This window comes from Brevundimonas sp., assembly GCF_035935935.1.
Lineage (GTDB): Bacteria > Pseudomonadota > Alphaproteobacteria > Caulobacterales > Caulobacteraceae > Brevundimonas.
Genome location: NZ_DASYWO010000001.1, coordinates 1 through 89,357 on the forward strand (window position 1 = coordinate 1; position 89,357 = coordinate 89,357).

At 70.4% G+C, this 89,357-nt stretch carries 88 protein-coding genes, 2 tRNA genes and 1 pseudogene; 41 read left to right on the forward strand and 50 right to left on the reverse strand.

Translation table 11 applies throughout. From position 1 onward, the window contains the following. Positions 1-465: 465 nt before the first annotated feature. The 3 genes from VGR32_RS00005 to VGR32_RS00015 all read right to left on the reverse strand — a co-directional run bounded on the left by VGR32_RS00005 (position 466) and on the right by VGR32_RS00015 (position 4,362). On the reverse strand, positions 466-2,046 hold the full coding sequence (locus VGR32_RS00005) for an NAD(P)/FAD-dependent oxidoreductase (RefSeq protein WP_327446769.1): 1,581 nt from the start codon (positions 2,044-2,046) through the stop codon (positions 466-468). 209 nt (positions 2,047-2,255) lie between these two features. Then, entirely contained in the window at positions 2,256-3,425 is a 1,170-nt protein-coding gene (gene hutI / locus VGR32_RS00010; RefSeq protein WP_327446936.1) for an imidazolonepropionase, read from the reverse strand. A 40-nt stretch (positions 3,426-3,465) separates the two neighbouring features. Beyond that, a complete protein-coding gene (locus tag VGR32_RS00015; protein WP_327446771.1) occupies positions 3,466-4,362 on the reverse strand; it encodes an agmatinase family protein in 897 nt (298 codons plus the stop codon). Positions 4,363-4,402: 40 nt separating this feature from the next. On the opposite strand from VGR32_RS00015, the gene hutU reads away from it, so the two are divergent. Both hutU and hutH read left to right on the forward strand, forming a co-directional pair. Further along, positions 4,403-6,061 (forward strand): urocanate hydratase, encoded by a 1,659-nt coding sequence (gene hutU / locus VGR32_RS00020; protein ID WP_327446938.1) that lies wholly within the window; start codon positions 4,403-4,405, stop codon positions 6,059-6,061. Between the two features lie 2 nt (positions 6,062-6,063). Then, a complete protein-coding gene (gene hutH, locus VGR32_RS00025) occupies positions 6,064-7,587 on the forward strand; it encodes a histidine ammonia-lyase (protein WP_327446773.1) in 1,524 nt (507 codons plus the stop codon). Between the two features lie 10 nt (positions 7,588-7,597). On the opposite strand, the gene VGR32_RS00030 is transcribed toward hutH, so the two are convergent. Then, entirely contained in the window at positions 7,598-8,377 is a 780-nt protein-coding gene (locus tag VGR32_RS00030) for a hypothetical protein (protein WP_327446775.1), read from the reverse strand. Between the two features lie 89 nt (positions 8,378-8,466). Continuing rightward, complete coding sequence (locus tag VGR32_RS00035; protein ID WP_327446777.1) at positions 8,467-10,302, reverse strand: PPC domain-containing protein; 1,836 nt, start codon at positions 10,300-10,302, stop codon at positions 8,467-8,469. A 97-nt stretch (positions 10,303-10,399) separates the two neighbouring features. On the opposite strand from VGR32_RS00035, the gene VGR32_RS00040 reads away from it, so the two are divergent. From VGR32_RS00040 to VGR32_RS00060, 5 genes are all read left to right on the forward strand, one after another. Continuing rightward, positions 10,400-11,320, forward strand: a complete 921-nt coding sequence (locus VGR32_RS00040) for a bifunctional methylenetetrahydrofolate dehydrogenase/methenyltetrahydrofolate cyclohydrolase (protein ID WP_327446779.1) — start codon at positions 10,400-10,402, stop codon at positions 11,318-11,320. Between the two features lie 70 nt (positions 11,321-11,390). Beyond that, positions 11,391-12,047, forward strand: a complete 657-nt coding sequence (locus VGR32_RS00045) for a LemA family protein (RefSeq protein ID WP_327446781.1) — start codon at positions 11,391-11,393, stop codon at positions 12,045-12,047. Further along, positions 12,044-12,883: a TPM domain-containing protein gene (locus tag VGR32_RS00050; protein ID WP_327446783.1), complete on the forward strand. Its 840-nt coding sequence runs from the start codon at positions 12,044-12,046 to the stop codon at positions 12,881-12,883. Before VGR32_RS00045 ends, VGR32_RS00050 begins: the two co-directional genes overlap by 4 nt. After that, positions 12,883-13,569 (forward strand): TPM domain-containing protein, encoded by a 687-nt coding sequence (locus VGR32_RS00055; RefSeq protein WP_327446785.1) that lies wholly within the window; start codon positions 12,883-12,885, stop codon positions 13,567-13,569. The genes VGR32_RS00050 and VGR32_RS00055 overlap by 1 nt, the downstream gene beginning before the upstream one ends. Before the next feature lie 44 nt (positions 13,570-13,613). After that, entirely contained in the window at positions 13,614-14,351 is a 738-nt protein-coding gene (locus VGR32_RS00060; RefSeq protein ID WP_327446787.1) for an endonuclease/exonuclease/phosphatase family protein, read from the forward strand. On the opposite strand, the gene VGR32_RS00065 is transcribed toward VGR32_RS00060, so the two are convergent. Continuing rightward, positions 14,348-15,088, reverse strand: coding sequence for a tRNA1(Val) (adenine(37)-N6)-methyltransferase (locus VGR32_RS00065; RefSeq protein WP_327446790.1), 741 nt, complete (start codon positions 15,086-15,088; stop codon positions 14,348-14,350). The genes VGR32_RS00060 and VGR32_RS00065 overlap by 4 nt on opposite strands. Positions 15,089-15,189: 101 nt before the next feature. Here VGR32_RS00065 and VGR32_RS00070 point away from each other — a divergent pair, with 101 nt between their 5' ends. Then, the gene (locus tag VGR32_RS00070; protein ID WP_327446792.1) at positions 15,190-16,206 is read left to right on the forward strand and encodes a polyprenyl synthetase family protein; all 1,017 of its coding nucleotides are present in this window, start codon (positions 15,190-15,192) and stop codon (positions 16,204-16,206) included. Here VGR32_RS00070 and VGR32_RS00075 read toward each other — a convergent pair whose 3' ends face one another. Beyond that, positions 16,207-17,412, reverse strand: a complete 1,206-nt coding sequence (locus VGR32_RS00075) for a pyridoxal phosphate-dependent aminotransferase (protein WP_327446794.1) — start codon at positions 17,410-17,412, stop codon at positions 16,207-16,209. It abuts the gene before it with no gap. 72 nt (positions 17,413-17,484) lie between these two features. Between VGR32_RS00075 and VGR32_RS00080 the strand changes: the two genes are divergently transcribed. The 8 genes from VGR32_RS00080 to VGR32_RS00115 all read left to right on the forward strand — a co-directional run bounded on the left by VGR32_RS00080 (position 17,485) and on the right by VGR32_RS00115 (position 25,519). After that, entirely contained in the window at positions 17,485-18,198 is a 714-nt protein-coding gene (locus VGR32_RS00080) for a TVP38/TMEM64 family protein (protein ID WP_327446796.1), read from the forward strand. A gap of 62 nt (positions 18,199-18,260) precedes the next feature. Then, positions 18,261-18,881: a glutathione S-transferase family protein gene (locus VGR32_RS00085; RefSeq protein ID WP_327446798.1), complete on the forward strand. Its 621-nt coding sequence runs from the start codon at positions 18,261-18,263 to the stop codon at positions 18,879-18,881. A 205-nt stretch (positions 18,882-19,086) separates the two neighbouring features. Further along, positions 19,087-20,121, forward strand: coding sequence for a rod shape-determining protein (locus tag VGR32_RS00090; protein WP_327446799.1), 1,035 nt, complete (start codon positions 19,087-19,089; stop codon positions 20,119-20,121). Positions 20,122-20,226: 105 nt separating this feature from the next. After that, positions 20,227-21,204: a rod shape-determining protein MreC gene (gene mreC / locus VGR32_RS00095; protein WP_414642879.1), complete on the forward strand. Its 978-nt coding sequence runs from the start codon at positions 20,227-20,229 to the stop codon at positions 21,202-21,204. Further along, on the forward strand, positions 21,201-21,722 hold the full coding sequence (locus tag VGR32_RS00100) for a hypothetical protein (protein ID WP_327446801.1): 522 nt from the start codon (positions 21,201-21,203) through the stop codon (positions 21,720-21,722). Before mreC ends, VGR32_RS00100 begins: the two co-directional genes overlap by 4 nt. Before the next feature lie 67 nt (positions 21,723-21,789). After that, positions 21,790-23,880 (forward strand): penicillin-binding protein 2, encoded by a 2,091-nt coding sequence (mrdA, locus tag VGR32_RS00105; protein ID WP_327446803.1) that lies wholly within the window; start codon positions 21,790-21,792, stop codon positions 23,878-23,880. Next, positions 23,877-25,034 carry a rod shape-determining protein RodA gene (rodA, locus tag VGR32_RS00110; protein ID WP_327446805.1) on the forward strand — a complete coding sequence of 386 codons (1,158 nt, stop codon included), beginning with the start codon at positions 23,877-23,879 and terminating at the stop codon, positions 25,032-25,034. Before mrdA ends, rodA begins: the two co-directional genes overlap by 4 nt. Positions 25,035-25,036: 2 nt before the next feature. Then, positions 25,037-25,519, forward strand: coding sequence for a DUF6173 family protein (locus tag VGR32_RS00115; RefSeq protein WP_327446807.1), 483 nt, complete (start codon positions 25,037-25,039; stop codon positions 25,517-25,519). On the opposite strand, the gene VGR32_RS00120 is transcribed toward VGR32_RS00115, so the two are convergent. Then, entirely contained in the window at positions 25,514-25,987 is a 474-nt protein-coding gene (locus VGR32_RS00120) for a hypothetical protein (protein WP_327446809.1), read from the reverse strand. The two genes, VGR32_RS00115 and VGR32_RS00120, sit on opposite strands and share 6 nt — an antisense overlap. A gap of 7 nt (positions 25,988-25,994) precedes the next feature. Next, positions 25,995-26,969, reverse strand: coding sequence for a prolyl aminopeptidase (gene pip, locus VGR32_RS00125; RefSeq protein ID WP_327446811.1), 975 nt, complete (start codon positions 26,967-26,969; stop codon positions 25,995-25,997). A gap of 142 nt (positions 26,970-27,111) precedes the next feature. Here pip and VGR32_RS00130 point away from each other — a divergent pair, with 142 nt between their 5' ends. Next, positions 27,112-28,296, forward strand: a complete 1,185-nt coding sequence (locus VGR32_RS00130; protein ID WP_327446813.1) for an MFS transporter — start codon at positions 27,112-27,114, stop codon at positions 28,294-28,296. Between the two features lie 4 nt (positions 28,297-28,300). Here the strand turns inward: VGR32_RS00130 and VGR32_RS00135 are convergent, their stop codons facing one another. From VGR32_RS00135 to VGR32_RS00145, 3 genes are all read right to left on the reverse strand, one after another. Then, a complete protein-coding gene (locus VGR32_RS00135) occupies positions 28,301-28,885 on the reverse strand; it encodes a hypothetical protein (RefSeq protein WP_327446815.1) in 585 nt (194 codons plus the stop codon). 113 nt (positions 28,886-28,998) lie between these two features. Then, complete coding sequence (locus VGR32_RS00140; protein ID WP_327446817.1) at positions 28,999-31,509, reverse strand: tipN; 2,511 nt, start codon at positions 31,507-31,509, stop codon at positions 28,999-29,001. An 89-nt stretch (positions 31,510-31,598) separates the two neighbouring features. After that, positions 31,599-31,784 (reverse strand): hypothetical protein, encoded by a 186-nt coding sequence (locus VGR32_RS00145; RefSeq protein ID WP_327446819.1) that lies wholly within the window; start codon positions 31,782-31,784, stop codon positions 31,599-31,601. A gap of 160 nt (positions 31,785-31,944) precedes the next feature. Between VGR32_RS00145 and VGR32_RS00150 the strand changes: the two genes are divergently transcribed. Next, a complete protein-coding gene (locus VGR32_RS00150) occupies positions 31,945-33,429 on the forward strand; it encodes a phospholipase D-like domain-containing protein (protein ID WP_327446821.1) in 1,485 nt (494 codons plus the stop codon). Positions 33,430-33,451: 22 nt separating this feature from the next. Then, complete coding sequence (locus VGR32_RS00155) at positions 33,452-34,063, forward strand: TIGR02466 family protein (RefSeq protein ID WP_327446822.1); 612 nt, start codon at positions 33,452-33,454, stop codon at positions 34,061-34,063. Here the strand turns inward: VGR32_RS00155 and VGR32_RS00160 are convergent, their stop codons facing one another. Continuing rightward, positions 34,064-35,542, reverse strand: a complete 1,479-nt coding sequence (locus VGR32_RS00160) for a leucyl aminopeptidase (RefSeq protein WP_327446823.1) — start codon at positions 35,540-35,542, stop codon at positions 34,064-34,066. Between the two features lie 121 nt (positions 35,543-35,663). Here VGR32_RS00160 and VGR32_RS00165 point away from each other — a divergent pair, with 121 nt between their 5' ends. From VGR32_RS00165 to rsmA, 7 genes are all read left to right on the forward strand, one after another. Next, positions 35,664-36,797: an LptF/LptG family permease gene (locus VGR32_RS00165; RefSeq protein WP_327446825.1), complete on the forward strand. Its 1,134-nt coding sequence runs from the start codon at positions 35,664-35,666 to the stop codon at positions 36,795-36,797. Further along, complete coding sequence (lptG, locus tag VGR32_RS00170) at positions 36,794-37,909, forward strand: LPS export ABC transporter permease LptG (protein WP_327446827.1); 1,116 nt, start codon at positions 36,794-36,796, stop codon at positions 37,907-37,909. The genes VGR32_RS00165 and lptG overlap by 4 nt, the downstream gene beginning before the upstream one ends. 51 nt (positions 37,910-37,960) lie before the next feature. Then, positions 37,961-40,372, forward strand: a complete 2,412-nt coding sequence (locus tag VGR32_RS00175) for an LPS-assembly protein LptD (RefSeq protein WP_327446829.1) — start codon at positions 37,961-37,963, stop codon at positions 40,370-40,372. A gap of 125 nt (positions 40,373-40,497) precedes the next feature. After that, a complete protein-coding gene (locus VGR32_RS00180) occupies positions 40,498-41,823 on the forward strand; it encodes a peptidylprolyl isomerase (protein WP_327446831.1) in 1,326 nt (441 codons plus the stop codon). Further along, on the forward strand, positions 41,820-42,818 hold the full coding sequence (pdxA, locus tag VGR32_RS00185; RefSeq protein WP_327446833.1) for a 4-hydroxythreonine-4-phosphate dehydrogenase PdxA: 999 nt from the start codon (positions 41,820-41,822) through the stop codon (positions 42,816-42,818). The genes VGR32_RS00180 and pdxA overlap by 4 nt, the downstream gene beginning before the upstream one ends. 13 nt (positions 42,819-42,831) lie before the next feature. Next, a complete protein-coding gene (map, locus tag VGR32_RS00190) occupies positions 42,832-43,596 on the forward strand; it encodes a type I methionyl aminopeptidase (RefSeq protein ID WP_327446835.1) in 765 nt (254 codons plus the stop codon). 40 nt (positions 43,597-43,636) lie between these two features. Further along, positions 43,637-44,512 (forward strand): 16S rRNA (adenine(1518)-N(6)/adenine(1519)-N(6))-dimethyltransferase RsmA, encoded by an 876-nt coding sequence (rsmA, locus tag VGR32_RS00195; protein ID WP_327446837.1) that lies wholly within the window; start codon positions 43,637-43,639, stop codon positions 44,510-44,512. Positions 44,513-44,715: 203 nt separating this feature from the next. Here the strand turns inward: rsmA and gmk are convergent, their stop codons facing one another. From gmk to VGR32_RS00245, 10 genes are all read right to left on the reverse strand, one after another. After that, positions 44,716-45,357, reverse strand: coding sequence for a guanylate kinase (gene gmk, locus VGR32_RS00200; RefSeq protein WP_327446839.1), 642 nt, complete (start codon positions 45,355-45,357; stop codon positions 44,716-44,718). After that, positions 45,347-46,237, reverse strand: a complete 891-nt coding sequence (locus VGR32_RS00205; protein WP_327446841.1) for a YicC/YloC family endoribonuclease — start codon at positions 46,235-46,237, stop codon at positions 45,347-45,349. The genes gmk and VGR32_RS00205 overlap by 11 nt, the downstream gene beginning before the upstream one ends. After that, positions 46,234-47,379 (reverse strand): endolytic transglycosylase MltG, encoded by a 1,146-nt coding sequence (gene mltG / locus VGR32_RS00210; protein ID WP_327446843.1) that lies wholly within the window; start codon positions 47,377-47,379, stop codon positions 46,234-46,236. Before mltG ends, VGR32_RS00205 begins: the two co-directional genes overlap by 4 nt. Continuing rightward, positions 47,380-48,660, reverse strand: coding sequence for a beta-ketoacyl-ACP synthase II (gene fabF / locus VGR32_RS00215; protein ID WP_327446845.1), 1,281 nt, complete (start codon positions 48,658-48,660; stop codon positions 47,380-47,382). 105 nt (positions 48,661-48,765) lie between these two features. After that, positions 48,766-49,005: an acyl carrier protein gene (locus VGR32_RS00220; RefSeq protein WP_125257405.1), complete on the reverse strand. Its 240-nt coding sequence runs from the start codon at positions 49,003-49,005 to the stop codon at positions 48,766-48,768. Positions 49,006-49,173: 168 nt separating this feature from the next. Continuing rightward, positions 49,174-49,914, reverse strand: coding sequence for a 3-oxoacyl-[acyl-carrier-protein] reductase (gene fabG, locus VGR32_RS00225; RefSeq protein ID WP_327446855.1), 741 nt, complete (start codon positions 49,912-49,914; stop codon positions 49,174-49,176). A gap of 63 nt (positions 49,915-49,977) precedes the next feature. Continuing rightward, positions 49,978-50,310, reverse strand: coding sequence for a hypothetical protein (locus VGR32_RS00230; protein ID WP_327446857.1), 333 nt, complete (start codon positions 50,308-50,310; stop codon positions 49,978-49,980). Between the two features lie 49 nt (positions 50,311-50,359). Further along, positions 50,360-51,301, reverse strand: coding sequence for an ACP S-malonyltransferase (fabD, locus tag VGR32_RS00235; RefSeq protein WP_327446859.1), 942 nt, complete (start codon positions 51,299-51,301; stop codon positions 50,360-50,362). A 64-nt stretch (positions 51,302-51,365) separates the two neighbouring features. Beyond that, entirely contained in the window at positions 51,366-52,616 is a 1,251-nt protein-coding gene (locus VGR32_RS00240) for an Nramp family divalent metal transporter (RefSeq protein WP_327446861.1), read from the reverse strand. Between the two features lie 37 nt (positions 52,617-52,653). Then, the gene (locus VGR32_RS00245; RefSeq protein ID WP_327446863.1) at positions 52,654-53,010 is read right to left on the reverse strand and encodes a phage holin family protein; all 357 of its coding nucleotides are present in this window, start codon (positions 53,008-53,010) and stop codon (positions 52,654-52,656) included. A gap of 103 nt (positions 53,011-53,113) precedes the next feature. On the opposite strand from VGR32_RS00245, the gene VGR32_RS00250 reads away from it, so the two are divergent. The 3 genes from VGR32_RS00250 to VGR32_RS00260 all read left to right on the forward strand — a co-directional run bounded on the left by VGR32_RS00250 (position 53,114) and on the right by VGR32_RS00260 (position 54,323). Next, complete coding sequence (locus tag VGR32_RS00250; protein ID WP_327446865.1) at positions 53,114-53,551, forward strand: HIT family protein; 438 nt, start codon at positions 53,114-53,116, stop codon at positions 53,549-53,551. A gap of 42 nt (positions 53,552-53,593) precedes the next feature. Continuing rightward, a tRNA-Thr gene (locus tag VGR32_RS00255) sits at positions 53,594-53,669 on the forward strand. Positions 53,670-53,693: 24 nt separating this feature from the next. Further along, positions 53,694-54,323: a helix-turn-helix domain-containing protein gene (locus tag VGR32_RS00260; protein WP_327446867.1), complete on the forward strand. Its 630-nt coding sequence runs from the start codon at positions 53,694-53,696 to the stop codon at positions 54,321-54,323. On the opposite strand, the gene VGR32_RS00265 is transcribed toward VGR32_RS00260, so the two are convergent. Continuing rightward, complete coding sequence (locus tag VGR32_RS00265) at positions 54,320-55,090, reverse strand: prepilin peptidase (RefSeq protein WP_327446869.1); 771 nt, start codon at positions 55,088-55,090, stop codon at positions 54,320-54,322. The genes VGR32_RS00260 and VGR32_RS00265 overlap by 4 nt on opposite strands. A gap of 87 nt (positions 55,091-55,177) precedes the next feature. Here VGR32_RS00265 and VGR32_RS00270 point away from each other — a divergent pair, with 87 nt between their 5' ends. Next, a complete protein-coding gene (locus VGR32_RS00270; RefSeq protein ID WP_327446871.1) occupies positions 55,178-55,666 on the forward strand; it encodes a cytochrome c family protein in 489 nt (162 codons plus the stop codon). Positions 55,667-55,670: 4 nt separating this feature from the next. Here the strand turns inward: VGR32_RS00270 and VGR32_RS00275 are convergent, their stop codons facing one another. The 4 genes from VGR32_RS00275 to VGR32_RS00290 form a co-directional block, all read right to left on the reverse strand. Continuing rightward, positions 55,671-58,850 (reverse strand): efflux RND transporter permease subunit, encoded by a 3,180-nt coding sequence (locus VGR32_RS00275; RefSeq protein ID WP_327446940.1) that lies wholly within the window; start codon positions 58,848-58,850, stop codon positions 55,671-55,673. 2 nt (positions 58,851-58,852) lie between these two features. Further along, the gene (locus VGR32_RS00280; protein ID WP_327446873.1) at positions 58,853-59,986 is read right to left on the reverse strand and encodes an efflux RND transporter periplasmic adaptor subunit; all 1,134 of its coding nucleotides are present in this window, start codon (positions 59,984-59,986) and stop codon (positions 58,853-58,855) included. Positions 59,987-60,114: 128 nt separating this feature from the next. After that, the gene (locus tag VGR32_RS00285) at positions 60,115-60,879 is read right to left on the reverse strand and encodes a hypothetical protein (RefSeq protein WP_327446875.1); all 765 of its coding nucleotides are present in this window, start codon (positions 60,877-60,879) and stop codon (positions 60,115-60,117) included. Then, positions 60,876-61,640 (reverse strand): class II aldolase/adducin family protein, encoded by a 765-nt coding sequence (locus tag VGR32_RS00290; protein WP_327446877.1) that lies wholly within the window; start codon positions 61,638-61,640, stop codon positions 60,876-60,878. The genes VGR32_RS00285 and VGR32_RS00290 overlap by 4 nt, the downstream gene beginning before the upstream one ends. A 161-nt stretch (positions 61,641-61,801) precedes the next feature. On the opposite strand from VGR32_RS00290, the gene VGR32_RS00295 reads away from it, so the two are divergent. The 3 genes from VGR32_RS00295 (at position 61,802) to VGR32_RS00305 (ending at position 64,296) form a co-directional block, all read left to right on the forward strand. Further along, positions 61,802-62,938 (forward strand): DUF2336 domain-containing protein, encoded by a 1,137-nt coding sequence (locus VGR32_RS00295; RefSeq protein WP_327446879.1) that lies wholly within the window; start codon positions 61,802-61,804, stop codon positions 62,936-62,938. 31 nt (positions 62,939-62,969) lie between these two features. Next, positions 62,970-63,740 (forward strand): NAD kinase, encoded by a 771-nt coding sequence (locus VGR32_RS00300; protein WP_327446881.1) that lies wholly within the window; start codon positions 62,970-62,972, stop codon positions 63,738-63,740. Positions 63,741-63,819: 79 nt separating this feature from the next. Next, a complete protein-coding gene (locus tag VGR32_RS00305; protein ID WP_327446883.1) occupies positions 63,820-64,296 on the forward strand; it encodes an Hpt domain-containing protein in 477 nt (158 codons plus the stop codon). A gap of 25 nt (positions 64,297-64,321) precedes the next feature. On the opposite strand, the gene VGR32_RS00310 is transcribed toward VGR32_RS00305, so the two are convergent. Continuing rightward, a complete protein-coding gene (locus VGR32_RS00310) occupies positions 64,322-65,458 on the reverse strand; it encodes a DUF2336 domain-containing protein (RefSeq protein WP_327446885.1) in 1,137 nt (378 codons plus the stop codon). A gap of 45 nt (positions 65,459-65,503) precedes the next feature. After that, positions 65,504-66,301 (reverse strand): transglycosylase SLT domain-containing protein, encoded by a 798-nt coding sequence (locus VGR32_RS00315; RefSeq protein WP_327446887.1) that lies wholly within the window; start codon positions 66,299-66,301, stop codon positions 65,504-65,506. 238 nt (positions 66,302-66,539) lie between these two features. Here VGR32_RS00315 and VGR32_RS00320 point away from each other — a divergent pair, with 238 nt between their 5' ends. After that, positions 66,540-67,277 (forward strand): energy transducer TonB, encoded by a 738-nt coding sequence (locus VGR32_RS00320; protein WP_327446889.1) that lies wholly within the window; start codon positions 66,540-66,542, stop codon positions 67,275-67,277. Here the strand turns inward: VGR32_RS00320 and VGR32_RS00325 are convergent. Together VGR32_RS00325 and VGR32_RS00330 are read right to left on the reverse strand one after the other, a co-directional pair. After that, positions 67,258-68,274, reverse strand: a complete 1,017-nt coding sequence (locus VGR32_RS00325) for an FAD-dependent oxidoreductase (protein ID WP_327446891.1) — start codon at positions 68,272-68,274, stop codon at positions 67,258-67,260. The genes VGR32_RS00320 and VGR32_RS00325 overlap by 20 nt on opposite strands. 46 nt (positions 68,275-68,320) lie before the next feature. Then, a complete protein-coding gene (locus VGR32_RS00330) occupies positions 68,321-70,165 on the reverse strand; it encodes a phosphoenolpyruvate carboxykinase (GTP) (protein ID WP_327446893.1) in 1,845 nt (614 codons plus the stop codon). A 203-nt stretch (positions 70,166-70,368) separates the two neighbouring features. Between VGR32_RS00330 and VGR32_RS00335 the strand changes: the two genes are divergently transcribed. After that, the gene (locus VGR32_RS00335) at positions 70,369-71,004 is read left to right on the forward strand and encodes a DUF938 domain-containing protein (RefSeq protein ID WP_327446895.1); all 636 of its coding nucleotides are present in this window, start codon (positions 70,369-70,371) and stop codon (positions 71,002-71,004) included. Next, positions 71,001-71,768, forward strand: a complete 768-nt coding sequence (locus VGR32_RS00340; protein WP_327446897.1) for a pseudouridine synthase — start codon at positions 71,001-71,003, stop codon at positions 71,766-71,768. The genes VGR32_RS00335 and VGR32_RS00340 overlap by 4 nt, the downstream gene beginning before the upstream one ends. Here the strand turns inward: VGR32_RS00340 and VGR32_RS00345 are convergent. Beyond that, a complete protein-coding gene (locus VGR32_RS00345; RefSeq protein WP_327446899.1) occupies positions 71,765-72,343 on the reverse strand; it encodes a DUF4287 domain-containing protein in 579 nt (192 codons plus the stop codon). The genes VGR32_RS00340 and VGR32_RS00345 overlap by 4 nt on opposite strands. Positions 72,344-72,459: 116 nt before the next feature. On the opposite strand from VGR32_RS00345, the gene VGR32_RS00350 reads away from it, so the two are divergent. Beyond that, entirely contained in the window at positions 72,460-72,765 is a 306-nt protein-coding gene (locus tag VGR32_RS00350) for a CsbD family protein (protein ID WP_327446901.1), read from the forward strand. 72 nt (positions 72,766-72,837) lie between these two features. Here the strand turns inward: VGR32_RS00350 and clpA are convergent, their stop codons facing one another. The 3 genes from clpA to VGR32_RS00365 all read right to left on the reverse strand — a co-directional run bounded on the left by clpA (position 72,838) and on the right by VGR32_RS00365 (position 76,142). Then, the gene (clpA, locus tag VGR32_RS00355) at positions 72,838-75,156 is read right to left on the reverse strand and encodes an ATP-dependent Clp protease ATP-binding subunit ClpA (RefSeq protein ID WP_327446903.1); all 2,319 of its coding nucleotides are present in this window, start codon (positions 75,154-75,156) and stop codon (positions 72,838-72,840) included. Positions 75,157-75,166: 10 nt separating this feature from the next. Further along, the gene (gene clpS, locus VGR32_RS00360; protein ID WP_125257430.1) at positions 75,167-75,496 is read right to left on the reverse strand and encodes an ATP-dependent Clp protease adapter ClpS; all 330 of its coding nucleotides are present in this window, start codon (positions 75,494-75,496) and stop codon (positions 75,167-75,169) included. 142 nt (positions 75,497-75,638) lie between these two features. Beyond that, entirely contained in the window at positions 75,639-76,142 is a 504-nt protein-coding gene (locus VGR32_RS00365; protein WP_327446905.1) for a TIGR01841 family phasin, read from the reverse strand. 263 nt (positions 76,143-76,405) lie between these two features. Between VGR32_RS00365 and VGR32_RS00370 the strand changes: the two genes are divergently transcribed. Together VGR32_RS00370 and VGR32_RS00375 are read left to right on the forward strand one after the other, a co-directional pair. Continuing rightward, positions 76,406-77,734 (forward strand): D-alanyl-D-alanine carboxypeptidase family protein, encoded by a 1,329-nt coding sequence (locus VGR32_RS00370; protein WP_327446907.1) that lies wholly within the window; start codon positions 76,406-76,408, stop codon positions 77,732-77,734. Positions 77,735-77,812: 78 nt separating this feature from the next. Then, positions 77,813-79,771 (forward strand): peptidase M61, encoded by a 1,959-nt coding sequence (locus VGR32_RS00375; protein ID WP_327446909.1) that lies wholly within the window; start codon positions 77,813-77,815, stop codon positions 79,769-79,771. A gap of 1 nt (position 79,772) precedes the next feature. Here the strand turns inward: VGR32_RS00375 and VGR32_RS00380 are convergent, their stop codons facing one another. From VGR32_RS00380 to VGR32_RS00430, 11 genes are all read right to left on the reverse strand, one after another. Further along, positions 79,773-80,156, reverse strand: a complete 384-nt coding sequence (locus tag VGR32_RS00380) for a hypothetical protein (protein WP_327446911.1) — start codon at positions 80,154-80,156, stop codon at positions 79,773-79,775. A gap of 106 nt (positions 80,157-80,262) precedes the next feature. Continuing rightward, positions 80,263-80,652: a 50S ribosomal protein L7/L12 gene (gene rplL, locus VGR32_RS00385; protein WP_327446913.1), complete on the reverse strand. Its 390-nt coding sequence runs from the start codon at positions 80,650-80,652 to the stop codon at positions 80,263-80,265. Positions 80,653-80,709: 57 nt separating this feature from the next. Continuing rightward, the gene (rplJ, locus tag VGR32_RS00390) at positions 80,710-81,225 is read right to left on the reverse strand and encodes a 50S ribosomal protein L10 (RefSeq protein ID WP_327446915.1); all 516 of its coding nucleotides are present in this window, start codon (positions 81,223-81,225) and stop codon (positions 80,710-80,712) included. A gap of 304 nt (positions 81,226-81,529) precedes the next feature. Next, on the reverse strand, positions 81,530-82,051 hold the full coding sequence (locus VGR32_RS00395; protein ID WP_327446917.1) for a DUF2059 domain-containing protein: 522 nt from the start codon (positions 82,049-82,051) through the stop codon (positions 81,530-81,532). A 127-nt stretch (positions 82,052-82,178) separates the two neighbouring features. Continuing rightward, the gene (gene rplA, locus VGR32_RS00400; protein ID WP_327446919.1) at positions 82,179-82,868 is read right to left on the reverse strand and encodes a 50S ribosomal protein L1; all 690 of its coding nucleotides are present in this window, start codon (positions 82,866-82,868) and stop codon (positions 82,179-82,181) included. Between the two features lie 4 nt (positions 82,869-82,872). Next, the gene (gene rplK, locus VGR32_RS00405) at positions 82,873-83,304 is read right to left on the reverse strand and encodes a 50S ribosomal protein L11 (RefSeq protein ID WP_125257438.1); all 432 of its coding nucleotides are present in this window, start codon (positions 83,302-83,304) and stop codon (positions 82,873-82,875) included. Between the two features lie 183 nt (positions 83,305-83,487). Beyond that, positions 83,488-84,063 carry a transcription termination/antitermination protein NusG gene (nusG, locus tag VGR32_RS00410; protein WP_327446921.1) on the reverse strand — a complete coding sequence of 192 codons (576 nt, stop codon included), beginning with the start codon at positions 84,061-84,063 and terminating at the stop codon, positions 83,488-83,490. Between the two features lie 15 nt (positions 84,064-84,078). Then, positions 84,079-84,384 (reverse strand): preprotein translocase subunit SecE, encoded by a 306-nt coding sequence (gene secE, locus VGR32_RS00415; protein WP_327446923.1) that lies wholly within the window; start codon positions 84,382-84,384, stop codon positions 84,079-84,081. 76 nt (positions 84,385-84,460) lie between these two features. Continuing rightward, positions 84,461-84,536 (reverse strand) — tRNA-Trp (locus VGR32_RS00420). Between the two features lie 106 nt (positions 84,537-84,642). Further along, complete coding sequence (locus VGR32_RS00425; RefSeq protein WP_327446925.1) at positions 84,643-85,974, reverse strand: hemolysin family protein; 1,332 nt, start codon at positions 85,972-85,974, stop codon at positions 84,643-84,645. Positions 85,975-86,071: 97 nt separating this feature from the next. Beyond that, positions 86,072-86,206, reverse strand: a complete 135-nt coding sequence (locus VGR32_RS00430; protein WP_327446927.1) for a hypothetical protein — start codon at positions 86,204-86,206, stop codon at positions 86,072-86,074. A gap of 147 nt (positions 86,207-86,353) precedes the next feature. On the opposite strand from VGR32_RS00430, the gene VGR32_RS00435 reads away from it, so the two are divergent. Beyond that, complete coding sequence (locus tag VGR32_RS00435) at positions 86,354-87,394, forward strand: L,D-transpeptidase family protein (RefSeq protein WP_327446928.1); 1,041 nt, start codon at positions 86,354-86,356, stop codon at positions 87,392-87,394. Here the strand turns inward: VGR32_RS00435 and VGR32_RS00440 are convergent. Together VGR32_RS00440 and VGR32_RS00445 are read right to left on the reverse strand one after the other, a co-directional pair. After that, a complete protein-coding gene (locus tag VGR32_RS00440; RefSeq protein ID WP_327446930.1) occupies positions 87,391-87,600 on the reverse strand; it encodes a hypothetical protein in 210 nt (69 codons plus the stop codon). The genes VGR32_RS00435 and VGR32_RS00440 overlap by 4 nt on opposite strands. A 118-nt stretch (positions 87,601-87,718) precedes the next feature. Beyond that, a complete protein-coding gene (locus VGR32_RS00445; RefSeq protein ID WP_327446932.1) occupies positions 87,719-88,069 on the reverse strand; it encodes a glycine zipper 2TM domain-containing protein in 351 nt (116 codons plus the stop codon). 101 nt (positions 88,070-88,170) lie between these two features. Here VGR32_RS00445 and VGR32_RS00450 point away from each other — a divergent pair, with 101 nt between their 5' ends. Then, positions 88,171-89,127, forward strand: coding sequence for an alpha/beta hydrolase (locus tag VGR32_RS00450; RefSeq protein ID WP_327446934.1), 957 nt, complete (start codon positions 88,171-88,173; stop codon positions 89,125-89,127). A gap of 70 nt (positions 89,128-89,197) precedes the next feature. On the opposite strand, the pseudogene tuf reads toward VGR32_RS00450, so the two are convergent. Further along, positions 89,198-89,357 (reverse strand): annotated as a pseudogene (tuf, locus tag VGR32_RS00455) (elongation factor Tu); the annotation flags it as partial.

An 89,357-nucleotide genomic window follows, 5' to 3' on the forward strand; every position in this document is an offset into this window, starting at 1 on the left:
GGCGGAGCGCCGGGCGCGAAGCCCGGATGCAGAAAGAAAATACCGTTTCGGCTTCGCGTGACGCTCCGCGCGCATGGTTTTCCGGAAGCCCGCGTCGGGTGGCGCTGTTCACGCCTTACCGCGGTCGCCTCCGGCGGGCGGCGACGTCCTGCGACGTCTGCCGGATCGGTCCAGGTATCCCCCCTGACCCTTGCCCGGGATCATCTCTTGGTGACCCCGATCGGCCCCGCCGCCCGAAGGCGGCGAGCCCCGCTCCACACGCTCCCGCCGCCGCAAGGTCGCAGGCCTCACGAGCCCTCCGGTGCGACGGGACGAAGGCAGGATGGGTCAGGTCCGGAGCGACGTCGACGTCGGAGCCCAGAAAATCGAATGGCCTCTGATCGGCCTCATGAAATCGGCGCCGGTCATCACAATCGGACGCGGTCGATCTTCGCGTCGCCGCTGCGGCGCAGCGCGCCAGCACCGTCAGCGCAAGTCCTTCAGCACCGCCCTGGCCGCGTTGTGCCCTGGAGCACCTGTGACGCCGCCGCCGGGGTGGGCGCCCGCGCCGCAGAGATAGAGGCCGGGGACGGGCATGCGATGATCGGCGTGGCCGAGGACCGGACGGGCGCTGAAAAGCTGGTCCAGCGTCAGGCGGCCGTGGAAGATGTCGCCGCCAACGAGGCCGAAGCGCCGCTCAAGGTCGCGCGGCCCCAGGGCGAGGCGGCCGAGCACCGAGGCCTTGAACCCGGGCGCCCAGCCGTCGACCGTCTCTGTCATGAGGTCGGCGACGGTCTCGCGGTCGTCGTCGGACAGGTCGGGCGAGACGTGCTGGCAGAACAGGCTGGCGACGTGGCGGCCCGGCGGCGCGAGCGTGTCGTCCAGGGTCGAGGGAATCAGCATTTCGATGATCGGCCGGCGCGACCAGCCGTCCAGCCGGGCCGAGGCGTGAGCGCGCTCCATGTAGTCCAGCGAGGGCGCCATGATGATGCCGGCGGTCAGGTGGTCCCCGGGTTCGGGCATGGCGGTGAAGCGCGGCAGTTCGCTGAGCGCGAGGTTCATGCGGAAGGTGCCGGATCCCGAGGCGTAGCGGGTCATGCGCTCGCGGAAGTCGTGGGGCACGGCGGCGGGATCGACGAGCCGGTCGAACAGCAGGCGGGGGTGCAGGTTGGAGACGACGGCGCGGGCGCGGACGACGTCGCCGGCCTCCGTCACCGCGCCGACCGCCCTGCCCCGCTCGGTCAGCACCTGGGTCACTGGCGCGTCCAGCCGGACGTCGACGCCGCGTTCGGCGCAGGCGGCGGCCATGGCCCGGGTGATGGCGCCCATGCCGCCGATCGCATGGCCCCAGGCGCCTCTCTTGCCGTTCACCTCGCCGAAGACGTGGTGCAGCAGGACGTAGGCGCTGCCGGGCGTGTAGGGCCCGGCATAGTTGCCGACCACGCCGTCGAAGCCGAACAGCGCCTTGACGGGATCGCTCTCGAACCAGCCGTCCAGCCAATCGCCGGCGGACCTGGTGAACAGGTCCAGCAGGTCGCGACGGCCCTGCACGTCCAGCGCGGCGGCCTGGCGCCCCAACGCGCCCGCCGAGAGCAGATCCGGCAGGGCGTGCAGCCAGCCGCCGGAGGTCATGTTGGGCGGCGGACGCAGGATCCAGTCGCGCAGGACGTCGGCGACGACTTCCAGCCTGCGCTCGTACTCGGGCAGCCGGTCGGCGTCCTGCCGGGAAAAGCGGGCGACCTCCGGCCCGGTGATCCCCTCGCCCGCCAGCAGACGGTCGCCGTCCGGCAGGGGCAGGAAGTTGGCGACCTTGCGCAGCACGACCCGGAGGCCGTGGCGCGCCAGATCCATGTCGGCGATCACCTTGGGGTTCAGCAGGCTGACGGTGTAGCTGGCGGTCGAGTTGCGGAAGCCGGGGTGAAACTCCTCCGTCACCGCCGCCCCGCCGACGACGTGGCGCCGCTCCAGCACCGTCACTTTCAGACCCGCGCGGGCCAGATAGAAGGCGCAGACGAGGCCGTTGTGGCCCCCGCCCAGAATGACGACGTCCATTTCGGTGACGGCCATGACGCTCTCCCCCCCAGGACGCGCCGTCTAGCACGGGGCGGTCAGGCGGACAGCAGGTCCAGCACGGTGAGGCCGATCTGGGCGATCGTGCACAGGGCAAGGGCGACGACCATGGCGAGTTCGGTTCGTGTGGGTCGACGCGGCATGGCGATCCTCCGCGGCGGAGGATGCCACGATTCGCTCGCTGTGCAATCTTTGGTTGTTTTGCGCTACCTGAGGATGCCGTTCAGCCAGCGCTGGTGAAGCAGGGGCAGGCCCATCCAGTAGCAGAGCTCGGCCGGGCGCTCGACGTTCCAGACGGCGAGATCGGCGGCCTTGCCGGCCGCCAGCGTGCCGGCGGCGGACGACAGGCCGAGGGCGGCGGCCGCATGGCGGGTCGCGCCGACCAGGGCTTCCTCGGGCGTCAGTCGGAACTGGACGCAGGCGAGATTGAGCGCGGCGGTCATGCTGGCGACCGGCGAGGTGCCGGGGTTGCAGTCGGTGGCGACGGCCATTCGCACGCCGTGACGACGGAAAAGATCGACGGGAGGCAGGACGGTCTCGCGCAGCATCAGCCAAGCCCCGGGCAGAAGGACCGCGACGGCGCCGGCCGCGGCCATGGCGGCGACGCCGGCCTCATCGACGTGTTCGACGTGATCGGCGGACAAGGCGCGATGGGCGGCGGCCAGGGCCCCTCCCCCGCCGTTGGACAGCTGGTCGGCGTGCAGCTTGACCGGCAGGCCGAGCGCACGCGCCCTGTCGAACAGGCGCGCGACCTCCTCGCGGGTGAAGGCGATGGGTTCGCAATAGGCGTCGACCATGTCCACCAGCCCTTCGGCGTGGGCGGCGGGCAGGACGTCGTCGATCATCAGGTCCAGATAGGCGGCGCGGTCGGCGCGATGCTCGGGCGGCAGGGCGTGCAGGCCGAGGAAAGTGGTCGAGACGCGCACGCCGCCTTCGCCGCCGACGCGGCGGGCGGCGCGGAGCATCTTCAGCTCGTTGGCGGCGTCCAGGCCGTAGCCGGACTTGATCTCGACCGTGGTCACGCCGGTGTCGGTCAGGCCGCGCAGGCGGTCGAGGGCGGAGGCGACGAGCGCGTCCTCACCGGTCGCGCGCGTGGCCGTCATGGTCGAGACGATGCCGCCGCCCTCGCGCGCGATCTGCTCATAGGGCACGCCGGTCAGGCGACGCTCGAACTCGTGCGAGCGGTTGCCGCCGAAGACCAGATGGGTGTGGCAGTCGATCAGTCCGGGCGTGACCCAGCGGCCGTCGAGGCGCCGGGTCTCGACCGCGTCGTGGGCCGGCAGATCGGCGCGGGGGCCGACCCAGGCGATGCGGCCGTCACGGACCAGCATCGCGCCATCCTGGATCGCGCCATAGGGGGTCTCGCCTTCAGCCATGGTGGCGAGGCGGCAGTCGGTGAGGAGGAGGTCGAAGCCGTCAGCCACGCGACTGGAACCCGGCCAGCAACTCGCAGAACCAGCGCCCCGCCGTCAGCGAGCCGAGGTCGCCGACTTCGAGGGACGGGTCGTATTCGGTCAGGTCGACGGCGCGGACTTTTGGATGGGCACCCACGACGCGGGTCGCCGCGAAGAAGTCATGGACCGGGACGCCGCCGGGGCGGGCGCCGGGGCTGGCGGGCCACTGGCCGCGGTCGATGACGTCGATGTCGAAATCGACGTAGATCGCGTCGCAGAGGGCGGAGAGGCGGTCGAGTTCCTGCGTCACCATGGCGGCCATGCCGTGGGCGCGGCAGTCGGCGGCGGTGCGGACCGAGGTGCCGGCGGCCTTCGCCTTCTCATGGGCGCGGCGGGTGTTGGCGAAGGGGGCGAGGCCGATCTGGCTGATGCGGCGGCCGTCCAGCCCGTCGTCCAGCAGAGCCTGGACGGGATTGCCGTTGGTCAGGCCACGGTCGGCGTCGCGGAGGTCGAAATGGGCGTCCAGCGTCAGCAGGCCGACGCGGCCGAGGCCCAGGGCGTGGACGCCCGGCCGGGTGATCGCGTTGTTGCCGCCGATCAGCACGGTCAGGTCGCGGCCCGTCTGCGCGGCCACGGCGTCGCGGACGGGCACGAAGGCGGCGGCGGGCGAGACGGCCTTCAGCGGCACGTCCCCGGCGTCGTGGACGGCGGTCGTCAGCTCCAGCCCGGTCTCCACATCGTAGGTCGAGAACCGCGGCAGGACGGCGCGGAAGGCCTTTGGGGCCAGATCGCAGCGGCCGGGCGTCAGCGACCGCTCGTTCAGCGGCGCGCCGACGATCGCGACGCGCGCGTCGGGGTGATCGCCGGTCAGGTCGGCGACGGATCGCCAGCCCAGAGCTTCGGAGGCTTCCAAGGTCATGGTCGGGCAGCGTAGAGACGCGGCCATGAGCGAACAACACATGTCCAACGCGCGCGTCGTGCGCGCGCCGCGCGGGCCGCAGAAGACGGCCAGGACCTGGGCCGCCGAGGCCGCCCTGCGCATGCTGATGAACAACCTCGACCCCGATGTGGCCGAGCGGCCGCAGGACCTGGTCGTCTATGGCGGAATCGGCAAGGCGGCGCGCGACTGGGCGGCTTTCGACCGGATCGTGGAGAGCCTGCGCGGGCTGGGCGAGGACGAGACGCTGCTGGTGCAGTCGGGCAAGCCGGTGGGCGTTTTCCGCACCCACGCCGACGCGCCGCGCGTGCTGATCGCCAATTCGAACCTGGTTCCGAAGTGGGCGACCTGGGAGCATTTCAACGAACTGGATCGCAAGGGGCTGGCCATGTACGGCCAGATGACGGCAGGGTCGTGGATCTACATCGGCACCCAGGGCATCGTTCAGGGCACCTACGAGACATTCATGGAGGCCGGGCGCCAGCACCACGGCGGCGACTGGTCGGGCAAGTGGATCCTGACGGCCGGGCTGGGCGGCATGGGCGGGGCGCAGCCGCTGGCGGCGACCATGGCCGGCGCGTCGTGCATCGCCGTGGAGTGCCAGCGCAGCCGCATCGAGTTCCGCCTCCGCACCCGGTATCTGGACGTCATGGCCGAGAGCGTCGACGAGGCGCTGGAGATGCTGGAGCGGTCGCTGCAAGACAAAAAGCCGACGTCGATCGGCTTGTTGGGCAACGCGGCGGACGTCCTGCCTGAACTTGTCCGGCGTGGAGTGAGGCCCGACCTGGTCACCGACCAGACCAGCGCCCACGATCCGGTCAACGGCTATCTGCCGGCCGGGTGGACGGTCGCCGAGTGGGAAGAGAAGCGCGAGAGCGACCCCGCCACGGTCGAGGCGGCGGCGCGCAGGTCGATGGCCGTGCACGTGCAGGCCATGCTGGACTTCCACGCGGCGGGCGTGCCGACGACCGACTACGGCAACAACATCCGGCAGGTCGCCTTCGATGCGGGCGTGAGCGACGCCTTCGCTTTTCCCGGCTTCGTGCCGGCGTACATCCGGCCGCTGTTCTGCCGCGGGATCGGGCCGTTCCGCTGGGCCAGCCTGACGGGCGATCCGGAAGACATCCGCAAGACGGACGCGGCGATGAAGGGGCTGTTCCCCCACGACGCCGGCCTGCACCGCTGGCTGGACATGGCCGGCGAGCGGATCGCGTTCCAGGGCCTGCCGGCTCGCATCTGCTGGATCGGGCTGGGCGACCGGCACCGGGCCGGGCTGATGTTCAACGACATGGTGGCGTCGGGGGAGCTGTCGGGGCCGATCGTGATCGGGCGCGATCATCTGGACTCGGGCTCGGTGGCGAGCCCCAACCGAGAGACCGAGGCCATGATGGACGGGTCGGACGCGGTGTCGGACTGGCCGCTGCTGAACGCCCTGCTGAACACGGCGTCGGGCGCCAGTTGGGTGTCCCTGCATCATGGCGGCGGCGTCGGCATGGGCTACTCCCAGCACTCCGGCGTGGTGATCGTCGCCGACGGCACGCCCGAGGCGGCGAGGCGGCTGGAGCGCGTGCTGTGGAACGACCCGGCGACGGGGGTGATGAGGCATGCCGACGCGGGGTATGAGGTCGCGAAGGAAGCCGCGCGGGAACACGGGCTGAATCTGCCGTCGGTGGGGGGCTGAACATGACCGCCATCACGATCGGCGTCGCGCCGCTGACGCTGGCCCAGCTGCGCGCCGCCCTGGAAGGACCCGTGACGATCTCGTTGAGCGACGCCGCCTGGGCCGACGTCGAGGCCGGCGCCGCGACGGTGGCCGACATTCTGGCGAAGGGCCGGACGGTGTACGGGATCAACACCGGCTTCGGCCTGCTGGCCAACACGAGCATCGCCGCCGAAGATCTTGAGACGCTGCAGAAAAATCTGGTTCTAAGCCATGCCTGCGGGGTCGGCGCCCCGCTGTCGCCGGGCGTCACGCGACTGTTGATGACGCTGAAGATCGCCAGCCTGTCGAAGGGCGCATCGGGCGTGCGTCGCGACACGCTGCAGGCCCTGATCGATCTTGTGAACGGCGAGGTCCTGCCCGTGATCCCGTCCAAGGGTTCGGTGGGCGCGTCGGGCGATCTGGCGCCGCTGGCGCACATGAGTTGCGTGCTTATCGGCGTGGGCGAGGCGGTGGTCGGCGGACGCGTGGTCCCGGCGGTCGAGGCGCTGGCGAGCGTCGGACGCGAGCCGGTGGTGCTGGGGCCCAAGGAGGGTCTGGCGCTGCTGAACGGCACACAGTGCTCGACGGCGCTGGCGCTGGCGGGACTGTTGGCCGCGGAGGACGCGTTCGCCGCCGGTCTGGTGGCGGGCGCCCTGTCGGTGGACGCGCTGAAGGGCTCGGACGCGCCGTTCGATCCGCGCATCCACGCGCTGCGGGGCCAGCCGGGGCAGATCGAGGTGGCCCGCGTGCTGCGCGACCTTCTGGCCGGGTCGGACATCCGGGAGAGCCACCGCGACGACTGCGAGAAGGTGCAGGACCCCTACTCCCTGCGGTGTCAGCCGCAGGTCATGGGGGCGGGGCTGGACGTGCTGCGGGCCGCGGCGGCCACGCTGGTGCGCGAGGCCAATGCGGTGACGGACAATCCGCTGGTCTTCTTCGCCGAGGGCGACGTGATCTCAGGCGGCAACTTCCACGCCGAACCCGTGGCCTTCGCGGCGGATCAGATCGCGCTGGTCCTGTGCGAGATCGGCAACATCTCGGAGCGGCGGACGTCGATCCTCGTCGATCCGAAGATGAGCGGACTGCCGGCGTTTCTGGTGCGGGAGAGCGGGCTGAACTCGGGCTTCATGATCGCCCAGGTGACGGCCGCCGCCCTGGTGGCCGAGAACCGCATGCTGAGCCATCCGGCGAGCGTCGACACCGTCCCCACCAGCGCCAACCAGGAAGATCACGTGTCGATGGCGACGCACGGCGCGCGACGGCTGCTCGAGATGGCGGAAAACACCGCGACCGTGGTCGGGATCGAACTGCTGGCCGCGGCGCAAGGCATCGACTTCCAGCGCCCGCTGAAAAGCTCGGCCGCGCTGGAAGGGGCGTGGGCGATCGTGCGCGAGGCGGCGGCGGAATACGCCGAGGACCACTATTTCGCGCCGGACATCGCGCGGGCGACCACCACCGTCCGGGAGGGACGGTGGCGGCCGTTCGTCGGAGACCTGCTGGGCTGAGCCGTCCGGCTCAGAGCATGCCCATGCATTCCTGACGGGCCTCGGAGAAGTCGCCGGAGCTCTCAGGGTCCATGAGGAGGGTCACGCCCAGTTCGGCGACCTGGGTCTCCACGTCATCGCGGCTGAATCCCAGCGAGCCGCCGGTCGCATAGGCGCGATCGGTAAACTGGCTGCCTTCGGCGACGCGCGCCTCCAGCTGCTCTTCCGTCATCGACTCCATGGTGACGATGAGGTCGAGCGTGTCGACGGCCGCGCACAGCACATTCATCAGGTGTTCCTCGCCGCCCTCACGCCCGTCCAGCGCTTCGAGCCAGGCCAGATCGATCTCTCCGTCCGACGCCTCGGAATCGTCGGGGCCGAAGCCGTCGTTTTCCATGACCCGCGGATCGCCGCCGGAGACGAGGGAGAGCGTATAGGCGCCGGTTTCGCCGCCCTCCAGGGTGTTGGCCTTGATGAACCAGGCGCCGCCGTCGGTGGCGAACTCCGCGTGCGAGTCCAGGCCGTCGCCCCAGTCGTCATTGGCGACCGTCGTGCTGCCCGAGCAATCGCGGCCCTTGCCCACGGCGAGGAAGGCGTCGAAGTCGTCCGAGCGGTAGTCGACCGTGTAGGTCCCGGCGGGGGCGGTGAAGACCCAGCAGTCGTAGTGGCTGCCGTCCACTTCCACCTTGGGATCCGAGGTGGCGATCGTGCCGCGCACGGTCTGGCCGACCGAGATCGACTGGGCCGAGGCTGCGCCGGCAGCGGCGAGGGCCGTCAGACCGACGGCGGCGAAGAGAGTGAGGCGACGCATGTGCTGGAATTCCCCCGGCCGGAAGCGGCCATGGAGGGAACGCTACATCGTCGCGGCGACGCCGTCATCTGACGCCGCCTGACGCGCGATCACGGCTTGGGCTGGGGCTTGACCGTCAGCACGTAACGGCCGGCCTCCTGGGCGCCGAAGCTGCCGGCGCGGATGACGTAGTCCCCGTCTTCCGGCGCTTCCCAATCCAGCCGGGCATGGGTGTCGGACAGGGAGTCGTCGTCGCTGCCCAGCACCTCGAAGCCGCCGTCGTCCTTCTCACGGCCGATCATGACGAAGGCGTCGAAGGCGTTGGAAGCCAGTTCGATGCGCAGCGGCTCGCCCGCCTTGGCGTGCACGCGGTAGGAGTCGAACCAGCTGCCGTCCGCCGCGGCGTCGTCGTTTTCCGACAGGACGCCCCTGACGGAGGCGCCGACGATCAGACTGCCCGGCTGGGGCTTGGGTCCGCGGTCGATCAGTTCGACGGCGTAGAGGCCGTCGGCGTCGGGGCCGAGCGGCGAGACGCGAAGCACGTAGTCGCCGTCGGCCGGAACCGTGAAGTTGAGGCGGGAATCCGTGCCCTCCCCCAGACCGTCGTCGTCGGAGGCCAGGTCGGAGAACTCGCCCTCTGCCGAGCCGACCCGGAGAAAGGCGTCGAAGTCGCCGGAGCGCAGGATGGCCTGCACGCGCTGCCCTTCGACGCCGCTGAAGACATAGGAGTCGTAGCCGCGATTTTCGGAATCGCGCGGATCGGCGTCTTCGATCTGACCCTCGACCGCCGCACCAAAGGCGAGCGGCGTCGCCGGGCGCTCGGGCGCGGCCTCGGTCAGCGAGACCGTGTAGGCGCCGACGCCGCCGGGGGCGAAGGCCCGGACCTCGACGCGGTATTCGCCGTCGGCCGGGAGGGTGTGGAGCAGGCGTGAGTCCGTGCCCTCCGGGCCGCCGTCGTCGTCCTCGGCGAGCACCTGCGACGGGTCCGACTCCGCCCGCAACTCGACGTAGGCGTCGAAGGCCGACGAGGTCACGTCGATCTGGGCCCGCTGACCCGCCGTGCCGGTGAAGCGGTAGACGTCGACCACGGCGCCGTCGGCGTTGACGCCGTCGGTCGGGGACAGATCACCCTGGACCGACGCCCCCCAGCCGAGGGCGGCGGCCGGCGCGGCCGGGGGGGCTTCCGCCAGCGTCAGCACGTAGGCGCCGTCGTCGGCGCCGACGGGGGTCACGCGAATCACGAACTCGCCCGACGACGGCGCCTCGAAGACCAGACGGGAGTTGAGACCCTGCCCGTCGTCGTCGTTGACGCCCAGTTCGACGAACTCTTCGCCCACGCCGCGGCCCACCTGAAGCATCGGATCGAAGGCGTCGGACGTCAGGGTGGCGAGGACCCGTTCGCCCTGCCGCATACGCAGGGCGTAGGCGTCGTAGCGGACCCCGTCGCCGGTTTCGGGATCGCGGTCGGATAGATCGCCCTGAACCGCGCGGCCGACGCGCACGCCGGTCGGGCGCGGGGCGCGGGGCGCGGGGGGCCGCTCGGCGAGGGTGAGGGCATAGGCGCCGAGCGCCTCGCTTTCGAAGCCGCGGGCGCGCACGATCCAGTCGCCGGCGGGCGCGCTGAAGCGCAGGCGGGCGTCGGTGCCCGACAGCGAATCGTCGTCGGACCACTGGGGACCGTCGTCCGTGCCGGAATTCGCCGCCCACACTTCGAGATAGGCGTCGAAGTCGGCGGCGGTCAGCGTCAGCTCCACCCGCTGCCCCTCGCGGGTGGAGAAGGTCCACTCGTCATAGCGGTAACCGCCGTCCTCGACCCGGGCGTCGTCGGCCGTGAGCTCGCCGGAAACCGTGCGGCCGAACACAAGGGCCTGCTGCGCGGCGGCGGGCGTCGCGGCCAGCAGCAGGGCCGACAGGGCCGCGCCCAGGAGCGGATCGGGACGGGTCATGCGGCGCATCTCCGGAGGAACGGCGCCGATCATAGACGCCAGCCCCCCCGCCCTGTAAATCGCGGCCGTCCCCGAAACGACTTCCGCAGGTCCGGCCATGTCCGATTCCGCCCGTGCGCGCATCATCGACGGCAAGGGGTTCGCCGCCGGGCTGGTGCAACGCGTGGCGCAGGCCGCGGAGCGGCTGCACGCGGCGACGGGCGTGAGACCGGGACTGGCGGCCGTGATCGTCGGCGACGATCCGGCCAGCCGCATCTATGTGAAGTCGAAGGGCGAAAGGGCAGAGGCCGCTGGATTCCACTCCGAGACCGTGCGGCTGCCCACGGAGACGTCCGAGAAGGAGCTGCTGGCGGTGGTCGAGCGGCTGAACCGGGATCCGGCCGTCCACGGCATCCTGGTGCAGCTGCCCCTGCCGCCGCAGATCTCCGGCGACGCCGTGCTGGCCGCGATCGATCCGGACAAGGACGTGGACGGCTTTCACGTCGTCAACGCCGGTCGGCTGGCGACGGGCGGACGGGGGCTGGTCCCCTGCACGCCTCTGGGCTGTCTGATGCTGCTTAAGGCGGAGCTGGGCGACCTGTCGGGGCTGGAGGCGGTGGTGGTCGGCCGGTCCAACATCGTCGGCAAGCCGATGGCGCAACTGCTGCTGGGCGACAGCTGCACGGTGACGGTGGCGCACTCGCGGACGCGCGATCTGCCGGAGGTCTGCCGTCGCGCGGATGTTCTGGTCGCGGCGGTGGGGCGACCGGAGATGATCCGCGGCGACTGGATCAAGCCGGGCGCGACGGTCGTCGACGTCGGCATCAACCGCGTGCCGGCGACGGATCCCGCCCGGGCGGCGGAGGGCAGGACGCGGGTGGTCGGCGACGTGGCGTTCGACGAGGCGGCGGCCGTGGCCGGGGCGATCACGCCGGTGCCCGGCGGCGTCGGTCCGATGACCATCGCCGTGCTGCTGGCCAACACCTATGCCGCCGCCTGCGCCACGGCGGGCGTGGAGGCCGAGCCGCTGGACGCTTGATGCGGCGTGCCGAACGGCTGATATATCGGCCGAAGCGGCGATGGGGCCGCGTTCGCGAAGGGCCGTCACGATGATGCACATCAACCCCCGTCTGGCCGCCGTCGCGGCCGTGGTCGTGATGGCGCCGGCCGTGTCCGGCTGCGGCGTGAACGCCATTCCGCAGAACGAGGAGAATGCGAAGACCAAGTGGGCGGACGTGCAGGCCGCCTATCAGCGCCGGGCGGACCTGATCCCGAACCTGGTCGCGACGGTGCAGGGCGCGGCCGTCTCGGAGCGGACGACCCTGACGCAGGTGATCGAGGCGCGCTCGCGGGCGACGTCGATCCAGCTGACGCCGGAGATGCTGAGCGATCCGGCGGCGATGCAGCGCTATCAGGCGGCGCAGGGCGAGCTGACGCAGGCGCTGAGCCGGCTGATGCTGGTCGTGGAACAGTATCCGCAGATCCAGTCGAACCAGAACTTCCTCGCGCTGCAGAGCCAGCTGGAGGGGACGGAGAACCGCATCAACATCGCGCGGCGCGACTACAACGAGGCCGTCCGCGTCCACAACACGGCGCTGCGGACCTTCCCGACGGTGCTGTGGGCCAACACCATCCATTCGGGCTCGGGCCCGATGCAGCCGTTCCAGGGCAATGAGGCGGCGCAGAGCGCCCCGACGGTCAGCTTCAACGTCGCGCCCGGGGCCGCTCCGGGCTCGGCGCCGCCGGCGGCGACGCCGGCGCAGTGATCGCCTCGCTGAGAGCCGCGGGGGCGGCGCTGGCCGTCGCCCTGGTCTGGCTGTGCGCGGCCGCACCCGGTCTGGCGCAGGACCTGGCCTTCCCGGCGCTGACGGGTCGGGTGGTCGATCAGGCGAACCTGCTGTCGCCGGCCAAGGAAGCCGAGTTGACGACGCGACTGGAAGCGCTGGAGCGAGACACCTCGGACCAGCTGGTGGTGGTCACTGTCGACGGCCTGCAGGACCGCGACATAGCCGACTACGGCTATCAGCTGGGCCGGGCCTGGGGCATCGGCCAGTCGGCCGAGAACAACGGCGTCCTGCTGATCGTCGCGCCCAATGAGCGCAAGGTGCGGATCGAGGTCGGTTACGGCCTTGAGCCGATCCTGACCGACGCCCTGTCGGCGCTGATCATCCACGAACAGATCCTGCCCGCCTTCCGGGACGGCGGTTTCGAGCGGGGGATCACCAACGGGGTGGAGGCCATCGAGACCCAGCTGCGGCTGGACCCGGAGGAGGCGCAGGCGCGCGCGGCGGCGGCCGAGTCGCCGGACCCCGAGGTGCCGGTCGCGATCATCCTGTTCATCGCCTTCTTCGTCTTCATGACCTTCGTCAGCTTCGTCAGCGCGGTCTCGCGGGCCGGACGACGCCGCAAGGGCCGGGGCGGCAAGGACGACGACGGGGGCGACGGCATGACCCCGATCCTGATCTGGGCGGCGGCCGAGGCGCTGAGCGGCGCCGCGCGCGGCGGCCGCGGCGGGGGCTGGGGCGGCGGCGGATTCGGCGGGGGCGGATTCGGCGGCGGAGGCGGCAGCTTCGGCGGCGGCGGCGCCTCGGGAGGCTGGTGATGAAGATGACCCCCGACGATCACGCCCGGGTGGCCGCGGCCATCGCCGAAGCCGAAAGGGCGACCAGCGGCGAGATCTTCTGCGTCTTCGCGCGACAGGTCTCCGGTTACTGGGACGTCCTGCTGGGCTGGGCGGCGGCGGCGGCGCTGATCCTGCCCCTGTTGGCGATCCCGCTGGGGCTTGACCCCACCGATCTGCCCAGCCTGGCGCACGGCTGGAGCGTGGGCCACGCGGCGGCGGCCGGATCGGAAGCCGGCACGGCGATCGCCGTGCACGCCGTGCTTCAGCTGGCGACCTTTCTGACGGTTCTGCTGCTGGGTCTGATCCCGGCGGTGCGGCGCGCGCTGACGCCGCCCGCGATCCGGCGCGACCGGGTGCGGCGCGCCGCCCTGAACCAGTTTCTGGCGCACGGCCTGCACGTGACGGAAGCCCGGACGGGCGTGCTGATCTTCGCGGCGGACGCCGATCACCGGGTCGAGGTCATCGCCGACAAGGGCATTCACGAGAAGGTGTCGGAAGACGTCTGGGCCGACGCCGCGGCGGCGCTGGTGTCCGGCATGAAGCGCAAGGCGCCGGCCGACGGCTTCGTCAGGGCGGTGTCGCTGTGCGGCGGCGTACTGGCCGAACATTTCCCGCCGCGACCTGTCAATCCCAACGAAGTGCCCGACCGTCTGGTGGAGATCTGAGCGCCCCCCGACGGCCATGATCGGCCTGTAGGGCGCCGCAACGCATGCCCCGTCTCGTCACCTACAACGTGCATCGCTGCGTCGGCGTGGACCGGCGGCTGGACGTGCCGCGCGTCGCCGCCGTGATCGCCGAGCTGGAGCCGGACGTCGTGTGCCTGCAGGAGCTGGACGTCGGCCGCGCCCGCACGGGTCACGTGGATCAGGCGCAGGCGATCGCCGACGCCCTGTCGATGGCGGTCCGCTTTCACGCCGCGATGCGCGTCGAGGCCGAACTGTACGGCGACGCCATCCTGACGCCGCATCCGGAGAGGCTGGTGCGTGCCGGCCCCCTGCCCACCCTGCCGAACGTGCCGGGACTTGAACCGCGCGGGGCCCTGTGGGCGCAGATCGACATAAGCGGGGCGACGGTGAACGTCATCAACACCCATCTGGGTCTGGTGCCGCGCGAGCAGCGCCTGCAGGCCGCCGCCCTGACGGGCAAGGAGTGGCTGGGCTCGGACCTGTGCACGGGACCGACGATCCTGTGCGGCGACTTCAACGCCACCTCGGTGACGCGGCCATACCGGCAACTCGTGTCCACCGGGCTGGAGGACGGACAGCGTCAGCTGGGCCTGAAGCCCTCGGTCAAGACCTTTCCGTCCGGCTACCCCGCGATCCGCATCGACCATGCCTTCGTCAGCCGCGAGATCCGCGTCACGCGCGTGCACACGCCGTTCTCGCCGCTGGCCCGGATGGCGTCCGACCATCTGCCGCTGGCGTTCGACTTCGACGTCGCCGCCTAGTCGAGGTCGAGGTCCGCCTCGCCGCGCAGCACGGCGTCCGCGCGCGCCGAATGACCGCCGCCCGCATCGTGGAGGACCAGCGGAGGGAGCAGGACCAGCGGCGCCCGGCCCAGACGCGTGGCCCTGACGATCACCCTTCTGGCCGGTCGATCCGCATACGGATGAACGGGCAGGATGCGGAAGGAGCCGGCCTTCCGGCCCAGCATGCCCAGCAGGTCGCCCAGACGATCCGCGCGATGGATCATCACGACGACGCCGCCATCCCTGACGCCGGCGAGAAGGAAATCGGTCCACGCCTGCAGCCCGTCGTCCGCCATCCACGCCGCCCGCTTGCCCGGCGCCGGCGCGCGCAGGGCGGTCGGATCGTCGAAGAAGGGCGGATTGCTGACGGCCCAGTCGGCACGCGGACGATCCAGCGCCGCGAAGCCGGCCGCGACGTCGGCGTTCAACGCCTCGCCATCCAGACCGTTGAGCGTGAGGTTGCGGCGGGCGAGGTCCGCCGCGGGCACCTCGCGTTCGACGCCGAGCAGACGCACGCCGGGGCGGCGGGCCCCGATCTGGCACAGCACCGCGCCGGCGCCGCATCCCGCCTCGAGCACCACCTCCCCCGGCCGCGCGGGCACGGCGGCCGCCAGCAGGGCGGCGTCCATGCCGGCGCGGTAGCCGTCGCGCGGCTGCAGCAGCCGCACGCGGCCGTTCAGCAGGCCGTTTTCATCGATCTCTGGTGCGACGGTCACGCGCTTGACCCGTTCATGGGCGGTCACCATTGTGCGCCGCGTCGCCATGAGGCAAGGCGGCGCTCGACTTCTCCCCGACCTCCCGCCTGAAAGTGCCGCCCTTGGACGCCGTGACCGCGCCCCGCCCCCGCCCCGCCGGTCAGGTCGACGACCTGGTGCGGATGGCCGGACCGGACATGGCCGCCGTCGACGCCCTGATCCTCGACAGGATGAAGTCCGACGTGCCGGTCATCCCCTTGCTGGCCGAGCATCTGGTGGGCGCAGGCGGCAAACGGCTGCGGCCCCTGCTGACCGTGGCGGCCGCGCGCGCGGCCGGGGCCGAGGGTCCGTTGGACGCGCCGCTGAAGCTGGCCGCCGCGGTGGAGTTCATCCACACCGCCACCCTGCTGCACGACGACGTCGTGGACGTGTCGGAGCTGCGGCGCGGCAAGGTGGCGGCGCATCTGATCTGGGGGGCGCCGTCCAGCGTGCTGGTCGGCGACTTCCTGTTCGCGCGCGCCTTTGAGCTGATGGTCGAAACCGACGACATGCGGGCGCTGGGCATTCTGGCCAAGGCGTCTTCGGTGATCTCGGAAGGGGAGGTGCTGCAGCTGACGCGGGCGCACGACCTGAACCTGGACCGCGACACCTATCTGACCATCATCGGCGCCAAGACGGCCGAGCTGTTCGCCGCCGCCGCGGAATCCGGCGCGGTCGGCGCAGGGTCGTCGAACGGGGCTTCGGCTGCCCTGCGCGACTACGGCATGGCGCTGGGGCTGGCGTTCCAGCTGGCCGACGACGCGCTGGATTACGGCGGCACGGCCGAGGCGCTGGGCAAGAACGCCGGCGACGACTTCCGAGAGGGCAAGGCCACCCTGCCCCTGCTGCTGGCGGCGGCGAGGACCAAGGGGCGCGAGGACGCCTTCTGGGAACGCACCATCACCAGGGGCGAGCGGACGGAGGACGATTTCCGGCGGGCGCGTGAGCTGGTCATCGGCTCCGGCGCCGTGAGCGCGACCCTGGACGAGGCCGGGGCCTTCGCCGACAGGGCCAAGGCCGCGCTGGCCGTTCTGCCGGCTTCCGCGTGGAGGACAGCGCTGGAGGACCTCGCCGATTTCGCCGTCAGCCGCGCGGCCTGATCACCGCAGCGAGGCGCAGAAGCGCTGGATGCGGCGGCAGCCTTCCTCCAGCACGTCTTCCGACGTGGCGTAGCTGATGCGGAAATAGGGGCTGAGGCCGAAGGCCGAGCCCTGAACCACCGCCACGCCCTCGGCGTCCAGCAGGGCCGAGACGAAGGCGTCGTCCGAATCGATCACCGTGCCGTCCGGCGCCGTTCTGCCGAGCAGGCCCTCAACCGACGGGTAGACGTAGAAGGCCCCCTCCGGCGTCGGGCAACGCAGGCCCGTGGCCTGATTGAGCATGGACACGACCAGATCGCGGCGGCGCTCGAAGGCGGCGGCGCGCCCCCGGATGAAGTCCTGCGGGCCGTTCAGCGCCTCGACCGCCGCCCACTGGCTGACCGACGAGGGGTTCGACGTGGTCTGGCCGGCGACCTTGCGCATCAGGTCGATCAGCGGCTTCGGCCCGCCGGCATAACCGATGCGCCAGCCGGTCATGGCGTAGGCCTTGGACACGCCGTTGACGGTCAGGGTGCGGTCGATCAGGTCGGGCGCGACCTGGGCGAAGGTCAGGTAGTCGAAATCGCCGTAGATCAGGTGCTCGTACATGTCGTCGGTCATCACCCAGACGTGCGGGTGGCGGCGCATGACGTCGGCCAGCGCTTCCAGTTCGGCGCGCGTGTAGGCGGCGCCGGTGGGGTTGGACGGGCTGTTGAGGATCAGCCACTTCGTCCGCGGCGTGATGGCCGCGTCCAGCGCCTCGGGCCGCAGCTTGAAGCCGTCCGCCTCGTGGCCGACGACCGTGACGGGCTCGCCGCCGGCCAGCAGAACCATGTCTGGATAGGAGACCCAATAGGGCGCGGGCACGATGACCTCGTCGCCCGGCGACAGGGTCGCGACCAGGGCGTTGTAGAGCACCGCCTTGCCCCCGGGGGCGACGTGGATCTGGTTGATCTCGTAGGACAGGCCGTTCTCGCGCGCGAATTTGGCGGCGACGGCGGCCTTCAGCTCCGGCAGGCCGTCGACGTCGGTGTATTTGGTCTCGCCGCGCATGATGGCGTCGACGGCGGCGCGCTTGACGTTGTCCGGCGTGTCGAAGTCCGGCTCGCCGGCGCCCAGGCCGATGACGTCGCGCCCTTCCCGCTTCAGCTCGCGCGCCCGCGCCGTGACCGCCAGCGTCGCCGACGGCTTCACGCGGGCCAGAGCTGAAGACTGAAGCTGGCTCATGTCGGAGAGTCTCATGCGTGCGGGGAGGCCCCGGCTGTTTACGGGCGGGGGGGCGTGAGGGCAAATGGAGGCATGATCCGTCGCGTCCTCGACTTCGTCCTGAACATGGAGGCGGCGCGGTGGCGCGCCGTGGCGGCGACGGTCGTGCTGCTGCTGGCCGTGGTCGGGCTGTTCCTGGTGGGCAAGCAGGCGCTGGGGCTGCATGCCGAGGAGAAGCTGAGGGACTGGCTGGAGGGGTATGCCGGCAGCCCGTGGGCGTTCGCGGCGACGGTGGCCCTGTTCGTGGGGGCGGCCTTCGTCGGGGCGCCGCAGTTCATCCTGATCGCGGCGTGCGTGGTGGCGTTCGGGCCGTCGCTGGGCTTCTGGTACAGCTGGGTGGCGACCGTCGTGTCCGCCGGGGCGACCTACTGGTTGGGGCGCGGGCCGACGGCGCGGACGCTGGAAAGGCTGGGCGGTTCGACGGCGGAGCGACTGAAGCGGTTCGTGGGCCGCAACGCCTTCTACGCCAGCTTCATGATCCGCAACGTTCCGTCGGCGCCCTTCATCGTCGTCAACATGGCGTTCGGCGCGACGCGGGCGAACTTCTGGTGGTTCCTGATCGGCTGCGCGCTTGGCGTCCTGCCGAAGACGGCGCTGGTGGCATTCTTCGGCGGAGCGGTGGCGACGGCGGTGTCGGGCGACGGGACCCACAGCACGATGATTCTCGCGGGCGTGGCCGTGGTCTGGCTGGCGATCATGCTGATCGTGCGCGAGTGGGTGAAGCGACGGGAGCTTAACCGCAACTGACGCTGTTGCATTAAGGCGCAACCTCGGCCATATGCCGACGTTCCATCGCCAAGGAGGCCGCCGTGACCACAACCCTGTTCATCTCGCCCGGCGCGTGCGCCATCGCTTCGCACGTGGCGCTGCTGGAAGCGGGCGCGCCGCACGAGACGCGAGTCGTCGACCTGAAGAAAGGCGAGCAGCGCACGCCGGAGTTCCTGGCCGTCAACCCCGCCGGATCGACGCCCGCGCTGAAGACGGACCAGGGCGTGATCACGCAGAACGCCGCCATCCTGGGCTGGATCGCGCAGACGTTCCGCGACCGCGACCTGGCGCCGGTGGACGACCCGTTCGGGTTCGCGCGCTTCAACGCCTTCAACGGCTGGCTGTCGTCGTCGCTGCATCCGGCGCTGGGCAAGGTGCTGTTCAGCCGGCCGCCGCTGGAGGGAGATGCGAAGGATCAGGCGGTCGAACTGGCGCTCAGCAAGCTGGATCTGGCCGAGCGGCATCTGGTCGAGGGCCCCTGGGTGTTCGGTGAGACCTGGACCCTGTCCGACGGCTACCTGATGGTGTTCGAGCGCTGGGCCCGTCAGGCCGGCCTGCTGGACGCGACCCGGTTCCCCAGGCTGAACGCCCACCTCGACCTCGTGCAGACCCGCGACGCGGTGAGGAAGATGCTGGAGGTCGAGGGGCTGCAACCTGTTTAGGTCCCGGGTCGCCGGTCGGTGAAAGGGCGGCGCGTCGGGGGTTGTAATCCCCGGCGCACACGGGCAAACGGGCCGCAGGTCGGCTCGACGAAATCGATCAGGACGGATCGCGCGAGGGGATGCGTGCGGGACGGGGCGTCGTCGCAGTGGGCCGGTTTCGACATCCGCCCCTCAAAGGCCCCAATCCGAACGGTATCCCACGCCCATGCACCTTTTCGGCATGATCTCGAACGACATCGCCATCGACCTCGGCACGGCGAACACGCTCATCTACATGAAGGGCAAGGGCATCGTCCTGAACGAGCCCTCGGTGGTGGCGCTGAGGAACGTCGGCGGGCGCAAGATCGTCCACGCCGTGGGCATCGAGGCCAAGCAGATGCTGGGCCGCACGCCGGGCCACATGGAAGCGATCCGCCCCATGCGCGACGGCGTCATCGCCGACTTCGAGGTCGCCGAGGAGATGATCAAGCACTTCATCCGCAAGGTTCACAACCGCAAGGGCTTCGTGAACCCCAAGGTGATCGTGTGCGTGCCGTCCGGCGCCACGGCGGTGGAACGCCGCGCCATCAACGACAGCTGCCTGAACGCCTCGGCGCGTCGCGTGGGCCTGATCGACGAGCCGATGGCGGCCGCGATCGGCGCCGGCCTGCCGATCCACGAGCCGACCGGCTCGATGGTCGTGGACATCGGCGGCGGAACCACCGAGGTGGCCGTGCTGTCGCTGTCGGGCATCGTCTATTCGCGATCCGTCCGCGTCGGCGGCGACAAGATGGACGAGGCGATCATCAGCTACATGCGCCGCAACCATAACCTGCTGATCGGCGAGACCACCGCCGAGCGCATCAAGAAGGACATCGGCACGGCGCGCATCCCGTCGGACGGCGAAGGCCTGTCCATCGAGGTCAAGGGCCGCGATCTGATGCAGGGCGTGCCGCGCGAGGTGCGCATGAGCGAGCGCCAGGCCGCCGAAGCCCTGGCCGAACCGGTCAGCCAGATCATCGAGGCCGTGAAGGTCGCGCTGGAGGCGACGCCGCCGGAACTGGCCGCCGACATCGCCGACAAGGGCATCATGCTGACCGGCGGCGGCGCCCTGCTGCGCGGTCTGGACGCGGAGATCCGCGACCACACCGGCCTGCCGGTGTCGGTGGCCGACGATCCGCTGTCGTGCGTGGCCATCGGCTGCGGCCGCGTGCTGGAGCATCCGCGCTGGATGAAGGGCGTGCTGGATTCCGCGCTCTGATTTGACCCGTTCCGGCGGTTCCCACGCGGCACGGATTTTGCGATAGGCTGGGCGGATCGGCGGGGTCGGTCCGTCGATTCTCAACCCCTTTCCGGAAGGCGCGCCGTGGCGTTTCGCGACGGACCGTTCGAAAACCTGAAGGTGCCGGCGATGCTGGGCGCCGGCGTCGCCGTGATCGTCGCGGTGGTCGCCGCGATCATGCTGCTGCTGGCCGACCGCCGGGCCGAGGCCAGTCCGCTGGCGCCCGTGCGGGCGGGCGCCGAGGCGACGCTGGGACCGGTCAACGGCGTGCTGGCCTATCCCGTGCGCTGGGTCGGACACGTCAGCGACTGGATCGGCGGCTACTTCCTCGCGGTGTCGGAGAACCGGCGTCTGAAGGCGGAGATCGCCGAGCTGCAGGCGGTGCGCGACGCGAACATCGCCCTGACCAACGTCAACCGCCGCTATGAGGCGCTGCTGGGCATCCGCACCCAGCCGCCGGTGCCGATGGCGTCGGCGCGCTCCATCTCCGACGCCCGCGGCCCGTTCGCCAACGCCCGTCTGATCGACGTCGGCTCGGGTCAGGGCGTGAAGATCGGCAATCCGGTCATCAACGAACATGGCCTGGTCGGCCGCGTGGCCGGCGTCTCGCCGAACGTGTCGCGGGTCGTGCTGCTGACCGACGCGGCCAGTCAGGTGCCCGTGCTGATCGACCGGTCGGACGCGCGCGCCATCCTGAGCGGCGACGGCAGCGGCAATCCGCGACTGGAGTACGTTCGGGGCGAAGACGCGCTGAAGGTCGGCGACCGCGTGCTGAGCTCGGGCGACGGCGGCGGCATGCCGCGCGGCATGCCGGTCGGCGTGGTCGCGCGCGGGGTGGACGGGTCATGGCGGGTCAAGCTGTTCAGCGACCGCGGGGCCATCGACTACGTCCGCGTGCTCAAGTTCGAGGACTTCGGCCAGCTGGTCGCGCCCGAGGCGCTGAGCGCGCCGCCGCTGGCGGCTCTGGATTCCAACGCCGCCGCGCGTCCGCCCGAGCCGGCCGCGCAGCCCTCGCCGGCGGCCGCAACGCCCGAACGGCCCGCCGCGGGAGCGCCGGAGTGAGACGCGCCGCGGTCACCGTGCGCACCGGCGGGACCATGCAGTGGATCGGATGGCCCGCGCTGGCGGCCGCCGCCGGCACGCTGATCCTCGCCACCCCGGTCGAGCTGTTCGGCCTGCAGCTGCCCGAGCCGATCCTGCCCCTGCTGCTGGCCTTCGCCTGGCCGCTGATCCGGCCGTCTCTGCTGGCGCCGGCGGTGCTTTTCGGGCTCGGCCTGCTGCTGGACGTCATGCTGTACGCGCCGCTGGGGCTGTGGCCGCTGTGCCTGCTGGTCCCCTATGGCGTGGTGCTGCTGTCCCGGTCTTTCCTGGCGGGTCAGGAGACGCGCGTGCTGTTCTTCTGGTTCTGCCTGACCAGCGCGGCCGCCTTCCTTCTGGCGTATCTGATCGTCACCCTGACGGGTGGGCGCCCGCCCAGCCTGCTTGCCCTGCTGGGGCAGGTGGTCCCGACCCTTCTGCTGTTCCCCCTGTCGAACGCCCTGATCCAGCGCTTCGACGACGTCGACGTCCGCTACAGATGACCCTACTTCGCCAAGGCTACGAAGGGCTCGTCCCGTTCTGCGAAGCTCCTGAAAGGAGCGAAGCGGAATGAGCTCAGAACCGTCGATCTTCTTCAGCGACCCGAACGAACGGCAGGGCTCGTTCCTGCGCCGCACGCTGGTCGTCGGCGGCCTGACGGCGCTGGGCGTGGTGGGGCTGGGTTTAAGGCTGGGCCAGCTGCAGGTGGTCCAGGCGCGCGAGTTCGCCACCTTGGCTGCCGAGAACCAGTTCAACTTCCGGCTGGTCCCCCCGCCCCGCGGCCTGATCAAGGACCGCAACGGCGTCGTCATCGCCGGAAACCGTCCCAGCTTCCGCGTGCTGGTGGTGCGCGACGAGACCAAGGATCTGGACGGCACGCTGGATCTTCTGGGCCGCCTGCTGCCGGACACGCTGGAGCGCCGTCGCGGGATCATCCGCGACGTCAACGCCGCGCCGCGCTTCACGCCCGTGCCGGTGAAGAGCGACCTGACGTGGGAGGAGTTCGCCCGGGTCAACCTGTACGCCAACGAGCTGCCCGGCGTGATGGCCGACATGCATGAGGCGCGCTTCTATCCGCACGGCGGCGCCTTCGCCCACGTCATCGGCTATGTGGCCAAGCCGAACGCGCAGGACGTCGAGGCGTATCGGGAGCGCGGCGAGGAGCCGCCGCCGCTGCTGTTCAACCCGGGCTTCCGCATCGGCCGGCAGGGCGTCGAGAAGGCGCTGGAAGAGGACCTGCGCGGCGAGCCCGGCGGAAACCGGGTGGAGGTCGACGCCCGCGGCCGGGTCGTCGGCGAGGACGCGGAAAACAGCCGTCCGGCGGTGCCCGGCAAGGAAGTGATCCTGACGCTGGACGCCGACGTCCAGAACAAGGCGCTGGAGGTCTATGGCCAGGAGTCGGGCGGCTGCGTCGTCATGGACGTGCGCAACGGCGACATCCTGTGCATGGTGTCGGCGCCTTCCTTCGATCCGAACCTGTTCGTCGGCGGGGTGCCGTCGAAAGTGTACCGCGCGCTGGCGGACTATGAGCGGCGGCCGCTGCTGGACAAGGCGATCTACGGCTCCTTCCCGCCCGGCTCGACCTTCAAGATGACGACGGCGCTGGCGTTTCTGGACGCCGGCATCGATCCGTCGCGCCGCGTGGTCTGCACCGGCGGCTATCGCTACGGCGGGCGGACGTTCCGCTGCTGGAAGGCGGGCGGGCACGGCGCGATGGACATGCACAACGCCATCAAGAACTCGTGCGACACCTACTTCTACGCCATGTGCAACGAGGCCGGCGTGGACCGCATCGCGCGGGTGGCCGAGGACCTGGGCTTTCACCAGACGTATGAGATCGGCATCTCCGGCCAGTCCAAGGGCGTGATGCCCAGCCGGGCGTGGAAGGCCAACTACAATCGCAAGAACCCGAACCCGGATTCGCGGGTCTGGTATCCGGGCGAGACGCTGTCGGTCGCCATCGGCCAGGGCGCCGTCTCGACGACGGCCCTGCAGCTCGCGGTGATGACGTCGCGGATCGCCAACGGACGGGTGGCGATCGAGCCGCGGCTGATCAAGTCGATCGGCGGCAAGGAGCAGCCTCCGGCGGCGCAACCTCGCGCCCTTCCCTTTTCCACCGAGCACCTGGACATCGTGCGTGCGGGCATGGCGGCGGTGGCCAACGACGTCACGGGCACCGCGTACCGCGCGTCCCAGCTGGGTCTGGGCGACATCCAGATGGCCGGCAAGACCGGCACGGCGCAGTCGCGCGATTACAAGCCCGGCGAGTCGCGCGGGCCCCGCAACGCCAACTGGCGACTGCGCGACCACGCCCTGTTCGTCGCCTTCGCGCCGCACGACGCGCCGCGCTACGCCATCGCCCTGATCATCCAGCACGCCCCCGCGGGCGGCGCGGCAGACGCCGCGCCCAAGGCCCGCGAGATCATGAAGGTGGCCTTGCTGAAAGATCCGGACATGCGCGCCCGGATCGAACGGCCCCTGCCGCCGGAGCCGGAAGCCCCGGCCGGCGCGGACGAAGGCGAAGGCGGCGCCGGACCGGGCGGTCTGGTGGACCCCGCTGTGCCCGCGCGCGCCGCTCCGGCGCCGACCACGCCCGTCCAGACGACGGGGCCTGCGGCGACCCCCCCGGCGCCCGCCCCGACTCCGGAGCCGCCGCAATGACCGCCTCGGCGCTGACCCGCCCCGGAGAGCGCGACCGCCTGTCCGTCAAGGTGCGCGAGATCGACTGGACGCTGGTCGTGCTGTTGTCGGCCGTGGCCGGCGTCAGCGTGGCCATGCTGTATTCGATCGCCGGCGGCCACTGGCAGCCTTGGGCCGCCGACCAGCTGGTGCGGTACGGCGTCGTACTGGTGATGGCGCTGGCGCTGGCGCTGGTCCATCCCAAGTGGTGGTTCCGCGCGGCCTATCCGATGTACGGCGTGCTGCTGCTGCTGGTGCTGATGATCGAATTCACGCCGCTGGGCTACGTCGCGGGCGGGGCTCGGAACTGGCTGAATCTCGGCTTGATCCGCATCCAGCCGGCCGAGTTCATGAAGCTGGGCCTCGTCCTTGCGCTGGCCCGCTGGTACCACAACCACACGGCGCAGGAGGCGCGGTTCAGCTGGAAGCTGCTGATCCCCGCCGCCATGATCGGCGTGCCCTTCCTGCTGGTCGCCAAGCAGCCCGACCTTGGGTCGGCGATGATCATCGGCCTGACGGGGGCGGCGGTCATGTTCGTGGCCGGCCTGAGCTGGAAGATCATCGCGCCGATGGGGGTGCTGGCCGCGGTCGGCACGCCGCTGTTCGTGATCTTCGGAATGCACGACTATCAGCGAAACCGCGTGCTGACCTTCCTGGACCCTACCAAGGATCCGTCGGGGACCGGCTACAACATCATCCAGTCGAAGATCGCGCTTGGGTCCGGCGGTTTCCTGGGGCGCGGCTACGGGCTGGGGAGCCAGAGCCAGCTGGAGTTTCTGCCCGAGCGGCAGACCGACTTCATCTTCTCCACCGTGGCCGAGGAGTTCGGGTTCGTCGGCTCTTTCTCCCTGCTGATCTGCTACGCCGCCATCATCCTGATCGGCCTGCGCATCGCCAGCCTGTCGCACAGCCACTTCGGCCGCATCGCCGCCAGCGGCATGGTCGCCTTCTTCGCCCTGTTCGTGCTGATCAACGGCGCCATGGTGATGGGGCTGGCGCCGGTGGTGGGCGTGCCGATGCCGCTGTTGTCCTACGGCGGCTCTTCGATGATGACCGTGATGTTCGGCTTCGGTCTCGTGTTGTCGACGCGGGTCCACCGCTATTCGGAACTGCCGAAGGGCCACGGACTTTTCTGAGCATGAGCGACGCGACGCCTGTGACGGCCCCGCCCGACATGTTCTCCGACTGCGCCGGCGAGCCCTGCCCCGAGCCCGTCCTGCCCGGCGCGGCGCCGGAGCGGCTGAAGGCCATGACGACCGGCGTGCGCATGCGCGAAAGCCCGGCGGAATGGGCCTTCGTCCGTCTGTCGAAGCTGATCGAAGACTTCGAAAAGGGGCTGGATCGCGACGAGGAGATCGGCGCGACGATCGTCGGCCTGCCGGGCGACGCGACTCTGAAGTTCGACGAGGTCGGCTTCTGGGCGCCGGACCTGCTGCTGTTCAGCGGCAAGAACGCCGACGGAAAGCCGGTGCGCGTGATCCAGCACTATGCCGCGCTGAACGTCACCCTGAGCTCCACGAAGAAGCCGGAGGAGCGGGAGGCGCGGCGCATCGGTTTCCAGCTGTCGGAGTTGGTGGAGAAGACCAACCCGCAGCCGAAGGCCGCGCGCCGGAAGTCATAGGCGCGCGCGGGCGGCGTCCAGCTTTTTCCGCAGATCGGCGCGGGCCTTGCGGTGCTTTTCGCGCTGCGAGGCCGCGTCGTCTTCCAGGGCGGCGCGTTTGGCCTCAATGGCCTCAAGCGCGGCCTCGTGACGGGCGTCGAGCGCGTCGAGATCCGCCTCGAGCTTCGCGACGCGCCTGAGATCCGCCGCCGAAGGGCCCTTCGGCGCGGGCTTGGTGGCGGCCTTTTTCGGTCGCCGCGGCGCTGCGGCGACCTCGCCGACGTCGACCGCCTCGCCCCGCTGGATGACTTCGCCCGGGCGGGACAGCGCGGCCTCCGCGTCGGGGGCGTCCGGCGTCTCCGTGGCCAGACCCGTCTTGAAGATGTCCTGGGACAGCCCCCAGGCCTCCAGCGCCTTCGGCTTCGACGTCGCCGCCACCGTGAAGCGGTGGAAGCCGTTGGACCAGCTGAAGACCTTCAGCTTCGCCATGAGCCGGTCAGAGGTCCGCCGCCCAGTCCGTCGCGCGGACCAGGCTGTCGACGATGCCAGGCTCGGTCGAGGCATGTCCGGCGTCGGGGATGACGTCCAGCTTCGCCTCGGGCCAGGCGCGGTGCAGGGACCAGGCGCCGGAGATCGGCGTGACGACGTCGAACCGGCCCTGGGCGATCCAGGTCGGGATGTGCCGGATGCGCGTGACGTTGCGCAGGATCCAGTTCTCCTCGGGGAAGAAGCCGCCGTTCATGAAGTACCAGCACTCGATGCGCGCGAAGGCGACGGCGAACTCGGGATCGGCGAACTTGTCCGGGCGGGCGTCGGGCCCCTGAACGCTGACCGTCTCGCCCTCCCAGCTGGACCACGCCACGGCGCAGCGCTCGCGCTCCGCCTTGTCGGGCCCGGTCAGGCGCTTGTAGTAGGCGCCCATGAGGTCGTGACGCTCATCTTCCGGAATGGGCGCGACGAAACGCTCCCACGCGTCCGGAAAGATGTTCGAGGCCCCCTCCTGATAAAACCAGCGCAGCTCGGGCTTCGTCAGCAGGAAGATGCCGCGCAGCAGGAGGGACTGGACCCGCTCGGGATGGGTGATGGCATAGGCCATGGCCAGGGTGGAGCCCCAGCTGCCGCCGAAGACCGCCCAGCGGTCGATGCCGAGCAGCTCGCGAAGGCGCTCGATGTCCTCGATCAGCGTCCAGGTGGTGTTGTCCTCCAGCGAGGCGTTCGGCTTCGACTTGCCGCAGCCGCGCTGGTCGAACATGACGATCCGCCACTTCTTCGGATCGAAGAAGCGTCGCATGCCGGGATTGACCGCGCCGCCAGGACCGCCGTGCAGGACGACGACGGGCCGCCCCTGCGGGTTGCCGGATTCCTCGTACCAGACCTCATGGATTCCGCCTGTAGACATCCAGCCGGACGCATAGGGTTCGATCTCGGGGTGAAGGTCGCGGCGAGGGCGGGTGAGCTCGGGGAAGGCCATGGAAATCCTGATTTTTCCTAGCTGTCGCGCGGCGATGCTTAACGCAATGTGACCGTTTCGGGGCAAACGCGCGGAGCCGTGCCCCGTTCGCGGCCGGAATCGATCGGCGACGCCGGGCGACGGCCACGCTAGACCGGCGCGGATGGCCGAGTCTCCCGCACCGCCCGCCGTAACGGCACAGCTTCGGCTTTCCATCGGCTATGTGTTGCTGTTCGGCGTCACCGGGGTCAGCCTGCCCTACGCGGGGCTGTGGATGCGGGATCGGGGACTGTCGGGGGCCGAGATCGGCATATTGCTGGCCGCCCCCATGCTGGCGCGGCTGATCACGGGACCGGTTCTGGCGGTCTGGGCGGACGGGTTCGCGCGGCGTCGCACGCCCATCGCCCTGCTGGCTGCGGCGGCGGCGGCGGGATACGGCGGCGCCCTGTTCGTCGAGGGCTTCGGCCCATGGATGGCGTGCTGGTTCGTCGGGGCGACGGCCGCGGCGGCCCTGCTGCCGCTCAGCGACGTGTTGACCCTGCGCCTGGCCCGGAGGCTCGGCTTCACCTTCGCCCTGCCCCGCGGCTTCGGTTCGGCCGCGTTCGTCGCCGCCAACGTCGGCATGGGGGCCATCCTGATGCGCACGTCGTCGCAGGCCGTCGGGGTCTGGATCGCCTGCGGCGCAGCGGCGCTGGCCGTCTTCGCGCTCGTCGGACTGCCCGGCGAAGCCGTGAGCGACGGAACGCGGACGCGGGCGCGGGACCGGTTCAGGGGGCTGGGCGCCCTGCTGGCGTCCCTGCCGTTCGTGGGGGCGGTGGCGGCGACGGCCGCGCTGCATGCCTCCCACGCCTTCTACTATGCCTTCTCTGCGGTGCTGTGGACGGCGCAGGGGCTGAGCGCGACGGTCACCGGCGTCCTCTGGGGCTTCGCGGTGGTGATGGAGATCGCCTTCATGTGGCTGGTCGAGCCGTGGCGCCGACGCGCCGGCGTCAGCCCGTGGACCCTCATCGTCGTCGCGGCGGCGGCCGGCGCGGTGCGGTGGGCGGCCCTGACCACTGAGCCGGGGCTGGGCTGGCTGGTGGCGCTGCAGGCGCTGCACGCGCTGAGCTTTGCGGCGTCCTATCTGGCCGGGCTGGAGCTGGTGGACCGCTTCAGCCCGCCGGAGGCGCACACGGCGGCGCAGACGCTGTCCTCGGCCTTGTCCTCGGGCGTGGTGATCGGACTGGCGACGCTGGTGTCGGGGCCGCTGTACGACGCGCACGGCGCGCGGGGCTATTGGGCCATGGTCGCGCTGGCGCTCTGCGGAGGCGCGATCGCACTGGCCATGCGCCCCCGGGCGCCGGCCTGAGGCGTCAGTGCGCGGAGGCGCGCGCGGCGGGCGACAGATGACGCGCGATCGCGCCCATGGCGGCCTCCAGACCCGCGCCGGCGCGGGCGGGGTCGCCGGAAGGCACGCGAAGCAGGGCCACAGCCGGGGCGTCTACGCCGTCGGGAAGACCGCACATGGCGCGGAACAGGACGTAGCTGGCGGCGTCCTCGTCCGACTGCGAGGAAATCTCCGCAGACTGACCCGCGTCCGTCAGTGCACGGACGATCTCCTGAGCCGAGGCGGTGGCGCGAACGACGCCGGGGCCAGTCGGCGCGAAACGGTCCTTGCCGTTCAGCGTGCGGTTCTCGGCCCGGGTCTGGATGCGGAAGCCGTCGGCCCGGGCCCGACCGAGGATCAGGAGGGCGCGACAGGCCGGATCACGCAGGCGGCCTTCAAGTTCAGCGGCCATGCTTTCGGGATCCGCGGCGTCGAGCCGGCGCGCGCGGGCCGAGGCGAGACCCGCCGTAAGGGCCGACGCTTCGCCCAGGGCGGCGTCCAGTGCCGGATCGCAGACGCAGACGACGATCTCCGGACGGGTGTCGGAACCGGCGGGCGAGAGGTCGGGCATGGGTGCGGGACCATGACGGTTGTGTGACGGCGAGGCGGACCCTCTCCCGCCGTCACCGCCGTCGTCAAGCCGGAAACGTCGACAGTCCGACAAAGGTGATCAGGATTCACCGATCAGGCGAGGTCGCCCACCGCGGCGTCCAGCAGCATGAAGGCGCGTCCGGCGTCGGAGGCCAGCCGGTTCAGCACGACCGCGGGATCGCCGGAGCGCGCATGATCGGCCAGGAGGCGCGCGGTCTCGCGGACATAGGCTTCCGCATCGGCCCGCAGCGCGGGGTCGCTCATCACCCGGCGGGAGACGCTGCGCACCGCCGCAGGGGCCACGCGGCGCACCACGGCGCGCGCGGCCGCCGGATCGCCGCGTCCGATGGCCAGGGCGGCCTCCTCGATCCGGGCGCGCGGCAACAGGGCGTTGGGATCGACGCCCATGCGTCGGATGGAATCGACGATGCGCGTGGACAGGCCTTCGGCCTCCGCCGCGGGCATCACGGGCGTGTCGAGGTCGAGCGGCGCGTCGCCTTCCAGGTCCGACCAGTCGAGGGGCGCCGACGGCGACGCGGCCGCGGGCTTTCCGGCGTTCAACTGCAGGCGGCGGAGACCGAAGGTGCGGCCGGACGGCGGCGGCGGCGCCTCGGGCGCAGGGGCGTCGGACGGCGGCGGGGCCGCCGGCCGCAGGGGCTCGGGCTCGCGGCGTCGGGTCTGGGCGTCGCCCGAGACGACCCCCATCAGGCGCACGGCCTCGGTCAGCATCTCGTAGTTGCGGCGGACCCGCTCCTGGAAGGCGGCGTCGAGCGCCTCGGTGTCTTCCGCGGCCTTGCGTGACGCCTCGGACAGCGCCCTGAGCCCGTCCTCTACGACGGCGCGCACGGACTCGGCCCTCTGGCGGGCGGCTTCGGGAAGCTCGGCCGCCTTGCCGTCCAGCTCGACGAGGGCGCCGTCGACCTGCTCGAGCATCAGCCCCAGGCGGTCGGCGAGCGCTTCCAGACGATCCTGCGCCCGCTGGCCGGCCTCGTCGACGAGGCCGGCGCTTTCGGAGACGAGACGGCGCGCGCCGTCGATCCGGGCGTCGGCCGCTTCGTCCGCCTGCTGGGCCGCGGCGAAGAGCGCCTCTCCCAGACGATCGGCGCGATGCTGCGCCTCCTCGGCGGCCTGCTGGGCCGTCGTCCGCGCCGCTTCGGCGGTGGCCTGCAGCGCCTCGAGGGCGCGCCGGGTCTCCTCGATCTGCACGTCGCGGGCCTCGGCGGCCAAGGCCTCGAAGCGGTCCAGCGCGACCTTCGTGGCGGCGTCGAAGCCGTCGGCCTCGCGCTGCGACATCTCGATGAGGGCGCGGAACTGGTCGGTGGCGGCCTCGATCAGGTCACGGACGCTCTCCACGGCGCCGGCCGAGGTCTCGGTCAGTTCGCCGCCGGCGGCGCGCGCCGCCGACAGCTGCTCGACCAGCTGGGCGCGCTGGCTTTCGACCTGGGCGGAAAAGTCCTCCTGATCGGTGCGCAGGGCGTAGGCCGCGGTGACGAGGGCCGCCCGTTGCTGGCCCAGCCCCTCTTCCACCGACTGAATCTGCTCCGCGACCCCCGACCCGGCGTTCTCCAGCCGGATGGTCTGGCGGGACAGGTCGTCGGCGGCCGCCCGCGCGGCGTCCTGGGCCTCTCCGGCGGCGGCGGCGAGGTCTGCGGCGCGCGCGGCCAGCGCGGCCTCGGCCTCGCGCAACTGGGTCTGGGCCAGGTCAGACGCGTCCATGACCATGCGCGACTGGCGTTCGACCGCCTCGACCACGACCAGGGCCTGACCGTCCAGCTTCTGGTTCAGCTGATCCATCGCCTGCCGCTCCTGCGCCAGGGCTTCGGACAGGCGCCGCGCGGTGGCGGCGGCCGTCTCGGCGGCGGCGTTCAGGCGCTGGGTCTCTTCCGACAGCGCCTCGCGCAGCAGGGTCATGTCGCGGCGCGCGCGCTCGGCGGAAAGCGCGGCCTGATCCACGTCCTGCCGCAGGAGGGTCAGCACGCCCCCGGCCTCCTGCGCCGCCAGGGCGGTCGGCGCCAGCAGGGCCTCCGACAGGTCGCGGGCGCGGCGCGTCTCGGCCGCCAGTCGCGCGGAGTCGGTCAGCGAGCGGGCCAGCAGCAGGGCCAGTCCCACCGGGGCCACGGCGATCAGGGCGTAGACCGCAAGGCGCAGCGGCTCGAGCTGCACCGAGCCGAAGCCCGTTTCGTAGGCGACCAGCGCGGCCACCCCGGCCGCCCAGAGAGCCGACGCGATCCCGGCGATCCAGTACGGGGCGGCGCCGGGCGAAGCGGTCGCGGGCGTGGGCGGAGGGGCCGGAGCAGGCACGGTCGCCCACGACGGCGCCTCCACCGGCGCCGGGGGCCGGGCGGCATCGAGGGCGATTTCGGCGCGCATGTCCGCGGCGCGGGCGCGCTCGGCCAACTCCGCCTCACGACGCGCGGCCTCTTCGGCGAGACGCCGTCGACGGCGCTCGGACATGGGGCGCTCGGCCGCGAGGGGCGCCGGCCCGGGTTCAGGGGCGGCCGGGTCCGGATCGACGGAGACCGCGACGTCCGCAGCCGGAGCCTGCGCGGCCGTCTCCGCCTCGGGAGCGGTGAGGTTGAGCGGCGGCCGTTGTCGGTTCTTCATAGGATGCGGTTTCAGGCTCGGGATCGCGGACGCGCGACCCTAGAGCGTGATCGGTTCACCGCAAAGGCGAACCCGGTCGAATCCGCAAATCAGCACTTCCGCGCGGCGGCCGAGATCAGAATGGTTCCGGTCGGCTGGGGCGGGCAGTCGTCCTTGACGCGCCGGACTTCAGGCTCGTCCGCGCGCTGGTCGCGCAGTTCGACGCCGAACTGCGACAGCGCCGCCATGGCCAGGGCGGCTACGATGCCTGCGATGAACTCGATCAGCGCGTGCATCCGCCGATCCTCTCCCCTGACTGCGAGCGTCGTTATGCGCTTTTTCGACGGGCCGAACAATCACCGTCGGGATGAACAAAGCGTCACGATTGACGATCGCCGTTCGCTTGTGTGACGCAAGACACGGCACGAATTCCCCTCCGGGCCGTTAGGCGCAGCCATGACCACAGAACCCGTGCCCGGCGACGACGCCTCCCTGCTGGCCCGTCCGGGTCTGTGCTGGCGCACGGCCCAGGCCACGCGGGCGGCGACGCTGATCGACGGACAGGCATGGTTCGACGCCCTGGCGTCGTCGCTGTCGAAGGCGAAACGGTCCGTCGTGGTGCTGGGCTGGCAGTTCGATCCGCGCACGCGACTGGATGCGGAAAGCCGGCATGGCGACCGTCATGCCGAGATCGGCCATCTGCTGCGCATGATGGTGAAGTCGCGACCCGATCTGGACGTGCGCCTGCTGATCTGGAACTCGCCGATTCTGATCGCCGCCTCGCAGGGGTTCTTTCCGCACCGCGCCCAGCGCTGGTTCCGCAAGCGGTTCGTTGAGTTCCGGCTGGATCGCCCAGGCCCGATCGGCGCCTGTCATCACCAGAAGATGGTCGTGATCGACGACGCGGTGGCGTTCTGCGGCAGCGGAGATCTGGGCCCGGACCGCTGGGACACGCTCGGCCATCTGGACGCCGATCCCCGGCGCGTCCAGCCGAACGGACGGCTGGCGCCCGCGCGGCACGAGACCATGTGCGTCGTGGAAGGCCCCGCGGCGCGCGCCTTGGGCGACCTGGCGCGAGAGCGCTGGTTTCGAGCCACGTGGGAGCGAACCGTGCCCGATCCCGAGGGCGTGTCCGATCCGTGGCCGGACGGCGTCGAGGCGGAGTTCGCCGACGTGCCCGTGGGCATTTCGCGCACCGAGCCGAAATGGGGCGGGCGCGGCGCGGCGCGCGAGGTCGAGGCCCTGCATCTGGACGCCATCCGCTCGGCCAGGCGGCGCATCTACTTCGAAAACCAGTACTTCACCTCGCCCGCCATCGCCGCGGCCCTGGCCGAGCGGTTGAAGGAGCCGGACGGACCGGAAGTGGTGGTCGTCTCCACCGGTTCGAGCCCGAGCTGGTTCGACGGCATCACCATGGACACGGCGCGGTCCGAGGTCCTGTACCGGCTTGAACAGGCGGACGCCCACGACCGCTTCTTCGCCTTCAGCCCCAACACCCGGCGAGGCGAGAGCATCATCGTGCACGCCAAGGTGACGGTGATCGACGACACGCTGCTGAGGATCGGGTCGGCCAACCTGAACAACCGGTCGATGGGCTTCGACACCGAGTGCGACCTGTCGCTGGAGCCCGACACGGCCGAGGGCCGGGCGGCGGTCGAGGCCTTCCGCCATCGCTCCATCGGGCACTTCCTCGGCGTCGACGCGGCGGCCTTCGCAGCGACGGAGGCGCTGTTCGGCTCGATGGGCAAGGCGATCGAGAAGCTGAACGCGGGGCGGATGTCGCCGCTGGGCGCCACGCCGCCGTCGGCGATCGAACGGGTGATCGCCGAGTGGCAACTGGGCGATCCGCGCGCCACCGACGACGCCTGGCGGCCGTGGAAGCGCCGCAACGCCTCGCAGCGCCCCTATGAGGAACGGCGGCGGACCCTGTCGCGTCGATGAGCGCGCCGCTGTAAGGGGGGCCATGACCCTGCGCCCGCTGTTCGTCACCCAGGTTTATGAGGCCAGCCTGTCCGGCGCGGCCGGATTCGACGCCTTCAACGCCGAGCTGGCCCACGCCTGCCGCATGCTGGCGGTTGAGGACGCGGGCGGTCGGGCGTGGTCACGCGAGAACGGCTATCGCGGCTACACCTCCTATGGCTCGCTGAACGACCTGCCGCAGCGGTTTCCGGAGTTCGCAGAGCTGAAGCGACGCCTCGACAAGCATGCGCAAACCTATGCGCAGGCTCTGAATTTCGATCTGGCCCGCAGGCCACGACTGGACAACCTCTGGGTCAACGTCCTGAAGCCCGGCGGCGGCCACAGCGGGCACATCCACCCGCACGCCTTCCTGAGCGGCACGGTCTACGTCGAGGTGCCGGACGGCGCCTCGGCGCTGAAGCTGGAAGACCCCCGCCTGCCGATGATGATGGCGCGGCCGGGCGTGCGGTCCGACGCGCCGGAGGCGGAGCGGCCGTTCGTCTATCTGGCCCCGCGCGCGGGCACGATCCTGATGTGGGAAAGCTGGCTGCGGCACGAGGTGCCGCCCAGCGCCGCGAAGACCGATCGCATCTCGATCAGCTTCAACTACGCCTGATCAGGCCTCGTAGGAGTCCCGCACCATCCGGTCGAGGGTGCGGACGCCCCAGCCCACGGCGCCGTCCGGCACGGTGGGGTTCTTCGAGTCCTTCACCCAAGCCGTAGGCGCGATGTCGATGTGCGCCCACGGCGTGCCGTTGGTGAAACGCTGCAGGAACAGGGCGGCGGTGATGGAGCCGCCGGCGCGGCCGTTGCCCATGTTCTTCACGTCGGCGATCGGGCTGTCGATGTGGCGCTCGTAGATCTCGGGGATCGGCATGCGCCAGACGTTCTCGCCGACCTTGGGCGCGGCCTTGCCGATGTTGTCGGCCAGCTCGTCCGAGTTCGAGAAGACGCCGGCGTATTCGAGGCCCAGCGAGATGATCATGGCGCCGGTCAAGGTGGCCAGGTCGACCATGAACTTCGGCTTGAAGCGCTCCTGCGTGTACCAGAGGCAGTCGGCCAGAACGAGGCGGCCCTCGGCGTCGGTGTTCAGGATCTCGACGGTCTGGCCGGACAGGGTCTCGACCACGTCGCCCGGGCGGGTCGCATTGCCGTCGGGCATGTTTTCGACCAGGCCGATGACGCCGATCACGTTGGCCTTGGCCTTGCGGCCCGCCAGCGCGTGCATCAGGCCGACGACGGCGGCGGAGCCGCCCATGTCCCACTTCATGTCCTCCATGCCCTCGGCGGGCTTGATCGAAATGCCCCCGGTGTCGAAGCAGACGCCCTTGCCGACGAAGGCGATCGGCTGTGCGCCCCTGGCGCCGCCGTTCCACTTCATGATCACGACCTGGCTGTCGCGAACGCTGCCCTGTCCGACTGCGAGCAGGGTGCGGAAGCCGAGCTTCGCCAGCTCCTTCTCGCCGATGACCTCGACCTCGAGCCCGGCCTTCTCCAGGGCCTTCACGCGACGGGCATACTCTTCGGGATAGAGGACGTTGGCGGGTTCGGACACCAGGTCGCGGCTGAACTCGATCGCCTCCGCCACCGGGGCGAAGTCGGCGTCGTAGGCGGCTTGGGCCGCACCGGGGTCCGAAGCCACGACGCGGATCGTCTGGATTGACGGCGTCTTCTCCGGCTTCAGCGTCGTGCGGTATTTCAGGAAGCGATAGGCGGCGAGGCGGGCGGCGAAGGCGGCGCGGGCGGCCTGCTGGGCCGACAGGTGGGAGACGTCGATGGCGAGGACGTCGGCGCCCGACATCTTCACGGCGTGATAGGCGGCGCCGGCGGCGGCTTCCAGCGCCAGGTCGTCGACCTGACCGGCCTCGCCCGCACCGGTCACGACGACGGTCGCGGCGTCGCAGCCCGACACGCCGGCGACCAGCTGCGTCGAATTCCTGGCTCCGGTGAAGCGACCGGCGTTCATGGCGCGCGACAGGGCGCCGCCGGTGGCCTGGTCGATCTGCACGCCGGCGCCGGCCAGACTGCGGCCTTCATGCGCCAGAACGGCCAGAACCGGAGCGGCGCCCGCGGAGGCGGCGAACTCGATCTTCATCGGATACTCCTGCCGGAAGAACGCCCGGCGTCTGAAACGGTCCGCGGACTGTCGCGGGAAACGAGGGCCATGTATTAGGGCGTTCCCGACGCCGCCCGCAACGGGCGATTTCCTTTCGTCCATGACCCTGATTCAAGGCTATCTTTTCCGGCAGATCGCGCGCCCCGTCGTCGGCGCGTGCGCGGCTCTGGCCGGAATCGGCATCCTGAGCCAGTCGCTGGAGCAGCTCGAGTTCGTGGTCGAGCGCGGCGCCAGTCTGTGGGTCATGGTCAAGCTGACCAGCCTGGCGGTTCCGCAGCTGCTGGCCGTCATCCTGCCCATCGGCCTGTTCGTCGGCGCCCTGATCGCCCTGACGCGGCTGCAGAGGGAGCAGGAGCTGATCGCCGCCTTCGCCGGCGGCATGACGCGATGGGCGGCGATCCGTCCCGCCGCGACGCTGGCGGCGATCGTCGCGGGCCTGACCCTGGTGATGAACGTGGCCGTGCAGCCGTGGGCCCAGCGGGCGGCGCGGGACGAGGCGTTCGCCGTCCGCTCCGACCTGGCCGCCCTGCTGGTCGAGGAAGGCCGCTTCGTGAAGGGGCCGAACGGCCTGACCGTCTACGTTCAGGAGATCGAGCAGAACGGGCTGATGACCAACCTGTTCGTCTACATCGACGACGGCAAATCGATCTCGACGTGGGACGCCGCGGAGGCGCGCTTCAGCCGCATCGCCGGCGAACCCTATCTGCTGCTGGGACAGGGCTCGTGGCAGCGGTACTCGTCGGACGGCGTGCTGAACTATCTGTCCTTCGACAATCACGCGTTCCCGCTGGCGGGCTTCATGGACGAGGCGGACCAGGCGGTCCGCTACAAGCCGTCGGATCTGTACCTGCACCAGTTGTTCGATCCGACGCCGCAGATGTTGGAGACCGCCGGCACGCGGGGCGAGCTGCTGGCGGAAGGGCATTCGCGCCTGTCGTCGCCGCTGTACGCGCTGACGGCGATGGCCATGGCCCTGAGCGCCATTCTGGGCGGCGCGTTCAGCCGGACCGGCTATGGCCTGCGCGTGGCCAAGGCGGCCGGGGCGTTCCTGACCGTCCGCATCGTCGGCTACGGCGTCGTCGCGGCGAGCGCGTGGAATCCCTGGGTCAACCTGCTGCAATACCTGTTGCCCATTGCGGCCGCGGCCGTGGCGCTGCGCGTCCTGTTCCGCGCCCTGAAGCCCCGACTTCGCAAGGCGCGACGCGTCGTGGCCATGGCGGGGGCCGGCGCATGACCGCGCCGTCGCGCCTGAGGGTCGGCCGCGTCGAGCGGTACGTGCTGAAGCAGCAGGCCCGGTCCCTGCTGGTCGCGCTGGGCGTCATCGCCGCGCTGATCATGCTGATCGACTTCGTCGAGATCTCTCGCGGGGTCGGCTCGGACGTGGACCTGTCGGGCGTCCGCATCCTGGGGCTGATGCTGCTGAAGTCGCCCGCGGTGATCCTGCAGCTGACGCCCTTCATCTTCCTGTTCGGCACCCTGGGCGCCTATGTCGCCCTGAACCGCCGCAGCGAGCTGATCGCCATGCGCGCGGCGGGCGTCTCGGCCTGGCGCTTCGTGCTGCCCGCAGCACTGATGGCCCTGGTCAGCGGGGCCGTCATCGTGGCGGCCATCAGCCCCCTCGCGTCCTATGCCGACGGCGTCTTCCAGCGCGAGCGCGCGCGCCTGTCCGGCCAGGCGGTCGGCGTCGGCGCGCCGGAAGCGGTCTGGCTGCGCGAGGGAGACGACCAGCGTCAGATCATCATTCGCGCCGACCGGCAGGATCGCGCGGGCGGGCGCCTGCTGGGCGTGACCTTCTTCGTCTACACCAACGATTCCCGCGGCGGCCGCCGCTTCGCCGAGCGCATCGACGCGGCCTCGGCCAGCCTGAGCGCCGGCAGCTGGCGCCTCGTGGACGCCGTCGGCGCGCGGATCGGGGAGCGGGGGGTGCGCTACGCCACGCTGGACCTGCGCTCCAGCCTGGCCGACGAGGAGGCGTTCGACCGGTTCGCGCGGCCGCAATCGACGCCGATCTGGTCGTTGCCGGCGCAGATCGCGCGGGTGGACGCCGCCGGATTCTCGACCACCGCCTATCGTCTGCGACTGCATCAGCTGGTGGCGACGCCGCTGGTGCTGGCCGCCATGTCGATCCTGGCGGCGGCCTTCTCGCTGCGGCTGATGCGACTGGGCGATCTGGCGCGCATGAGCGCCGCGGCCGTGGTGCTGGGCTTCGCCTTCTTCTTCATCAACCAGATGTCGGCGGCGTTCGGATCGGCCGAGGTGATCGCGCCCTGGGTGGCGGCGTGGCTGCCGCCGCTGCTGGCGTTGCTCGCGGCCCTGACCCTGCTGGTCTACACCGAGGACGGCTAGCGCCCGGCGGCGACGTCGCCTAGGGAAGGCAGGGAGGCGAAGCGGACAGGATTGACGGACCAGACCCCCCAGATGCGCGCCCGCCGACCCCATTTCCCGACCCTGAGGTCGCTGCTGCTCGCCGGCTGCGGGGCCTGTCTGCTGGCGGCCGGGGCGGCGCGCGCCCAGGACGCCACACCGCCGGCGCCCGACGACGGGCTGGACGACAGGGCGCTGTATCTGGACGCGGCAGAGGTGGCGCGCATCGGCGACCGGCTGGAAGCGTCGCGTGAACAGGGCGACCGGCTGTACGCCCGCTTTCAGGACCACGCCCTGCGCACCCGCCGCCTGACCTATGACCTGTCGACCGGCGTGGCCACCGCGCAGGGCGAGGTCGAGCTGACGGCGCCGGACGGCGCGACGGTCTTCGCCGACTATCTGGAGCTGACCGAAGGGGGGCAGACCGGCGTCGCGGTCAACTTCGCCACCCGGCTGCAGGACGGGTCCAGCTTGATGGCGGCCACGGCGGTGCGGCGGTCCGAAACCGTGAATGAACTGAACTACGCCATCTTCACGCCCTGCCCGATCTGCGACGAGAACGGGCCGAAGGAGCCCACCATCTCGCTGCAGGCGCAGCGCGTGATCCAGGACGAGAACCTGCGCGCCGTCCTGTACCGGAACGCCGTCTTCAAGGTGAAGGGCGTGCCGGTGCTGTTCCTGCCGTTCTTCGCCCACCCGGATCCGACGGTGGAGCGCGCGTCCGGATTCCTGGTGCCCGAGATCGGCTTCGATCAGGAACGCGGTCTAAGCTGGGAGCAGCCGTATCTGATCGTCGTGTCGCCGTCGGAAGACTGGCTGATCAGCCCGCAGTTCAACACCGAGGTGGAGCCTCTGCTGAACCTGCAGTGGCGGCGGCGGTTTGCGGACGGCATCGTGGTCGCGCGGGGAGGCTACACCTGGGCCCGCAACTTCGGCGACTTCGACGTCGACGACGACGGCGTCGACGATCCGCCGCAGTCGGCCGAGCGCAAGCATCGCAGCTATCTGCTGGCGTACGGCGCCTTCGACCGTCCCGGCCCGTGGCGTTGGGGTTTCACCGCCGAGCGGACGTCGGACAAGACCCTGTTCGACCGCTATGACGTGCGCGACCCCTATGCCGACAACGGGCTGTATCACGGCGACGAACGGCGCCTGATCACCCAGGCCTATGCCGAACGTCAGACGGAGCGGTCGTACGTCTCGGTCGCGGCCTTCGCCATCCAGAGCCTGCGGGTGGTGCAGTTCATCGAGTCGGCGCCGGGCCTGAACGTCTTCGAGCGCGACGGCGCCCTGCCCGTGGTCGCGCCCATCGTCGAGGCGCGCTGGGAGCCGGACGGGCCGGTGTTCGGCGGGCGCCTGCGGCTGACGGGCTCGGCGGTCTCGCTGTATCGCGACGACTATGTCGGGGCCCCCGTGTTGCGCCCGGAGGTGCTGCCCGTGGGACCGGCGCCGACGGAGGGGGTCGATTCCCGCCGCGTCACGGGTCGGGTTGAATGGCGCCGCGCCATGATCTCCGCGGCCGGCGTCCGGTGGGAGCCCTTCGTCGACGGACGCTTCGACGTCTATTCGATCTCGCAACTGCCGGCGCCCGGCCTCGAAGACGATCAGACGATCACCCGCGGGCGGTTCACCGCCGGGCTGGACGTCAGCTGGCCCCTGATCCGCCCGCTGTCGGGCGGCGCGGACCTGATTCTGGAGCCGATGGGACAAATCTCGGCCTCAAGCGACGCCGATCTGGATTCCCGGGTGCCCAATGAGGACAGCCAGGTTCTGGACCTCGACGAAACCAGCCTGTTCCGCGTCGACCGTTTCCCGGGGCTTGACCTCTACGAGGGCGGCTTGAGAGTGACGGGCGGGGCGCGCGCCACCGTCCGCTGGCGCGACGGCGGCAGCGCGGCGCTGTTCGTCGGGCGCAGCTGGCGATCGGACGCCGAGCCGGGCCTGCTGACCGCCGCGCCGGACATGCCGTCGGTGTTGTATGACGCGACCGGCCTGGCCGACCAGGCGTCGGACTGGGTGGTTCAGGGGACTTTCGAGCCGCACGACGGAATCCGCGCCTGGGGCCGGGCGAGCATCGACGATTCCGGCGACGTGCGGCGCGCGGAAGCGGCCGTCGAGGGGCGCTGGGGCCGCCGCAACGCCGGCTCGCTGATCTACGTCATGGACGACAGCAATCCCGTGGACGGCCCCCTGAACCGGAACTACGCCTTCGTCGAAAGTTCCGTACAGCAATTCGTGGTGGGCGACTGGGGCGTGGTGGGACGCGGCGTCTACGATCTGGACCGCGATCTGTTCGTCCGGTCGGAAGTGGGTCTGCTGTTCGACGACGACTGCGTGCGTTTCGAGATCGGCTATCGCCGGGACAACACCCGCGTGAGGCCCAGCGGGGCGTCGGAAGGCGCCTACGTCCGCCTAACGCTCGCCACTTTCGGCGGTACACGCTAATAGCGGGGCGACCGGCGCCGACAAGGGGGCGCGACCGGCCGATTCTCCATGATCGGCGCGCGGCCAGGCCGCATGAGGGTTCAGGAAGAACGATGCGAGTGATGCGTTTTGCGACGGCCGCGGCCATGACCGCGCTGATGGCCGGCTCCGCCGCGGCCCAGACCGCCCCGATGCGGCAGGACCCGCCGGCGCAAGGCGCGACGGCCGCCGGCACGCTGCAGCCCGAGCAGGTGCGGCGCGAGCCGCGCATGGTCCAGCGCGCCGACTTCCAGATTGCCGACGGCGTCGTGGCGACCGTCAACGACGACATCATCACGGGCTTCGACCTGCGTCAGCGGATGCTGCTGATCATCGCCATGAGCGAGGTGGAACCCACCGCCGAGGATCTGCCCCAGATCGAACGCCAGGCCCTCGAAAGCCTGATCGACGAGCGCCTGCAGGCCCAGGAGATCGCGCGCTACCCTGATCTGAAGGTCAGCGACGAAGACGTGAACGCCGAAATCAACGCCATGGCGGCAGACCTTCAGACGACGGCCGACGCCTACCTTCGACTGCTGGCGCAGGTCGGCATCCAGCCGCAGGCCATTCGCGATCAGGTGCGTGTGTCGCTGGGATGGCGCCGCCTGGTGGGCGGGCGCTTCGGAAGCCGCGCCCGCGTGTCGAAGGCGCAGGTGGACCAGGCGCTGCGACAGGCGGAAGAAGCCGCCGGCAAGCGTCAGTACCTGATCGGCGAAATTTATCTGGAGGCCGCCCAGACGCAGGGCGGCATGCAGGGCGCCGTGAACGGCGCCCAACAGCTGATCCGTCAGATGATCCAGGGCGCACCGTTTCAGGCCGTCGCCCAGCAGTTCTCCGACGCCCCTTCGGCCGTGCGCGGAGGCGACGCCGGCTGGGTGATCGAAGGCACGGTGCCGCCAGCGCTGCAGCAGGCGATGGACAATCTCGACGTCGGTCAGCTGTCCAACCCGATCGTGGTCGAAGGCGGCGTTTACATCATCTACGTCCGAGACAAGCGTCAGGGGTCCGCCACACAGCTGGTCAGCCTGCGCCAGGTGATGATCGAGCTGCCGGAAACCGCCGACGCCGCCGCGGTCGCTGCGGCGGGCCAGCGCCTGACCGCCCTTCAGCCGCAACTGACGTGCGACAACATGCTGACGCGCGCCACCTCCGAAAACGGACTTCTTGGAACGGACCTCGGAGAGAGCGACCTGCAGAGCGTGATCCCGCAGTTCCAGGAAGCCGTGGCGGACGCCCCGGAAGGCGCCGTCGTCGGTCCCGTCCGGTCTCCCCTGGGCGTTCATCTGGTGGGCGTGTGCGGCCGACGCGTCGGCTCAGCCGCCCTGCCCTCTCGCGACGAAATCGAAAGCCGCCTGCAGCGCTCGCAGCTGTCGATGCTGGAGCGGCGCTACATGCGCGACCTGCGTTCCGACGCGCTGATCGAACGGAAATGATTCCGCCGCTGGCGCTCTCTCTGGGAGAGCCGGCGGGCATCGGTCCCGAGATCGTCTTCAAGGCCTGGGCCGCGCTCAAGGCCGAGGGTCCCACGTTCGTGGTCGTCGGAGACGCGCGACTGCTGAAAGCGGCGGGTGCGCCGGTCGCTCCGGTCTTCGAACCGGACGAGGCCCGGGGCGTCTTCGGTCGCGCGCTTCCCGTCATCGACGTCCCGACGTCGGTCGAGGCGACGCCGGGCCGGCCCGACCCGGCCAACGCCGGGTGCGTGGCGGACTGGATCACGCGCGCCGTGGACCTGGCGATGGACGGCCGGGCGGCCGGGGTGGTGACGGCGCCCATCGCCAAGGCGCCCCTCTATGCCGCCGGATTCCCCTTTCCCGGGCACACCGAATTCATCGCCGACCTGACCGGCGACCTGCCGTTCGACGGCACGCGCGGGCCGGTGATGATGCTGACGGCGCGCGACCTGCGGGTGGCGCTGGTGACGATCCACACGCCGCTGGCCGAGGTGCCGCAGCTGGTCACGGCCGACCGCGTCATCCGCACTGCGCGCGTGGTGCACGAGGCGCTGCGCCGCGACTTCGGCGTGGCGCGGCCCCGGCTGGCGCTGGCGGGCCTGAACCCGCACGCGGGCGAAGGGGGATCCATCGGCCTGGAAGAGATCGAGGTGCTGCGCCCGGCCGCGGCATCTCTGCGCGCCGAGGGCGTGAACATCACCGATCCCCTGCCTGCCGACACGCTGTTTCACGACGACGCGCGCGTGACCTACGACGCGGCCGTCTGCCTGTATCACGATCAGGCGCTGATCCCGGTCAAGACGCTGGACTTCTGGGGCGGGGTCAACGTGACGCTGGGCTTGCCGGTGGTGCGGACGTCGCCGGATCACGGCACGGGGTTCGAGATCGCGGGCAAGGGCGTGGCGCGCGCCGACAGCCTGATCGCCGCGATCCGGCTGGCCGCGGACATGGCGGCGCGGCGTCGCGGATTGCGGTGAAGGAGCGCCGATCATGACCAAGAGCCCCGCCGAGATCGAAGCGATGGCCGAGTCCGGCCGGTTGCTGGCCTCGGTGTTCTCGCATCTGGACGGCCTGACGCTGGCCGGCATGAGCACGCTGCAGATCAACGACGAGGTCGAGCGCTTCATCGTCGAGGACCTCAAGGCGCGACCCGCCAGCAAGGGCCAGTACGGCTACGGCTTCGTGCTGAACTGCTCGCGCAACGAAGTGGTGTGCCACGGCGTGCCGAACTCCGCAGAGATCGTGCGCGACGGCGACATCCTCAATCTCGACGTCACGCTGGAGAAGAACGGGTGGATCGCGGATTCCAGCAAGACGTGGCTGATCGGCGCGGTCGCGCCCCACGCGCGGCGTCTGGTCCGCACGACGCAGGAGGCGCTGTGGAAGGGCATCCGCGCGGTCCGACCGGGCGCGACGCTGGGGGACGTCGGTCACGCGATCGAGCGCCATGCGAAGAAGGCCGGATATTCCGTCGTCCGCGACTTCTGCGGCCACGGAATCGGCCGCGAGATGCACGAGGCGCCGCAGGTGCTGCACTTCGGAAAACCCGGAACCGGGCTGAAGCTCAGGGAAGGCATGACCTTCACCATCGAACCGATGATCAACGAGGGCCGCGCCCGCACCGTGACGCTGGACGACGGCTGGACGGTGGTCACGGAGGACGGGAAGCTGTCCGCCCAGTTCGAGCACACGGTGGCGGTGACCGCGACCGGCGTTCGGGTCCTGACGCTGCGGCCGGGCGAGACGGCGCACTGAGGCCCCTCCCCTCTGCGCCTGCGCCCGGCTATGACCGGGCGTGACCGACGATCTGCCGAGCCTGCGTGAACAGCTGGACGCCCACGGGCTGTCGGCGAAGAAGAGCTTCGGCCAGCATTTTCTGCTGGATCTGAACGTGACGCGGAAGATCGTGCGCCTGGCCGGCCCCTTCGACGGACGCCCCGTCATCGAGGTGGGCCCGGGCCCCGGCGGGCTGACGAGGGCGCTGCTGGAAAGCGACGCCGGGCGAGTGGTGCTGGTCGAAAAGGACCCGCGGTTCATTCCCCTGCTCTCCGAGCTGGACGACGGCTCGGGCCGCCTGACGATCGTCGAGGGCGACGCCCTGAACGTGCGCGAGGATCAGTTGATCGAGGAACCGGCGCATCTGGTGTCGAACCTGCCCTACAACGTCGGGACGCCTCTGCTGATCAAGTGGCTGACGGGCCCGTGGACGCCGCACGCCCTGACCCTGATGTTCCAGAAGGAGGTGGCCGAGCGCGTGGTCGCCAAGGCCGGCGAGGACGCCTATGGCCGGCTGGCGGTGATCGCGCAGGCGGTGGCGGAGGCGAAGCTGGTCATGCACCTCCCGGCCGCGGCCTTCACCCCGCCGCCAAAGGTCGCCTCGGCGGTGGTGCATCTCGTTCCCCGGGCCGACCGACCGGAGCGAGCCCTGCTCAAGGCGCTGGAGCGGGTGACGGCCGCGGCCTTCGGTCAGCGGCGCAAGATGCTGAGGTCCAGTCTGAAGCAGCTGGGCGGAGCCGCCCTTTGCGAGACGGCCGGCATCGACCCGGAAGACCGCGCGGAGGTGATCGATCTGGACGGCTTCCTGCGCCTGGCGCGGGCATCGATCGGGGCCGCCCAGCTGGAGCCTGAGGACGGCGCCGGGCCGACCCTGACGCGGCGCAGGCGCTCCTGAAACGGCGAAGGGCCGCCTGTTTCCAGACGGCCCTTCCATTGTTCAGCCTTGGCGGCTGGATCAGAGACGCGCCCCCAAGAGGGCGGAGGTCGCGTGCGTCCGGGCCGCTGACGGCGTGAGACAATGAGACATTCGACCACCTCCTTTCGCTGTTTCGACGATGACTCCGATGTGGGGATCGCGTCCGGGCGTGCAAGAGCCCGTCATACGGACTCGTCCAGCAGGGCCTTCTGATACGCGGCGACCCAGAGATTGCGACGGCGGCGGCTGCGCTCGGCGTGATAGATGTGCGCCAGTTCGGCGTAGCTGCGATCGAAGTCGTCGTTGACGAAGACGTAGTCGAAAGCGTCGCTGTGTTCGATCTCGCTTTTGGCGTTCTGGATGCGGCGTTCGATGACGTCTTCCGCGTCCTGGCTGCGGGTGACGAGGCGACGGCGCAGTTCGGCCAGGCTGGGCGGCAGAATGAAGACGCGGACGGCGTCCTCCGGGCATTTGCGGGCCACCTCGGCGGCGCCCTGCCAGTCGATGTCGAACAGGACGTCGCGGCCCTCGGACAAGGCCTTGTCCACCGGCGCCCGCAGCGAGCCGTAGCGGTTGCCATGCACGTCGGCCCATTCGAGGAAGGCGTCCTGATCGATCAGGCGCTGAAACTCCGCGTGGTCGACGAAGTGATAGTCGCGGTCGGCGACCTCGCCCGGGCGGATGCCGCGGGTGGTGACGGACACCGACAGCTCCAGCGCCCCGTGATCGGCCATCAGTCGGCGGCACAGGCTGGTCTTGCCGGCGCCGGACGGGCTGGCGACGATCAGCAGGACGCCCCGGCGCGGGGTACGCTCATTCGACATTCTGAACCTGTTCTCGCAGCTGTTCGACGGCGGCCTTCAGGTCCAGACCGACGGCGGTGAGGGGGAGGGTGGCCGACTTCGAACACAGGGTGTTCGCCTCGCGCATGAACTCCTGCATCAGGAAATCCAGCTTGCGGCCGGCCGGCGGCTCGGTCAGCAGCTTGCGCGCCGACATGACGTGCGCGGACAGACGGTCCAGTTCCTCACGCACGTCCGCCTTGGCGGCGAGGGCGGCGGCTTCGAGAAAGACCCGCTCCTCAAGCCCCGGCGCATCCGGCGCAAGCTCGGCCATGCGGCGGCTGAAGCGATCGCGCACCGCGTCGATCTGGGCCGCGGCCTCGCGCTCCGCATCCTCGACCAGACCGGCGATGCGGTCGATGAGGCCCGTCAGGACCGGCGTCAGTTGGGCGCCCTCGTGCCGACGGGACGCCAACAGCGCATCGAGCGCGGCTTCGACGGTGGCGGCGATCTCCGTCTGCAGCGTCGCCGCCAGCGTCTCGTCCAGTCCGGTTTCATCGGCTGAGAGCACGCCGCGAAGCGTCAGAAGGCCGTCGGCCGACGGCGGAGCCGCCCCGGCTTCGACCAGCTGGCGCGCGAGTTCGACGTAACGATCCAGAACGGCCTGGTCGACGCCGACTGCGGCGCCGCCCGCCTCGGGCCGGGCATGAATCGTCAGCGACACCTGGCCGCGCGCGAAGCGGGACTGGCCGGCGGACTTCGCCAGGCGCTCAAGGTCGTCGAAGCCCGCGGGCGTGCGGGCGCGGACGTCCAGATTGCGCCCGTTCACCGAACGCGCCTCGACCGCCCAGGCCCAGCCATGGCCGGCCCCGTCGGCGCGCCCGAAGCCGGTCATGCCCGAGATGACGGCGTCCGCGCTCATCGCGGCGCCTGTCCGGGCGGCAGGATGGTGACCTCGGCCCCGGCGTCGGGGGCCATCTCGCCGGTGGGCGCCGGCGTCGCGGCGCCGGTCGTCGCGGCTGGGGCCGCGGGCTCGGGCGGCAGGCCGGCACGGCGACGCTCGATCGCCCGCCAGCGCGCGACGTTGTCGAGATGCTGCTCGTAGGTCGGCGCGAAGACGTGCCCGCCGGTGCCGTCGGCGACGAAGAACAGGTCCTGGGTCACCGGCGGGTTCAGCACGGCCTTGATCGAATCGCCGCCCGGATTGGCGATGGGCGTCGGGGGGAGGCCGTCGATCTGGTAGGTGTTCCAGCGGGTCGGAGCGTCTATCTCGGACCGGCGCAGGCCCCGGCCGAGGGGCCGGCCCTGGGTGATGCCGTAGACGATGGTCGGATCGCTTTCGAGGCGCATGCCGATCCGAAGCCGGTTCGAGAAGACGGCCGCCACACGCGGGCGCTCGGCGGCCACGCCCGTCTCCTTCTCGACGATGGAGGCGAGGATCACCGCTTCCTCCGGGGAGGAGACCACGCTGTTGGGTCCGCGCGTCGCCCACAGCTCCGCGAGATTGCGGTCGTGCGCAAGCCGCATGCGCCGGACGACGGACGCCCGCGTCTCGCCCCGGCTGATCTCATAGGTGTCCGGCCAGAGAGTGCCCTCGGGCGGAGTTTCAACGTCGCCGACGAGCAGCGGATTGCGCATCAGGATGTCGACGGCCTGGGCCGAGGACCATCCCTCCGGCAGGGTCACGTAGTGGCGGACGACGCGTCCGGAAACCAGCAGGCTGATGACCGATCTCAGGGACGCCCGGGACGGAACCTCATACTCGCCGGCGCGCAGCTTGCGGTCGGCGCCCGTCAGGGTCGCCGCGGCCTTGAACATGTCGGTCGAGCGGATGACGCCCGCCTGCTTGAGCTGCTGGGCGATGGCGGACACGCCGGCGCCCGACGGCAGGGTGACGATCGTCGCGTCGCCCGTCCGGGCGGAGGGACCGGGCGCGTAGAAGACGCTCCAGACCACCGCCAGGAGGCCGATCAGGAAGACGCTGAACGTCGCCGTGGCCGCCAGCATGGCGATGGCGAGCGGCTTGCGGTCTCCGCCGCCGAACCGGGGTAACCGCAAGGGCATTCAGTCCACCTTGCGGAAGACGACGGTGGCGTTGGTGCCGCCGAAGCCGAAGGAGTTGGACATGGCGACGTCGATCTTCATCGGCTCCCCCTTGTCCTTGACCATGTGGAGGGCGGTCTCCTGCTCGGGGTTCTCGAGGTTGATGGTCGGCGGGGCGATCTGGTCGCGGATGGCCAGCACGCAATAGACGCACTCCACCGCGCCGGCGGCCCCCAGAAGATGCCCGATCATGGACTTGGTCGAGGACAGGGCCACGTTCGGCGCGTGGTCGCCCATCAGGCGCTCCACGGCCTTGGCCTCGATCCAGTCGGCCATGGTCGATGTGCCGTGCGCGTTGACGTAGTCGACGTCGGAGGGCCGCATCCCCGCACGCTTCAGGGCCGCCTGCATGGCGCGATAGCCGCCCTCCCCGTCCTCGCTGGGCGCCGTGATGTGGTGGGCGTCGCCCGACATGCCGTAGCCGACGACCTCGGCGTAGATCTTCGCCCCGCGCGCCCGCGCATGCTCCAGCTCTTCCAGCACCATGATGCCGGCGCCCTCGCCCATGACGAAGCCGGCGTGATCCTTGTCGTAGGGGCGGCTGGCCTTTTCGGGCTGGTCCTGGAAGTCGGTGCACAGGGCGCGACAGGCCAGGAAGCCGGCGATGCCTATGGGCACGACCGAGCTCTCGGCGCCGCCCGCCACCATGACGTCGGCGTCGCCGAGGGCGATCATGCGCGCCGCGTCGCCGATGGCGTGGGCCCCGGTGGCGCAGGCGGTGACGACCGAGTGGTTCGGACCCTTCAGCCCGTGGCGGATGGAGACCTGACCCGACGCCAGATTGATCAGCGACATTGGAATGAAGAAGGGGCTGACGCGGCGCGGGCCCTTTTCCTGCATTTCCAGCGCCGTCGCCGCGATGGGGCCAAGGCCGCCGATGCCGGAGCCGATCATGACCCCCGTGGCGCACTTGTCCTCTTCGCTCTCCGGCTTCCAGCCGGCGTCGGCCAGCGCCTCGTCGGCCGCGGCGATGGCGTAGACGATGAAGTCGTCGACGCGCTTCCGGTCCTTGGCGGACATCACGGCGTCGGGGTCGAACACGCCGGGCTGGCCGGGAGCGCCGTGTCCGCGGCCGTCGACCTGGGGCACCTCTCCGGCGATCGAGCAGGCGAAGCCCTCGGTGTCGAAGGCGGTGATCGGCCGGATGGCGGACTTTCCGTCCAGAATGCTCTTCCAGGCGTGCTCGACGCCCGCGCCGTGCGGGGTGAGCAGGCCCAGTCCGGTGACGACGACGCGGCGCATGCGAAAACTCCTGTCGAAAGCGAAACGGCAGAAACGCCGATGGCCGCCGGACCCGCCCGACAGGGACGCGCCGCGGCGGCCATCAAGCCGTCAGTGACGGGCGGATCAGCCCGCCAGCTTCTCGTCGATGAACTTCACCGCGTCGCCGACCGTCTGGATGTGCTCGGCCGCGTCGTCGGGGATTTCGATGTCGAAGGCTTCCTCGAAGGCCATGACCAGCTCGACGTTGTCGAGCGAGTCGGCGCCCAGATCGTCGATGAAGGAGGCCTTCTCGGTGACCTTGTCGGGGTCGGCGTCCAGGTGGTCGATCACGATCTTGCGGACGCGTTCCAGGGTGTCGGACATGGGTGTCTCTGTTCTCTAAGCGCCGCGAGCGGCGGGGTCTTCGGTCAGGCCTGCCGTCTCACGACGGCGACGACGGCGCAAGTCCGTCGGGGACTCAACGCCGAAGCTCGGTTTGGGTTTAGCACAGGCGGCAAAGGTGGAAACACCCTGTTGCAGGGCGTGATCGCCTCAGATCATCGCCATGCCGCCGTTGACGTGCAGCGTCTGGCCCGTGACGTAGGCCGCCTCGTCCGACGCCAGAAACACGGCGGCGGCCGCGATCTCGTCGCCCGTGCCCAGCCGGCCAGTCGGGATGTTGCGCAGGATGGTCTCGCGCTGCTGGTCGTTCAGGACGTCGGTCATGGGCGAGGCGATGAAGCCGGGCGCGATGCAGTTCACCGTTATGCCGCGGCTGCCGACCTCCTGCGCCAGCGACTTGGAGAAGCCGATCATGCCCGCCTTGGACGCCGCATAGTTGGTCTGGCCCGGATTGCCGGTGACGCCCACGACCGAGGCGACGCCGATGATGCGGCCCGCGCGGCGCTTCATCATGCCCTTCATGGCCGCGCGCGACAGGCGGAAATAGCTCTCGAGGTTGACCTTCAGCACGTCGGCGAAGTCCTCGTCCTTCATCCGCATCAGAAGGCCGTCCTTCGTGATGCCGGCGTTGGCGACGAGGATGTCCAGCGGCGCGCCCGCGGCCTCTTCAGCGCGGCCGATCAAGCCGTCGACCGATTCGGGGTCGGACAGGTTGGCGGCGGCGGCGAAGGCGCGGTCGCCCAGATCCTTCGCCAGTTCGGCAAGCACCGCCTCGCGCGTGCCGGACAGGACGACGGCGGCTCCCTGGGCGTGGAGCGCGTGGGCCACTGCGCCGCCGATGCCGCCGGTGGCGCCGGTCACAAGGGCGGTCTTGCCGGAAAGGTCGAACATGGGAGCCTCCACAATTGTCGCCCCGTCCTTACCGCCCGGGGGCGGCGCGGGGCAAACGGGAGATCACTCCTTCTTCGCGCGCGGATCGCCGGGCGCGTAGCGCGTCAGGTCCAGATTGCACTTCCCGCAACGTTGGCGGGGGCGGAGGAAGCGGCGCGAGCCGTCGTCATTGCGCCCGAACAGGTGATGGCTGCAGCGCGGGCAACGGGGGAAGGCGAAGGCCGTCGCGAGCGCCAGCAGCGCGCCTACGGCGGCCGAAAGGCCGTGACCGACCGGGCCGCCGTCATGGATCAGGGCCCCCACCCAGAGGGCGGCGGCGATGAGGCCCAGGTAGACGGGCCAGCGCAGCCAGCCCCAGGCGACGGCTGCGGAATGGGCGGTGACGCGCGCGTTCAAGATCGAGAAACCACAGGCTATGCGAACGAAATACGAAGGCGGGGAGCGGTCAGACGCCCGCGAAATTCCGGAGGTCGTCCGGACCGTTCAGGGACAGGCTTTCGGCCTCCGGAGCGATGCGCTTGGCCATGCCGGCCAGCACCTTGCCCGACCCGATCTCGACGAAGCGGGTCACCCCGCCCTGCCCGGCCATCCATTCCATGGATTCGCGCCAGCGGACACGGCCGGTGACCTGCTCGACCAGCAGACGGCGGATCGTCTCGGGATCGGTCTCAGGCCGGGCGGTGACGTTGGCGACCACCGGGACCGAAGGCGAGGTCAGGGTGGCGGCGGCCAGCGCGGCGGCCATCTCGTCGGCGGCGGGAGCCATCAGGGGACAGTGAAAGGGGGCCGAGACGTTCAGCGGGATGGCGCGGGCCCCCAGCTCCTTGGCCTTCTCGATGGCGCGATCGACGGCGGCCTTCTCGCCGGAAATGACCACGTTTCCGGCGTTGTTGTCGTTTGCCACGACGCAGACGCCGATCTCCGCGCCCGCGGCGGCGGCGGCTTCGGCGAGGGCCAGATCGGTCTTCGGTCCGATGAGCGAGGCCATGGCGCCCTTGCCGACCGGAACGGCGCGCTGCATCGCCTGACCGCGCAGCTTCAGCAGGCGGGCGGCGGCGGCCAGCGACAGGGTCCCGGCGGCGCACAGGGCGGAGTATTCGCCCAGCGAGTGACCGGCCACGAAGGCGGCGGAAGACACGTCGACGCCGAACTCCGCCTTCAGGGCGCGCATGACGGCGACGGAGACGGCCATCAGGGCCGGCTGGGCGTTTTCGGTGAGGGTGAGCTGATCCTCGGGCCCCTCGCGCATCAGCAGCGACAGGCGCTGGTGCAGGGCGTCGTCGACCTCTGCGAACACCTCACGCGCGACGGGGAAGGCGTCGGCCAGGGCGGCGCCCATGCCGACCGCCTGGCTGCCCTGTCCGGGGAAGAGGAAGGCCGTGGTCATGGTTTCGCTCCGGGATGGGACGGCTCGGGTTCCCGTAAGGGCATGGGTCGCGGCGGGCAAGGCGTCAGATCAGACCGACGATCTCCCGTCCCGCCAGAAGGGCGAACAACAGGGCCGAAACGATCAACAGGCCGTTCGACACCGGGCCGGAGCGCCACTCCGCCGGCGTCCGGCCGGAGTTCAGCAGCCAGATCAGCGTGCCGGCGAGAAAGGGCATGAACAGGCTGCCCAGCACGCCATAGGCGACGATCAGGGCGAACGGCCGGTCCATGAACAGCAACGCCATGGGCGGGAACGTCAGCCACAGGGCGTAAGCCCGGAAGGCCGGGCTGCCCGATCCCTTCGCCGCCCCCTCAAGCCGTCCGGAGACATGGGCCGCGAAGTCGGCGAACATCAGGCTGACGCCCTGCCAGACGCCGATCAGGCTGGAGAAGGCTGTGGCCCAGAAGCCCACGAGAAAGGCCACGGCGATCGGACGATTGAAGCGGTCCTCCAGAACCTCGGCGAGGTCCAGCAGGCCGCGGTCGCCGCTCTGCAGGGCGGTTCCCGAGGCGTGCAGCAACTCCGCGCCGACCACCAGCATGGCCACGACGAACAGGCCGGTGACGCCGTAGGCGAGGCGATTGTCGATCCGCATCGTCCGCACGAACGCCGCGCCGCGCCAACCCTTGGCGGCCAGCCAGTAGCCGTAGGCGGCCATGGTGATGGTTCCGCCCACGCCGCCGATCAGGCCCAGGACGTAGAAGCCCGAGCCGCCCGGCAACGTCGGCCACAGCCCGGTCAGGAGACGAGGCACATCCGGCGCGACGAGCACCGCCAGCCCCACCACGGTGACGAACATCACGCCGACCAGCCCGGCCATGATCTTCTCGAACAGGCCGTAGCCGCCGATCATCACCAGGCCGAGCCCCAGCACGCCCATCAGCATGCCCCACGTCTTCAGGTCCAGGAACGGAAACAGGGCGGTCAGCGGCAGGGCGGAGGCCGTCATCGCCGCGGCCCCGTAGACGAAGCCCCAGACCACGGCATACAGGCCGAAATAGGCGCCGGCCCAGTTCAGCCGGCCGACGCGCGGACCGGGCAGGTCGGACCAGCCTTCGAACATCGTGCGTCCGGACGTGAGGGTGAACCGCCCCACCCCCTCGGCCAGGGCGATCTTCAGCACCGTGCCGAGAATGGCCGCCCAGAGCAGGACGTGGCCGAAGCGCGCGCCGGCGACCAGGGTGGCGACGAGGTCGCCCGCGCCCACCCCCGTGGCCGCCACGACGATGCCCGGGCCGATCAGGGAAACGGTGCGGGGCGGCGAGTCGGTCATGGCGCGACGCTGGACCCCGACGGCGCCTGCGTCCAGTTCAGTCCCGCTTGTCGCCGTCGGGGATGAATGCGCCCGCGATCCAGCTGACGACGCCGGTCACGACGGCGGCGCCGATGCCGGCCCACAGCCCGTCGACCGCGAAGCCGCCGAGGAACATCGCCGTCAGGCCGATCATGGCCGCGTTCACCACCAGCAGGAACAGTCCCAGAGTGATCACGGTGATGGGAAAGGTGACGACGACCAGAACCGGGCGAACGATCGCGTTCACGAGCCCCAGGATGAGAGCGGCGGCGATCAGGCTGCCGGTGGAGGTGAAGTCGACGCCGGGCACGATCTGTGCCGACAGCCACAGCCCCAGCATGGTCACGAGGGCCTGAACGACGAATCGGATCATGGGCGGTCTCTCCCTACGGTCACGCTTGTCCTAGCGCACCATCGCGCCGCCGGCTCCCTTCTCCGGCGCGAGTTTGCTAATCAGGCGGAAAGGAGCCCGCCCGATGAGCCTGACCGGCGCCTACGACCCCGACAACGTGTTCGCGAAGATCCTGCGCGGCGACCTGCCGTGCGTGAAGGTCTGGGAGGACGACCGCGTGCTGGCGTTCATGGACGTCTTTCCCCAATCGGAAGGGCACGTCCTGATCATCTCGAAGGCTTCGAAGGCGCGAAACCTGCTGGAGGTCGAGCCGCAGGTGATGGCGGACCTGGCCGAGGCCCTGCGCCGCACGACCCGCGCGGTGGCCCGCGCGCTCGAGCCCGACGGGGTGTCCGTGATGCAGTTCAACGGCGACGCGGGCGGCCAGACCGTGTTCCACCTGCACTTTCACGTCGTGCCCCGCTGGGCCGACAGGCCGATGAAGGGCCACGGCCACGCGCCGATGGCCGAGACGGAAACGCTGCGGGCGCTCGCCGCGCGCATCGCCGCGGCCATGGACTGACCTCGCGCGGCTGGGCATAAGCGCTCGTCGCCCTCACCCGGGGCCGGCTTAGCTCAGTTGGTAGAGCGCCAGTTTTGTAAACTGGATGTCGCGGGTTCGATCCCTGCAGCCGGCACCATCCTCCCCCTCCCCCGGGGTCGCCATGTCGGAACCGCTGACGAACAAGCTGGGGCACCGGATCCGCAACCGCGGCGCGCGGACGCGTGAGGCCCTGCTGACGGCCGTGCGCGCGCTGCTGGAGGAACGCGGGCCGGGCGCCGTGCGGATCGCCGACGTGGCGCAGCGCGCCGGCGTTTCGGCGCCCAGCGTCTACACCTACTTCAAGAGCGTGGACGAGGCGGCGCTGGCCCTGTGCGAGGCCGCGGCGCCGGACACAGAGGCGCTGACCACCTTGCTGGAAGGCGACTGGTCGGGAGACGAGGCGTTTCGCGCCTGCAGGGCGTTCGTGGTGGCCATGGCCGGCGTGTGGAAGACGCACGGCGCGGCCCTGCGGGTGGAGCGTCTGATGGCCGACCGGGGCGATCCGGACTTCGCCGAGAGCCGCATCCGTCGCCTGCGCAGGCTGCATCTGGCGCTGGAACGGCGCATCGCGCGGGCCCGCGCGGCCGGATTTCACCCGCCCGGCCTGGACCCGCGGCTGGCCAGCTATGAGGTCGTCAGCCTCGTTGAGTCGGTCGGCGCGGGCTTCGCGCTGCTGCGCCGCGCCGACGACGACGCCGCGATCCTGGACACCACGGCGCACATGGTCGTGCGGCTGACGACCGGTCGCTAGAGCCCGATCGGTCCGTAGAGCCAGACCAGCCACGTCCCGACCGCGAGGAAGACGCCGAACGGCAGCCGGTCGTCGCCGCGCACCGCCTTGCGCAGCAGCAGCCGGGCCGCCACCACGCTGAGCCCCGCCACGGCGGCCCACAGCAACACCGACGGCAGGCCCGCGGCGCCGACCCAGGCCCCCGAGCCGGCGAACAGGATCGGATCGCCGTCGCCGAGGCCCGTGCGGCCGCGGACGCGCGCGTAAACGAAGCCGATTCCCCAGAGCAGCCCGAAGCCCAGCACCGCTCCCAGCAGACGGAGGACCGCGACGTCCCAGCCGGACAGCGCGCCCTGCACCAGCCCGGTCACGATCAAGGGGATCAGAAGGACGTCGAACATCTGGAACCGCTCGGCGTCGATCACGGCGATCAGGAGCAGCTGCCAGCCCAGAACGGCGCCGACCAACGCCAGAAGGGGATCCGGCGCGACCAGAGCGGCCCAGATGCCCACGCCTGCGGCCGCCAGTTCGATCAGGGGGTGGCGGGCCGATATGGGGGCCCGGCAGTCGGCGCACCGACCGCGGAGCGTCAGCCACGAGATCACCGGAACGAGATGGTGCGGACGGATCGGGGCGGCGCAGGCGCGGCAGCGGGACCGCCCCGCGACGACCCCCTCGCCTTCAGGCAGCCGGATCGAAACGAGCGCGAGGAAGCTGCCCACCACGAGGCCCAGTCCGCCCAGAAGGGCGGCGACGACCGCGGGATCCAGCGCCGGGAACGGGAGCATGAGCCGGCGTATCAGCCGCGGGGGCGAGGCGTCCAGCGCCCTTGCCCCCGCGCGCGGAGCGGCTCATCACAGGCTCGGGAGACCCTGATGATGCGCACCGCCGTCCTGTTCGTCACGACCGCCGCCCTGCTGGCCGCCTGCTCCGCCGGAAGCGAAGGCGGCGCGGAAAAAGCGGAGGTGCCCCCGCCCCCGCCGCTGACCGAGACCCAGAAGGCCGCGGTGTTCCAGGCGCTGCCGGCGCCTTGGGCGGGCGCGGATCTGGAAAACGGCCGCCGCGCCGCCGCGCGATGCCGCTCGTGCCACACGTTCACGCCCGGCGGACCGAACATGACCGGGCCGAACCTGCACGGCGTCTTCGGGCGTCGTGCCGGAGGGAAGGACGGCTACAACTACTCCCCGGCGCTCAAGTCGGCCGGGTTCGCATGGGACGGCGAGCGGCTTGACCACTGGCTGGAAAATCCGAAGCAGTTCCTGCCCGGCAACAAGATGAGCTTCGCCGGCGTGCCGGACCCGACGGACCGCCGCGACCTGGTGGCATGGCTGATGGTCGAGACGGCGCCGCCGCCCGCGGGCTGACGGTCTATTCGGCCGCCAGCGGGGAAGCGTCGTTGGCGGTGACCTCCTGCGCCTCCCACTCCTCGATCTTGCGGGCGGTGTATTCCGGCGACCGGGTGAAGCGGGCCAGCACGCCGTAGATCACGGGCACCACGAACAGCGTCAGGATCGTCGCGAACAGTGCGCCGGCGAAGATGACCACGCCGATGGTCTGTCGGCTGCCCGCGCCCGCGCCCTGCCACAGCACCAGCGGCAAGGCCCCGAACGAGGTGGCGATCGAGGTCATGATGATGGGACGAAGACGCAGGGCCGACGCTTCCACGATGGCCTCGCGGATGGATCGTCCCTGATCCCGCAGCTGGTTGGCGAATTCCACGATCAGGATGCCGTTCTTGGCGGCGACCCCGATCAGGATGATCAGGCCGATCTGGGAATAGATGTTCAGGCTGGACCCGGCCATGACGAGGCCGAACAGCCCGCCGGCCGCGGCCAGCGGAACGGTCAGCATGATGACGGCGGGGGTGATCCAGCTCTCGAACTGGGCCGCCAGCACGAGGAAGACCAGCAGCAGGGCGAGGCCGAACGCCGCCAGCACCGCGCCGCCCGCCTCGTTCTGGTCGCGGGCCGCGCCGCCCCACTGCACCGCCCCCACGCCCGTCGGCTGCTTCGCCACCTCGGCGTCAAGGAACGCCATGGCATCCGCCAGCGTCGTGCCGGGGTTGAGGTCGGCCTGCAGCGTGATCGCGCGCTGGCGGTCGAGGCGACGACGGTCCGGCGTGTCGCCCGAAGTCTGGGTCTGAACGACCGCGGACAGCGGCACCAGGGCGCCCGAGCCGGTTTCGACGTAGAGGGCCTCAAGGTCGGCGACGTTGCGGCGCTGGTCGCGCTCGGTCTGCAGGATGACGTCGTATTCCTGGCCGCCCTTGATGTAGGTCGTCGACCGGCGGGAGCCGAACATGGTCTCCAGCGTGCGCCCGATCTGCTGCGACGAGACGCCCAGAGCGGCCGCTTTCTCCGGGTCGACGTCGACCAGAAGGCGGGGCGCGTTGGGCTCATAGTTCAGTCGCGGGCGGGAAAAGCCGGGATTCTCCTGCGCCGCCGCGAGGATCGGCTGCAGCCAGGCGTAGACGTCGCCGTAGTCCGAACCCGTGACCACCATCTCGATCGAGTTCGAATTGCCTGCCCCGCGCTGGAAGCCGCCCGGCACCGAGGCGTTGACCTGTGCGTCCGTCTGGCTGCGGAGCTTGCCGTTGAGCTCTTCGGCGATCTCGGCGGCGGAGCGGTCGCGCTCCGACCAGTCGACCAAGGTCAGGTTGGCGTTGCCTGAGTTGAAGCTGCCGCCGCCGAAGCCGGGAGCCGAAACCAGATAGGATTCCACCTCGCCGGTCTCCGCGTATTCGGCGAGGATCGGCTCCAGCCCCAGCATGATGCGACGCGTGTAGTCGAAGCCGGCGCCCTCGGGCCCCTGCACCCGCACGCTGACGCGGCCGCGGTCCTCGTCCGGCACCAGTTCACTGGGCAGGGCGCGGAACATGAAGAAGGCGCCCAGACCGACCGCCACGACGACGCCGGCGACGCCGATCACCGCCGCGCGACGGCCCACGAGGGCGTTGAGCGAGCGCTCATAGGACTCGCGCAGGGCATCCATGGCGCCGTCGACCTTGCGCACGAACCAGCCGGACGAGGTGGCGGGGCGCAGGATCTTGGACGCCAGCATGGGCGACAGGCTGAGCGCGAGGAAGGCGGAGAAGGCCACGGCCGCGGCGATCGCGGCGGCCAGTTCGACGAACAGCCGTCCGACGTAGCCGGGCAGGAACAGCAGCGGGGCGAACACCGCCAGCAGGACGATGGTGGTGGCGACGACGGCGAAGAAGACCTGACGCGTGCCCCGCTCGGCGGCGACCAGCGGCGGCTCGCCGTGGTCGAGGCGGCGCTGGATGTTCTCGGTCACCACGATGGCGTCGTCGACCACGAGGCCGATGGCCAGCACCAGCGCCAGCAAAGTCAGGAGGTTCAGCGAGAAGCCGAGGGGCGCCAGCACGATGAAGGTGGCCAGGAGGCAGATCGGCGCGACGATGGTGGGGATCAACGCGGCCCGGAAGCTGCCGAGGAAGATGAAGTTCACCAGCGCGACCAGCACCAGCGAGATGCCGATGGTGATCCAGACCTCCTCGATGGCGTGCTTGGTGAAGACCGAGTTGTCCGAGCCCATCACCAGCTCGGTGCCGGGCGGCAGGGTGGAGCGGACCTGCTCCATCATGTCCTGGACCCCGCTGGAGATCTCGAGGTCGTTCGACTGCGCCTGACGGGTGACGGCCAGACCGATCTGGTCGAGGCCGTTGCCCCGGAACAGGCGCCGGTCCTCCGTCGGCCCTTCCACGATCCGCGCCACGTCGCCCAGACGAGTGACGTAGGTGGCTGCGCCAAGGACGGCGTCCGTCGAACCCGGCTGCGAGGCGGAGCCGCCGTTTCCGATCGGCATCTGCGCGAAGTCTTCGGGGGTGGCGTAGTTGCGCGCCACGCGAACGGTGTAGTCCTTCTCGCCCGACTCCAGCGCGCCGGCGGGCAGTTCGACGTTCTGGCTGGTCAGGGCCGACTCGACGTCGGTGACGGTCAGGCCGCGGGCGCTTAGCGCCGCGGGATCCAGCCAGATGCGCATAGCGTAGCGCTGCTCGCCGTAGATCTGCACCTGGGCCACGCCGGGCACGGTGGCGAGCCGGTCCAGCAGATAGCGGTCGGCATAGTCCGTCAGCTCCAGACGGTTCATCGTCGAAGACCGCAGGAACAGGATGATGACAGGCTGGCTGTCGGAGTCGGCCTTGGACACTTCCGGGGGCTGCGCCTGATCGGGCAGACGGCCCAGCACGCGGGAGACGCGGTCGCGCACGTCGTTGGCGGCGTCGTCGATGTCGCGGTCGAGGCTGAACTCCATCGAGACGTTGGAGCGGCCGTCGCGGCTGGTGGAGGTGATGCGCTCGATGCCGGGGATGCCCGCCACCTGCTGCTCGATCGGTTCCGTGATCCGGCTCTCGATGACCTCGGCCGAGGCCCCGGCGTAGCTGGTGGACACCGAGACGATCGGCGGATCGACGTCCGGCAACTCGCGGACCGGCAGGAAGAAGAAGGCGGCGGCGCCGACCACGCACAGCACGATCGCCGCCACGGCGGCGAAGACGGGGCGGCGGACCGAGACGTCGGACAGCATCATCAGCGGGCGGCCTTCCGGGCCTGCGCGGGGGCGCCGGAGGCGCCGCCCTGACCGGCGGGCCGGACCGGAGCGCCGGGCTGGATGCGGTTGAGGCCCGACCCCACGAGGCGGTCGCCCGCGTCGAGGCCCGAGAGGATTTCGACGAAGCCCCCTTCGACCGCGCCGGTGTCGACCTCGACGCGTTGAGCGGTCGTTCCGCGCTCGCCCTGCGCGAGGCGATACACGAAGGCGTTCTCTCCCTCGTACTGCACGGCGGCCTCGGGCACGGCGAGGCTGGTGCGGACACCTTGGGCGACCGCCACGTTCATCGACATTCCGGGACGGATGCGGCCGCCAGGGTTCGGGATTTCGGCGCGGGCGATCACGGCGCGCGTCGTCTCGTCCACGCGGGTGTCCAGCAGGGCGATGCGGCCGCCGAACGTCTGGTCCCCGAAGGCGTCGGACTGCGCCGTGATGGCGGTGCCGGGCCTCAGCACCGCGACGAAGCGCTCCGGAATGGGGAAGTCGACCCGCACGGTCGACACGTCGTCCAGGGTGGTGATCACCGTGTTCGGCCCGACCAGCGTGCCCGGCGTTATGGTCGTCAGACCCAGCACGCCGCCGAAGGGCGCGCGGATGACGCGGTCGCCCAGACGGGCCCGTGCGGCGGCGAGTCCGGCGCGGGCGACCTCCAGATCGGCCAGGGCCTGTTCCGCCAGCACGCGCGGCGCGACGCCGCGCTCGGCCAACGTGCGTGTCCGCTCGTAGTCGCGCTCGGCCTGGGCCACGCGGGCGCGCGCCTCGATGATGGCCGCGTCTTCCTCACGCGCCTGCAGCTCCACCAGCGGCTGGCCGGCGCGGACGTACTGGCCGTCTCGGAACAGGACCCGCGTGATCAGCTCGCTGGCCGGCGCGGTGACGTTGACCGACCGAAGGCCCCGCGCGACGCCGAGGACGCGGATCTGGTCCGAGAAGGTCCTCTGCCCCACCACGGCCACGGCCACGGCCTGGCCGCCGCCGCGCCCCCCACCGGGGCCTCCGGGCCCGCCGCGCCCGCCCTCTTCCTCGGCGAAGGCGATGCGCATGACGGCCGCGACGGCCATCAGGCCGACCAGAACGGCGGCGGCGACGAGGAAGAAGTGACGCTTGAACACGCGGCGGGGCCTCAGGCGATGGAGTCGTGCCGAAAACGGCGCGCACGACCTGAGCCATCGCGCGCCGGATGTCCACTTAACGCTGCGACAAGAGAATCCCGTCGCGCCATTTCGTCACAACTTGTGTGTCAGAACCGTCGCCACAGACCGACGACGGGACCGGACGACGCGGGCGTCTCGCGTCCCCAAACGGCGCTGCGCCAGCCGAGCTGAAGGCTCCAGTCGCCCCAGTCGCGCACGAGAGAGGTCTCCACATTGACCCAGCGCGGCCCGTCGTCGTCCGCCATGCCGCCGAAGACCTGCGCCAGCACCATCCAGTCCGGTCCGTGCCGGACGCCGACCGTCAGATCGCCGCGGGTCTCGTCGGGCAGGCCGTCGCGCAGACGACGGGCGGCCTGGACGTCGACGAAGACGGACCGGCCGCCCAGCGTCATATTGCGGCCCGCGGCGGCGCGAACCTCCCAGTCCGTCGTCCCGCGACCCGGGGGCGCATAGCCGGCGTTGCGTCCCTCGCCGCCGTCGGCGACCGAGGCCTGAAGCGACACGGCGCCGCGGTCGTCGCGCCAGACCTGCCAGCGCGCCCCGACTTCCAGCGGTCCGCGCCCTTCGTAGTCCACGAAGGCGTCCTCGCCGCTCTGCCAGTCCCCCTTGAACAGGACGGCCAAGCGGTTCGCGACGCCGTATTCGACGAACAGGGATGCGGCGTCGTCGCGACGCGGGGCGGGCAGCGCGGCTCGATCGCCGGACGGATCGAAGCCCTGATCGGCGCGCATGGCCTCCAGCTTGAGGATGGCCTGCCCGGTTCCGCGCGGCGCGACCCAGGCCTGCGCGCCCGCCGGCGCGGCGGCCAGAAGGCAGACCCCGGCCGCCAGGAGGCCGGGGAGCGTCCTCAAGCGTCGTAGCCCGGCGACCTGCGGTCGAGCATCCGCAGGGCGCCCGGCCAGGCGAGGCCGGAGATGAAGCCGATGCCCCGGCCCTGCTCCTTGGTTTCGGCCTGGGCCGCGTCGGGGGCCATCAGGACGTGCTCGCGGCCGCCCGAGAGGGCCGCGACCTGCTGGGCGCAGGCGCGCTCGAGGAAGAACATGCCGACCCATGCCGCGGCGGCCGTCTGGCCCACGGCCAGCGTGCCGTGGTTCCGGAGCAGCATCAGCGGCTTGTCTCCGAGATCGGCCACCAGACGTTCGCGCTCGTCATGGTTCAGGGCCAGCCCCTCGTAGCCGTGGTAGGCGACCTGGTGCTGCAGCAGGCAGGCGTTCTGGCCGATGGGCAGGAGGCCTTCCTGCTGCGCCGCCACGCCGACGCCGGCGACGGTGTGGAGGTGGATGACGTAATGCGCGTCTTCGCGCGCGCCGTGAATGGCGGAGTGGATGGTGAAGCCGGCCGGATTGATGAAGCTGGTCGTGTCCTGAACGACGTTCCCGTCCAGATCGACCTTCACCAGCGAGGACGCTGTGATCTCCTCGAAATACCAGCCGTAGGGGTTGATCAGGAAATGGTGCTCGGGTCCGGGAACGCGGGCCGAGATGTGGGTGAAGATCATGTCGTCCCAGCCGTGCAGGGCGACCAGCCTGTAGAGGGCGGCCAGATCGACGCGGGCCTGCCATTCCGCCTCCGAGACGCGGGATTTCAGCGACTGGGCGTGACCGTCGGCCATGGAAAACCTCCTGAGGGACCGGGCGCGACCGTCGCGCCGGGAGGCCGGGGCGTCAAGCGCCCCGGCGCGGCGCGCGGCAAGGTCTGGTTAACCCCGTCTTCACCGTAAATGCGTCTGATGGCGCGCGAACGGCCAAGCCTTGGCCAGATGCGGAGTTCGCCGTGACCGCCGTCGCCCGGATCGCCCCCGTCCCCTCCGCCATCGCGCCGTCCGCGGCGGATTTGATGGCCTTGGCCCATTCGCGGGCCGTCGACGACCGACAGCGCCTGCTGCTGGGCGTGCTGTCGCTGTGCGAGACCAATCCTCCCGAAGGGCTCTCGCCGGTGCTGGAGGAAATCTTCCTGACGCTGGCCCGACAGGCCGAGCGCGACATGCGGCAGGTGCTGTCGACCCGTCTGGCCGAGGCCGACTGGGCTCCCGCCGCCCTCGTGCACATGCTGGCGCTGGACGAGATCGAGATCGCCCGTCCCGTCATCGCCGGCAGCCCCCTGCTGAAGGACGAGGAGTTGATCCGGCTGCTGGTCGAGGCGAGCCTGGACCACCAGGTCGAGGTGGCGAGGCGTCCGCGGCTGAGCGGTCGGGTCAGCGACGTCATCATCGAGCGCGGCGAGCCCGCGACGCTGACGGCGCTCGCGGGCAACTCGACGGCGGACGTCAGCGCGGAGGGCATGCGCCGTCTGGTGGACCATTCGCGCCGCGTCGCCGCCCTGCGCCTGCCGCTGACGCGCCATCCGAGGATGAACGAGGCGCTGGCCACGCAGATGTACATGTGGGTCGGATCGGCCCTGCGTCAGGCCATCGGCGAGCGCTTCGAGGTCGACGAGACGCGGCTGGCGGCCGCGGTCGAGGAAGCGGCCACGGCCGTCATCCCCGGACACCCCCGCGGCGCCGTCGCAGGGGAGCCGATCAACGCCGAGCGCGATGAGATGGAGCGTCGACTGGTCGACAAACTTCATGCCTCCGGCCAGCTGCGGGCCGGCTTTCTGGTTCGCGCCACGAGGGAAAAGCGCCTGTCGCTGTTCCGCCATGCGCTGGCGACCCTTAGCGGCTTCACCGTGTCCGAGGTCGATGCGGCCCTGCGACACGATTCGCCGGAAGCCCTGTATTGCGCCTGCGTCTCGGTCGGCATCGACCGGGCCGTCTTCCCCGCCCTGATCCATGAGATCCGGCAGCTGAACGGCGGACTGCCCGGCCACTCGGGCGGCGAGGTCTGGAACCGCGGGCCGGCGATGCCCGCCCAGGCGGCGCAGCGGGCCTTCCGCACCCTGCTGCGCGCGCCGGGCAAGAGCGCCGTTTGACAAGACGGCCCGCCTCCGGCTTGCCTGAGGCGTGACCGCACCCCCCGTTCTCGCCTTCGCCGCCAGCGACCGCCCGGAAGCGCAGGCCGCCCTCGCGCGGCTGACGTCGAGATATGGCCAGGTCGACGAAAGCGAGGCCGAGGTCATCGTGGCCTTGGGCGGCGACGGGCTGATGCTCGAGACCCTGCACCGCAATCTGGGACGACGCACCCCGGTATACGGGATGAACCGGGGCTCCGTCGGTTTCCTGCTGAACGACTACGCCGAGGATGGCCTGCCCGAGCGCGTCGCCCAGGCGGTCGCCACCGTCATCCATCCGCTGCAGATGGACGCCTGGGCGGAGGACGGCCGGGCGCATTCGGGGCTGGCTATCAACGAGGTTTCCCTGCTGCGCCAGACCCGGCAGAGCGCGAAGCTGCGCATCGAGGTGGACGGCCGGGTGCGGATGGAAGAGCTGTCGTGCGACGGATGCCTGCTGGCCACGCCGGCCGGATCCACGGCCTACAACCTGTCGGCGCACGGTCCGATCATCCCGCTGGACGCCAACGTTCTGGCCCTGACGCCGATCAGCGCGTTCCGGCCGCGTCGGTGGCGCGGGGCCCTGGTGCCGCACAAGTCCCGGGTCGCCTTCGAGGTGCTGGAGCCCGAGAAGCGCCCCGTCAGCGCCACGGCCGACGGGTTGGAGGTGCGCCGCGTCCGGCGGGTCGAGGTGCACGAAAGGCGCGACGTCGCCCTGACCATGCTGTTCGACGCCGGCCGCTCCTTCGAGGAGCGGGTGCTGGCGGAACAGTTCGCCGCCTGATCCACGGACAAAAACCGACGCACACCGGTTCTTAACGCGCGCGAGGCACGCTGGGCCTGAACGTCGTGAGGAGTTCCGCGTGAGCAACCCCGCCCAGGTGATCCAGCCGCCCAACACCCTGCGCCTGAAGGTGGGCGGCGGGCTGGGTGCGATCGACGCCCGCGCCATCGCCAAGGCGGAAGAGGCCCTGGCCGCCATGGCGGGCCAGTTCGGCCAGTGGCTGCAGGACGAGCTGGACAAGCTGGAAGCCGCGCGCGGCGCGGTCCGGGCCGGCGGCCTGACCGCCGAGACCGGCGAACAGCTGTATTTCCGGGCGCATGACCTGAAGGGCCTGGGCGGGACGTATCAGTATCCTCTCGTGACCCGCATCGCCGGATCGCTGTGCAAGCTGCTGGACGACGCCGACAAGCGCCTCCAGGCGCCGATGCTGCTGGTCGACGCCCACATCGACGCCATCAAGGCCGTGGTCCGCGACCGCATCCAGACCGATGACCACCCCGTCGGCAAAGCGCTGGTGGAAGAGCTGGAAGCGCGGACGGCCGAACACCTGGCCTGACCGTCCCACATCACAGGCGTGAAGATCAGGCGGCGCGAGCCGCCTGATGCGTTTCCGGCGTACGGTCGAGGCGCTCCATCAGATAGGCCAGATCTTCGCGCGGCGCGCCCGGCCGCTGGGTCAGGAACCGCTCCAGCATGCGCTCGCGGAAGTCGTCGCCGGTCGTGTCCTTCCCCTCGGCCTGCATGCCCCTGAAGGTGTCCACGCCCGCGCGGAAAGCGTGGAAAAGACGCGGCGGCAATCCGGCGCGGTCGTAGAGCGCCTTGAGGCCCAGCGGGCCGGCATCATGGACCATCAGGGCGGCGCGGGCGGGCGTGGAGCCCGCGAGCTCCGCCAATCCGTGCTCCAGAAAGGCCATCTGCCCGCGGGCCAGGCCCCGCAGCAGAAGCGAAGCCGTCAGCGCCTTCCGGCCGTTCAGGCGCGCGCAGAATTCCGCGAGGTCGGGCTCGCGCTCGGCCTGGTCGATGAGGTCGACGGTGGCGCGCTCGCGCGCATGAGCCGCCAGACGGATGGCGGTCTCCGGCGCCAGGGCGTGACGTGACACCAGGTGATCGCGCACGGCGTCAGACGCAACCTCGATCAGACGCTCGGTCACCGACAACGGCAGCGCCTGCCGATAGGCGACCGCCGCGACGACGTCCGCCGACGGCGCGAAACGATCGACGATCCTGTTCAGGCCACGTTCGCCGACGTCGGCGTCGTCGTTGGCGGCCAGGGTACGGACCGCCTCTTCGCATCCGGTCTCGGCCAGCGTCTCGGAGACGTCGCGCGAGACGAAGGGCCGGGCGGCCACCGCGACCTGACGCACGGCCGAGCCCGCCCGCACGATCTCGATCAGATCGTCGTCGCTGAAGACGGGCGAGAAGCCGATGATCGGCAGGGCGACGGCGTCCACGTCGGCGGCGAGGCGGCGCGCGACGTCGTGGGGAATGAGATCCGAAGCCTTCAGCGTCACCGCCATGGCGCGCCGCACCAGTTCGGCGGCGTCCTCCGCCATGAGGCGAAGGATCTTCTGCGCCGCCTCGCGGTCCAGCCCGGACAGCTCGCCCCGATCCATGCTGCGGCACAGCTTGTGCGCGGCGGCGGCCCGCTCGTCCTCGTCGGTCGATTTCACCAAGCGCCGGACGTCGGCTTCGGTCAGGCGGGAGCGGATGGCGGTCATGCTCGGGAAGGTGCTCCGACAGGCTTAACGGCCGGTTTACCGTGCCTACGACGCGGCGCGATCCAGGTTCCCGAAGGCGGCGCGGAAGGCGTCGTGGCCATCGTCGTCCCCCTGCCCCAGCAAGAGGGCGAGCAGAGCACGATTCTGTTCCATCCGGCCGAGCGTCAGCGGATCGAGATCGGTGCGCGCGTCGCGTATGAAGCCGCCGCCCGCCGCCTCGACGCCGGACGCCGGAGCGCCGCCGCCCGCGTGCTTGCCGAGGTTCGCGTACAGTTCCTCGACCGTCGCCGGCCGGCCGTCGCGGTAGAAGATCGATCGATTGGCCGAGGCCGCCTGCGGGAACAGCGCCACCGCGCTGGAGCCGGGTCGCCGGTCAAGCGCCTGCATCAGCGAGGCTGCGCCCGCCGGCCCCAGGAAGTGCGCGGCGTACAGGTCGGTGGCCGTGGGCTCCTTGCCCGTTCGGCCCCGCAGATAGGCGGCGTTCGAGGCCGTCAGCTCGGCCGCCATGGTCGAGGCCGCGACCGGGTCGAAGCGCAGGTCCAGCACCACGTTCCGGGCCGAACCGCTGACGTGCCAGCGCCCGTCGGCGCCGCGGAAGATCAGGTCGGCGTACTGCCCATAACCGTGCTTGCGCCCATGCTCCTTCAGCGTGCCCAGCCAGGTCTGTTCGATGAACTGGAACAGGCCCGAGGCGGACGAGGTCGGGGCCTTGGCCGAAGGATTCATGCCGCTTTCCCGGCGCGCCGTGCGCATCAGGAAATCGAAGTCCACGCCGGTCGAATCCGATGCGCGGCGGATAGCCGCCTCCACGCCTCCGGATGCTCGAATCGCGGACAGGGTCACGAGTTGAGGGTCGAAGAACGCGGTTAACGAGACCTTAATGGACGCGTCGCGCCTTTGGATGGAATTTACATTTGACGCGCCCCCCGCCCCAGGCCGGGTGTGGCGCCGAAGCCCGGGCGCCTGACGGGCCGTGACGATCCGCGCATCCACGGGTCGCAACGCCGCAAACTTGCCGCAAGGTGAGCGCGCACTGATTTCTGGGGAAAGGCCGGGGGCGCTTCTGACAGGAGTGACGGCCATGATGATGATGCGGACGGCGGGCGGACCCGCCCAGCCCGTTTGGACGAGGGAGGCGCGGAAGCCCAGGCTTCCGGCCTGGATGTGGGCCGCGGCCGTGCTGTCGGTCGGCGCGCACGTCGGTGCGGGCGTCTGGCTGATGAGCCAGCGGTGGACGCCGCCGGAGGTGGTTCTGGACGAAGGGCCGAACATCACCCTGCTGCCGCCGATCCAGCGCAAGAAGCCCGAGCCCAAGCCCGCCGAGCCGGCGAAGGCGGCTCCGGCGCAAAGCACGCCGCTGAACAAGACGCCGGCTCCGACCGTGCCCACCGAAACGCTGAACCATACGCCGACCGACGCCGCGGAGCAGGCGCAGGGTCCGATCGCCCTGCAGCCCCTGCCCGACGCCGTTCCGGAAGGCACGGGCGTCGTTGAAACGCCGGAGCCCGCGGCCGTGAGCGTGGTGACCCATCCGGACTGGATCCGCAGGCCGACCGCCCAGGCGCTGATGGACGCCTATCCCGACCGCGCGTTGAACGCGGGCGTCACCGGGTCGGCGCGGCTGAACTGCGTCGTCCGCGTCGACGGCACCCTGACCGGCTGCTCGGTCGCGGAAGAGACGCCGTCGGGTCAGGGCTTCGGTCGCGCGGCGCTGAGGTTGTCGCGGGACTTCCGGATGTCCCCCCGCACCGTCGATGGGCGGGCCGTGGAAGGCGCGCGGGTGAACGTCACCCTGCGCTTCACTCTGCCGGAGCGCTGAGCCCCGGCCGATCTGGTCTGAGCGACGCCGCCTGGGGTCCGGGCGGCGTCGCCCGGACCGCGTCGGCAACGACGCCCGCAACCAGCGGGGCCAGCAGCCAGCCGTTTCGTCGGGGGCCGAGGGCGACGATGACGCCGTCGATCTCGCCCACCGCCGGCAGGCCGTCTGCGAAGGCGCCGCGAACGCCCACGCGCGGGCTCGCGGCGCCGGCGGGCAGCCCGAGCGCATCGAACACCTGGCCGACCTGTCTTCGCGCCGCCGCGTCCTCGGGCTGCAGGTCGCGGCGTCCGTGTTCCATCGTGGCGCCGACGATCACGCCGCCCTCGACCGGCACGACGTAGCCGTGCGGCGTGCGCGTCGGGATCGCCGGGCCCGGACCGTGCACGTGGGCAAGCTGGCCGCGAATCGGAATCACACCTTCAATCAGCCGCACCACGTCCACCGGCAGGCCCTCGATCGCCCCGGCGGCTCCCGTGGCGACGACCAGATGCGGGGCGTGCAGTTCGCGGTCGCCGTCCAGACGGACGGTCCAGTGCCGCTCCACGCGCGACGTCCTCCGGGCGGAGCCGGCGATCACCGTGACCGCGCGACCGAGCTCCTGCAGCGCTCGACCCGCGTCGATTCGCGCGTCTTCGGGCGTCCGAAAACCGTCAGGTCGGGCTTCAACGACGAAGCCGTTCCGCTCAAGGCGTCGCCGGAGCGCTTCGGCGCCGCGTCCGCGCCAGTCGGCGCCGTCCTGGATCAGGTCGAGGCCATGCCGGGCAGCGAAGTCCGGCCACAAGTCTCGGGCGGCTTGCAGAACCGCCACCACCCGCGGGGGCAGGTCCTCAAGCGCCGACTCCATGGCCGGCGCGATCATGCCCGCGGCGATCGAGGACGCGTTGCCGCCGCCCGGATCGACGACCACGACGGACAGGCCGCGCGCGGCCATCTCGGCCGCCGAGGCGAGGCCCAGCACGCCGGCGCCGATGACTATGACGTCTGGAGACCCGGTCACGGGCGGTCAGATCGACCGCCCGCGGGGGATTTGCAAGCCGTCGGCCCTACTCGGCCGCGACGGCGGCCGCGCGCGTTTCGTTCAGACGCGCGGTCAGGGCCGCGTGCTGATCCCACAGCGCCTTGGGCAAACGGTCGCCGAACTTCTCGTAGAAGGCCGGGATCATCGACGCCTCTTCCGTCCAGACGTCGGCGTCGACGTCGAGCAGGGTCGTCAGCTGATCGTCGGTCAGCGAAAGGCCGGTCAGGTCCAGGGCCTCCGCGGTCGGCACGCGACCGACCGGCGTGTCCACGGCGGAGGCCGTGCCGTCCAGGCGCTCCACGATCCACTTCAGGACCCGGGCGTTGTCGCCGAAACCGGGCCACACGAACTTGCCGTCCTGGTCCTTGCGGAACCAGTTGACGAAGAACATGCGGGGCAGCTTCGCCGCGTCGCGGCCCTCGCCCATGCGCAGCCAGTGCGCGAAGTAGTCGCCCATGTTGTAGCCGCAGAAGGGCAGCATGGCGAAGGGATCACGCCGCAGTTCGCCGATGGCGTTCTCGGCCGCCGCAGTGCCCTCGGACGCCACCGTGGAACCCATGAACACGCCGTGCTCCCAGTCGAAGGCCTCGGTCACCAGCGGCACGGCCGACGCGCGGCGGCCGCCGAACAGGATGGCGTCGATCGGCACGCCCTTGGGGTCTTCCCATTCCGGCGCGATGGTCGGGCACTGGTGCGCCGGCGCGGCAAAGCGCGCGTTCGGATGCGCCGCCGGCGTGCCGGAGGCGGCGTCGTGCCGTTGGCCGGTCCAGGTCGTCAGGTTCGCCGGCGCTTCCTTCGTCAGGCCCTCCCACCAGACGTCGCCGTCCTCGGTCAGGGCCACGTTGGTGAAGACGGTGTTCTTCGCCAGGGTCTCGAGGGCGGTCAGGTTGGTGTTCCGGCTGGTGCCGGGGGCCACGCCGAAGAAGCCGGCTTCCGGGTTCACGGCGTAGAGGCGGCCGTCGTCGCCGAAACGCATCCACGCGATGTCGTCGCCCACCGTCTCGGCCTTCCAGCCCGGCAGGGTCGGCTGGAGCATGGCCAGATTGGTCTTGCCGCAGGCCGACGGGAAGGCGGCGGCGACGTACTTCGGCTGACCCTGCGGCGGCGTCAGCTTCAGGATCAGCATATGCTCGGCCAGCCAGCCCTCGTCGCGGGCCATGACCGAAGCGATGCGCAGGGCGTAGCATTTCTTGCCCAGCAGGGCATTGCCGCCGTAGCCCGAGCCATAGGACCAGATCTCGCGCGTCTCGGGATAGTGGACGATCCACTTTTCCTCGTTGCAGGGCCACGGAACGTCGGCCTGCCCCTCGGCCAGCGGCGCGCCCAGCGTGTGAACGCAGGGCACGAACTCCCCGTCGGAACCCAGCGCTTCGAGCGCCGCCTTGCCCATGCGCGTCATGATGCCCATCGACACCGCGACGTAACCGCTGTCGGTGATCTCCACGCCCAGCGCGCTGATCTTCGAGCCCAGCGGACCCATCGAGAAGGGCACGACGTACATGGTGCGGCCGGCCATGCAGCCGTCGAACAGACCGTTCAGGCGTGTGCGCATCTCGACGGGGTCGGCCCAGTTGTTGGTCGGGCCGGCGTCGACCTCGTTGGCCGAGCAGATGAAGGTCCGGCTTTCGACGCGCGCGACGTCCTTGGGATCCGAAGCCGCATAGAAGCTGCCGGGGCGCTTGACGGGGTCCAGGGCCCGGAGCGTGCCCCTGGCGATCAGGTCGGCGGTTATGGCCTGCTTTTCCGCCTCAGAGCCGTCGCACCAGTGGACGCGGGCGGGCTTCGTCAGGGCGGCGATCTGTTCGACCCAGGCGACGAGACCGGCGTGCGCGGTCGGGGCCGGGTGAAGGCCGGGAACGATGGACGTCATGCTACTCTCCTGAACGGCCCGGACGCTCTTCGTCGCCTCGGGGCCTCCTCGCTGCGCTCTTCACGCAATGTTTCAGGGAGGAGGAACACGGGAGGCGACGCGACGTCAACCGCCGCACGTTTCATCCCTGCGTGAGGCGGCGGGAGGATCGGACGTGCATTTCGCCCGTCGCGGAGCGCGGCCGGGCGCGCTATCTCACCCGCGTGCACACGCTCGACCCCGCCACGCCGAGTCCCGACGGCGCCCGGACCTCACCGGCCGCAGAGCGCAACGTGGCGCCGATACTCGAGGTGCTGCGGGCCCACCTGCCGGCCTCGGGAGCGGTGCTGGAAGTCGCGTCGGGGACCGGCCAGCATGCCGCCGCCTTCGCGACCGCCCTGCCCGGCGTGGACTGGACGCCCAGCGACCCGTCCGCGGAGGCGCGTGCCAGCATCGAGGCGCGGCGCGCGCGGGGCCCCGCCAACCTGCGGCCCTGCCTGCCTCTGGACGTGCTGGACGAGACGACCTGGCCCGACGAGACCTTCAAGGCCGTGTTCTGCGCGAACATGATCCACATCGCTCCGGCCGGCGCGACGGAGGCGCTGATGCGGCTGGCCGCTGGGGCGCTGACGCGGCCGGGAGGGCTGCTGGCCCTGTATGGGCCCTTCCTAGAAGCAGACGTCGAAACGGCGACGAGCAATCTTGAGTTCGACGAAAGCCTCAAGGCCCGCGACCCGGACTGGGGACTGCGCGACCGGGACGCGGTGATCACGGCGGCGCGGGCCCACGGCCTGGCCTTCACCCTGCGAAAGGCGATGCCGGCCAACAATCTGATGCTGCTGTTCCGGGCCTGGCCGTGAGCGTTTCCCGCACGCACGACGGCGCCGAGCCCGTCCGGCTGAACAAGTTCATGGGCCAGACGGGGCTGTGCTCGCGACGCGAGGCCGACGCCCTGATCGCCGACGGCCTGGTTTCGATCGATGGTGAGACGGTCACGGACGCGGGCCGGAAAATCCAGCCGGGCCAGACCCTGACGCTGGGGCGAGGCGCGGAGACGGCGCTGGCGGCGAGTCAGACGATCGTGATGAACAAGCCGATCGGCTACGTCTCCGGCCAGCCGGAGCCGGGCAAGACGCCGGCGGCGCGCCTGCTGACCGCGACGAACCGCACCGGAAACGGCGACGTCCCGGGACGCGACGCCTCCCTGCCGCCCATCGGCCGTCTGGACGAGGATTCGCGCGGCCTGCTGCTGCTGTCCTCGGACGGCGTGGTGGCCAAGGCCGTGATCGGGCCGGAGTCCGACCTCGACAAGGAGTATCTGGTGCGCGTCGAAGGGCGGGTCACGGAAGCGTCGCTGACCCGCCTGCGGCACGGGCTGGAGCTGGACGGTCGCAAACTGAAGCCCGCGCGCGTCACCCAGATCGAGCCGCAGCGCCTGCGCTTCGTGCTGAAGGAAGGCCGAAAGCGGCAGATCCGGCGCATGTGCGAACTGGTCGGACTGGAGGTCGTGGACCTTCTGCGCGTCCGCATCGGGCCGCTGGAGCTCGGCGGGCTGCCTGAGGGGCGGTGGCGCGCGCTGACCTCCGATGAGCGGGCGGCCTTGATCGCCGGATCGAAGGCCTAGCCGTTCCCGGCGGCCTGGACGAACAGGCGGGCGACCTCGTCGTCGACGTCCGCGGGACTTCCCAGCTCGACCACGGCGGTCAGGCGCTCGGACCAGCTCTCCCGCCGCCGGGACGGCGCCAGCCTCGGGGAGACCGAGGGATCCAGTTTCAGCCCCAGCAGGGCCTTGCCCCCTTTCAGAGGCCGCATCGCCGCGAACTGCACGGCGCGGGAGAAGGCCGTGTAGCCCTTCCGCTGGGTCGGCACGACGCCGGCGACGGGCGCGGCCGCCCGCTCCAACGCGATCAGGATCGCCAGCGACGCCGGATCCTTCCACAGAGCCGCACGCAGCGCTTCGGGCTCATCCCACCCCGGACCGTCGCCGGACCGGCAGGCGTCGAGAATGGTGGAGCCGTAGTTCACCCCCACGCCGTGCTCGGCCTTCAGCCAGGCCAGCTGCGCACGCGGGGCGGACACAGGGCAGGCCTTCATCACCTCGCGCCACTCGTCCAGCGAACGGCCGGTGCTCTTCTCCAGGCTCGCGCGCACGGACGCGAACCATTTCTGCTGACGTTCAGTCAGGACCGGCGGGGTCATGTGGGCCTCCTGCGTCACGTCAGCCTAGCTTTGAAGGCCGGCGTTTTCGAGGGGAACCCTGACCGGGCGACGCGCGCTTCACCGGCTCCTCCCCCACCCTGCATCAGGACGAACATATGACCGACCAACGCATCCTCGGCTCCACCGAACAGGGCCTCGGCAAGGCGCAGGCCGGGCTCGGCAAGCTGACCGGCGACGCGAAGCTGCGGCTCGACGGCCGCGTCACCGAATTCAGGGGTCAGGCGCGCGACGCCTACGGCCGGGTCGTCGACGGCATCGAGGGCCTGGTGGCCAAGGCGCCGGCCGAGTATCAGGAGTACGGCCGTCGTGGCATCGACTTCGCCCGTCGCAAGCCTCTGCTGACCACCGGCATCGTCGCCGGTCTGGCGATCGTTCTGGGTGGCCTCGGCCGCCGCCGCTGACGACGGTCACGCCCCAATGAAAAAAAGGCCCGGACCTGCGTCCGGGCCTTTCTCGTTGGGCGATCGGCGAGATCAGTCGGCGCCCTCGTCGGCCGTTTCGGCCGCCTTGGCGGCGGCCCCCGACAGAGGCGTGACGTCGAAGTCGATCTTGCCGTCCACAAGCCGCACCTTGACGTGTCCGCCCTTGGTCAGGCGGCCGAACAGGATGTCGTCGGCCAGCGGCTTCTTGATCGACTCCTGGATGACCCGCGCCAGGGGACGCGCGCCGTACAGTTCGTCGAAGCCGTTCTTGGCCAGCCAGTCGGCGGCCTCGTCGGTCAGTTCGATGGTGATGTTCCGGTCCGCCAGCTGGGCTTCCAGCTGCAGAACGAACTTCGTCACCACCGACTTGATCGTCTCGGAGTCCAGCGCCTTGAAGGCGACGATGGCGTCCAGACGGTTCCTGAACTCCGGCGCGAACAGACGCTGGATGGCCTTGTCGTCCTCGCCCTCGACCTTGCCGCGGCCGAAGCCGATGGCCGCGCGGGCGTTGTCCGCGGCCCCCGCGTTGGTGGTCATGATCAGAACCACGTTGCGGAAGTCGACCTTCTTGCCGACCGCGTCGGTCAGCATGCCGTTGTCCATCACCTGCAGCAGGATGTTGTAGACGTCGGGGTGCGCCTTCTCGATCTCGTCCAGCAGGACGACGGCGTGCGGGTGCTGGTCGACGGCGTCGGTCAGCAGCCCGCCCTGGTCATGCCCGACGTAGCCCGGGGGGGCGCCGATCAGGCGACTGACGGTGTGCCGCTCCATGTACTCCGACATGTCGAAGCGCAGCATCTCGATGCCCAGCGTCGCCGCCAGCTGCTTGGCCACCTCGGTCTTGCCGACGCCGGTCGGGCCCGAGAACAGGAAGCAGCCGATGGGCTTTTGCGGGTCGCGCAGCCCGGCCCGCGCCAGCTTCATGGCCGCAGAGACCTGTTCGATCGCCGCGGACTGGCCGAAGACGACGCGGTTCAGGTCGGTCTGCAGCTCCTTCAGGCTCTCGGTGTCGGACTTGGACACCGACTTCGGCGGGATGCGGGCCATTCTGGCGATGACGCCCTCGACCTCCTTCTGGCCGATGACCTTCTTCCGCTTCGATTCCGGCAGCAGCATCTGGCTGGCGCCCGCCTCGTCGATGACGTCGATCGCCTTGTCCGGCAGTTTGCGGTCGGTCATGTAGCGCGCCGACAGCTCCACGGCCGTGCGGATGGCGGCGTCGGTGTAGCGCAGCTTGTGGTGGCCTTCGTAGCTGGTCTTCAGCCCCTTGAGGATCTTCACCGTGTCCTCGACCGTCGGTTCGTTGACGTCGATCTTCTGGAAGCGGCGGACGAGGGCGCGGTCCTTCTCGAAGTGCTGGCGGTACTCCTTGTAGGTGGTCGAGCCCATGCACCGCAGCGTGCCCGAGGCCAGCGCCGGCTTCAGCAGGTTGGACGCGTCCATGGCGCCGCCCGAGGTCGCGCCGGCGCCGATCACCGTGTGGATCTCGTCGATGAAGAGGATGGCGTCCTCGTGCGTCTCCAGCTCCTTCACGACCTGCTTGAGCCGCTCCTCGAAGTCGCCGCGATAGCGGGTGCCGGCCAGGAGCGCGCCCATGTCGAGCGAGTAGATGGTCGCGCCCTTCAGGACGTCCGGCACCTCGCCCTTGACGATCTTGCGGGCGAGGCCCTCGGCGATGGCGGTCTTGCCGACGCCGGGGTCACCGACCAGCAGAGGATTGTTCTTGGTCCGCCGGCACAGGATCTGGATCGAGCGCTCGACCTCGGCCTGACGCCCGATCAGCGGATCGACCTTTCCGTTCTTCGCCTTCTCGTTCAGGTCGACGCAATAGGCCTCCAGCGCCTCGCCGCCGGTCTTGGCGGCGGCGGCGTCCTCGGCGTCCTCGGGCGACTGGCCGGAGGCGCGCGCGGGCCGCGTCTCGCTGCCCCCCGACTTTTTGGCGATGCCGTGGGCGATGAAGTTGACCGCGTCGTAACGGGTCATGTCCTGCTCCTGCAGGAAATAGGCGGCGTGGCTTTCGCGCTCGCTGAAGATGGCCACCAGCACGTTGGCGCCGGTCACCTCCTCGCGGCCCGAGGACTGGACGTGGATGACCGCGCGCTGGATCACGCGCTGGAAGCCGGCGGTCGGCTTGGCATCGTCGCCATCGGCGGTCGCCAGCGCGGCCAGGTCGTTGTCGACATAGAGCGTCAGCGCCGCCTTCAGCGCCTCCAGATCGACGTTGCAGGCGCCCATGACGTTGGCGGCGTCGGGATCGTCGATCAGGGCCAGCAGCAGGTGCTCCAGCGTGGCGTATTCGTGCCGGCGGGCGTTCGCGTAGTGCACCGCGCGGTGCAGCGTCTCTTCGAGAGGACGGGAAAACGAGGGCATCAGGTTCCTCTCAGTCCTTTTCCATCGTGCATTGCAGGGGGTGCTGGTGCCGCCGCGCCGTCTCGATCACCTGGGCGACCTTGGTTTCGGCCACCTCGTAGGTGAAGACGCCGCACACGCCGACGCCATGCTGGTGCACATGCAGCATGATGCGGGTGGCCGCCTCGCGGTCCTTCTGGAAGAACCGCTCCAGCACGTAGACGACGAATTCCATCGGCGTGTAGTCGTCGTTCAGGATCAGCACCCGATACAGCGAGGGCTTCTGAAGCTTCGGCTTCGTCTCGGTGACGGTGGCGACGCCCTGGCCGCTTCCCGTCTCTCCTGAACGTCTAGTGGGCATTCGTCGTCCGGTGGGGAGTCGAAGGACTAGATGGGGAATGATGGCCTGAATTGAAGACGCGGCAAGTCACAGGTTTTTGCGCGCAAACGAAAAAGGCCCCGGCGTTTCCGCCGGGGCCTTCGTCTTCAGCCGGTCGCCTGGATCAGCGGGCGGCCTGGAACTTCTCGACCGAGGCGGTGACGCGCTCGTTGAGCGGACGGAAGCTGTCCTTCATCGAGGCGGTGAACAGGTCGGTCGTCTTCGTGACTTCGGCCAGATAGGCCTCGGTCGCCGACTTCGCCCAGTTCGTCTGCAGCTCGATCAGCTCCTGAACCGAACGGGCCTGGGCCATCGACTGGGCGGCGGCGACGCCGTCTTCCCACGTCTTCTTGCCGTAGGCGAAGGCGTTCTGCGACAGCGCTTCCGCGCCCTTCTGGGCGGCGGTGGCCGACTCGACCATGGCCTCGAGGTTCTTCTTGCCGTGGGCGTTCAGCTCGGTCAGCGAGGCGACCGACTTGTCGACTCCTTCGCGGAAGGCCTGGGCGCCGGCGGCCTGGACCTTCTCGGCCTGGGCCTGGGCCTGCTGGGTCGAAGCCTTGACCTGGGCGGTGGCGGTTTCGACGTTCTTCTTGGCGGCGGCGGTGATGGTTTCGGCGGCGTCGGCCATGGCGGTCTCTCCTGAACGGCGGGTGCGGCGTTGATCGCCGCTGATGAGGTTTCGAACGGGACGGTCCCGCTCGCGGGGCTCATATGGTGCACCTGCGAACAAAGGTCAAGCCGATATTGTGCAGTGCACAATCGCCTGATCGCCGATGCCGTTCAATTCTGCGTTGACGCGGCGTTAACGACCGCGAAACTGGCCCGGACCATGTTAGGCCTCACGTGGCCGGGGGGCGTCCGGGCGACCGGAAGCACTGAAGTGAGTTTGCGATGGCTTTGATCCTGCGTCGGACGCTGGCGGTCTTCTCCATTCTGCTGACCCTGTCGCTGACGGCCGCGCCGGCCGCGACGCCGGTCGTCGCCCAGGAAAACCTGCGCTACGCCGCCATCGTGATCGACGCCGAGTCCGGCGAGGTCATGTTCGCCCGGCACGCCGACGCCCGGCGCTATCCCGCATCCATCACCAAGGTGATGACCCTGTACCTCGTGTTCGAGGCGCTGGAGCAAGGCAAAATCAAGCTGGACGACGTCATCCGCGTGTCGGCGCACGCCGCCAGCCAGCCGCCGTCGAAGCTGGGGCTTGCCGCCGGCCAGACCATCACGGTTCAGGACGCGATTCACGCCACGGCCATTCGCTCGGCCAACGACATGGCTGTGGCGCTGGCCGAGCACGTCGCCGGCTCGGAATCGCGATTTACGGCCATGATGACGCTGAAGGCCGAGGAGCTGGGGATGACCCAGACCCGCTACGTCAACGCCAACGGCCTGCCGGACAGCCGCCAACTGACGAGCGCGCGCGACCTGGCCGTCCTGTGTCGGGCGCTGTTGCGCGACTTCCCGCAGCACTACCGGTACTTCGGGGTGAACAGCTGGTTCTACGGCGGGCGGGAGTACCGAAACACCAACGGCCTGCTGTCGACGGGTCAGGGCTACGACGGCATCAAGACGGGCTTCACCAACGCCTCCGGCTACAATCTCGCGGCCTCGGCCGTGCGCGACGGACGCCGGATCATCACCATCGTGCTGGGCGGCCGCTCGACGGCGTCGCGCAACGAGCACGTCGCCTCGCTGATGAGCACGGGGTTCGAGGTCGCCGCCCGGCGTCGCGGGGGCGAGCGGATCGAGGTGGCCCAGACCTTCTTCGAGCAACGCGGTTTCGGCATCGGGCCGGAGACCACCGAAGGCGGCGTCCTGTACGCCGCCCTGCCCGGAGACGCCGCGGCCGGCAGCCGTGCGGATCCGGAAGATTCGGACGTCCGGCTGGTGTCCGCCCCGGCGCCGCGGACGGACCGCACCGGCGAGCTGAACCGCCAGCCGACCGCGCCCGCGCCCTCGACCCGCCGCTCGACCCCACCCGTGCCAGCGGGCCTGTGGTCCGTGCAGGTGGGCGCCTTCCGCGACGAGACGGTCGCGCGTGATTGGCTGAACGAGGTCGATCGCCGCTTCCGGGCCCAGTTCCGCGGCGCCGACCGCCGGGTGGTGAACGCGTCCGGCTGGTTCCGTTCGCGCTTCACCGGCATGACGGAGGACGCCGCGCGCGCCGCCTGTGCCGCGCTGGACGCCCGCAACGTCACCTGTCAGGTCGTGCGGCCGGACTGACGCCGGTCACGCTTGACGCTCCGGACGGGCGCGGTGAAGGTCGCCGCCCTGCCCGTTCCAGTCCGCAAGAGTGATCCTATGACGCGCGTCCGCTCCCACGCCCGCATGGCCGCAGCCTGCGCCGCCGCCCTGCTGACCGCCTGCACGGCCGGCGCCGCCTGGGCGCAGGCCGGTGTCCAGAGCCTGCCGCGCGACGTACCGCCGATCCCGGCGCCGACGGCGGACGCTTTCCCGGGTGTGATCCGTCACGAAGTCGACGCCACGGATCTGGATCGGCGGATCGTGTGGGTGAAGCAGACGATACCCGTCCCCGCCGCGGGACCGATGACCCTGCTGTATCCGAAGTTCCTGCCGGGCAACCATGCGCCGACCGGCCCGATCCAGCTGGTCGGCGGGCTGACGGTGACGGGGAACGGGCGGCGCATCGAGTGGCTTCGCGACACCCTGGATCCCTACGCCTTCCACGTCGACGTCCCGGCCGGCGTCCGCGAGATCGAGGTGGCGTTCCAGTGGCTGACCCAGCCCGACAACGCCACGTGGCGCGTCGTCATGACCCCCGACGTCTCGAACCTGCAGTTCGAGAAGGCGATCCTGTATCCGGCAGGGTATCGCCATTCCGGCGTCATGGTGCAGACCACGGTCAAGCTGCCGGACGGCTGGAACTACGGCACAGCGCTGGACACCCGATCGTTCGAGGACGGCGTCGCCGTGTTCGAACCGATCGACCTGGAGATGCTGGCCGACAGCCCGATGTTCGCCGGTCGTCACCACCGCGTCGAGGATCTGGACCCGGGCGGCCGTTCGCCGGTGCGCCTGCACATCGTGGGCGACACGGCGCAGGCGATCGCGATCACGGACGAGCAGCTGGCGGGCTTCCGCGGCATGGTGCGGCAGGCGGACCTGCTGTTCGGCTCGCGCCACTACGACCGCTACGACTTCCTGCTGGCCAACTCCAACCAGCTGGGCGGCATCGGTCTGGAGCACCACCGCTCCAGCGAGAACGCCGTGCCGGCCGATTTCTTCCAGAACTGGACCGCCTATCACGGCGCCCGGACCCTGCTGCCGCACGAATACGTGCACAGCTGGAACGGCAAGTTCCGCCGCCCCGCCGACCAGATCACGCCGAACCTGAACACGCCGGTCCAGAACACCCTGCTGTGGGTCTATGAGGGGCAGACGGAATACTGGGGCGAGGTGCTGGCGACGCGCGCGGGTCTGGTCACGCCCGAAGAGACGATCGCCAACCTCGCCGGGCTGGCCGCCTTCTACGACGCGCAGGCCGGGCGGGGATGGCGCCCGCTGCAGGACACGACAAACCACAACCTGCTGGGTTATCGCACGACCAACCCGTGGGGCTCGTGGATGCGCGGCACCGGCGACTATTACCGGGAGTCGCTGCTGATCTGGCTGGACGTGGACACGAAGATCCGCGAGCTGACCGGCGATCGGCGATCGCTGGACGACTTCGCCAAGGGCTTCTTCGGGATCCAGGACGGGGTCTGGGAAGCGACCCCCTACACCTTCAACGGTCTGGTCTCGGCGCTGAATGACGTGGCTCCCCATGACTGGGCGGCCTTTCTGCGCCAGCGGCTGGACGCGGCCGGGCCCGAGGCCGAGGCGCCGCTCGACGGGCTGGCGCGCGCCGGATGGCGACTGGTCTGGAGCGAGGCGCCGACGGAAGTCGAGAGCTACGTCAACGGCTCGGGCGACGGAGACTTCCAGTACTCGCTGGGCTTCAACCTGTCCGGCGCGCGGATCACCGGCGTCCAGTGGGGCGGACCGGCGTGGGAGGCCGGCATCGGGGCCGGCTGGACCTTGGTCAGCGTCAACGGCCAGCCCGGCAACGCCGCCAATCTGGCGGCCGCCGTCACGGCGTCGAAGGGCAACAGCCAGCCCATCGGCGTGGTGATCCGCAACGGCCAGCGCGAACGGACCGTGCAGTTCGATTATCACGACGGCCTGCGATACCCGCGGCTGGAGCGCATTCCGGGCACGCGCGACAGGCTGACGGAGATTCTGGCGCCGCGGACGAACTGAGCTATTTCGCCCAGCACTCGCGCGGCATCGGCGTGGACTCCAGCTCGGCGTAGCGCGTCGAGCAGGTGGTCTCGACCGCATCGGGATCCAGAGCTTCCAGCTCGGCGCGCAGGGCGACCAGGTCGGCGATCAGCTTCTGGTCGTCCGGCAGGCCCTCCGGCGTCTTGTGCAGGCACCGGCTCATGTCGAACAGGATCACCGCCATCGATCTGCACTGCAGCGGCAGGCCGTCCAGCACCTGGATGGCCTTGGCCGAGGTCATGGGCGGCGTCGGCAGGGGCGCCCGCTCCGGAACCTCGACGGTCGCCGGATCCGGCGTTTCCACGCCCTGATCACAGGACGCGACGGACAGCAGCACGGCGGCCGCGAGCACGGTTCTGATCATCTGAAAGCCTCCCGCCGGGAGGCTACGCACGCGGAGGGCGCCGCGCAAACGAAACGGGCCGGGGATCGCTCCCCGGCCCGTCCGCATCTTTGCAAGAAGTCAGATCTTACTTGATCTGGACCTTGGCGCCGGCCTCGGTCAGCTTCTTGGCGATTTCGTCGGCCTGCTGCTTCGAGACGTTCTCGACGACGTTCTGCGGAGCGCCTTCGACCAGGTCCTTGGCTTCCTTCAGACCGAGGTCCGAACGGACGCCGCGGACTTCCTTGATCACGTTGATCTTCTTGTCGCCGCCGTCGACCAGGACGACGGTGAACTCGGTTTGCTCTTCAGCGGCTTCGGCAGGAGCGGCGCCGGCGCCGCCGCCGGCCGGCATGGCCATGGCGACCGGAGCGGCGGCGGAGACGCCCCACTTTTCTTCCAGCAGCTTGGACAGCTCGGCGGCTTCCAGCACGGTCAGGGCGGACAGGTCTTCGACGATTTTGGCGAGATCGGCCATTTTTTCAGTTCCTTCGGAGGATTTTGGTTTGAGGAGATGCGGAGATGGAGGTGCGGCTTACGCCGCGTCCTTGGTGGCGTAGGCGTTGAACACCCGGGCCAGCTGGCCGGCCGGGGCCTGGACGACGCCGGCGATCTTGGTCGCGGGAGCGTTCAGCAGACCCAGCAGCGAGGCGCGGATCTGGTCCAGCGACGGCAGCTTGGACAGGGTTTCGACACCCTTGGCGTCCAGCACCTTGTCGCCCATGAACCCGCCCTGGACGACGAACTTGTCGTTGCCCTTGGCGAACTCGGCGGTCACCTTGGCGGCCGTCACCGGGTCGTTGGCGTAGGCGATGCCCACCGGGCCCTTGAACAGGGGGTGGTAGTCGCTGCCCTCTTCGGCTTCGAGCGCCTTCAGCGCCAGGCGGTTCTTGACCACCTTGAACGCGCCGCCGGCGGTACGCAGCCGGCCACGCAGGTCTTCCATTTCCGCAACGGTCAGACCCAGGTTGTGGGTCACGACCACGGCGCCGGCGTCGGCGAAGACGCCCTTCAGCGTCTCGATCGACTCGGCCTTTTGTGCGCGGTCCATTGCGGTCTCCAGTCTTGGTGTCGCCGCCGGGGTCATTCCCGACGGCAAGATGGCCAAAGCGCCGCGCGTCGCCGCGAGACGTTCAGGCCGGTAGCGATGTCCGAAGGAAGCTCACGCCCTCTTCGCGCGAAGCGAAGGGGATCGTCTGCGACCCATCTCCCCACGGCGCCGGAGGGCTCCCCGACATTTACGGCGTGGGTGGCCCCCACGCCCCGAAGTTCTCGGACAGGACCGTCACGGGCGGACCCGTCACGGCAAGGCGCGCTCCATACACAGCGGCGCGCCGGAACTCAAGACCGGGCCGTCATTTCGACGAAGGCGCGTCGCTGGGCCACGGTTCAAGGTCGCCCAGATCCTCGCAGCCGAAGGCGGCGCAGTACTTGGTCTCGATCTCGACGCCCATGGCCTCGGCCGCCTGCATGAGGTCCGCGTCCATCTCGGCCTGCAGCATGATCTGCTTGCGGGCCAGGGAACGGCCGAGGGGCGAGCTGTAGAAGGCGATGCCCGCGTTCAGCTCATCGTCCGTCATGCTGGCCGCGTAGCGCGGGGCCATGACGTCGATCAGCCTGTCCATGAAGGTGTCGAAGAACACCGGCATGTTGCTGCGGTACCAGCCCCGTTGTTCGGGCGTCAGGCCGCCGTCCGACGCCAGCTGCTGCTCGATCACGCTTTCGATCATGGGCCGCAGGTCGTCGCCCAGCGACAGCCTGATGTAGCGCTCGGCCAGTTCGGTCCGGCGTTCCAGGCCCCGGTCCTGCGCGGCGGCTGGACCGGACAGGATCAGCGTGGCCGCAAGGACCGCGGCGAGCATGGTCAGAAATCGCATGACGTGTTCCCCCTGCGGCGACCATCGCCGGACACGCGCCGGGCCGCAAGCCGGCGCGCCGGCCCGGACACGAAAACGGCGGCTCCTGTCGGAGCCGCCGTTTCCGCGTGCAGGTCGAAGCGACCGATCAGGCGCCCAGCGAGGCCGGGTCCACCTTGAAGCCCGGGCCCATGGTGGACGACAGGCTGATCTTCTTGACGTAGGTGCCCTTGGCGCCCGACGGCTTGGCCTTGACCAGCGCGTCGACGATCGCCTTGACGTTGGCTTCCAGCGCGGCCTGGTCGAACGAGGCCTTGCCGATGCCGGCGTGCACGATGCCCGCCTTCTCGACGCGGAACTCCACGGCGCCGCCCTTGGCGTCCTTGACCGCCTGGCCGACGTTCGGGGTCACGGTGCCGACCTTGGGGTTGGGCATCAGGCCGCGGGGGCCCAGCACCTTGCCGAGACGGCCGACCAGACCCATCAGGTCCGGCGTGGCGATCACACGGTCGAAGTCCATGAAGCCGCCGTTGATCTTCTCGAACAGATCCTCGGCGCCCACGACGTCGGCGCCGGCCGCGGTGGCCTCGGCGGCCTTGGCGTCCTTGGCGAAGACGGCGACGCGGACGTCGCGGCCCGTGCCCGACGGCAGGTTGACCACGCCGCGGACCTGCTGGTCGGCGTGACGCGGGTCGACGCCCAGGTTGACGGCGATCTCGATCGACTCGTCGAACTTGGCCTTGGCGTTGTCCTTCACCGCCTTGATGGCGTCGGCGTAGGCCATCGGCGTCTCACGATCGCCGGTCCAGGCCTGGATGCGCTTGGCTTGCTTGGCCATGTGATCAGCCCTCCACCACGTTCAGGCCCATCGCGCGGGCCGAGCCTTCGATGATCTTGGTCGCCTGATCGAGATCGTTGGCGTTCAGATCCTTCATCTTCTTCTCGGCGATCTCACGCAGCTGGCTGCGCTTGATCTTGCCGGCGGTCTCGCGGCCGGTCTTGGCCGAGCCCGACTTCAGGCCGGTGGCCTGCTTCAGGTACCAGGTCGCCGGCGGCGTCTTGGTGATGAAGGTGAAGCTCTTGTCCTGGTAGACGGTGATGACGGTCGGCAGGGGCGTGCCCTTGCCTTCCTTCTCGGTCCGCGCGTTGAACTCCTTGCAGAAGCCCATGATGTTAACGCCGCGCTGACCCAGGGCCGGGCCAATCGGCGGCGACGGGGTCGCGGAGCCGGCGGGCACCTGCAGCTTGATGTAGCCGAGAATCTTCTTGGCCATTGGTCTCTCCTATGCAGCGGGGAACTCAATCCCCACGGATGAGCCGTGGTGCGGCATGGCTGCCTTCCACGGATTTGCCTCACGGCCGGGACCGCGAGGAGGCGGGCGTGTACCAGAGGCGCCCCTTGAAAGCAAACGGCCGCCCCGAAGGCCGGCCGCAGCTGAAGTCTTCAGGCGGGGCGATCAGCCCGAGACCTTCTCCACCTGACCGTATTCCAGGTCGACCGGGGTCGGGCGGCCGAAGATGGACACCGCCACGCGCAGGCGGGCGTTGTCCTCGTCGACGCTCTCGACCTGGCCGTCGAAGCTGGCGAAGGGGCCGTCGACGACCTTGACCGTCTCCCCGATGTCGAAGCGGATGGTGGGCTTCGGGCGCTCGACGCCCTCTTCCACCTGGCCGATGATGTTCTTCACCTCACGCTCGGAGACCGGCAGCGGCTTGGTGCCGCCCGCGGCGCCCAGGAAGCCGGTCACCTTCGGCGTGTTCTTGACCAGGTGGTAGGCGTCGTCGGTCATCTCCATCTTCACCAGCACATAGCCGGGGAAGAATTTCCGCTCAGAGTTCACCTTGCGGCCGCGGCGCACCTCCACGACGTCCTCAGTCGGGACGAGGATCTCGGAGAAGTTCTCGGCCAGTCCCTGACGCGCGGCCTGCTCGCGCAATTGCTCGGCGACCTTCTTCTCGAAGTTCGAGTAGGCGTGGACGATGTACCACTTGTGCCGCGGATTGGCGGCGGATTCGGGGGCGACGTCGGTCATCTTCTGATCTTCTTCTTAGGAACCGATGGCCAGCAGCCGGTTGACGATGAAGCCGAGTCCGAAATCCACGCCCCAGAAGAAGGCTGCGGCGATCACCACCATGATGAAGACCATCACCGAGGTGATCCACGTCTCCTTGCGGGACGGCCACACGATCTTGCGCCCTTCGGCGCGGACCTGGCTGAAGAACTGGACGGGCGAGGTGCGGACCTTGGGCGTCGCCGGCTCGACCGTCACGGTCGCGGCGGACGCGCCGGCCGAGGCCTTGGCGCCGGCGGCGGGGTTGCCCGTGCGGCGACCGGGGAACTTGGGCTTGGCCATCTCTGGTGCAGTCTTTCTCGAACGCTGGATCCTGTCCCCGCAGATGGGGTGGCCCAGGCTGCGGGAACAGGGGGAATGGCAGGAGTTGGGGGACTCGAACCCACGACCCCCGGTTTTGGAGACCGGTGCTCTACCAGCTGAGCTAAACTCCTAGACAAATCGCGCCGTCCCGACGGATCGGGTGCGGTCTTCGCCAGACGCGGGGCTATGCCCGACCCCGCCCGTCATTTCAAGGGCGAAGGGCGGCCGCCGACGACGTCATTCCTGATGCGCCGCCACCGCCGACGCCTCGTCCTCGGGCTTCACGACCTGGCGGAACAGCAGCTTGTCGATTCGGCGGTCGTCCATGTCGATGACCTCGACCTCGAAACGGCCCAGCTGCAGGACCTCGCCCTCGTCCGGCACCCGCGACAGCTGATGCAGGACCAGTCCGGCCACAGTGTGGAAACCCTCCGCCTCGCCGAAGTCCTCGCCCAGCTCGTCGGCCAGCTCCTCGAGATCCGTCTGGCCGTCGACCAGCCAGGTGCCGTCCTCACGCTGACGGATCGTCGCATCGTCCTCGTCGTGCCCCTCGTCGAAGTCGCCGGCGATCATCTCCAGCAGGTCCGTGGCCGTCACCACGCCCTCGAACGCGCCGAACTCGTCAACCAGGAAGGCCATGTGGACCTTGGACGACTTCATGATCTCCAGCGCCTTCAGCACGCTGGTCGACTGCGGGATGAAGGCCGGGGTCTGGACCAGGGTCTCGACGTTGAACTCGCCGTTGTCGAGCAGGCTGTCGAGCAGGTCCTTCTTGTGAACGACGCCGAGGGGGTTATCGACGTCGTTCTCCCGCGCCACCACGATGCGGGAATAGGGGCAGGTGCGGATCTCCTCGCGCAGCTGTTCCTCGCTGTCGTCCAGGGCGATCCAGAACACCTCATGCCGCGGGGTCATGGCCACGCGGATCGGCCGGTCGCCCAGGGTCAGGATCTCCTCGATCATCTCCTGCTCCTCCGGCTCGATCAGGCCGGCGGAGGCGCCTTCGGCGATCATGGTCTCGACCTCTTCCTGCGTGACCTCGGAGCCGTCGCGGTCCTTGACGCCCATGAGCTTGAGGATGCCGGAGGTCGACGCGGTCAGCAGGGCCACGAAGGGATGCAGGACGATGGCCAGGGTCGAGATCGGCGCCGCCATCTTGGCCGCGATCGATTCCGGAAAGATCAGCGCCAGGCGCTTGGGCACCAGCTCGCCGACGATCAGCGACACGTAGGTGATCAGGATGACCACCACGGCGGTGGAGGCGATCTCGGACCAGGCCGCGGCCGCCGGGAAGGCCGCCTCGATCATGCGGTTCAGCTCGCCCGCGATCGCGGCCTGACCGTAGGCGCCGGCCAGGATGCCGATCAGGGTGATCCCGACCTGCACCGCCGACAGGAAGTGGGTGGGCTCCTCGGACAGCTTCAGCGCCGCGCGGGCGCCCCGGTCGCCCTTCTCGGCCCGGCTCTGCAGCTTGGATTTGCGGGAAGACACGACCGCCAGCTCGGTCATGGCGAACAGGCCGTTGAGCACCACGAGGAGCAGAACGACGACGATGGCGACGGCTAACATCTAGGGGGAGGAACCCGACGCGGCGCGACGGTCGGCGTCCGCAGGCGCGATGATAGGGGCGAAAGGCGCGGCGCGCCACGGATTCGTGCGGACGGCCTCAGTCGCGGTCCGAACGCCCGGCGTCGACCCCGCCGTACCAGCCGCCCTGCCCGCTGGCGGCAGGCGCCATGGCGCAGGCGCTGGCCCCGATCAGGGTGCCGATGAACAGGCCGAGGCGAAGCGCCTTCATCATGGTTGACGAATTCCTAACGTGCCGACGGCGAACGTCTCCCGCGGTTCCACGGTTCCGCGCAACCGCACACGCCCGGCGACACGCGGCTTAACCGCGTCCGTCGCCCCACGGGGGAACGACGGGGGGCCCGGGCGGGTTAGGTGCCCCATGTCCCGTCTCGCGTACGCCGCTTCCGCCCTCGCCCTTCTGCTCCCACTCGCCGCCTGCGGCGCCCCGGACCCCGACCAGCCCCCGCCTCCCGCGGCGACCCCGCCGACGGCGCCGGCTTCCGCCTCGCTGGACGTCGCCGCCATCGAGCGGGCCGTGCCTTCGGAAGCGGGCTGGACCGCGCCGGCGGCCGGTCAGGAGTCGCGGCCCGACCCCGCGTTGATCCGGGTCCAGATACTGCTGGACCGCTCGGCCTTCTCCCCCGGGGTCATCGACGGACTGCCCGGCGACAACACGCGGCGGGCGGTGGCGGCCTGGCGGCAGGCCAACGGCATGAGCGGCGACGTCGTGGACGCGGACATGGTCGAGGCCCTGTCCCGCGCCCACGGCGGGCCCGTGCTGCGCCGCGTCGTCCTGACCGAGGCCGACGTGGCGGGCCCCTTCGATCCGCCGGCGTCCGACGACCTGTCGGAAACGGCGCGCAACGGCGTCGGCTTCACGAGCGCCCGCGAGCGGCTGGCCGAGCGCTTCCACCTGACCGAAGGTCTGTTGCAGGCGCTGAACCCGGGCGTCGACTTCCGCCGGGCCGGCGTCGGGGTCGTCGTGCCGGCCGTCGACGACTCGTCCCTGCCGCAGGTCGCGCGGATCGTCGTCGACAAGGCCGAGACCTCGCTGCGCGCCTTCGACGCGGACGGGCGACTGGTGGCCTTCTACCCGGCCACCATCGGCTCCGCCGAGCGGCCCGCGCCTTCCGGAACGCTGAGGGTTCTCGGCGTGGCCCCCGAGCCCGACTACACCTACGACCCGGCCAGGCTCAGCTATGACCGGGGCGATCGCAAGGTGGTGGTGCGGGCGGGCCCGAACAATCCGGTCGGCACGGTCTGGATCGACCTTTCCGCAGAGAGCTACGGCATCCACGGCACGCCGGACCCCTCGAAGGTGGCCAAGACCGCGTCCAACGGCTGCGTCCGGTTGACGAACTGGGACGCGGAGCAGTTGGCGGCCGCGGTGAAGCCCGGCGTGACGGTCGAGTTCCGCTAGGGCGCGCCGGCCAAGGCCGCGTACCACGCGGAATAGGGCGTGTTGCGGGCCATGCGGCGATTGTGGTCCGGCGCGCCGTCGTCCCACCAGACGGGGCCGCGCTCGCCCAGGGCCACCTTGGCGTCGTCCACCGCCCGGCCCGCTTCGGCGAGTTTCTTCCGGTCTCCTGCCCGCCGTGCGCGCCCCACCGCGCTGCGGGCCGCCATCAGATCGCGCGTCAGCCGCGCACGCTCGCCAGCAGGAAGCGCCGGGTTCGTCGCGCGCCAGAGGCGGCCGCGGACGACCAGATACCGGCCGTCCGGCGTGACCGGGGGACCTTTCGCCTCAGCGCCGGTAATAGCCGTAGTCGCCCCGACGCGGCACGCGCTCATAGCCGTAGCGGCCGTCGCGATTGTACCCGGCGAAGCCGTAGCCGCAGGGATCGTCGCGTTCCGACAGCTGGTTGCCGATCAGACCGCCGGCGATGGCGCCGATGGCGGCGCCCTCCTCCCGATTGCCCTCGCCCGCGATGGCCGCGCCGGCTATGGCGCCGAGCGCCGCGCCGGACGCCGTCGCGTATTGGCGGTTCTCCTGATAGTCGCGCTCGCACTGGGACGCGTAGTCGTCTCCGGTGGACGCGCAGGCCGCGAGCATGAGGGGCGACAGCAGGGCCAGGCCGGTCAGGACGGTGCGCATGGCGATCTCCACGAAGGTCCGCCGTCTGAACGTCGGGCCCGCGACGCCGTTCCGGGGCTCGAGGGGTTGCGCGCCGCAGAGGAACGCGTCCCACTGCCGCCATGCCCGCTCTGGACCGCCGTCGCCTTCTGCTCGCCGCCGGCCTGACCGCCGCCGCTCCGGGCACGCCCCGCGCCGGAGCGGAGGACGAGCAGTGGCCCCTGTGGCCGCTCGGCGCGCCGGGCCGCGATCAGGTCTCGCTGCGGCCTGAGGTGATCGAGCGCTCGACCGATCCCCGCTGGCATGACCGCATCGCCGTCCAGACGGTCGAACCGCTCCTTACGGTCGTCCGTCCGGAACGGCCGAACGGCGCGTCGCTGCTGCTGATTCCCGGTGGCGGCTATCGCTGGGCCGTGGTGGACAAGGAAGGGCTGGACTGCGCCCGCGTCTTCGCCACGGCCGGCGTCACGTGCTTCGTCCTGCGCTACCGCCTGCCCGGCGACGGCTGGCCGCAGGGGCCCTCGGTGGCCCTTCAGGACGCGCGGCGCGCCCTGCGGCTGATCCGGGCCCGGGCGGGCGGCGCGGGGCTGGATCCGGCTCGGATCGCGGTGCTGGGGGCCTCGGCCGGCGGACACCTGGCGGGGTGCCTCGCCGCTTCGGAGGCCCCCGACCACGAGGCGATCGACGCCGTCGACGAGCAATCCCGGCGGCCCGACCTGAACGTGCTGCTGTATCCGGTCGCCACCCTGAGCGACCCCTTCGCCCATGCGGGCTCGCGGCGACGCCTGCTCGGAGACTCGCCGACGGACGCGGACGTCGGCGCGTGGTCGCTCGAGAGGATGCCTTGGGCCGGGGCCGCGGCGACGGTTCTGGTCCACGCGATCGACGACGCCTCCGTGCCGGTCGAAAACGCTCTGATGCTGCTCGCCGCCCTGCGCGCGGCGTCGGTGAAGGTCGAGGCCCACCTGTTCGAGGAAGGCGGTCACGGCTTCGGCGTCCGCCTGATCGAGGGTCGGCCGGCGCGGGTCTGGCCGGACCTGGTGCTGGCGTTCGGTCGCCGCCACGGCTGGATCGACTGACTGCTCCGGCAGCAGAAAGGCCCCGGGATCGCTCCCGGGGCCTTTCCAGTCTCGGTCCTGTGATCGTCGCTTACGCGATGATCTTGGAGACCACGCCGGCGCCGACGGTGCGGCCGCCTTCGCGGATGGCGAAGCGCAGCTTCTCTTCCATGGCGATCGGGGTGATCAGCTCGACGGTCAGCTCGGCGTTGTCGCCGGGCATGATCATCTCCACGCCTTCCTTCAGGTGC

Bases quoted from the DNA above. Each gene is read 5' to 3' on its own strand.
- VGR32_RS00075 (WP_327446794.1), bottom strand. From the start codon at position 17,412: ATGAGCCAGCTTCAGTCTTCAGCTCTGGCCCGCGTGAAGCCGTCGGCG.
- VGR32_RS00145 (WP_327446819.1), bottom strand. From the start codon at position 31,784: ATGCACGCGCTGATCGAGTTCATCGCAGGCATCGTAGCCGCCCTGGCC.
- VGR32_RS00430 (WP_327446927.1), bottom strand. From the start codon at position 86,206: ATGATGAAGGCGCTTCGCCTCGGCCTGTTCATCGGCACCCTGATCGGG.
- VGR32_RS00150 (WP_327446821.1), top strand. From the start codon at position 31,945: ATGACCACAGAACCCGTGCCCGGCGACGACGCCTCCCTGCTGGCCCGT.
- fabF (WP_327446845.1), bottom strand. From the start codon at position 48,660: ATGCGCCGCGTCGTCGTCACCGGACTGGGCCTGCTCACCCCGCACGGC.
- map (WP_327446835.1), top strand. From the start codon at position 42,832: ATGACCAAGAGCCCCGCCGAGATCGAAGCGATGGCCGAGTCCGGCCGG.
- VGR32_RS00260 (WP_327446867.1), top strand. From the start codon at position 53,694: ATGTCGGAACCGCTGACGAACAAGCTGGGGCACCGGATCCGCAACCGC.
- VGR32_RS00180 (WP_327446831.1), top strand. From the start codon at position 40,498: ATGACCGCGCTGATGGCCGGCTCCGCCGCGGCCCAGACCGCCCCGATG.
- clpA (WP_327446903.1), bottom strand. From the start codon at position 75,156: ATGCCCTCGTTTTCCCGTCCTCTCGAAGAGACGCTGCACCGCGCGGTG.
- VGR32_RS00265 (WP_327446869.1), bottom strand. From the start codon at position 55,090: ATGCTCCCGTTCCCGGCGCTGGATCCCGCGGTCGTCGCCGCCCTTCTG.
- VGR32_RS00135 (WP_327446815.1), bottom strand. From the start codon at position 28,885: ATGCCCGACCTCTCGCCCGCCGGTTCCGACACCCGTCCGGAGATCGTC.
- VGR32_RS00395 (WP_327446917.1), bottom strand. From the start codon at position 82,051: ATGCGATTTCTGACCATGCTCGCCGCGGTCCTTGCGGCCACGCTGATC.
- VGR32_RS00045 (WP_327446781.1), top strand. From the start codon at position 11,391: ATGATGCACATCAACCCCCGTCTGGCCGCCGTCGCGGCCGTGGTCGTG.
- pdxA (WP_327446833.1), top strand. From the start codon at position 41,820: ATGATTCCGCCGCTGGCGCTCTCTCTGGGAGAGCCGGCGGGCATCGGT.
- VGR32_RS00040 (WP_327446779.1), top strand. From the start codon at position 10,400: ATGTCCGATTCCGCCCGTGCGCGCATCATCGACGGCAAGGGGTTCGCC.
- rplK (WP_125257438.1), bottom strand. From the start codon at position 83,304: ATGGCCAAGAAGATTCTCGGCTACATCAAGCTGCAGGTGCCCGCCGGC.
- VGR32_RS00155 (WP_327446822.1), top strand. From the start codon at position 33,452: ATGACCCTGCGCCCGCTGTTCGTCACCCAGGTTTATGAGGCCAGCCTG.
- VGR32_RS00445 (WP_327446932.1), bottom strand. From the start codon at position 88,069: ATGCGCACCGTCCTGACCGGCCTGGCCCTGCTGTCGCCCCTCATGCTC.
- VGR32_RS00205 (WP_327446841.1), bottom strand. From the start codon at position 46,237: ATGAGCGCGGACGCCGTCATCTCGGGCATGACCGGCTTCGGGCGCGCC.
- pip (WP_327446811.1), bottom strand. From the start codon at position 26,969: ATGGCCTTCCCCGAGCTCACCCGCCCTCGCCGCGACCTTCACCCCGAG.
- VGR32_RS00080 (WP_327446796.1), top strand. From the start codon at position 17,485: ATGATCCGTCGCGTCCTCGACTTCGTCCTGAACATGGAGGCGGCGCGG.
- fabG (WP_327446855.1), bottom strand. From the start codon at position 49,914: ATGTTCGACCTTTCCGGCAAGACCGCCCTTGTGACCGGCGCCACCGGC.
- VGR32_RS00005 (WP_327446769.1), bottom strand. From the start codon at position 2,046: ATGGCCGTCACCGAAATGGACGTCGTCATTCTGGGCGGGGGCCACAAC.
- VGR32_RS00160 (WP_327446823.1), bottom strand. From the start codon at position 35,542: ATGAAGATCGAGTTCGCCGCCTCCGCGGGCGCCGCTCCGGTTCTGGCC.
- VGR32_RS00290 (WP_327446877.1), bottom strand. From the start codon at position 61,640: ATGGCCGACGGTCACGCCCAGTCGCTGAAATCCCGCGTCTCGGAGGCG.
- VGR32_RS00090 (WP_327446799.1), top strand. From the start codon at position 19,087: ATGCACCTTTTCGGCATGATCTCGAACGACATCGCCATCGACCTCGGC.
- VGR32_RS00320 (WP_327446889.1), top strand. From the start codon at position 66,540: ATGATGATGATGCGGACGGCGGGCGGACCCGCCCAGCCCGTTTGGACG.
- secE (WP_327446923.1), bottom strand. From the start codon at position 84,384: ATGGCCAAGCCCAAGTTCCCCGGTCGCCGCACGGGCAACCCCGCCGCC.
- VGR32_RS00030 (WP_327446775.1), bottom strand. From the start codon at position 8,377: ATGCGTCGCCTCACTCTCTTCGCCGCCGTCGGTCTGACGGCCCTCGCC.
- VGR32_RS00310 (WP_327446885.1), bottom strand. From the start codon at position 65,458: ATGACCGCCATCCGCTCCCGCCTGACCGAAGCCGACGTCCGGCGCTTG.
- VGR32_RS00240 (WP_327446861.1), bottom strand. From the start codon at position 52,616: ATGACCGACTCGCCGCCCCGCACCGTTTCCCTGATCGGCCCGGGCATC.
- rplJ (WP_327446915.1), bottom strand. From the start codon at position 81,225: ATGGACCGCGCACAAAAGGCCGAGTCGATCGAGACGCTGAAGGGCGTC.
- rplL (WP_327446913.1), bottom strand. From the start codon at position 80,652: ATGGCCGATCTCGCCAAAATCGTCGAAGACCTGTCCGCCCTGACCGTG.
- VGR32_RS00245 (WP_327446863.1), bottom strand. From the start codon at position 53,010: ATGATCCGATTCGTCGTTCAGGCCCTCGTGACCATGCTGGGGCTGTGG.
- mltG (WP_327446843.1), bottom strand. From the start codon at position 47,379: ATGCCCTTGCGGTTACCCCGGTTCGGCGGCGGAGACCGCAAGCCGCTC.
- hutH (WP_327446773.1), top strand. From the start codon at position 6,064: ATGACCGCCATCACGATCGGCGTCGCGCCGCTGACGCTGGCCCAGCTG.
- VGR32_RS00425 (WP_327446925.1), bottom strand. From the start codon at position 85,974: ATGTTAGCCGTCGCCATCGTCGTCGTTCTGCTCCTCGTGGTGCTCAAC.
- VGR32_RS00250 (WP_327446865.1), top strand. From the start codon at position 53,114: ATGAGCCTGACCGGCGCCTACGACCCCGACAACGTGTTCGCGAAGATC.
- lptG (WP_327446827.1), top strand. From the start codon at position 36,794: ATGACCGCGCCGTCGCGCCTGAGGGTCGGCCGCGTCGAGCGGTACGTG.
- VGR32_RS00350 (WP_327446901.1), top strand. From the start codon at position 72,460: ATGACCGACCAACGCATCCTCGGCTCCACCGAACAGGGCCTCGGCAAG.
- fabD (WP_327446859.1), bottom strand. From the start codon at position 51,301: ATGACCACGGCCTTCCTCTTCCCCGGACAGGGCAGCCAGGCGGTCGGC.
- VGR32_RS00220 (WP_125257405.1), bottom strand. From the start codon at position 49,005: ATGTCCGACACCCTGGAACGCGTCCGCAAGATCGTGATCGACCACCTG.
- VGR32_RS00345 (WP_327446899.1), bottom strand. From the start codon at position 72,343: ATGACCCCGCCGGTCCTGACTGAACGTCAGCAGAAATGGTTCGCGTCC.
- hutU (WP_327446938.1), top strand. From the start codon at position 4,403: ATGTCCAACGCGCGCGTCGTGCGCGCGCCGCGCGGGCCGCAGAAGACG.
- rodA (WP_327446805.1), top strand. From the start codon at position 23,877: ATGACCGCCTCGGCGCTGACCCGCCCCGGAGAGCGCGACCGCCTGTCC.
- VGR32_RS00115 (WP_327446807.1), top strand. From the start codon at position 25,037: ATGAGCGACGCGACGCCTGTGACGGCCCCGCCCGACATGTTCTCCGAC.
- VGR32_RS00450 (WP_327446934.1), top strand. From the start codon at position 88,171: ATGCCCGCTCTGGACCGCCGTCGCCTTCTGCTCGCCGCCGGCCTGACC.
- VGR32_RS00140 (WP_327446817.1), bottom strand. From the start codon at position 31,509: ATGAAGAACCGACAACGGCCGCCGCTCAACCTCACCGCTCCCGAGGCG.
- hutI (WP_327446936.1), bottom strand. From the start codon at position 3,425: ATGGCTGAAGGCGAGACCCCCTATGGCGCGATCCAGGATGGCGCGATG.
- VGR32_RS00365 (WP_327446905.1), bottom strand. From the start codon at position 76,142: ATGGCCGACGCCGCCGAAACCATCACCGCCGCCGCCAAGAAGAACGTC.
- VGR32_RS00015 (WP_327446771.1), bottom strand. From the start codon at position 4,362: ATGACCTTGGAAGCCTCCGAAGCTCTGGGCTGGCGATCCGTCGCCGAC.
- VGR32_RS00165 (WP_327446825.1), top strand. From the start codon at position 35,664: ATGACCCTGATTCAAGGCTATCTTTTCCGGCAGATCGCGCGCCCCGTC.
- VGR32_RS00275 (WP_327446940.1), bottom strand. From the start codon at position 58,850: ATGCTGTCCGACGTCTCGGTCCGCCGCCCCGTCTTCGCCGCCGTGGCG.
- VGR32_RS00055 (WP_327446785.1), top strand. From the start codon at position 12,883: ATGAAGATGACCCCCGACGATCACGCCCGGGTGGCCGCGGCCATCGCC.
- VGR32_RS00435 (WP_327446928.1), top strand. From the start codon at position 86,354: ATGTCCCGTCTCGCGTACGCCGCTTCCGCCCTCGCCCTTCTGCTCCCA.
- VGR32_RS00270 (WP_327446871.1), top strand. From the start codon at position 55,178: ATGATGCGCACCGCCGTCCTGTTCGTCACGACCGCCGCCCTGCTGGCC.
- VGR32_RS00120 (WP_327446809.1), bottom strand. From the start codon at position 25,987: ATGGCGAAGCTGAAGGTCTTCAGCTGGTCCAACGGCTTCCACCGCTTC.
- mrdA (WP_327446803.1), top strand. From the start codon at position 21,790: ATGAGCTCAGAACCGTCGATCTTCTTCAGCGACCCGAACGAACGGCAG.
- VGR32_RS00330 (WP_327446893.1), bottom strand. From the start codon at position 70,165: ATGACGTCCATCGTTCCCGGCCTTCACCCGGCCCCGACCGCGCACGCC.
- nusG (WP_327446921.1), bottom strand. From the start codon at position 84,063: ATGACCGACGTCGCCCCCGAATCCGCCGCCAATCCGCGGCACAAGTGG.
- gmk (WP_327446839.1), bottom strand. From the start codon at position 45,357: ATGTCGAATGAGCGTACCCCGCGCCGGGGCGTCCTGCTGATCGTCGCC.
- VGR32_RS00060 (WP_327446787.1), top strand. From the start codon at position 13,614: ATGCCCCGTCTCGTCACCTACAACGTGCATCGCTGCGTCGGCGTGGAC.
- VGR32_RS00035 (WP_327446777.1), bottom strand. From the start codon at position 10,302: ATGACCCGTCCCGATCCGCTCCTGGGCGCGGCCCTGTCGGCCCTGCTG.
- VGR32_RS00370 (WP_327446907.1), top strand. From the start codon at position 76,406: ATGGCTTTGATCCTGCGTCGGACGCTGGCGGTCTTCTCCATTCTGCTG.
- rplA (WP_327446919.1), bottom strand. From the start codon at position 82,868: ATGGCCAAGCAAGCCAAGCGCATCCAGGCCTGGACCGGCGATCGTGAG.
- VGR32_RS00440 (WP_327446930.1), bottom strand. From the start codon at position 87,600: ATGGCGGCCCGCAGCGCGGTGGGGCGCGCACGGCGGGCAGGAGACCGG.
- VGR32_RS00130 (WP_327446813.1), top strand. From the start codon at position 27,112: ATGGCCGAGTCTCCCGCACCGCCCGCCGTAACGGCACAGCTTCGGCTT.
- clpS (WP_125257430.1), bottom strand. From the start codon at position 75,496: ATGCCCACTAGACGTTCAGGAGAGACGGGAAGCGGCCAGGGCGTCGCC.
- VGR32_RS00375 (WP_327446909.1), top strand. From the start codon at position 77,813: ATGACGCGCGTCCGCTCCCACGCCCGCATGGCCGCAGCCTGCGCCGCC.
- VGR32_RS00380 (WP_327446911.1), bottom strand. From the start codon at position 80,156: ATGATCAGAACCGTGCTCGCGGCCGCCGTGCTGCTGTCCGTCGCGTCC.